This window comes from Nostoc sp. UIC 10607, from assembly GCF_047228265.1.
Classification (GTDB): Bacteria; Cyanobacteriota; Cyanobacteriia; order Cyanobacteriales; family Nostocaceae; genus Nostoc; species Nostoc foliaceum_A.
Genome location: NZ_JBIQNW010000023.1, coordinates 1 through 112,448, shown reverse-complemented (window position 1 = coordinate 112,448; position 112,448 = coordinate 1). Strand labels below are relative to the sequence as shown.

The following is a 112,448-nucleotide window of genomic DNA, read 5'->3' as shown; positions in this document are numbered from 1 at the left end:
AAATCCCAAGATAAGGAGGAAGCTTCATTTTATCAAACCCTTTCTACATAAGCTTTACATCAAGTGTTTCTTGAAAGGTCGATATACATGACAGTTCATGCAACACCTGTATTTTTTGTGGAAGACTCTGCTGAAGACAGAGTTTTATATAGACGCTTCCTAGAACAGGACGATCGCTACACCTACAATATTTACGAATTTGAGTCTGGGGAGAAGGCACTACAAGGTTGCCAATGGAAAACACCGGATGTAATTCTATTGGACTACCAATTGCCAGATACAGACGGGCTGGAATTTCTCAATAAGCTACACAGGCAAACCCGGAGTAGTCAGATTTCAGTGATCCTGCTGATTGGACAGGAGGATGAGAAGATCGCAGTCCAAGTTATCAAGAATGGAGTACAGGATTATCTAGTCAAAGGAAAACTGACCCCTGAGAGTTTCCGCCAAGCGGTTCATGGGGCGATCGAGCGGATACAGCTAACGCGGCAGCTAGAACAGCAGCAAGAAAGCACTGCCAAATTACCTCAAAGCGATCGCCGATTCCGCGCTATCTTCAATAATACTTTCCAATTCACAGGTTTACTGACACCGGATGGTACTTTACTAGAAGCAAACCAGACTGCGCTAAGTTTTGGCGGACTTAAGCTTGGAGATGTGATCAATCGCCCTTTTTGGGAAGCACACTGGTGGACGATTTCACCTCAAACTCAAGAAAAATTAAGACAAGCGATCGCCCGTGCTGCTCAAGGAGAGTTTATCCGCTATGAAGTTGATGTTTTAGGTGCAAATAACCGAGTAGCAACAATCGATTTCTCACTGCGTCCGCTTCTAGACGATACAGGTAAAGTCATTTTGTTGATTCCAGAAGGGAGAGATATCACCGAACAGCAAGTTGCACTACGCAATGTCTACGACGAGCTGCGCTTACGCCAAAAAGCAGAAGAAACCTTGCGGCAAACTGAAGAACGTTGGCAGTTAGCGATCGCAGGTACTAATGAGGCAATTTGGGATTGGGACATATCTACTAATCAAACCTTCCGGTCTGCCCGTTGGTTCACAATGTTGGGATATAAACCCAACGAAATTAGCGATCGCGATGATGAGTGGAGTATTCGCATTCATCCTGATGACTACACAAGAGTAATGGCTACACAAGAGGCTTATTTGCTCCAGCAAGTTGCAGATTATAACGTCGAATATCGTCTCCGGTGCAAGAATGGCAGCTACCGATGGTTTCAATCGCGGGCAAAAGCTATCTGGAATGAACAAGGAAATCCAGTTCGATTGGTCGGTTCACTTGCGGACATTAGCGAACGTAAACAAGCTGAGGAAAAACTCCAACAAAGTGAAGCGCAGCTAGCCACTACTCAACAGATCGCCCATGTCGGCAGTTGGGAATGGAACTTAGAAATGAAAAAGCGCTGCTGGTCAATGGAAACTTTTCGCATATTTGGTCTAAATCCAACTCAAAGCGAACCCACCCAGGCAGAATTCCTCCAGCTGGTTCACCCAGAGGATCGAGCACTGTTCCAGACCAATTTTGAACGAGCGATTGCCCAAGAAACCCCTTTTAATATTGAGTATCGAATTGTCCGACCCGATGGTTCGGTGCGCTACCTTGAGGCTAAAGCAGAGATAGCTTATAACGCTCAAGGGCAGCCAGTTAAGTTGTTAGGATCTGTCCTAGATATTACACAACGTAAACAAACCGAGTTAGAAATCATCCGCAGTCGTGACTTGCTAGAAGCTATCTATAATGAATCCGCCGATGCCCTCTTTTTAGTAGATGTAGAAACATTATTGACCACTGACTGTAATGATCGAGCAGTGAAGCTATTTGCAGCCTCTAGCAAAGCTGAACTCATTAATATTGAAGGTCAAACGCTGCAAAAGCAACAGTTCACCCCTGATGAGTTAACCTCCATAACCGAAGAAATTAACCAGCAAGGGTTTTGGAGTCGAGAAATTGAATATGTTACCAAGCAGGGCAATTCCTTTTGGGGAAACATAGCAGCCAAACAAGTCACGGTTGCTGGCAATGTGATGCACCTAATACGAGTCACGGATATCACTGCGCGTAAGCGTGTCGAAGAAGATCACAAACTGGCAGAAATAGCTCTCCGAGAAAGTGAAGAGAGATTACAATTAGCCCTAGAAGCTTCTGGGGATGGTTTATGGGACTGGAATATTCTCACTGGAGAGGTGTATTACAGCCCCCGCTATTTAGAAATGCTCGGATACAGCTTTGATGAACTCTCCCAGGATTTGAGTACTTGGAAGCGATTAGTTCATCCAGACGATCTGCCTTGGGTTGAAAAAATCTTGACAGTTCACCTAAAGGATAGTTCAGTACCTTACAAATTTGACTATCGACTCCGAACCCAGTCTGGCAAATACAAATGGATTGCCAACTACGGCAAAGTTGTCATGCGAGATGAACAGGGTAAACCTTTGCGGATGACTGGTACTCATCGGGATATCAGCGATGTCTACGATGAGCTTCGCTTACGCAAAGAAACCGAAGCAGCCTTAGCTAGAAGTGAAGAACAACTGAGACTAACCTTGGAATTTAACCACATTGGTACTTGGGATTGGAATGTTCAAACAGGAGAAGTCCTCTGGAACGACAACCATTTTCACTTGCTAGGGTTGGAGCCAGAAATATTAACTGCGAAGTATCAGCTATGGCGTAATTCTATTCATCCAGAGGATGTTGACCGAGTTGAGCAGGCTTTACTCTACGCGCTGGCACAACATACTAACTATGAAGCTGAATATCGAGTAATTTACCCCGATGGCAGTGTTCACTGGCTCACTGGCAAAGGACGCGGCGTTTACAACGAAGCAGGCGAACCTGTAAGGATGCTGGGTGTTATCATCGATATCAGCGATCAGAAACAAGCCGAAGCAGCTCTGCGAGAAAGTGAAGCCCGGTTCCAGGCATTTATGAACAACAGCCCAGTGCTAGCTTGGATTACCAATATTGAGGGGCGTGTACTTTACTTAAATCAAACATACCTGCGGACATTTAAATTATTACCCGAACAGGTGATCGGGAAATCAATTTTTGACCTCTATTCAGATGAAATTGCTCGGCAGCATTTCGATCATATTCAGACAGTCATACAGACAAATCAGGTAATTGAAGCGATCGAAGTTGCTCCCCGACCAGACGGCACCCTTGGTGAATTTTTGGTATACAAGTTCCCGATTCTCGGATTGTCTGCACAAAAGCTAGTGGGTAGGGTGGCAATCGACATCACAGAACGGAAGATTCTGGAGAGAGAACTGGCTCACAAGCAAAAGTTATTGGATGCCTTTATCAATAGTGCACCCGTTGGTATAACCATTCTTGATCGAGAACTGCGTTTCTCATTTATTAATGAAGCATTAGCAGAAATTAATGGCATTCCGGCAGCGGCACATATTGGCAAAACACTGTGGGAGATTGTCCCAGATTTAACACCAAACCTGGAGCAAGTATTGCGATATGTTTTGACAACGGGTGAACCGATTCTGGATTTGGAGATCACTGGAGAAACTCCAAAACTCCCCGGTGTGATTCGGACTTGGCTAGCTTCCTATTTTCCGATTCAGTCAGAAGCCAATCAACCCAATAGCATAGGCATTGTTGTAGTTGAAATCAGCGATCGCAAACGTGCTGAACAGATGTTAGAGTTGCAAGCAGTCATTACCCGCAATATGGCGGAGGGAATTTGCCTAGTTCGTGCTACAGATGGCGTGTTTGTCTACGCCAATCCTAAATTTGAGCAGATGTTTGGCTATGAATCTGGTGAATTAATCGGTCGGCATGTGTCGATTGTCAACTACGGGGATGAACATACTACACCTAAAGAAGTTAATCAGGCGATTAGGACTGCTGTTATTCAACACGGTGAGGCAACCTATGAAGTCCATAATGTTAAAAAAGATGGCACTCCATTCTGGTGTAATGCAACCACTTCCGTTTTTGGGCATCCTGAGTATGGAAGCGTCCTTGTAGCTGTCCAACAAGATATCACCGAGCAAAAACTAGCAAAGGAAAAAATCAAAGCCTCTCTCAAAGAAAAGGAGGTATTACTCAAAGAAATTCATCATCGTGTGAAGAACAATTTAGGAATTGTCAGCAGTTTGCTGCAAATGCAGTGCAGACGTACACAAGATCCTCAAGTAGGTGCAATTCTCCGTGATAGCCAAAACCGCATTGCTTCCATTGCCCTAGTTCATGAAAAACTGTACGGCTCTGAAGACCTCGCTGATATTGATTTTGCTCAATACATTCCAGATTTGACAACTCATTTATTTGATTCCTATAATGTCAGCTCTAGCCAGATTCAACTGAAAATTCAAGTTGATAATGCTAGCCTCGACATCGAAACCGCCATTCCATGTGGCTTAATTATTAATGAACTGGTTTCTAATGCTTTGAAATACGCCTTTGTTGGTAATCGTAGAGGCGAAATTAAGGTTAAGTTTTATCAAGAATCCGAGTCTAATTTGACACTCATTATTCGAGATAATGGGATTGGTTTACCTGAAAATTTTGATAATAAAAAAGCTAAAACGCTGGGTATAACACTTGTCCAGGGTTTAGTCAAGCAGCTAAGGGGAAAGCTTGAAATTGACTCTCAACTGGGAACACAGTTCAAAATTACTTTTACAAAGAGCCGGGCATAAAAATGATTGGCATCAGATCAAACATACATACAAAGGAGACAGTTAGAATCCTTGTTGTTGAAGATGAATATATTCTGGCGATCAATTTACAAGAAAGTTTAGAGTCTCTGGGATATGTTGTTTTAGATATCGCCGATTCGGCAGAAGAAGCGATTGCAAAAGCAACTGAACTACGCCCAAACTTGATTTTAATGGATATCAGGTTACGGGGTGAAACGGACGGCATCCAGGCAGCAGAGGAAATTTGGCATCATTTGCAAATCCCCATTATTTACGTCACAGGCCATTCTGATAAAAGTACTGTAGAGCGGGCAACCCTGACAACCCCCTTTGGATACATTCTCAAACCAATCAAGGAGCAAGAACTTTATGTTGCCATTCAAACAGCACTCAATCGCTACGATCGCGAACAATTTTTGAGTTCGGTGCTTCGAGGAATGGGTGATGGGGTAATTGTAGTAGATCCTGAATTACATATTAAGTACATCAATCAGGTAGCTGAAGCCCTGACAGGGTGGCGATGGAATGAAGCTAAAGACAAGATGTTAACTGAAGTTATGAAACTCATTGACGAACAAACTCAGTTTCCGGTAGAAAATCCTATTATCACAACCCTCCACCAAGAAACTACTATCTATCTAGGCAATCGCGTCTTACTAGTTGCTAAAGATGGAACAACTATACCAATAGCTGATAGCGCTACTCCCTTGAGAAATAATAGTGGTGTAATTACAGGAGCCGTATTAGTTTTCCGGGATGACACGCAACGACGGTTAACTGAAGAACGTAATCTTGCTGCTGAACGTGCCCAACAACTAGAAATTCAAGTGGCAGAACTTCAACGAGTGAACCAGTTGAAAGAGGATTTTCTGGCAACCACTTCTCATGAAATGCGAACGCCCTTGTCAAACATCAAAATGGCCATCTCCGTGCTAGAAAATATTCTTGATCGGCAAGGCATTTTAAATTTAAAAGCCCTTTCTCCATCTGAATCCGTAGCCCGCTACTTAACTATCCTGCGCGATCAGTGTGAACAAGAGCTAGATTTAGTAGACAATTTGCTGCATATGCGAATGATTGATGCAGATGTCTATCCCTTGGAATTAACTTCAATTGAACTCCAAAGCTGGCTACCTCACGTTGCTGAGTATTTTCAAGAACGCGCTCAAGCTAGACAACAGACTTTCCAAGTTAGTGTTTCTCCAAATTTACCACCTTTAGTTTCAGACTTGGCTAGCCTGACCGAAATTGTCTCAGAGTTACTCAACAATGCTTGTAAATATACTCCACCTGATGAACACATTACGGTGGATGTTCGGGTAATCGACACCACAAAAAGTCTAATAAATGAGGATGCTGAATCTGGTGTATTAGATAATCTTCAAGTTTCCTACTTTCAAATCACAATTAGCAATTCTGGGTTGATAATCCCTAAAAAAGAACAATCTCGGATCTTTGAGCCGTTTTACCGGATTCCTCAAAGCGATCGCTGGCAACATGGCGGTACAGGATTAGGTTTAGCATTAGTGAAGAAGTTAGTGGAATATCTTCAAGGCACAATTGAAGTTACCAGTTCTCAAGGGTGGATAAGGTTTACAGTTCAATTGCCGTTGAGCCTGTCAGAGTGATTAATGACCCAACAGGTTAATCAACAGTTAAACTCAAGGCATGATGAAATTTCATTTTCCCTTCAAACGACAATTTACCGAGTTCGCTGTTGGCTAATGCTCTTGTTGCTCGATGGGAATTTCGATCACAAACTCTGCTCCTTGCCCAACAGAAGAATTGCAGGTAATATTTCCTCGGTGTTTTTGGACGATAATCTGATAGCTAATGGATAATCCTAGCCCACTACCTTTGCCTACAGGTTTTGTGGTAAAAAATGGGTCAAATAATCGCGATCGCAACGACTCTTCAATACCAGGGCCATTATCTGCGATCGCAATTTTGACCATATTTAAGTCTGTTACCTCTGTGTGAATCCGAATTTCGGGGCTAGGGAGGAGCTGCGGTCTTGAGATTTCCCCAAGTGGAGGAGGCAGTGTGGTCTTCTCCATAGGGGAAACGCTAAAAGCAATGGGGTCTCTCCAAGTGGGGGAATTGCCGTCAAGTGGACTTAGAGAGTAGGGAGTTGGAAATTGATTTCCTACTCTCTCTTCGATTGCATCAATAGCATTATTTAACAGATGCATAAATACTTGGTTTAGTTCACCTGCATAACAAGTGACTAGGGGCAAATTACCATAATCTTTCACTACAACAATTGCGGGACGGTCTGTTGCTTCCCTGAGTCGATGTTGTAACATCACCAAAGTGTTTTCGATGTCTTCATGGATATTTACCCGCTTCATCTCTGCTTCATCATGCCGAGAAAAGTGTTGTAGCGCTAGTACAATTTCCCGAATGCGATCAGATCCTCTATACATTGCACCTATCAGGTTTTGCAGATCCTTAATCATAAAATTCAGGTCTACGTCTTTGGCTATTTGCTGAATTTTAGGTGTGGGTTTGGGATATTCCTGTTGATAAACCTCAATCATAGTCACTAGGTCTTGCACATATTGACCAGCATATTGGAGATTCCCATAAATAAAACTAATTGGATTATTAATCTCATGAGCCAGCCCAGCCACTAACTGTCCCAGCGCCACCATCTTTTCGTTCTGAATCTGTTGAACTTGAGAGGCTTTCAAATTGTCAAGAGCCTGTTGAAGTAAAAAGTTTTTTTCTTGCAGTTTAACTTGGAGTAAACGTAAATTAATCTGATTTTCAATTCGCAATACAACCTCTGCCCCATGAAAAGGTTTGGCAATATAATCTACACCACCAACATCAAAGGCTTTTACCTTATCTACAACATCATCCAGGGCACTAATAAAAATTACTGGGACTTCACAAGTTTTATCGTCAGCTTTCAACTGTTGACAAACTTGATAACCGTCCATATCTGGCATATTGATATCCAGCAAAATCACATCTGGCAAAACCATTTGACACGCGGTCAGTGCCATTTTACCGTTTAAGGCTTTGCGGACTTCAAAACCTTGTGTAGTCAACATTGCCGATAAAAGCCGTAAATTATCTGGGGTATCATCGACCACCAAAATATTTCTTTTATGATGGTTAGTTTGATTAAAATGCATTATTATCAAAAGATAGACGTATAATTATTGAGCATAGTAAATGCTTCTTTGAAATCACCCTGAATTTTGTTGACCAATTTCGCCGAAATACTTATATTTATAGTGTAACTCCCACGGTACCTGGAGGGGTTTACAGACTATCAAAGCTATTGGTCAGTTATGAGCTTTACTAACTTCATAGCCTGCTTACAGCAGTATAGTAGATAGCACGCACAGATTATCGAACCGAGCGTCAATAATGGAATGTTTCCCAGGTGCTACTTGATATCTACCATTGAGGCGCTGCGGCGAGCAACTTAAGAGCCAATTGTTGTTCTATGGGTTGAGAAAAGAGGTATCCTTGAGCAAAATTACAGTTTAAACTTCTCAATTGGGCTAACTGTTCTTGTGTTTCGACACCTTCAGCGATTGCACTCATCCCCATTGAGTTGGCAATGCCAATCATTGCTGGTACTAGCCCCATATTCTCTTTATTCTCCTGCATACGTTTGACAAAAGATTTATCAATTTTGAGTGCATTCAAAGGAAAGCTATGCAGGTAACTCAAAGAAGAATATCCCGTACCAAAGTCATCCATAATCAACTTGATTTTTCGCTGCTTTAGTTGTTGAAGAATTATTTTAATCGCATTAGTATTTTCCATAATTACACTTTCTGTAATTTCTAATTCTAAATATGCAGGATTTATGTTATTTTCATAGATTATTCGGTCAATTTGTTCTACAAAATTGGGCTGTAAAAATAACCTTGCACTCAAATTGACACTCATAGTTAGGGGTTCTGGGATCACTGGATGATGTTGCCAGATGCTTAATTGATGACAAGCTGACTGTAATACCCAAGTATTGATGGCATTAATCAAACCTGTTTCTTCTGCGACAGGAATAAATTCTGTGGGAGAAACCAGACCCCGAATCGGATGTCGCCAGCGCACCAAGGCTTCAAATCCAGAAATTCTGCCTGTAGTCAGTGAAACAATTGGCTGATAGTAAACAAGGAATTCTTGCCTTTCAACAGCCCTCCGCAGGTCATTTTCTAACTCTAAAAGCTGAATAGCTTCCTGATGCATGGTTGGATTGAAAACGTGATATTTGGCTCTTCCTTGAGCCTTAGCCCGATACATTGCCGTATCAGCATCCCGCAGCAGATACTCTGGGCGATCATAATCTTTATTGCCCCAACTAATACCAATACTGGCATTCATAAATACTTCATATCTTGACAGTTTAAAAGCAAGTGATAGCTGTTGTAGAATCCTTTCGGCAACTTGGGTTGCAATGTTGATATCTGTGATATTTTCGAGGAGAATTCCAAATTCGTCACCGCCCAATCGTGCTAGACTATCGATAGGTATCAGACATGCTTGCAGGCGACGAGCGATAGCTATTAGCAATTCATCGCCCACCAGATGACCAAGAGAATCATTGACAACTTTGAAGCGATCGCAGTCTAAAAAAAGTACCGCAAACTGATAATTAGATTCTTGCTTCGCCCGATTTAGAGAATTTTCTAGTCGCCTGATAAACAAAACTCGATTTGGTAATCCCGTCAGAGAATCATGAAGTGCTATATCTAGCAGTTGACTTTGCAATTTCTGGCGAGAATTTATTTCTTTTTGAAGTTTTTGGAGAGCTTTTTCTAGCTCCCCAGTCCGTTGTTTTACCCGATGTTCCAGTTCGATATTTAGTTTCAATATTTCTAATCGCGCCGATCTCAATGCCAGTTGATTTTGCACGCGCACTAAAACTTCTTGAAACTCAAAAGGTTTGGTGATGTAGTCTACACCACCTACTTTAAAAGCTTTAACTTTGTCAAAAACATCATCTAAAGCGCTAATAAAAATTACCGGAATATCGGCTGTTAGCTCCCAAGCTTTAAAGGTCTGACAAATCTCATAGCCATCTACTTCTGGCATCATAATATCAAGTAGAATCAAATCCGGTAATAATGTTTGAGTTGCTGTCAGTGCCATTTGCCAGTTCAAGGCTTTACGAACGTTATACCCTTCCCTTGTCAATATGGAGGATAAAACCCGAAGGTTGTCTGCCATATCGTCAATGATCAAAATATCTTTTTTATCAGGGTCTAAATGCTCGTAATTCATTCTACGTTTGTTTTAGTCAATTCCATGATTTTCTCAAACTGGTAGTTATTTGCTAAATCCCTGAGAACTTGAAAAAGTTGACCATTATCTGATGGAATTTGCTTGAGTAACTCTAAAATCAGTTCATCGCTACAGCTGGCTGCGGCATAGTGAATCTGTTGGAGCCACTCAGGCGACATTTGTGATAAATGGCTCAGGAGTTCGGCAATACTGACAAAAATCTGTGTAGCTTGATCGACAACTGCTATGTTTGTAGTTTCTACTTGATTGGTATTTAAACCCAGATGTTGGCTCAGTTTTTCCAATAATACTTCCTGTGTGAATGGCTTGCGAATAAAATCATCGCAGCCAATGGACAAAATTTTCTGGCGTTCTTCCTCAAAGGCGCTAGCAGTTAGGGCAATAATGATCGTGTCTGTATTGGAGCAATCTTGCGTTACTTTAGAGAAGTCGCAAGGGGAAGTCAAGGCTGTTCGCGATCGCAAAGTAGACTCACCAAAAGCATCATTTCCCATGACACCAGTTGTTTCTGGTGTGGGAGACGCGTTGTGTACAACTTTGAGAACCTCACAGTCGCCTGAATCGGGTAACCCTCCCTCAAGGCACTGGCTCCCCGATGATGCCAGTTGTTTCAATTTTGGGAATTTCCGCAACCTATTGGCTGCCCCATGCCCTATTTGTTTGGCTTTAATCATTCTTGTGGCTTCGTAACCGTCCATGATTGGCATTCGCATATCCATAAAAATCAAGTGTGGTTGCCAAGATTCCCAATTAGCAACTGCTTCAACACCATCTGTAGCTTCCTTAACTTCAAAGCCTAGAGATGTGAGAATTTTAACTAGCAACAGACGGCTTTCTTTAGAATCGTCAACGACTAAGATGCGGTATGCTTTTTCGGTAGGTGCTAAAGCTAAAATTTGGGATTTAATTTGGTTTGTCGGGATTTCTCTGGGGCAAGTTAGAGCAATCTGAACATCAAAGGCAAATTTACTACCGACACCAGGCATACTGCTGACAGTAATATCTCCTCCCATCAGTTGCACGTATTTACGGCTAATCGCCAAACCCAGTCCCGTACCTTGTTGCGATTTTCTACCGATTTCGGTTTGCTCAAAAGCCTCAAACAGCAAGTCAATTTCTTGTGGGGTAATACCACAGCCAGTATCTTGTATCTCGAAGAAGAGATGAGGGGGATAGAGGGGAATTTGCTCTCCCTGCTCCCCGGCTTTGCCAGTTCCCAGTCTCACCCGTAGTGTCACTTTTCCCGTATCAGTAAATTTGATGGCATTTCCCAAAAGGTTGATCAAAACTTGACACAGTTTATTTTCGTCCGTTTCTATATATTTAGGAATGTCTTGTGCATATTCAAATAGCAATTCTAAATTTTTAGATGCAGCCCGCAAGTGCAACATCTCCTCTAAGTTTTTCAACAGATGAATTAAGTCAAAGCTACTGAGATTTAATGTAATTCTGCCAGCTTCGATTTTGGACATTTCTAGAATGTCGTTAATTAAGTTGAGTAGATGTTCGCCCGCACGATTAATAATTGCCAAGTTTTCTTGATGTTCACCAGATAGCGAATAATCTCGGCTCATGACTTGGGTGAAGCCAAGAATGGCGTTGAGTGGGGTACGCAGTTCGTGGCTCATGTTAGCGAGGAATTCGCTTTTGGCAAGGTTGGCGGCAGCACTTCGCGCGGCTTCCCGAACGGCTGCTTGTTGTTCCTGTGCGGCGATTTTTTGCGATTGAATCAGTTCTTCTTGGGTGGTTTGAAGTTGCTCGATAACTTGCTGAAACTCTTCAGTCCGTTTTTTTACTTGAGCCTCTAAGGTGCGATTGTATTCTGCTAATAACTTTTCTGTTTGTTTGCGTTGGGTGATATCAAAAAATGTAGCGATCGCAAAAGCAATATTTCCCGATTCATCATAGATTGGCTTTGCCAAAACTTCAATGGGAATAATCGTATTACAATAGCGAATTTCCATATCATCAATCCTGGCGCTTTCCCCAAGCAATGCTCTCAAAATCGGCAGGCGATCGCTGGGGTAAAGTTGATCTGTCCCGGCAAGGTAAGCTTGATATACCTCTGACAATTGTTTGCCACTTACTTCTGCGTAGACCCGTAACGGTGAGGGAGTTGCAGTCTTCTCCCAAGGGGAGACGCTAAAAGCGATGGCGGTTCCCGTCGTTAGCGTAGCGTTATGCGACCCCCCGAACCCGTTGGCGCAGCCTCTCGTAGAGAAGGGCTTGTCGTTAGACATCGCTCCTTGACCAAGAATTTGCTGCCCAATTTCATTTGTATAATAAGGTTCACCTTCAGCATCTATGATAAATACACCTACCGGCATGGCTTCTAAAAATTGATTCAGCCGACTTTGACTGTGAGATAACGCCTCATTTAAGACTTGCATCTGAGCATTCTTTGCTGACAAAGCACTAAAGGATGATTGGAGTTGCTTTGCCATAGTTTCAAATGACTTGGCTAGTTCCCCCAATTCATCGGAACGCTGAATTTCTGGTATTTGCTCCCATTCACCTTGAGCAATTTTCTTAGCTGATATGTTTAATTGTAAAATCGGCTGAATTACCCAGCGAGCAGTCAAAATTCCAATTATTGCAGCTACTAAAAAAGCAACTATGCACAGCAAAATGGTGATGCGGGTGTTAGCGTTAATTTCCTCCATAAATACGCTTTCGGGAATCACCGCCAGGATTAGCCAATCTAAACCCAGTTCATCCCTCCAACTTTTTACCTGCACAAAATAACGCACTCCATCGGCGGTAAAGTTTAGCTGTTGCTTCCCCACCATGAACTCAAGATTGCCAAAGCGTTTGATCAAAGACTCAGTTGTGAGTCTAATTAAATAATTTTGACTATCTAATGCTGATCGACGTTTTATTTGACCATTAATGATGGTATATGGTGGCTCGGTAGTAGAAGAAGCCACTATTAAGCCGGAACGCTCTAAAATAAAAGTTTTACCCGATTTTCCGGTGTTTAAGTTGGCTAAAAAGTTGCTGATTTGTGACAAGATCAAATCAACACTAATAACTCCAACTAGTTTATTTTTTTTATCGTAAACAGGAAAGCTGGAAGATATAGATAAAACTTCTGGTTTATCTTCCCATTGATAAATTTGGCTCCAAACGGGTTTGCCTGCCTTGACTGCATCTGCATACCATGCTTCTACACGAGGATCGTAATTTTTGACTTGCTGAAGCTGACGGCGATTCCCATTCAGGTCTGTATTGTAAACATAAAGTTTCCCAATACCATGCTTTTCAGTAACTTCATTAATCAATAGTTTGCCATTATTCAGACGTTCAATACCGATAAATTCACCTTTGGGGTTGGCAAAGCTGTTATAGCCAACATTGAAAACCCGCATTTGTTTCCAAAAGTAATTTCCAGTGGTTAGAAAGTCAGAAAGGTTGAGCAAACCTAGATCAATTGCATCTAAGTTGATTTGATTGATTTGCTTGGGAGTTGTCAAATAGCTATCAAGATGCTGTTCAATGCGATCGCAGATTTCATTTTCTAATAGAGTCGCAAGCTCCTTAACCGCTTTTTGGCCATTTTGATACGAAAGATAGCCCACAAGACCTACCGCCCCAAAAATTTGCAATATAAAGGGCACAATCAGAACATACCTCAGGGGCATATTGGCATAAACTTTGCCAACCAAGCAATTAATAGATTTGACGGGGTGAAGTTTGGATAACATTGTTGTTTAATTCTTCCCCAGCATCTACTAGGGGCATTTTTGCCATACAAGCTACGATTAATCTCAGCATAATTACGGTGGATAATTGGCTTTGGCTATGACATTTTTTATCTTTTTGTATAAAAAAGCACGAAACTTTGATTTTTATTTTACTAGCTAAGTCCCTCCAATGCCTATTTTTTAAACTTTGCGACGCCGATAGCGTAGCGGTAGCGAGTCCGCGTACTCTGTAAGAGTTGCAAGCTACGCTTTTAGCGTCTCGTAGAGAGCGTCATAGCCTGTTTTAGACATCACACCTGAATTTGCTCACTTTTATCTGGCAATGTATCAACACATTTCCTCGGATAAACAGAAATTTCACTGATAAGCTACAGTATGCCATTCTAAAATTCAGGTCGCCATTAGCACCCAATCCTAAACTTAATTTTTAATTACTGATGTCTTGATTTTCCGGTCTCAAAACCTCTGGACTTGTACAAAAACTTATATTTAGGTACAACAATTTTAAAATTTTCATACAAATACATAGTAAAAACAAAAAAAATCCAAGAAAATTTACTTAGGATTTTTTATTCTAAAGAAATGTTAATTTTATTATGAAAGTATGTCAATTTCATCGCCAATTTGTAAAATTTTTCCGGCTGACGATGGGGATAATTCAGTATTAACACTCAATCTATAAAAGTGATTAAAAGGCGATGAAGCAACCCAATTTGGTAAAGTTGCTTGTCGCTGGGTTACAAAAATTTTTTGAAAGTTTGGGTAAGCTTCCCCTAAGTAAGAATCGCGTGTTGGGACTATACAACGCTGACATGGTTTAACCCCAAAAAAGTCCACATCTCCTACTCGAAAGGAAACTAAATCACCTTGTTCACTAAATAGCTGATCTTCCCAAAATGCTGGTACACCATCAATCTCAATGTTGGCACGCATTCGACGGCGTATTTCATCTATATTTAAACCGGGAAACCAAGAAGTTACTTCTGCCAAAGTTGCTGTACTAATTACCGTTGGGCCAGGTGAAGACGTATCGTCAGGAAAGCCCATCAGAGAGTTTTGCCTTAATGTGACACCAAACCCCAAAAAATCACTCAAAGTTGCTTCTAAAGCTTGCCGTTCTTCATCCAGATGAAAAATTCGTTGTAAGTCGCTATCGGGTATTTGCAACGAGATCGTTCTATTTAAGAGCGCAAATTGCGCCCTTAGTAAATGGATTTTAGCATGACGCTTGCCATTGACAAATCTACCCTGTTCGTCAAAAATGGCAAACTCGCGGTCATGATGTAGTGCTCCACTAGCAAGAACTCTAGCATTCTCAACTTCAACACCATCCAGTGACTTAACTGGATACAGTAAAATCTTAGCTAGGTAAGGCATCATAGCAATTTTGAATTTTAGATTTTGCGATGACCTCCGGTCGGTCGGAGACCATCGCCTCTGGCGGGTGCTTTGCACCATCGCGTAGCAAGATCCCCGTAGGAGTATGCTTAGAGCGAGTCCGCGAACGTCTGGCTCCGCCAAAAGCTAACTGAACTTTTTAAGACAGATTTTGGATTAAAGATTGGCAATTTAGCAGTCTCCAATCTAAAATCTAATTTTTTTTTGTTACTTATCCATTTGATCAATATTGTTTTTTAATTATGGATATACTGGCGATTTATCTATTCCTCCAACATGATTTAGAGGCCAGAAACGAACTACAGCACGTCCAATAATATTCTGGCGGGGAACAACACCCCAGCAGCGGCTATCGTAACTACTGTTACGATTATCACCTAATACTAAGTATGCATCGGCTGGTATAGTCTGGGGTTTTGCCAAAAAAGGTGGCTGTGGCCCTGATTGGCAAACATCAATTACTGTACTCTGCCCAGAACTAAGGTAATTAGCTTCTGGGAGGGGTTTGTTGTTGATATATACTTTGCCATCCCTAAGTTGTATTTTTTCTCCAGGTAAGCCAATTACCCTTTTAATAAAAGCATCATGATATTGTTCTTTCTGTAGTTCTTTTGTTGGCGAAAATACTACAATATCACCCCGCTGCGGGTCAGCAAATTTATACTTCAACTTATCGACAATGATTTTGTCTGCCTCCCACTGGTTTGGCGTACCATGCAGAGTCGGTTCCATCGATCCAGAAGGAATCCAGCGTGCTTCAGCAACAAAGGTACGGATTCCCAGAGCTAGAACAATGCTCAATACAATTGTTCTACCTAGCTCTGCGATCCAAGAATTATCGGGTTGTTGACTAGAGTTGTTATCAGACACTTGATTTTGCATGAAATTACTTAACGGAAGGAAAGATGTAGGTAATTAACTCGCCTAGTGAGACTTTATCTGTTAATCTTAACGGGAAAATTTTAATTTCCTAGTCATGTTCCCATCTTGACTACTAATTTTAGATTGTGGATTTGACAGAGTTCTTCATAAATTAAAAATAAACTTTTTTTTAACGCGCGGCAAAAATTGGTTACTCTGAGCGCGAATAAGTTTAACCTAAAAGCATAGTTCTCTGTAATACATAGCTCCCTGTCTAAACAAAGTTAACCCTATGTCATCTCCACAAATTTTACTGATTCGACGTGCTCGCATAATCCTACCCAATGGTGAACTGATGATTGGGGATGTGTTGACGCGCGATCGCCAAATAGTCGAAGTTGCCCCAGAAATCTCCGAAACAGCACTAGCCACTGAAATTGACGCAGAAGGGTTAACTTTGTTGCCAGGAGTTATCGATCCGCAGGTACATTTCCGGGAACCTGGACTAGAACACAAGGAAGATTTATTTACCGCTAGCTGTGCCTGTGCTAAAGGCGGAGTCACTTCCTTTTTAGAAATGCCCAATACGCGCCCCCTAACAACGACACAGCAGGCTTTAGACGACAAGCTACAACGGGCCTCACAAAAGTCCTTGGTTAATTATGGGTTTTTTATTGGGGCAACAGCAGAGAATCTACCAGATTTGCTTTTAGCAAAGCCAACACCAGGAATTAAGATTTTCATGGGGTCGATGCATGGTCAGTTGCTAGTTGATGGCGAAACAGCCCTCTCTGCAATATTTGCCAAAGGTGATCGCTTGATTGCCGTTCATGCCGAAGACCAAGGTAGAATCAACCAACGCCGCCAAGAATTTGCCAATATTCACGATCCAGCTGTTCACTCGCAAATTCAAGATAATCAAGCGGCATTGCTGGCAACCCAACTGGCATTAAAACTTTCTCAAAAATATCACCGTCGTCTGCATATTTTGCACATGTCAACTGCCGAAGAAGCAGATTTGCTGCGTCAGGAGAAACCTAGCTGGGTAACAGCAGAGGTAACGCCACAGCATTTGTTGTTGAATACCAGTGCTTATGAGCAGATTGGTACTTTGGCACAGATGAATCCACCTTTGCGATCGCCCCACGATAACGAAGTTCTCTGGCAAGCTTTGCGCGATGGCGTGATTGATTTCATCGCTACAGATCACGCACCGCACACCTTAGAAGAAAAAGCTCAAGAATACCCTAATAGTCCTTCGGGAATGCCTGGGGTAGAAACTTCCCTAGCTTTGATGTTAACTGCGGCGATGGAAGGAAAGTGTACTATTGCCCAAGTTGTGAACTGGATGTCAAAAAATGTAGCTGTGGCTTATGGTATTCCCAATAAAGGAGCGATCGCACCTGGTTATGATGCCGATTTAGTGCTTGTAGATTTAAATACATACCGTCCAGTTCGGCGCGAAGAACTCTTAACCAAATGCCGTTGGAGTCCCTTTGAAGGCTGGAACCTTACCGGCTGGGCTACAACCACTATTGTTGGTGGTGAAATAGTTTTTGACAAAGGCCAGGTAAATACGCAAGTGCGGGGTCAAGCTTTAACTTTCTTGTAGCAAATATTTATTTAACCTTACGTAGTAGACAAAGAATTATACATCAAAGCCATACTTGAACTGGCAAGATTTTCATCTATCTAGAGTCAAGACTAGACCAATGCGGTTTGGTTAAAGCTAAAAGACGAAAATCCTTGTTTTTCCTCCTTTACCCTTTGAACCAAAGGGTATTGACTTGTCGCTGTATCAAAAATTGCAACTTGAAAGCCTGAATTTATTTATAAGTGTTTCAAGTCAAATCTTCAATAACTACTGCCTTCGCGCTATAAGATGACCTGTCCTTGGCACGGCAGTTGCTATAACGGATAGCGGCAGAGTTAGCGAGTAATCGAGTGTTGGCAACTTCTGTAACGCACTGCCTCGTCCTTGGCGGTTCGTTAAATCTTCCAGGCGGATAAGGTAGGTATTGGAACAAATCTCATGATGCTTGACCTTCATCCAAGTCATGTATTTCCCAGAAACTATGCCTGGAAATATAACCATAGAAATTATCAAGGAGAATTGCTATGACCTTCAAAATTTTAGCTTTAGACGGTGGCGGTATTCGTGGAATAGTCGCAGCACGAATACTTCAACAAGTAGAACAAGAAATTAGAAATCACGGGAAAGGAAACTTTTTACACGAGTACTTTGACTTGGTTGCAGGGACTTCTACTGGTTCAATATTAGCAGGAGGGATTGCTGTAGGGAAGGAGAGTGATGAACTCATTAAACTGTATAAAGATAGAGGTAAAGATATATTCCCGCTGGATAGAAAAGAGCGCTATAAAAACTTGCCATCCCTCATCAAATCAATTATTGATGTATTTTCAGTATCTAAATATTCTCATGATGGAATTATTAGCGTCCTCAAAGATGCATATAAATCCACAAGAATAAAGGATATTGAAAAACCTATTCTCTTGATTCTTGCTTACGATACGTTATATCGAAATACAACCTTTTTTACAAATTGTCATCCCGATTTAGGAGACAGATGGTACGATGACTGTTATTTATGGGAGATATGTACCGCTTCCGCCTCAGCTCCTACTTTTTTTCCACCATATAAATTAGAACCTGTAGATAAAGAAAAATTTGGATATTGGGAATTTCCACATATTGATGGAGGAATTTCTGCTAACAACCCTGCTCTGGCAGCTTTGAGTCTAGTGATGAGGATCAGTCAGTCTTCAGTCTCTCCAACAATCAAGCAAAAATATAAACTGGATAATCTGCGATTGGAAGATATTTCTATTCTTTCTATTGGCACAGGTCAAACTGGTGAACCATTTCAATATAAGCAAATAAGCAAATGGAGAGGCTTAGATTGGGTACAAAATCTTACTAATATCTTTATGGAACCTACATCTGAGATTGATAGTACAATTTGCCGACAAATCATGGGTGGATATGATTCTAAGCGTTACTTGCGTCTTCAGTTTGACTTAAATGAGACATTTAAACCCAAGCCAAAAGAGACTTATAAAGATCCTCGCATTGTATTACCTCCAGAAGATCGAAAAAACCGATTTACAGGAGAAAAGGTTAGTGAAGAAATAGATAACACTAATTCCGAGATTCTTCAACAGTTAATCGATACTACCTCTGCATTCATTGATCAAGGTCTTACGTACTATACCAGAGACGACTCTGGTTCTCCGATAAAAAAGGCGATCGCCTCTTTTATTAAAGATAACTAGTGCATCCACGTAGACATATTAATATCAACTAATATAGGATAAAACATCTCGTATTTCTACGATAATTCTGTAGAAATACGAGATGTTTTATTTAAATTTATTAATTTCAGTATTAATTACAGATGTGAATAGAAAAACTTATTGCTAATTAAAATTATTTAAATTAATTTTCAAACATTTGATAAATCAGTATTTTTGTGTATATATTGTGACTTTGTATTGGGTATATTAAATGTAAGGAAAAGTTAGACAACTTCTACGGAATTTGATGTTGTTTAACTTTCTTGTAATAGCTTTGGCTGCTAAGTAATCCAGATTTGTTCTCTTAATGACAGTAGAGAACAAATCGGGCAAAATTAAGCTGACTAAGTTTTGTGAAAACTCTCATTTAACCCAACAACAGTTGACATTTTCTTAATTCATACACCATCTAAATCAGTTTTTATAACTGATTATTGCAGCAATAAAGCTGCTGTTACAAAATTTTTCATTTATTTTGGGTTGAGATAACAATGTTAGTGATTTACAGTGGTGAGCGTGGTAGTGGCAGATAGAACGAGTGTGGAGTTCTCCCTCGACTGTTTGCAGACATTTTCTCGTGTTGTGCTCAATAAAGTGACATTTCTCGGACTTCAGTCGGGAGATGAGCTTAAATCGCGGCAATGACCAAATAATTACTAATTCGTAATTCGTAATTCGTAATTCGTAATTTAATTGAAGGATACAGAGGAACTTGATTAATTATTACGAATTATTTTGGCTTCGTTAATGACACAATTGAATGGTAAGAGTTCGACTTGACGAGCGCCCCCATGCCCATAAGTCAAACTCACGCTTAGATAACTATTTGGCTTGTATGGCAATCGTTCCGCCCATTCAATTGCCACAATTCCTGGTATCACCTCAAAACCTTCCCAGTAACTTTCTAAATTTAGGGCTGCAACTTCTTGTGGTTCTAAGCGATATAAATCTAGGTGGTAAAGGGGAAGACGTCCTTCCGTGTACTCATTAATCAGCGTGAAAGTCGGACTGACAATAGGTTCAGTGATTCCCAAACCCTTGCCAATACCTTGAACTAGGGTAGTTTTACCAGATCCTAAATCACCTTCTAGTAAAATTACACTTCCAGGAGTCAGGGATTCACCGAGAGCAATACCTAAGCGTAGCGTCGCCTCTGTATCTGAAAGAAACGTTTTCATAAGCTGTTACGCATTTAATTTGTACATTTACCTAATGACTTATGACTGATGACTGATGACTGATGACTGATGACTGATGACTGTTAACCGTCAACAGTTAACGACCATCAAGAGTGTTTATATACTTTAAATGCGCATCAGCTTAATTAGTCATTAGTCTAAACAAAGGACAAAGGACAAATGACTAATTTTCATCTTAAGTGATGACCTCTACCGTACCACCGCAACAACACTCGTGCTAGTTTCTGCGGATTGTGACGGACACAACCAGTTTCATCTTCATACAAAACATTCGCTGGAACAATCCTTCGCCCTAGCTGAGTTACGGCTTCTCTATCCAAGAAAACAGGATGAGAGTTTTGTTGGGCGTAGCGGATAAGTGATTGTTCCGAGGGGGATTTTTTGTGTATTAGTACAGCATCGAATAGCCGTCTTTGCCCACAAGCAGCATCAATTGCTCTGATATGATCTGCAACAGTGTAGCCTTCAGTTTCTCCTGGTTGAGTCATTATATTGCAGATATAAATACGGGGGGCATCTGTTTGAGCGATCGCATCGGCAATTTCTGGTACTAATAAATTAGGAATTAGGCTTGTATAAAGGCTACCTGGCCCAATAATAATGTAATCAGCTTCTTTAAGTGCCTTAATAGCTGCTGGTACTGCTGGAGGATTATTTGGAATGCAGCCAATTTTGACAATTTTACCGCCAGCTTTGGGAATGCTAGACTCCCCATCAATGCGGCGACCATCGGCTAATTCTGCCCAGAGGCGGACATCACTGAGAGTTGCTGGTAGTACTTGTCCCCGTACCGCTAGCACTTTAGAACTGGCTGCAACTGCTTGTTCTAAATCTCCAGTAATATCACTCATTGCCGTTAAAAACAAATTGCCAAAACTGTGCCCAGTTAACCCATCTCCAGCCCGAAAACGGTATTGAAACAATTCTGTTAACAACTTTTCTTCATCTGCTAGTGCAGCCAAACAATTGCGAATATCCCCTGGTGGTAACACTCCAAATTCTTGACGCAACCGTCCAGAAGATCCACCGTCATCGGCTACGGTGACAATAGCAGTAATATTAGCGCTGTAGGTTTTCAGTCCCCTCAACAACGTCGAAAGCCCCGTACCACCACCAATGACCACTATTTTCGGGCCTCGGTACAATCGATGATGGGCCAGTAAGACATCGATGAGTTCTTCTCCGCCTTCTGCTCTTAGTACCTTAGTAATTGAGCCTACGGTGCGAGTTTGCCCCCAAAGCACTAACAGCAAGCCGCCAAGTAGCACCAAAGGGCCACTGATATAGTTGGGTAAGATGTTGGTGATTACTCCCAGGAAACCTCTAACCAACTCGAACATCCAAAAAATTGGGGTCAGCTTAATCCAGATAGCTAACCCCAAACTCGCCAGCAGTACACCCCCAATACTGATCAATAACCAACGTTTTACCGATAGTCCAGGGGATAACCATTTGAACCACTGGTTAACCCGATAGGAAGTACGAGAACGCGACTGCTTTTGCAGGGCGTTGAGGGCTTGTCTAAGAAAACCAATTGACATACCTAATTTGGAGCAGTGCTACAAACAATAATTAACAGAAAATGTACACCACTTGGTTTAAAACACTAGGCGTGAAACTATTATATTTGTCAATCCCATTAGACTAAGAGCAAGTGGTCAAGATTGCCAGTATTCCTAGTTAAACAATACCCTGGCTTGGTAAAAGTGAATTTAATGGAAAAACGAATTTTAGGATTAGATCCAGGACTGGCAACTTTAGGATTTGGAGTAATTACCTGTACACAAGTTCCCAACAAGGTACAAGAAACTACAGTAAATATGCTGGATTTTGGGGTAATAAAAACGTCAGCAGATGTAGAAATGGGACAGCGCCTATGTACCTTATTCGATGATTTACACACCGTAATGGAGGAATTTAAACCAGATTTAGTGGCGATCGAGAAACTATTCTTCTATCGTATGTCAAGTACAATCCTGGTTGCACAGGCGCGGGGTGTACTCATTTTGGTATTGGGCCAGCGTCGTCTTCCCTATGTAGAGTTTACTCCTGCTCAAATTAAGCAAGCTTTAACGGGGTATGGCAATGCTGATAAGTCGGAAGTGCAAGAGGCGGTGGCGCGGGAGTTGGATTTAGATGAAATTCCTAGGCCGGATGATGCTGCGGATGCTTTAGCGGTGGCTTTGACGGCTTCTTATCAGCTGTAGGTGTGTATGCAAATAATAAAGTTCTTAAGTGAGTATACATTCGTCAGAATCCCTGATTGATTCTGACCCGGCACTGATGGTTTTGCACCAAATTTTCAATTTGGTGTGGTGTTTCACCATTTATTCAGCATTCGACGAGCGCTCACGCCGAAGTCCACCATTCGCATGGAATTCAATTTCTTATTCTGGCGAAGTCGCGCATGTATTCTTTCTTGTTAATAAGAATTTTGCTTAATAAGTAGGCTTGATAAGAAAACGCTGTAACTATTGAAATCAAGAAAAAAAATCTTATGCTTAGATGCGTTTTCCTTAATAAGACATCTTTGAGCTAATTATGTTTAAAAAGGCAGTTATAAACACCAGAAAAAGACTAGTACCGCAAGGTAAAAGTCAAAAATAAAAAATCAAAAGTATTATAGTATAAACTTTTTAGGGATTTTAAATGGTTACTCTATTTACGCCGTGGCGTACTAGATTCTTAAGTCCTCTGTCGCTAGGTAAACTCTCTAAATCATCAGATTGATGCTAAGTTATTTAAACATTAATGCTAACAAGCTAACTTTATACACAAGCTTACAGAAGTGATATAATAATTGTGAGCACTCAATCGTACATAAACTTTAGACTTGCCGCAGCACTAGAGCTAGTAGATATACAAAAACTTTCCATAGCCCCAAACACAAAGTTACAAAATATACTGTGATCAACCAAATTATACTGGCATTAATGCAATGACAGGATATTGGCTGAAGATGCTTTAAATAAATCATTAGCATTTAAAAATAACTAATTAGGTTTCTAAGTATTTCCGAAACTGTATGTTGCAATAATGTCAACTTGAAGAATTCTTATTTGATATGTGTAAGCTTCTATGGTAAAGCGATCGCTCGAAGCATCCCTCGCCGGGATTCAACAAGCTAAAAAAGCGTTCGCTCATAAGGGGTGGACACAAGACAATTTGGCTTTTGAAGTTAACTTAAAGACTCGCCAACCAATTTGGCGGTTTTTTACTGGGCGTTCGGTTGACCGTCATATCTTTATAGAAATTTGTTCTGTGTTGTCGTTGAATTGGCGGGAGATTGCGGCTAATCCTCCAGAAGAATTCCCTGAATCAAAAGAACTTGCTGCTGCTGAATTTTTGGATATTGATGCTTTAGTACAATTTGTGCGATCGCAACGCTTTGACAAAATTCAAGACCAGTGCAGCACTTTGCAGTTATTAGATGTTAGTCGCCCTGTTAGAATCGATGACATTTACATAGATGTCAACATTTTGGAGGAGATTGCAAGCCTTCAGTGGTTAGAGTTTGCTGACTTGCAAAAGTTTACATCAAAAGAATTCGATCGCTTTGGTTTAGGTGAAGTATCCCAGACACAAATGGCGGGGATCACGGCAGTTCAAACTTACTCAAAGCTGCGGGTGTTGGGTAAACCAGGAGCAGGTAAAACCACTTTTTTACAACATCTGGCGATTCAATGCAACCGAGGGAAATTTGCAGCAAATCGGGTTCCTATTTTTGTCACCTTAAGAGATTTTGCTGACGAAACGAGAGTTGCAAGAGAGTTCAATTTAATCAACTATATTTGCAAGGAATTCCTTACCTGTGGAATTGCAGATCCATCTGTGCTGGAAACTTTGTTGTTAGAGGGCAGAGTGTTGCTGTTGCTGGATGGATTAGATGAAGTACTCCATCAAGAAAAAAAGGGTGTCGCCAATGAGATTCGCAGATTCTCTGAAAAGTATCAAAAGAATATGTTTGTCGTCACCTGCCGCACGGCGGCTAAAGCTTTCATCCTTAGACGCTTTACAGATGTTGAAATTGCCCCATTTAGTCAAGACCAAATTGTTGCTTTTGCTCAGAAGTGGTTTACAGCACTTACAAAAACGAACATCCAGAATAAACAAGAACAGGCAATTGAGTTTATTAAGAAACTAGATTTACCGGAAAACTTACAATTTCGTAGACTTGCCGTCTCCCCCTTGTTTTTACATCTCGCCTGCTGGGTTTTTCATCACCAGAACAAATTCCCAAACCAAAAAATTGCGTTTTATAAGCAATGTTTAGACCTCCTCCTGGGCAAATGGGATGAAACCAAAGCAATTGAACGGGATGAAGTGTACGAAGGTTTCTTATTATCACAAAATCTGAAGTTGCTGAGTCAGGTTGCTAGCGCGACATTTGACCAGGGTAATTACTTTTTTGAACAACGCATTGTTGAACAATACATTAGCGATTATATCTGTGATTTACCGAATGCTTCGACGGAACCAGAGGAATTGCAATTAGATAGTGAAGGGGTACTTCAGGCAATAGAGTTACAACATGGATTACTAGCAGAACGAGTGCGGGGGATTTTCTCTTTCTCTTATTTGACGTTTCAAGAATACCTGACTGCTCGAAAAATCGTTGCCAGTTATAATTTACAAGCATTAGAACGACCGTTAGAACGTCTGGTGAGTCATATTACTGAACCCAGGTGGCGCGAAATCTTTTTGTTAACGGTTGCCATGCTGCGGAGTGCAGATTTCTTAGTACTGTTGATGAAGCAAGAAGTTGATGCGCTAGTGGCTGAAGATACATATTTACAAAAATTTTTAACTTGGGCAAGTCAGCCCCTTCTCTACGGGACGCTGCGCGAACGGGGAAGTCAAAAGTCAAAAGTCAAAAGTCAAAAGTCTCTTGCCGCTCCTCAGCCTGCTGTAATTCGGGCGTTTTATTTTGCCCTGGCTAGAACTCCTCACCTGATCTCGCACTTTGCTCTTGTCTGCATCCTTGATCAGGATATTTTTTTGGATGCGGCATTAGATAACCTAGTAATGGAATGCAAATCTAATTTTGCCGATGCCTATGCCTGCGACGATGCTTTGAGTTATGCTTTAGCGATCACTCAAGATGCTGGCTTACATCAAGCTTTACAACAACTTAAAGACCTACTGCCCGATCAAGAACAAAGTAGAGAAAGGTTTCAGACATGGTGGCAAACAAGTTATCCTGCTTGGATGGAACAGTTAAAAACTGCGATCGCCAAGCATCGAAACATTGAGCATCACTGGCACTTCAGCCCACAGCAACAGCAAGTATTGCAACAATATTACGATGCCAATCAGTTGCTTCTCGATTGCCTCAATAGCAACTGTGAGGTAACAGGCGTTGTGCGCCAGGAGATTGAAGCTAGTTTGTTGTTGCCGAGAAAAGAACTCTCCAAGCAGGAATGGCAGGGGGCATGGGGGAGTGAGGGAGTGAGGGAGATGAGGGGACAAGGGAGACAAGGGGACAAACAAAACTCCTAACTCTTAACTCCTAACTCAGCACTCCTAATGCCCAATGCCCTTTCATTTCGCTGTAACTTTGACCCTAGCTACAGAGATTTCTGGTGGTTCAATGGGAACTTAGACAGGTGTAGGTGAGCCTTTCAACCACAGCAGCACTGCGGGTGTGACACCCAGCAACAAGCCTAGCAACACGGGTACAAAGAATCCAGCTGTTAAGCTCATGACTGTAGCGAAACCAAAATTACTTAAATAAACTGCAAAAGGTATATTAAGTTGCGTTGGCAAAGCCCACCGCAGGTATCGCTCCCAGTTAATTGGATTATTTCTCCACAACAGTGCAGTCACAGTCATAAATACTGAGCTAGTACCCAGCCACCCCGCAAAATTTTGGTAAGGCATTCCAAAGAAGGGGCCTGGTTGTTGCCAATACCAAAAGGGTAGAGAAGTTTGACTCATTGCAGGATCGAGAACAAAATCCCAGGAAGTTAGTAATAAAGCACCCAAAGCGGTAAGCGAAGCCATGCCGTAGGCTTATCGCACTTATATGCCGCCACAAGTTGGGTTTTTTGTCCACTTCTAAACCTGCACGTGCCAGCAGGTAAGAAACAAATCCCAAATAAAACCACGACAAGGGAATTGTAAATGGGACTAAACCCGCAATCTTATAACCTAAACCGCTTAAGTAACTATAATGACCAAATGGAAAACCAGTACTGGTTCCTAGTAATTCACTTCCTAGAGAAATAAATACTGATGGCAACAGAAATGCTAAGGCACGACCTAAACCCAAAATCCTCGTGGCATACAAGAAAACACCTGCCGCGCCTAAAATCATATAAACTACACCGCCTCCTGCCATACTCCATTGGATGGCAGTTTGTGCAACCTCGGATAAGTTAAAAATTACTTGGGAATTAGGTATAACCAGTAGTATTCCTACCAATCCAAATACTGTTGACACGATATGACCAATGAGGCTTACGCGTTCAGCAATAATAAGTTGTCTCATGGTAATTCCTTTTTACTCGCTGCTAATGAAGCGCTATGCATCCTAGCCATTGGTTAAAAATCTCCTAGCATTTATTAGGAACTGGTACTTGATTTATACTCAGCTAAAATGAGCATTAATGATCTTGAAGTCTTGCTATAATTGTTTGTCAAAATTGGATTTTGGGATAACTTAATCTTAGGAGTAACTATAAGTTTTGAAGTCTTTGATTTGTTTGACTAAATCAGAGTTGTCTTGCTGCATGAAGCTTCCCCTACTGTTCTGCTAGTACTCTGATTTCATAAAGTTCTCGCTGAATAAAATTGGATGTAAACATCAAGTGCTTACCACTACTGTTTACAAAGAAGAATCTCTGATTACGAGATTGATGGCTAAATTTGATTTGTTCCCCTCGGCAAGAGTAGATTTTACCCCGAATTAAATCGGTAGATTTAAACATTTTCCACCTCCTCATCCTCCTTATCAAAAACATACTTACAGCAGAATTCAGAAGTCATACCATTTCAAAAAAATAATGAAACAGATACAAACCCTGAAACTCAGACTACGTAATATTTCCTTGATTACGAATTACGAATTACGAATTACGAATTGGTATCAGAATTGGCTACGCCCCACTGCGCTAACAGAAGTAAAACAGCCTTCATGCTGGGGTTTGAGACTTAGATTGTTTACTTCACCAGCTTGAAATTCGCTGTATGTCGTAAGTAAATCTGCCTCGGTAAGGAGTATCATCGTTTCTGCACCAACTCTGCCAAAGTCAGGCTCTAGCCCTAATGCCATCTCAATGAGATACATCCATCTGCCATATTCAGGTGTGTAGCTGCGTACAATCCCTTCTCCACCAACAAAGCTCACCCATTGGGTATTGCGAAACTTAGGCCTCCTCATGAAGGTTGCAGTCATGCGTAAGATTCCTCTAATTAATAGTTGATACCTTCTGTTTTATTAAAAAAAATCAAATATACTCTGTATCTTTTTAAGTAAAAATGTTAAGATATAACCTGTACCTTTGGAATGTTTTAGGTGGAGAATATACAATTTATACGTAATTAAAACGTTTATTCAAACATTTGATATGGCAATTCTAAATCATCCGTTAAAAATTAAAGAAAAATTAGATCCCCGACTTCTCAAAGAAGTCGAGGATCTGGACACCGGACATTTTTTACTTTTTCATAATTAAAATTAACGTGAGTTCGACAAGTATTATTTGACCTCTCCCCCAACCCCTCTCCGACACGGAGAGGGGAGCAAAAGCTGAATTTTTCGCTACTCCTCCCTTTCCGTTTCGGAGAGGGAGGCTGGGAGGGAGAGGTTCGTTGAACTCACGTTAAAATTAGTTGCTCTGTACCTCAATTACGAATTACGAATTACGAATTACGAATTATCTGTGCCTCGTCCACTCAAATTTGCAATCATCAATACCAATTTAGTAAGCTCAATCGGTTTAGCTAGATGCATTTGGAAACCAGCATCAATTGCCCTTTGCCGCTCTTGTTCGGTGGCATAGGCAGTGATTGCTGCTGCTGGAATTTGTCCCCCAGCTTCAGCTTCAAGCGCTCTCACCTGACGAATCAGGGAAAAACCATCCTCCTCTGGCATCCCAATATCTGCTAAAAGCACATCATATTTGCCAGGAGATTCAGTTAAAGCAGCGATCGCTTCCCTTGTCGATGTCACAATTACTACTTCAGCCCCAAACTCTTCTAACATCCACTTCATCAGATCGCGGCTATCCGCTTGATCGTCTACAGCCAAGATGCATAACCCTTCAAGGGTAAGGGGTGGATTTTTACCATCTAATGTGTGCTGAGTCTCTGACAAAATGCTCGGCTCTAAATAAGTTGGCGGTGTAATCTCCGGTGGCATTAAGCGCAGAGGTAGCCTGACAATGATCGTGCTTCCTAGTCCCTCGCCTGGACTTTGCGCTTGAACTGTTCCACCATGAAGTTCTATCAGATGACGGACGATTGACAAGCCTAATCCAAGTCCCTGACTTGTTTTACTGCTGCTGGAATCTCCTTGGCGGAAGCGATCGAAAACATAAGGCAGCAAGTCTTCTCGGATGCCAATTCCTGTGTCGCTGACTCGAAGTTCAGCGTGAGTAGATCCAGCTTCGAGCATAATTCCCACTCGCCCACCGGCTGGAGTGAACTTAATGGCGTTAGAAAGTAAATTCCACAGAACTTGCTGTAAACGGTCAAAATCTCCGACAATCGTCGCCGAATTCAACTGTGAAACAATTTCAATGCTTTTCGCCTCTGCGGAAAATTGGATAGACTCAATGGCGGCATCCACTACTGAAGCTAGATCGATTAGACGAGTATTTAAATGAAGCTTGCCACTCGTAATTCGTGAGACATCCAGCATATCATCGATTAACTGACCTTGCACCTTAGCACTCCGCTCCACCACTTCCCAGGCACGAATGACTGCTTCTGAATCTAAATTGCGGGTGCGGAAAAGTTGCGCCCAGCCCAGTATAGTATTGAGCGGGTTACGAAGTTCATGGGAGAGGTTCGACAGGAATTCATCTTTGGCTCGGTTGGCAATTTCCGCCTGTTGACGGGCTGACTGCTCTTGTTCTAGTAGCTTAGATCGCTCTAACTCTAACTGTTTGCGATCGCTAATATCTTCAATCGCCAGCAAAATCATTTGAGCCTCTCCCTGTTCAATAATTTTCCAACCATTGAGCAGCATGGTTTTCTCCCCAATCCGCTCAAAACTATGCTCTACTTCCCAGTTGTTAATACTGGTATCGTTGGCAAGAATGTCTTCTAAGAGCGATCGCAGTCCGGGCAGGTTCCATTGACCGTTCCCTAGTTCAAAAATCAGAGATTGCGCTGTCTCTGATGGTGAAACCTGAAATGTTTCATAAAACGAGCGATTGGCTTTGTTCACCCGGAAATCAGAATCAAGGACGATTAACGGCACTTGTACCGTCTCCACAATTGCTTCAGCGTAATTCCGGGCTTGTTCTAAGGTTGCGGCACTGCGTTTAAGAACATCAATATCTATTAACACCAACACTACACCGTCAATCTTGTTTTCTGTAGTGCGATAAGGACGGATGCGGAGGTTGTACCAATGTCCCCCTAGAGTTTGGACTTCTAATTCTTTGATGCTGAGTGTGTCAAGAACCTCCAAAATTAGAGTTTCTAACTCAGGAACATCGAGATTTGCTCTGATGTCGCTCAAAGGTCGTCCAGCATCGGTGGGAATCAAATTGAAAAGTCGCTGCGCCATTGGCGTAAAACGTCGAATGCGTAAGTCCAAAGTCAATATCAAAATGGGAATATTAATACTGGCAAGTAAATTCGTGAGATCGTTGTTGACTTGGTGTAATTCCAGATTTCGACTACGAAGTTCTTCATTAGTGGTGTTGAGTTCTTCGTTGGTTGCCTGAATCTCTTCTTTGGCTGTTTCTAGCTCCTCATTGGTGCTTTGCAACTCTTCATTACTAGAGAGGATTTCTTCATTGGCAACTTTCAGGTCTTGATTGATATGCTCCTGCTCTTGGATCACCGCTTGTAGATATTCTTGAGTTGCAGCCCGCTCTTTGATGGCGGTTGCAAGTTCAAGCCTGAGCCGAACAATCTCCTGCGCTAAGTCTGACTGCTCTTCGCTCTCAGGATTTACTGTGCTGGGGTTGTTAATTGTGGGTGGGACTGATTCAAATAAAACCAGAAAGTAGAGTTCTTCGCCAGTCCCAGGGTTGAATGGAATCACCTCAAGATTGATGATTTTTGCAAGATCGCCCTCTTCAATTCGTAACCCTTCTCTTCTAACTAGAATTTTTTGCCGTTGTGCCTGATAAATTGTGGCGCGTAGCTCGATGAGCAAACCCTCGCGCACCATTTTGAATAAGTTAAGACTCGGTTTCCCCGGTACAAGTTTGAGGTAGAGATCGATTTCTCCCCGAAATTGCAGCACGTCCATCTTGTCGTTGATCACCACACCCACTGGCGCATAGCGATTCAAGATTAGTTGGTCAGTTTTTTTCTCTAAATCAAACTCATCCGATGGATTCTCATCGGTCGGCTTTGATTCGTCTACTTTTACTATCGGATAATTGCTGGTAATGAACGAAAAAGTTGGACGAATTGCAGTTAGCTTTTTGGTATAGATTTTATACTTTTTGTCAATCTGAATAAACAAGTCCGAATATTTACCTGTGCTTTCTGAAGTCCCTAGCAGCAAGAAGCCAGTCGGATTAAGACTGTAATGAAAGATGGGCAATATCCGTTTTTGCAACGTTTCGTCCAAGTAAATCAGTACATTCCGGCAGCTAATTAAATCTAAGTTAGAAAAAGGAGGATCACTGCCCAAGTCTTGCCTAGCAAACACACACAGTTCGCGGACAGCTTTGCTAATTTGATATCCACCGCCCTCAAGGGCATTAAAAAATCTGCGGCGGCTCTCTGGTGAGACTTCCACCATTTGATTCTCTGCATAAATACCCGATCTCGCTTTGTCAATCGCTATCTCGCTGATGTCTGTGGCAAAAATTTGGATCGGCGGCGAGGTTACTTTATTTGACAAAAACTCCAGCAAGGAGATAGCGATGGAATACACTTCTTCACCTGTCGAACACCCAGCTACCCAAATCCGAATCGGCAACTCTGCTGATTTGTTTTGGATGATGGTAGGAAAGACTCGCTCTTTCAACACTTCAAATGCTTCGGGATCGCGGAAAAAATGGGTGACGTGGATCAGAATTTCTTCATACAGCGCCTTGACTTCACCCGGATTCTTTTGCAAATACTCGGCATAATCCTCCAAGCGTTGTAGTTTATACAACAGCATTCGCCTCTGGATTCGGCGATCGAGGGTGTTGGGCTTGTAGTGGCTGAAGTCAACGCCAGTTTGCGATCGCAATAATACAAATATAGCCGCCAGGGCATCTCCCTGTTCGGGCAACTTCTCAACTGCCATCCGTGGCAAAGAGTTAGAAATAAAAGGATTGCGACTGAGGTTTACCAGTTCCTCGGCGATTTTTTGCGGCGGTAGCACAAAATCCACATTCCCGGTAGCAACAGCAGTATTGGGCATACTATCGAATTTTGCCGTGTCTTCACACTGAGCAAAAGTCACGCCTCCAGCTGCCTTGATTGCCTTTAACCCTAGTGAACCGTCTCCATCTGCTCCAGATAAAACTACTGCGATCGCTTTGTGCCCTCGATCTGCTGCTAATGAAGTAAAGAACGCATCAGCAGGCATATATTTACCATGAACTTTCTCTCGCGGCGTGAGTTGCAACACCCCACTACACAACATCATCTTAGTGTTAGGCGGAATAATGTAGACGTTGTTAGGTTCCACAGTTACGCCGTCTCGCACTTCATTGACGGGCATTTTAGTTGTTCTTCCTAGAATCTCGCTCAACAGACTCTTGTGATTAGGATCTAAGTGTTGAATCAGCACAAATGCCATCCCTGTATCGGTAAGCAAATGTTTGAGTACCTGCGTAAATGCCTCTAATCCACCCGCAGAAGCAGCAATGCCAACGATGGGAAATAAAGCATCTTTATTGTCTTGTTGCTCTACGTCGAACACTTCATTAGCGGTAGATTCAGATATAGGTTGTTCAGAGGGTTGATCGGATGTCATAGGATGAAGTCTAGCACCGCAATGGTTTGGCAGATCAGGTTGATATTTTAGGTCAGTTTACTTACTTGCCTTGTATTTAATAAATAATAGTTTGAGTACAAATTAAATAAGTTAAGGTCTATTTGATTAATTAAGCTCTCAAATCATCCCTAGTTCTCATTTTTTCAATTTTGCCTTATGAGGATGTTTGAAAAGTTTTGGGCGATTGGAAATCGCGGCTATACAAGCAAAGTCCGCCTGCGCGGACTAACACAAAATCAAGCTTCTTAACCCACGTAGGTGGGTTTGGTCTGTGTAGCCGCGACTTCTAGTTGCCAGGGCAAGTAATAATTTAGACTTTTCAAACAACCTCTTAGCGTCAAGAAAAGAGTAAAAGCGGCAGTTCTTGCTGGGGGCAAGCAAAAGAACCCCATAAATAAATTTAGGCTTGCTGAAAACTTGGATGTATTATTTCTCACAAAGTGAGCATCTCATAACTTGCTTTCAAACTCAAATATCTGGAAGTTTGACAATTTTATATTTTATTTAATATCCACAACAGATAAATTATAAACAATTTAAGCTACTAAATCCAATTCAGTGCCAAGAAATAAGAAGCTAGAATAAATCCAATACCAATAATTCCGCTACTCAAAAGCAAAACTAATTGAGTTAAAATGCACATTTTATAACTCATAAAATTAATACTGTCGTTTATCAAGTTCATTAGTGTCATTTCAAAAATAATCATTTTCACCAATAAATGACCATATTATTACTTGCTTGTCCAAACTTAAATTAATATAGCAATTAAATTTGATTTCTGAAATTATTTGCATGGTGTGCGTTCGCAAAGCGTCTTGCAGAGAAATGCGATAGGAAGGCAACAGGTAATACGTAATAAGCAATAGGCAACAGTTAAGAAACTTTTTTAAGTTATACTGAATTTTTTCACGCAATCAAATATGAGTCCTATATATCTAAGAATATTAATTAGAGCTACTTAGCATGAAGATGAAGTTGGATTATTAGCAATTGCTAAAATGCCAAGCACCGCAACAAAATCATCAATAACTACGGGTTTAGCAAAGCATAAACTAAACCCAGCTAAAAGTGCATGTTGATACATATCTTCTGTTACAGTGCCTGTTAGAGCGATCGCTGGTACTACTTTGCCTCGCTCTCCCGTAAGTGTTCTCACTTGGTGAATCAGAGCATAGCCATCCTCATTTGGCGAGGAAATATCACTCAAGAGGACATCAGGTTGCCATTGCATAAATATTTCCAGAGCTTGCTCTCCTAAAAATGCTGCTTGCACTTTCACACCATAGGATTGCAACATCGGCGTGAACGAATTACAGAAATTGACATCATCATCTACAAGGAGCACTCGTAGCCCTTGTAGAGATGAAGGATTAGTAGGAAATTTATTATTTATATACATCAAAGTTTCAAAATTGAGGTTTTCTTGAGCTTTGGAATATCCTTAAGCAGTACATTTATTGTGTTTGCTTGGAATTCAGTAAAAGTCTCATCAGTATGCATAAAAACAGTGAACTGGCTATTAACCTTGAAGAAGAAACTCTTGTACAAGAGGCAGGGGGATTGAAATTGGATAATTTATTTTTTTAAGCTCCATTAAATACACGATATTTTACAGCAGCATTGCCAAAATTAACTATTTATTTGACTCGGCAAACATAATTTTATTAACAATTTTCACTTTAACATCCTATTGTGATAACTCATGTTTGAATAAATGTTTGAATAGTGTATAAGTTGTATGAATTGTATAAAATTAGCAATAAATTTTATGAGAAACAACAATTAAATAGTTCTCATATTCGTAACTACTGCTATCAATATTATTTATGTCTAATAAAGTAGAATTTATCTACCTTTTGGTAGTAGTTAAAATAGCTTCTAACAATACATAATTGCTTCTTTTTGATAAGCGCAGTCCTAATCGTGAAATTTGCACCTGCAACTTCGCTTTCGAGGATAATATCGAACCCCTGGATAATTCATCCTGGAATAGCTCATACCAATTTGCAATTTGCAATGGGCTTTTCTGCGAGACGCTCCGCGTTGGCGAAAGCCTCTCGTAGAGAAAGCGCTAGCCTCTCCTTTTGGGAGAAGACTGCGCTGGCTCCCTTTAAAAAGGCTACGGTGTACACACAAGTGCTTTCATTCAGAACACAAGTGCTTTCATTCAGAACACAAGTGCTTTCATTCAGAACACAAGTGCTTTCGTTCAGAACACAAGTGCTTTCATTCAGAACACGAGGGTTTTCGTTCAGAACACGAGGGCTTTCGTTCAGAACACGAGGGCTTTCGTTCAGAACACGAGGGCTTTCGTTCAGAACACAAGGGCTTTCGTTCAGAACACAAGGGCTTTCGTTCAGAACATGAGTCTTTTTTGAGCTTTTAAGGGAATGAAACAGCTCTACCCTTTTCAAGGGGGATTTAGGGGGATCTAAAACTTTTGATACCGACAATAGGATTTTTTAAACATCCTCTTAGAGACAATCATGCCTCAAGCTCAACATCAGCACTCGCTACAATGTTCATATTCTCCCAAGATTTTAGCGATCGCTAGGGATTGGGTTATGAAGAGCTAGCAAAAATCTGTGCCATCTCTAAATCGACGGCTTACTTATCATTGGCAAGACGGTATAGTATCTCGCCAGCCTTTGGCACAAGTAAGATACCTTCATCCTCACGGTTAGACCATTCAGTGGGTCGAATGGTAGCCGGATTGCGATAGTTCAAGTTATGAGCAGCACAGCGTTCAGCAGAAATGCCAGTAGCTAGAGTGACGCGAATCCGCGCTTGTTCTCCTTCTATAGGATCAAAAGTACCCATACCTTTTAAGTGAGTACTATGGGCCAATACTCCACCGGGATAGGCTTGAAATTTATCCCACTGTTTAAGGAAATAATCCCGCACATGATAGCCAATTTGCGACAGGATTTCGCCGTGTGTATAACTAAACTCGGTAATGTGAGGAGCATATATAATTACTTCGCCTCCGTCAGCCACTACTGGTTCTAATTTGTACATTCCTTTCGCTGCTGTCCAAATGTCGTCATACATTTGGGGCATTACTGAAAGCACTTGTTTAAAAGGCTGATCTACATATTTAATATGCAGTTTGGCCGATAATTTTGCAGCGGCTTCCCAGGCTGACTCTGGTTTATCTATATAAAGTCCAGCTAGCTGATTCGTTTTTGGTGCGACTACCATCGCCAAACAAAGCTTAGGGGTAGAAATCAGGGTAGCGGCTCGGTTAATCAAGCGCCGAACTGGTGTTATTCCCGGTGTACCAATAATTTCGTAACAGGTGATTAAAGCACCTAACCAGTGTGATACATCAATTACTTCCTGACCACCAATGCCAGGAAAAAAGTATTTATTTCCGCCAGAGAAACCGACAACTTCGTGGGGAAAGACCGGGCCGCAAATCATTATTAAATCGTACTCTGTTACAAGCTTGTTAACACGCACATCAACTGCCTGATGTAGTATTCCACCGCTAATCTCTGCTATTTCATTTGCTGAAATTACTCCACAAGAAATAAAAGTATCTGGCTCATTCCAAAGGTGGTTAAAGATGCGAACTTTTTTAAAGGTTGTCTCTCGCTCCTCCTGTGTCACCCCTACCAAGTGATTAATTTGTTCCTGGCTCATAGGATTATGTGTACCCAGAGCGATCAAAAAATCCAGAGCCGCTACCCTTTTACTCAACTCCTGATGAAGCAATCGAAACATTTGGGGGATGGGAGCAGTGCGGGTACCATCTGGAATTAACACTAGGATACGCTGTCCATCTAACTTCGGGTCTGCCAAAGTTTGATGAACTAGCCCGGAAACTTGCTCGTGTGAAAGTGTCCCATTAGTTACAGCCAGTGAATACATAATTAAACTCCACTGTAGATACTAAATCCACCATCTACTGGCACAACTACCCCGTTGACGAAACTAGAACCAGAACTGCATAACCAGATTAAGGTGCTGAGTAATTCATCTGGTTTTCCAAAACGTCCGGCGGGGGTATGGTCGATAATTTTTTGTCCGCGCATGGTCAAACTGCCATCTGCATTTAGGAGTAAATCTCGATTTTGTTCTCCAATAAAGAAACCTGGTGCGATCGCATTTACTCGCAGCCCGTCTCCATACTTTTGGGCGAGTTCGACGGCTAACCAACGAGTAAAGTTATCTATCCCGGCTTTAGCGGCTGAGTAGCCAACCACGCGGCTGATCGCTCGAATGGCAGACATAGAAGAAATATTGACAATACAACCATAGGGCTGATTTCTTTCGACCATTGCTTGACCAAAAACTTGGCTGGGTAGTAGAGTACCGAGTAAGTTTAGGCTGACTACTTCCTCAAAAGCAACGCGAGGCATATCAAAAATAGTGGCATCAGGGGTAATTGTGGCAGCAGGAATATTACCGCCGGCCATGTTTACCAAGATGTCTATCTGATCCCAACGCTGTATAATGGCTTCCCTAGCAATTTCTAGTTGGGAGCGATCGCTAACATCTGCAAGCACAGCCATACTTTCTCCACCGTTAGCGGTAATCTCAGCCACTACTGTACCCGTTCGTGCTTCATTGCGACCCAAAACCGCGACTCGCGCTCCAGCAAGGGCCAAACCCCTTGCCATAGCCCCACCAAGTACACCAGAACCGCCTGTGATGACTGCTACCTGCTCTTTTAGGCTAAAAAGTTTATTTAAAATATAGTCTGACATCTTATTTCAATTCGTAATTCGTAATTCGTAATTCGTAATTAAAAAAATCAATATTAGGGCTAGCCCTTTCAAGGTGGGTAAAAAGTTTGGTTAATAAATTCCTGTTTGAGCTATTTACTCTGTGTCCTCTGCACCTCTGTGGTTAAATAAATTACTTTTAAACCGCAGAGGCGCAGAGAGCGCTGAGAAAAAACAAGAGATTTGATGAGTCACGTTGAAAGAGCTAATTGTAATAGCTTGATTTGGGAGAATTAGTATTAGTCCCAATACTACTCGGTTTTTGCATTTTGAACCCAAAGTTTGGTTTTGGGAAAGGGTTTTTATTTCCCTTTTCCCCTTGCCCTTTCCCCCTTAACCGACAAGTATTGGTATTAGTCCAATTTGTAAGCAACCTTAGCGAGGTCGTAAGCTAAAGCGCGGGCCATATCATACCCTTCCTCTTCCTCAACCAATCCCCGTGTTACCAATCCAGCTAACCAATTACAAGCTACCCGTCGCCAGACATTATGACGAGCCGGAATAGAAACGAAAGCACGGGTATCATCATTAAACCCAGCAGTATTATAAAGTCCAGCAGTTTCCATTACCTGATTAAAGTAGCGTTCCATGCCATTTACGCTGTCGTGAAACCACCAAGGCGGGCCAAGCAATATAGTGGGATAATGACCGGCTAGGGGAGCCAATTCTCGGCTGTAAGTACTTTCATCCATGCCAAAAAGAATTAAGCTAAAGCGCCGATCATTTCCATAGGCTGACAACAACGGACGCAGATTTTGAGTCCATTCTATTTTTAGCGGAATATCAGCACCTTTATCAGATCCAAATGTCTCGAACAGAGCCGGATTATGGTTACGCATAACACCACAATGCATTTGCATCACTAAGCCATCTTCCACACTCATCCGAGCCATTTCCATGAACATATGACCAGTAAAATTCTCGACATCACCTGGATTCAGCTTGCCGGTTAATGCTCTAGCAAAAATAGCTTCTGCTTCTTGGTCAGAAAGGCGTGTGGTATAAGGTGTAGCTGCACCTTGATCGGTAGCCGTGGCGCCCATTTTTTTAAAGAAGGCGCGACGTTCTTCTAGGGCTTTTATAAAATTGGCGTAAGTGCTAATTTCTCTACCAACAGTGCTTTCCAATTTGGTCAAATTTTCGCGCCAACCAGGAGCATCTAAGTGAACTACTGCATCTGGTCGAAAAGTTGGTCTGATTTGAGTAAAACCTTCTTCGTGGAGCGATCGCTGATTCTCTAGGGTGTCACTGGCTGCATCGGTAGTACAAAGCACTTCGATGTTAAAGCGTTTGAATAAAGCACGAGGGGAAAACTCAGGCAAAGCTAATAGACGTTCCAAGTAATCATAGATATGTCCGGCATTACGAGAGTTTAAAGGTTCATCTATACCAAAGACGTTAATTAGTTCATCTTTAAGCCACAACCCGGACGGAGTACCTTGGAATAGATAAAAATGTTCGGCGAACAATTGCCAGATTTTACGATGGTCGGTTTCTGCTGGTGAACCATCAGTAGTAGGTATGCCCAAAGCTTGCAGAGGTATGCCCCGACTATAAAGCATCCGCAAAAGATAGTGGTCTGGGATAATAAATAATTCGGTCGGTGAACCAAAACGAGCTGCGGGATTAGCTAACAAAGCTGGATCTACATGGCCGTGTGGACAGACTAGGGGTAGCGCAGATATGCTGTCAAAAAATTGGTGAGCTAGTCGTCTTTGAACTGGTTCTGGAGAAAAGCAGCGATCGGGAGATAAAGCCAGTTTTTTGGTTAACATAATTTTTGTTTTGTTAAAATTTTTTCAAATTAATTGTGGTTATTTATTACACAACACAGTTGTAGAGACGCGATTTATCGCGTCTTAAAAAACCAATCATCTACACTAATAACCCTTAACCCAAGTGTATTGATTTATTACAGAGCTTTTCAACAGAAACGATTAATCGCGTCTCTACTCCCCATCTCAGTTGTTGTATAAGTACCTGAAAATTACTGTAATGCTGCGCTACTACCACGCTGTAATAAAAAAGGAGATAAAACGCGATTTTCGACAGTTTTTCCTTCTAATAAGTCGAGCAACATTTGCATGGCTATACCACCAATTTCTAACATTGGCTGGCTGACTGTCGTCAGTGGCGGAGTAACGTAACTACCCAAAGCAATACCATCAAATCCAACCAGGCTTAAACTTCGCGGTACTAAAATACCTAGTTCTTGGCAAGCTAACAAAGCACCAACCGCCACCATGTCGTTGTAACAAAAGATGGCTGTAACCTCAGCAGTCAATAGTTTAGATAGCATCTGCTGTCCGGTAGTAACATCGCTTGTTCTGGTATCATCTTCATCACTAATTGCAACCCAATCAGTATTTGGTGATATACCAGCTTCCGCAAGGGCCATTTGATACCCTTCTAGGCGCTGCTGATTCGATCTGCTGCGATCGCCTACACCCAGATAACCAATGGCGGTGTGTCCCAGACTTATTAGATGTTCTGTGGCTAATCTAGCACCTAAGCGATCGTCTATTGCCACTGAGTGAAATATTTCAGATTGATCTTCTGTCTGGCTATTAATCAGAACTGTTGGCACAGCAATTTGCGTTAGTTGTTTGGTATGCTGCTTACTAATTCGTGAGTCGGCTACTAAAATCCCGTCTACTCTCCGACGATGAAAACTATCAATAGCGGCTATTTCTTGCTCAAAATTTCGGTGTGAAGCACTTAACAAAACACTCAAGCCTGCGGGTCTGGCTATTTTCTCGATTCCCTCTACTACCTCAGCAAAAAATGGATCTGCTATTGAAGTTACTACTACTCCAATAGTATTAGTGCGTTTATTTTGCAAGCTTTGAGCAATAGCATTAGGCACATAGTTCATCTCCTGCGCCAATTGCTTAATTTCCTCTCGCACTTTAGGGCTAATGAGAGCATTATCTCTCAAAGCGCGTGAAACTGTGGAGTGAGAAACACCTGCTCTTTGAGCAATATCTTCAATTGAAATTCTTCTTTTATTCATTTTTTATATGAGGTTTTAAAATATTGCACACGTGTGCATAAATAGTATTATAGAAAATAATCGTTATTTGTCAAGAGATTTTAATACAACTCACATGTTGCATGGAAAGCAGTCTTGACTTCTGCCTCCATTTCAATAACTTAACTTTTCTTAAGTAAAATATGATTAAGCAGTCAATGATTATTATCGTAATGGGTGTATCAGGTTCTGGCAAAACCACCATAGGAAAACTGCTAGCAGACTCGTTAGAATGGGAGTTTAGCGACGCTGATGCTTTTCACTCGCCAGAGAATGTTGAGAAAATGCGGCGCGGTATCCCTCTGGGTGAAGCTGACAGGATGCCTTGGTTGCAAGATTTGCAAACAGCCATAAAACATTGGCTGCAAGATAATAAAAATGTAGTGCTGGCGTGTTCGGCTCTAAAGGACAGCTATCGGCAATTTCTGGTATTGGATAGCGAACGCATCAAGCTAGTTTACCTCAAAGGGTCTTATGAGTTGATTCAAATGCGATTGCAAGAGCGTAGCAATCATTACATGAGCGAAAAACTCCTCAACAGCCAGTTTTATACTCTTGAAGAACCATTAGACACCATATCTATGGATGTTGCACAACCACCCCAGGTAATTGTCCAAAACATTAGAACGGCTTTGGGGATTTAGCTTATTGGTTACAACCGGAAGATTAAGATTAATCACGTCTTTAGGAAAACATGAACTTTTGGCAACCAGATTACATCAGATGTAAATCTAAAGAAATTTTAAAAGGAACCACATAAATGTAGTGGTAGGAGAAAACTAGTGTTTCTAAGATTAGCGCAACAACATCAGGAATTCGTCCAAGACTTGGTAATGAACCTGCAAGCCTTGACAATTACACTTGACGGGTGTGGCTATACAGCGTCTTGTTATATATGCGGTGACCAAATGCAGAGTGCTTCATTTATGGTTAGCCTAGGAGAAAAGCACCTGATTCGATTTTTAGTGTCTGATTACGGGATTACTTGGATGGAATTATGGGACGATCGCGAATTAATGAAGTTGGAGGGTGCAGAAGCGATCAGCCAATTACAAGAGTTGGCTAATATTGTCAAGTATTCTCATGCAATCCAATTGACAAATTGACACTTCTGTGGATAAAGTTGACAAAAAAATTAAGTACAGGTGTGTAAAACAAAATATGAGCTTATATTCAGCTTTGTGCACACGTGTGTATAGCTGTTTACAAAGTTTTCGCTACTGAGAAGGCATTCAAAATATCTTAAGAATTAGCGATCGCATAAGTGCTTTGTCTGAACTCAAATCCACATGCATCCAAAGACGACAAGAAACTTAACACACGTTTTTGCACACGTGTGCAAAAATAAATTCAATACAAGTTTTGCACACCTGTGCATAAGGTGGAGTGCGAAAATAGCATTTAACAAATCAATATCGACAAGTAATAAAGTTATGTCTCAAACTCTAAATAATGCCATCGACCAAGCTCAAAACAATCCCTTACATTCTCTAGAAGAATGGGAAGAAGACTTACTTAATCGCTATCCCGATGCGGACAGCATAGTTAAAGAAGGTAAAACCACCGAAGAGTACAGGAATTACGAAACGCCCACTAGAGACACGGTGAAAGAGTTCTATCGGTTAAATCATATCAATCAAACGTATGATTTTGTATTAGAAAAAAAAGAAGAATTTTTGAAGTTGGATAAAAAAGAAATGTCTGTCTGGGATGCATTGGAGTTTTTGAATCAATTGGTTGATGATTCAGATCCTGATACAGACTTAGATCAATTACAGCACCTATTGCAAACATCAGAAGCCATTCGCGCTGATGGTCACCCAGACTGGATGGTACTTACTGGCTTGTTTCACGATATGGGGAAAGTACTTTGCTTATTTGGTGAACCCCAATGGGCTACAGTAGGTGATACCTATCCAGTGGGTTGTGCATTTTCTGATAAGATTGTTTTCTCGGAATTTTTCAAAGAAAACCCTGATTACAATAACCCTATATATAACTCCCTATATGGTGTTTACGAGCCGAATTGTGGCTTGAGTAATGTACACATGTCATGGGGACATGATGAGTATGTATATTACATGATGAAAAACTATTTGCCCGAATCTGCATTGTACATTCTCCGCTATCACTCATTTTATCCTCAACATCGTGAAAATGCTTACGAACATTTGATGGATAAACACGATAAAGAAATGTTTAAATGGGTGAAGTTATTCAATCCCTACGATTTGTATTCAAAGAACCCTAATCCTCCAGATTGGCAAAAATTAAAGCCTTACTATGAAGATTTAGTAGCTAAATATTTACCCAGAACCTTAAAATTCTAAATTTTTGCTAGAAGCAAAAGCAAAGAAAAAAATACCCTACAGACGCAAACTACTTATCCCATCAGTTATTTCACATCTTGACAACAGCGGTAATGGGGTGAGAATGACTTTTTTGGTATTTCTTATCTCTATAACCAAAGAATTATTCTGATCGAGATATACCAAGACTAGCTCTGGGAAATTAGTATAGCAAATAAGCGCACTTCGCAAGCATATTTGAATAAACTCTGAAAATAAGACAAGAGGATTTTTATCTATGACAATTCGCTATATCTTTCTACCTCTAATAGATAGATTTAAAAACAGACATTTCTCTATTATGGTATTAACTTTTCTCAATTCAACTTAAGTTAAATGTGTTAAGTTTTTTAAAGTTTGCATCAGACAAAAATTACTTAATTTTCGCAAATGCTCTAGTAGAAAAAGTTTAACCTACATAGAGATGGAATAGTTTTCTTAGCTTTGTAAAGTTCAATAAACGGGGATCATCTTTGCGATAATGCAGGTTAAACTAAAATAATGTAAAAGGAAATACAAATTTCCAAGTTTGATAAAATCATGTTCTACTAGTTCTAGTTAAAAGCTGTTTTTAGCCCACACACTTCCAAATCTAGTTTCAGGTATGTAATTTTTTGACGTAGTGTAGTGTTTGTAGTTTTGCTTTAAAAACAAAATATTTAAATTAGGGCAATTAATAGCGCTAATTTAAATCAGGTCCCATTAGAAGACATTTTAGAAAAATTAAAATTTCCAAAACCAGCATTAGTGCTAGGTTATGCCTGAAGTTTTCAGACCTAGCTCATATTGTGAGAGATTTGCAGATTTATATTCTACTGACCTTTTTGAAATTTAAATCCGTTGTGAAAAATAGATGAATATGAAGATAATTTCGATCATAGTTGGCATACTAGGTTTCGCTGTTGTTGGTTGCACAAATAGCTCTCAAAATGACAACACAGCTACTAATACTGGTACTAACACTGCTACCAATACTAGTTTAGAGAGTCAAGCTAATGCTCCAAATAAAAAATTGCAAACAATCGGCATTGCCTTGGGTGACTTGGGCAACCCTTTTTATAATGCAGTGCAGAAAGGGGCTGAAATAGAAGCTAATAAAATTGGGGGTAATATCAGAGTTAATGCGGTTTCCAGTGCCTTTGATCTGAACCAACAAACCAACCAAATCGAAAATTTCACTGCTGCGAATACTGACCTAATTATCCTTAGCGCTGTTGACAAAAAAGGAGTTAAACCGGTAATTGACCAAGCAAGGCTTGCAGGTAGGGTTGTCATTGCAGTAGATTCAGCCGTTGATGCAGATGTGGATGCGATGATTAGCTCTAACAATACCCAAGCTGGTGAGGTTGCTTGCCAATATATTGCCGATCGCCTCAAAGGTAAAGGTAGTGTAGTCATCCTCAACGGTACCCCAATGGACTCAATCAATCAGCGAGTGAGTGGCTGCGAGAAGTCATTGTCCAAATATCCCGATATCAAACTCATCTCTAAAGACCAAAACGCCGAAGGGACTAGGGATGGAGGACTGAGAGTCATGAGCGATTTGCTTACCACCTTTCCCAAAATTGATGCCGTTTTTGCCACGAACGATCAAAGTGGTGTTGGTGCAGATTTAGCAGCTAGACAAGCAAGACGCAATGAATTTTTTATTGTTGGGGTTGATGGATCGCCAGATGCAACCCAAGCAATGGGAGACAAAGATGGTGTATTTGCTGCAACTGCTGCTCAAAATCCCGCAGGGATGGCCCAAAAAGCAGTTCAAGTTGGAAATGATATCATCCAGGGCAAAAAACCTAAGTCATCTGAGATTCTGATTCCAGTCAAGTTGGTTACCAGAGATAACCTTGGCAGCTACAAAGGCTGGTAATTTTTAATTCGTAATTCGTAATGACGCTCGAATACTCGCTAACGCTGCGCTAACGTAATTCGTAATTACAACACACAGAAAAAGGATTGAGATAGGAGGGTTAGAATATTTGACCATGTTTTTTAAACAATACATCGGTTCAAAATTTGGTTTAAGTAAGAATGACTTCTAGGAGATATATGAATGTGAAAAAGATTGCGTTCACCTCTAGTATTACGCTTCGCGTAATCGCAGCTAGCATATTAGGTATCATCAGTGGTAGTCTTGTCGGCTGTACAAATGGTTCTCCCGATGGCAACACTGCTACTAACACTGATATTAAACCTGCTACCAATACTAGTGCAGAAACTAAAACCGCCACTGGGAATACAAAGTTGCGATCGGTTGGCTTCACCGTTGGCGATCTAAGTAACCCTTTCTTCGTCGTTATGGGACAAGCAGTTGAGGAAGAAGCGAAAAGAATTGGCGGAAAAGATGTCAATGTTAGTACAGCTTCCAGTGCTTATGACCTTAACCAACAAGCCAATCAAATTGAAAATTTGACTGCCGCAAATACTGACATCATTATTTTGAATGCTGCTGATAAAAGTGGAATTAGACCAATAGTTGAAAAAGCCAAACTTGCAGGTAGAATTGTGATTGCCGTAGACACAGGTGCTGAGGGAGGTGTGGATGCCACCATCACCACTAATAATGTCCAAGCTGGAGAAGTTAGTTGCAAATATATTGCTGATCGCCTCAAAGGTAAAGGCAATGTAGTAATAGTTAATGGGCCGCCAGTGGACTCGGTCGTTCAGCGAGTTAGTGGCTGCGAGAATGTATTATCCAAATATCCCGATATCAAAATCCTCTCTAAAAACCAGAATGCAGGGGGTAGCCGGGATGGAGGACTTAGAGTTATGACTGATTTACTTACAACCTTTCCGAAAATTGATGCTGTTTTTGCCATTAACGATCCGAGTGGAATTGGCGCAGAACTAGCAGCAAAGCAAGCACAACGTCAAGATTTCTTTATTGTTGGGGTTGATGGTGCGCCAGAAGCAATCACTGCGATCGCAGCTAAAGATAGTTTATATGCTGCAACTGCTACTCAAAATCCACGAGGAATGGCCCAAAAAGCAGTTCAGGTTGGCAACGACATCTTAAATGGTAAAAAGCCTAGTAACCCTACCATTCTGATTCCAGTTAAGTTGATCACAAAAGATAATGTCAGCACAGAAAAAGGTTGGTAACTAATAAAAATTGTGAATTTGAAATTACAAATTATGTCTAATCGGAGTTGAGTCTTCCGATGCATTGACAGAGTTTTTGCACATACCCATGATGTATATATATACATCTGCGGAAAGTTCTAAATGTCGAAAAAAGATGTTCAGAACTTTCCAAGATAGTGGTCGGTTTTGAAAACATGATTTTGTGATGATCTTAATTTCACATCAAGTGTGAGTTTATTGATTGATTTCTAAACTCACAATTGCGAATTTTAAATTGTTTTTAGAGGTTCTGCTCATGACAAAAACTATTGAAACCTCATTTCCTGATGCACCAACCACCGCCCCTGTATTAGAAATGCAAGGGATTACGAAACGATTTCATGGTGTATCTGCACTCCAAAATGTCAATCTCACGATTTATCCAGGAGAAGTTCACGCCCTCATGGGTGAAAACGGAGCAGGTAAAAGCACATTGATGAAAATCCTAGCTGGGGCTTACATTGCCGATGAAGGAGAAATTCGGATCAATGGTCAACCCTTGAAAATTACCGATCCGGCGACAGCACGCAAATCGGGTATTAATCTCATCTATCAAGAACTGAATGTTGCACCTAATTTAACCGTTACCGAAAATATGTTTATGGGTAGCGAGTTGCAGCGAGGTCAGTTTTTAGACCGCAAAGCAATGCAACTGGAAGCAGAGCAAGTGCTGGAAAGCCTGGGAGCCAATTTTACAGCGCAGACTATAGTTGGTACCTTATCGATCGCAGAACAGCAGCAAGTGGAAATTGCCAGGGCGCTGAAAGATAAAAGCCGCGTTTTGGTAATGGATGAGCCAACAGCAGCATTGTCTGACCGCGAGAGTGAGCATTTATTTAAGGTAATTCGCAAATTGCGGAGTGATGGCATTGCCATTATTTACATCAGCCATCGTATGGAAGAAATCTATGCCCTAGCTGACCGGATTAGCGTACTGCGCGATGGTCAATATATTGGCAGTCTCACACGCAGTGAAATTTCCCCACAGCGATTGGTGCAGATGATGGTTGGTCGCTCCATGCAAGACTTTTACGAACATAAACGACAAACGAATCCTGGCCCAGTCGTGCTGGAAGTCAGAAATATGAGTGACGCCCGCAAGAAGATTGAGCCGGCTAGTTTTGAACTTCATGCTGGAGAAATTCTTGGTTTAGCGGGGCTGGTTGGCGCAGGACGCACAGAACTATCCCGGCTGATTTTTGGTGCTGACCGCAAGGCCAGTGGTGAAGTATTTCTAAATGGCAAAAAACTGGAAATTAATACGCCCAGTGATGCGATCGCTGCGGGAATTGGCTACGTCCCAGAAGACCGCAAAGATCAAGGTTTATTTCTGGAGATGAGCGCCCGGAAAAATATTGCCATCAACACACTCAAGCAGGATGCCAAAGCTGGAATTGTTAACTGGGGTTCAGTTAATCGGCTGTCAACAGATGCGGTGGAAAACTTTAATATCCGCCTAGCCAATTTGGAAATTAGAGCGCTGGATCTTTCTGGTGGTAATCAGCAGAAGCTACTGCTAGCGCGTTGGTTAGCCATTAAACCGAGAGTCCTGATGTTAGATGAGCCGACACGCGGCGTAGATATCGGTGCCAAAAGCGAAATTTACCGAATTATGAGCGAATTGGCAGCACAAGGTGTTGCTATTTTAATGGTTTCCAGCGAACTAGCGGAAATTGTCGGCATGAGCGATCGCGTCTTGGTGATGCGAGAAGGACAACTGGTAGGCGAACTGGACGGCAGTCTTGGTAAAGAAATCACCCAAGAAAAGATTATGCACTATGCAACTGGAGCATCGGAGGTATTAGAATCATGAGTCAGACAGTCAGACCGCCTGCCAATAAATTAGGCAAAAATCCCGTATCCCGGAACCGCAAATCAATTAGCACTCTGCTGGAAGTTGCGGGTATTCTGCCAATCTTAGTAATTATCTGCATCTTATTTGCATTCCTTTCTCCCAACTTCCTCACAGGCGGTAACATCATTAATATCTTGCGTCAGGCATCAATTAATATTGTGCTGGCGACAGGAATGACCTTTGTGATTCTCACCGGAGGTATAGACCTTTCTGTTGGGTCAATATTAGCTGTTTCTGCCGTAGTTGCGTTGCTAGTATCGCTACTGCCGGCTTTAAGTTGGGCGGCTGTGCCTGCTGCGTTGCTAGCAGGATTGCTTTTAGGCTTACTCAACGGCGCTCTCATCACCTTTTTAGATGTACCACCTTTTATTGTCACGTTGGGTTCACTTACAGCCTTGCGAGGTGTTGCCTTCTTGATTGCCAAGGGGACAACGCTGATTAACCGTGACATAAATTTTGCTTGGGTGGGTAATACCTATGTCGGCCCTCTTCCGTGGCTAGTGATAATTGCACTACTGGCTGTAATCGCTAGCTGGTTTGTGCTGCGACAAACTGTTTTAGGAGTGCAGATATATGCTGTCGGTGGTAACGAGCGGGCAGCCAGATTAACTGGAATTAAAGTTAATCGGGTGTTGCTATTCGTCTATGGTATTAGTGGATTACTGGCAGGTTTAGCAGGAATCATGAGTGCCAGCCGTCTTTATAGTGCTAGTGGCATCTTAGGTCAGGGTTACGAATTAGATGCGATCGCTGCTGTTATTCTAGGTGGAACCAGCTTTACAGGCGGTATTGGTACAATTGGCGGCACACTTCTAGGTGCATTGATCATTGCTATTCTCAACAATGGTTTAACCTTGTTGAACCTGTCTTACTTCTGGCAACTAGTCGTTAAAGGACTAGTAATTATTTTGGCAGTGATGATTGATCGGTTACGCAGACGTTCCAGACGATAAAGGAAACTTGGGACTGGGTATTGGGATTCTACGGTGTACACACAAATCTCTTGACCTGCACCTTTGTTACATCGACCTGCACCTTTGTTACATCGACCTGCACCTTTATTACATCAACCTGCAACTTTATTACATCAACCTGCACCTTTATTACATCGACCTGCACCTTTGTTACATCAATCTGCACCTTTGTTACATCGACCTGCACCTTTGTTGCATCGACCTGCAAAGATTAACCTGCCCTATGTTAAGCAGTAACTTTAAAAGACTTGTGTATACACGGCAGGTATTGGGGACTGAGGGGTGCAGAGAGCCAAATGCCCAATGCCCAATGCCCCATGCCCCATGCCCCATGCCCCATGTCCACAATACATAAACTATGTCATCTACTACTGTTCGTCGTAAATCCAGCACATTCTATGTAATTTTAATTGCTGGTGCTGCTGCCCTCGGCGGCTTTCTATTCGGTTTTGACACTGCTGTAATCAACGGTGCGGTTGGCGCTCTTTCTAAAGCCTTTAACGCCAACAGTGTGCTAACAGGCCTTGCCGTGTCACTGGCATTGTTGGGGTCTGCGGTAGGAGCCTTCTATGCAGGGAAAATCGCAGACCGTTATGGTCGAGTCAAGGCAATGGTAGCAGCTTCGGTGTTGTTTACCATCAGTGCCATTGGCTCCGGGATTGCCTTAGGAATCTGGGATTTTATCTTTTGGCGAGTATTGGGTGGCATTGCAGTTGGTGCTGCTAGCGTCATTGCTCCAGCTTACATCGCGGAATGTTCTCCCACCCATTTGCGAGGAAGATTAGGATCTCTGCAACAATTAGCGATCGTAGTTGGGATTTTTATTGCACTGCTATGCGACTACTTTATTGCTGTGTCAGCAGGTTCAGCCGAGTCGCCGTTTTTGTTTGGTATAGCCGCTTGGCGCTGGATGTTTTGGACAGAAATTCCTCCCGCCGTGCTTTATGGAATGTCAGCTTTAATGATTCCCGAATCTCCCCGGTACTTAGTTGCTCAAGGACGAGAACCAGAAGCTGCTAACGTTCTCACCAAGATTTTGGGGGGTGATGTGCTGGCAAAAATTGAAGAAATTCGGCAGACAGTGCTTCGAGAACGCGAACCCAGATTTTCTGACCTTTTAAGCAGAAATGGTGGACTCCTTCGGATTGTTTGGATAGGAATAGGCTTATCTGTATTTCAGCAATTCGTTGGCATTAATGTAATCTTCTACTACAGTAGCGTTTTGTGGCGTGCAGTCGGGTTTTCAGAACAAAGTTCTCTAACGATCACGGTGATTACAGGAGCCGTAAATATTATTACAACATTGATTGCGATCGCCTTCGTGGATAAATTTGGTCGCAAGCCCTTGCTCATACTAGGGTCGATTGGCATGACCTTGACCTTGGGGACGATGGCTTCTATTTTTGGTACCGCTCCCCTGGATGCTGCGGGGAACCCCAATCTCACCGGAAGTGCAGGTACTATAGCTCTCATTGCAGCGAATCTCTATGTATTTTGTTTTGGTTTCTCCTGGGGGCCAGTGGTTTGGGTTCTGTTAGGAGAAATGTTTAATAACAAAATTCGAGCCGCTGCACTTTCAGTTGCTGCTGCAATGCAATGGATTGCGAATTTCCTCATTTCCACAACATTTCCTCCCATACTGCAATATTTCGGTCTAGGTTCTGCCTATGGACTTTATACAATTGCAGCGGCTACCTCATTCTTTTTCATTCTCTTTTTTATTAAGGAAACCAAAGGAATTGAGTTAGAAGACATGTAATTCGTAATTTGTATCTCTGTATCCTCGGCGGCAAGCAGCTACGCATCTACGTAAAAAAATGACTTTGATATAAACCGATTATCTGTGAGGTTGCATAGAACAAGAGGCTTCCCTTCGGGACACTACGCAAACGCCAAACTTTTAGAGCGATTATTGCGTACCCCTTCGGGGAGCTTGCTGCGTGCAGCGTCTCGCGGAGAGTGTCTTGAAGACCACTTAATTTTTAATTCAGTATTGGCTCTGTACCCATTTATTAATTATGAATTATTCGGTCAAGACGTTGTTTTAATTAGACCAAAATCTAAGCTCATAATATGTATATTCAATGCTGATTAGCTTAAAAGCTAAAAGCTTTTGTTTGAGTGTAATCTCTTTATTTACAAAATCATAATTCAACCATTTTCAACTAATAAATCAATGCTAAAAATTATTTTTCATAGCTTTTTTATCTTATTTTTGGCAATTCCAACAGTTTGGGCAGCACCTCCAGAAGATGATTCGAGTGCAGCAGATACTGATAGAAATTTGGAGGGACAAGTTAATTCTGTTTCCCAACTTTCCGATATAAAACCGAGCGATTGGGCATTCCAGGCACTGCAATCGCTGGTGGAACGCTATGGCTGTATTGCAGGTTATCCTGACGCAACCTATCGCGGTAATCGTGCTTTGAGTCGTTATGAGTTTGCAGCTGGTTTAAATGCCTGCTTAGATCGGGTGAATGAATTAATTGCTGTGGGTACTAGCGATTTAGTCAAGAAAGAAGATTTGGCAGTGCTGCAAAATTTGCAAACAGAGTTTGCGGCAGAATTGACAACTCTACGTGGGCGGGTGGATACCCTAGAAGCACGGACAGCAACGCTGGAGGAGCAGCAATTTTCCACCACTACTAAATTGAATGCTCAAATTATTACCGCCATTAGTGACAGCTTTGGTAATAGGGTGGGTGGAGACAGCGATGAATCCCGTCTCTTCTTTGCAAACCGGGGTCGTCTCAACTTGGAGAGTAGCTTCACCGGCAAAGATTTGTTGCGAGTCCGGCTAGAGTTTGGCAACTTTGCGAATTCCAATGGTGCAAGCCAAATTGCCGCAGCCACAGGTACAGGAATGACACGCCTGAACTTTGACAATGACAGCAACAATACACTTATAATTCCTCACATTCGTTACTACTTCCCGGTTGGTGATTCCCTCTCCTTCGTCGTTGGTCCCACAGGCATTGGTTACAACGACATCACAAACAACATCACTCCTGCAACCATTGCCGATGATGGTAACGGGATTCCCTCACTATTTGGCAAAAACAGTCCCCTCTTCGAGCGGGGTGGTGGTGGTGCAGCCGCTAACTGGAGTATCAGTAAAAACTTGATTCTCACCTTGGGCTATTTAGCAAATAATCCGAACGTTCCATCAGCGCAAAATGGCTTATTTGATGGCGGTTACAACGCTCTGGCACACCTGGCATATTACGGCCAACAAGGAGCTATTGGTGTCGCCTACTCTCATGGTTATACCCCTGCTGGCACTGTAGATATCAACGCCGGGAGAGGCAGTGCCCTGGCAAATGCTCCCTTTGGAAACAACATTGCTACTTCCAATAGCATTGTTGGTGTACAGGGATACTATCGCTTTTCCCCAAATTTCCAGGTTCACTCTTGGGGTGGATATGTTTGGGCAAATGCCAAGAACTCTGGTTTCAGTGATATTTCTAATGGTAGGGGGGAAACAGATTCTCTCTTTGTGAACAATGGAGATAATGCCAATGCCTGGTTTGGGGCGATTGGTATGTCGTTTCCCGATGTGGGTGGTAGAGGCAACCTGCCGGGAATTCTCTTTGGGATACCGCCGCGTGTCTCTAACAGTGATGTCCGTCAAGACCGAGATAACGCTTACCATATCGAAGCATTCTATCGCTACCGCCTGAATGATAATATCTCAGTGACTCCTGGTTTTTGGGTGATTCTCAACCCGGAAAATGATAGCAGAAATGATACACAGTATGTGGGTGTGATTCGCACAACCTTTGATTTTTAACTGAATATGGAGGATCTCAAAAAGTTCTGCGATCGCTTCATCAACTCAAATTTGACTTAAACTGTCAGCATCTAAAAAACCATTAATTGCCGTAAAGTGGTTTTTATCAGGCTGTGGTAAGTATTCACCAGTCAATCCTTTCAAGAGGTCATTAGTCATTAATACCAATGACCAAGGACAAATGACTAATGACTAAATCGGCGGGGGGCTATTCCTCCCACCCCTTGAAGGGATGGGATTCCCGCCGATTTTCGTTGAGCGATCGCTCGGTAGAAGTTTGATAATCTTTATAAGTCGTTGGGAAGAATCCCCAATGATGTGAACCGAGAGAAAATCTGTTTGATAAGCTCGATTTTGGGTTGCGAGTGCGATCTTTCAGCTACCCTGAAATTGAATATATAAAAGAGCAATTTTCAAATGACCATTTATTTTTATAAAGTTTGGCAGCCTTATGGCTGTTTTTCTAACTTTTCTCCCCACGGAATCCACATCCAGGGTACTTACTGGCCAACGGTTGAGCATTACTATCAAGCCCAAAAGTTTGTCGGCAGTACAGATGCGGCAATTATACCCATCATCCATGCTGCCGCTACCCCAGAAGAAGCTGCCGCTTTGGGAAGATGTAGCACTCGCCAACTCCGTCGAGACTGGGATTTGGTCAAAACTCAAATTATGCGAGAAGCTGTACTCAAAAAGTTTCTCACTCATACTGATATTAGAGAAGTTCTCCTGAAAACAGGCGATGAGATTTTAGTTGAAAACTCCCCAACAGATTCTTTTTGGGGCTGTGGTGCTAATAAAGTCGGTCAAAACCATCTCGGTAAAACTCTCATGAGTGTGCGTGAAGAAATCCGTAATTTACTATCTTTAACGGTAATTTACGAATAATTTAATCAAAATAGTTACATTCAACATAAAATCAGCAATTCGACGGGGAATAGTAAAATTCCCCAGACAACAATCTTTCAAAAAGTTGCCAATAGTTTAGTTATTTATTTGAAAAGATTTTAATTAATTGAATTAATGGGTAAAAAAGGTAAAAAATATTTTTAATTTAGCACAGTTTTTAAGACATAAAATTAAGTAATTTTACTGCAATAGTTTAATGATTAAGAATATAAAATTAATAGATGTCAATGATTAAAATTTTATTAACTTTTAGATAGACTTGAGAGGATGGTTGGACAGTATTTAATGATACAACAAGCGGTTTGATATCACCCTAAATCAACTTTAGAAGGGCTACGGGTGTCATGCAGAATATTTGATACTTTTCCAATATCCTCTGATCCATTTCCAAAAATCTTTGCAACAGATGTAAGCCCCTAACAAGGTATTTGTAGCAGCAATTTCGGGAAATAGGATGAAAGTTAAGGCATTATAAGTTGAAAATTCTTAACAGTGACAATTATAAAAAAAATTATACTTCAGTCATGGTGTATATAGATAATGACATTTACCAATAAACCAAACGAGTTGCAGCAAACCTTAGATCAAGAAAGTTTACTGCACCGGATGATAAAACAGATCAGGCGATCGCTCGACCTCCAAGATATATTAACGACTACCGTTAGCCAAGTGCGTTTATTTTTGGGTGCAGATCGGGTAAAAATATATCGTTTTGATACTGATGGTAGCGGTGAAGTCATTGCTGAATCTATCCATGAGCAACGTCTGCCATCCTTATTGGGGCAGCGCTTCCCAGCTGATGATATTCCACAAGAAGCTAGGGAGATGTTTCTTTTAGCACAGCAACGTTCGATTGTGGATGTGGCAAATGGGAAGATCGGGTTATCGCCTCTACATTCAAAAGAAACTGGCAAACGCTTACAAACTAATATCTACTATCGGCAGGTAGACCCGTGCCATATTCAATACCTAAAGGCAATGGGCGTGCAGTCTTCGTTGGTAGTGCCAATTTTAGATTGTGATCCACAAGAACAATCGGCAAAGCCTAAATTATGGGGATTGTTAGTATCTCACCAAAGTGAACCGCGAAATATTTTGAAGCGAGAACTAAAAGTATTGCAGCAAGTAGCTGACCAGGTAGCGATCGCGATCGCTCAAAGTAATCTACTCACCGCAGCCCGCGCCAAGCAAGAGCGAGAAGCTACTATTAACCGAGTTACCACACTATTGCATAAACTGCCGACAATCCAATTGCAAGGAGCGTTAGAAGAAGTTATTACTGCCTTCAATGGAGTAGGTGGCAGGCTTTACATTGAACAGAGTCTGGAACTATACACCTGGGGCGACCAACCAACACTGCCCTACGAGTTAGATAACAGTATTATCGAACAGCATCCCATGTGGCAAAACTGGATGGCTGAGTGTAAAGAAGGTAATATTTGGGCAATATCTGACCTCTATAAAGAACCACGTTTGCGAGTTTTGGCTTTAGCATTCCGTTCTACTCAAATTCGCGGACTTATGGTGATTCCCCTACATTACCGAGAAAAATTTATTGGTGTATTAAGCATTTTTCGGTCTGAATTTGAAACGGAAATTTTGTGGGCGGGACGATGTGAACAAAACCGGCGACAACTGCTACCCCAACTTTCCTTTGAGGTTTGGCGAGAGCAAAAAAGGGGGCAAGCACCTGAGTGGAAGCCGGAAGACATCTCATTAGCGCAAGCTTTGTACGATCATTTCTCAATGGCAATTCAGCAGCAGCAAATGTACAAACAGGTACAAGCCCTGAATACCGACCTAGAACTGCGGGTGCAAGAGCAAACTTATGAACTCGAAAAATCATTACTGTTTACCAAACTACTCAAGCAAGTTACAGAGCATATTCGCCGCACATTAGACTTGCAGACAACTCTGCAATCCATCGTTCGGGAAGTTCGTCCCCTGCTAAACTCAGACCGGGTGCTGATTTTCCAGATGAAGAGTAAATCGGTGATTGTGGAAGAGATTAATGGCAATTGGCAGTCAGTTTTGGGAGTGAATGCGCCACCGGAATGCTTTCCTGATGAGTATACCCGTCTATATTATCAGGGCAGGGTACGGGCAATTAACAACGTTTCCGCAACTTCTTTAAGTGAATGTCATCGAGAGTTTTTGCAGAGTCTGCAAGTACAAGCAAACTTAATAGTTCCGATTAATATAGGTATGGAACTATGGGGGTTATTAATAGCCCATGAGTGTGAGGCTCCCAGAGATTGGCAGGATGCAGAAATTGATTTATTGCAACAATTAGGAGATCAGGCTGCGATCGCTATTCAACAAGCGCAACTCTACGAACAAACCTGTGATGCCGAAACTGAAGCCAGAAATCAAGCTGCACAGTTAGAGCATACCCTACATGAACTCCAAGAAACACAGACAATATTAATTCACACCGAAAAAATGTCCGGCTTAGGACAGTTGGTTGCGGGTGTCGCCCACGAAATCAACAACCCCGTTAACTTCATCTACGGTAATCTCTGTCACGCCAGTGACTATACCGAACAACTGCTAGAAATTTTACGTCTTTACCAGCTACACTATCCTCACCCTCATAGTGAAATTAGCGCCGCGATCGAAGCGATCGATTTTGAATTTTTGGTAGAAGACCTCCCAAAAATCATGACCTCAATGCAAGTAGGAACCGAGCGCATCCGCTCAATAGTGCTGTCGTTACGCAATTTTTCTCGCTTGGATGAGTCTGACAACAAGCGTGTTGACATACATGAAGGCATCGACAACACCTTGTTAATTTTGCAACATCGGTTGAAAGCTAATTCTGAATTTCCAGGCATTGAAGTAATCAAAGACTATGGCAACATCCCACGGGTGGAATGCTATGCCGGCCAAATGAATCAGGTATTCATGAATATTCTTAGCAATGCCATAGATGCCCTGGTAATGGAGAATGGGAACTGGGAAATGGGAACTGGGGACAAGGAGAATAACCCAAGCCCAATCTCTACTATCCACATTTCTACTAAAATTTCAGCAGACAACTCTCGTCTATTGATTCGTTTTAGTGACAATGGGCCTGGAATGACTGAAGAGGTGAAAAAGCGAATTTTTGACCCGTTTTATACTACCAAACCTGTAGGCAAAGGTACAGGGCTGGGACTGGCAATCAGCTATCAGATTATTGTCGAAAAACATGGTGGAATAATGGAGTGCATTTCAGAACCTGGCAAAGGTACAGAGTTCTGGATTGAAATTCCCGTTAAGCCTCCAGCCAAAATTAATAGTCAACCAAACGTAGAGGAGCAGGGGGAGGAACCCCATGTCTAAAACCAATTTGCTTTAACTTGGCTCTAGATGATGGCACTAATACCACGCAAATCTATTTTTCAGAATATTACAAAATGTTAGTTTCAAAACTTAAAATTTGAATTAGTAATTACTGAACTCATCCCAAAGTTTGATGATAAAACTTTTAACAATAGGCTAAAGAAAAGATTTATAAACTATCTAGGGCGTGCAGTATATTGACTTGGATTAAAAACCATCAAAAGTAAAGTTTAGTTGCAAAAAAAATCCCTCCCCTCCAGAAGTGATAATCTAATAATTGAAGCTACAAAACAAGCTTCCCTGGCAGATATAACAGCTGCGTTTGAAATGTAGTAAGAGGTAAAAGACGCTGTTTAACTTACATCTGTCTCGTAAAAACACAACAACACCCAACGCGAAAACTGCTATTTCCTCAAATATGGGAGATTAGGGGGCGCTGTAACTGATTTTTATTACTTGTTTACAGAAGTGATGAAAGTTAGTACATCCCTGGCTAGGATAAACAATGAGAGGAGATAGTTCAGCGAGTAGAAGTTTGGGTGTTGTTGTTTTTAAAGATAAGTCTGAGATAGAGCTTCTTCTTGGTGTAAGATTATACGAAGTTGAATAGCGAGAAACAGTTTAAATAGCGCCTTATGTCAATTATTGCGCTCAGAGCGTGGTATCTACAGGATTACGAACCGATTCCAGAACTGGAAAAACGTCCGCCAGACATTCGCTTAAGCAAAAAAAGCCTGCTGAGATCAGCATTGCGAGCAGACTTTTTGGAAGAAAGCGACGAAGTTAAGAAATCAACTTGGTTTGGTCGCTATCTGGAAGGGGAAAATATTGAATTTTATATTGAAGGTAGTGGTGGCTATAGTGTCGCTAACATTGACTTAATTAGTCATGAAATTTATTTCACTAAGCAGGCGGTGTTGGCTCAGTTAGAACCAACAATTTTTTTGTGCTATCAAACTGAGTATGCCGCAGCCACGAATGTTTTGAGAGAAGAACTGCGAAAAAGTTTAGACAATTTAAACTTGCGATCGCGCCTTCCTCTAACATTAGTAGAATCCTCTCGCCCTAGTGGTGCGCCTGTACGGATTAACCGCACGATCATGCGGAAAATCCGTAAGAGTTTGTTATTTATCGCTGACACCACGCCCATTGCTAGTATTGATGGTAAAGAAGCCCCCCAATTAATTCCCAGTCCAAATGTCTGTATTGAGATTGGCTATGCCATCCAAAGTAAGCGGTCTGAACAGATTCTACTAGCGCACATGCAACGCCCAGACTTTGAAGGGCAATTTCCCTTCGACTTACCGACGCAGCAAATTTTGCAATTCCAAGACACCACAGAACTAAATAAAATCCTGACAGGGACGATTCAAAACCAGCTAGCCCGATTCAAATTGTTTTTTTGAGCAATCCGCGATCTCACTCAAAATAAACGAACCGGTTTATCTTCTAGCCCAGAAGTAATCGAACTCACCCGATCAACCACAGAAATCATGTATTTATAATCTGGTACTTGTCCATTGGGTACATACCCCACTTCTTGAGCCAAACCTGAAGGCGCATCGCTCATTACTTTGCGGATGAACTCTTGACGGTTACGTTCTACATTAGGCCCAATCAAGACTACACCTAATGGTACATAGTGAGGGTCTTTAAATAGGATGCGGAATTCAGTTGGGGCCAACTGTGAACTGTAGAGAGCCAATTCCGCCTCCGAGACAGCACAGGCGATCGCTTTTCCTTGAGCCACCAATTCTAAAGCGGCTTTGGGCGTGGGTGCAAATAAGATATCAGCTAGTGTTGTACCATAAAGATTGTAAAGTGGAAAATAATATCCTGTTGCTGAACCTAACTGACCTAAAGCTAATGTTTGACCTTGCAGCTGTTTCAACTCGGTGAGCGGACTTTCTTTGCGAACAACGAAGATTGAGCGCAAATTATTAATACCTATTAAAGGAAATAAGGGAATATATTGGTAGCGTGCGATCGCAATAGCGGCTAAACCCGGTGGAGCAAATACCAATGACCAAGCACGAGCCTCAAGGCGCTCAATGGCTTTGTTTTCATTAAAAGCAGGCTCTAGCTGAATATATGCATTTGTTTTTTCACCCAAGTAACTATTGAATTTAGCATATTGGTTAATTATCTGTTCGCCTCCACCATAATTAATAACACCAACAGTTAACGTGCCCTCAAACTGCTTTCGTGGTTGGCAGGCGGTAAATGTCAAACCTAGCAGATGAAACAGAAATAAACGACGGGGAAATCGCAAAAACATCACTAATTATGGTTAAGGAAATAACTTGGCTTTCAGAATTAATTTAAATAAGTTTGACTGCTGCCTAAACAGGTTATGTTTCAGCAAATAATTAATATTTCTTTAAATATTGTTGAGATGCTTTCTAACAAGTATAAATAAATATTAGACAAACTCAGAGACCACCTTCGTTGGTTAGGTTATGTTAAATAATATTACGTTAAAAAACTTAAAAATAGGTGCTAAATTTAACTTACTTTTAATATTAGTTTTCATAGTTAGTATTTTGGGAAGTGGCGTTGCCTTATCCAGTGTACTTCAGGGGAGAGCGCAAAATGAAGTAACTTCTCAAGCGCAGATTCTCATCCAAATGGTGAACGCGGTTAGAAACTATACACAGAATCGGATCGATCCCTTATTAGCACCTACACTAGAAACCAACCCAACGTTCATGCCGGAAATAGTACCAACTTTTTCTTCTAAAGAGGTTTTTGAAAATTTTCGGAAAAAGCCTGAATATAAAAACTTTTTTCATAAGGATGCAACACTTAATCCAACTAATTTAGCGGATAAAGCTGATAATTTTGAAACTCAACTTGTAGAGCGTTTTCGCAACGAACCTAATACTTTAGAAATTACAGGCTTTCGTAACTTGTCAGAAAACGAAGTATTTTACATTGCGCGACCACTAAAGATTACACAGCAGCAATGTCTGCGGTGTCATTCTACACCAGATCAGGCTCCTAAGAGTCAGTTGGCAACTTATGGCTCGGAAAATGGTTTTGGCTGGCAACTCAATCAGATTGTTTCTGCCCAAATAATCTCTGTTCCTTCTGAAGAGATTTTTGCTAATGCCAAACGGACTTGGATATTGATAATGGCACTTTTAATTGCGATCTTTGCGATCGTAGTTTTCTTAATTAACTTTTTAATCAAAAAGTACGTGATTCAGCGCATCAGAAGAATAGAGAAAATCGCTCAAAAAGTTAGCATTGGTGATATGAGCGCTGATTTTGAAGAAAGTTCTAATGATGAAATTGGCGGTTTAGCAGAAGCATTTAATCGGATGAAAGCTAGCTTAAAAATAGCTATGGAGATGTTGAATAACCAGAGCTAAGAATTAATTCGTAATTCGTAATTCGTAATTCGTAATGACGCTCTTGCTAGCTTGGTTCCCCGCAGGGGTAATACCAATTCACAAAAATCCTGATACATATAGATTTCTCGTAGGGGCATGGCATTGCCATGCCCTTACCAGCGTATTTGTATCATTATGAAAGTAAAATGGTATAAGCGGACTCCTTCGCACTACGTTAACGTAATTCGTAATTTACGGATAGAAAAATGCAATAAAAAATTAAGAAAGTAGGCGCTGCTGAAATTGCAAAGCTTTTTGAGTATCGGGAATTTGTGATGCTAAAATTTTTACAAATTCTGCACGAGAAACTTGTCCAGAAGACCTCACAGCTTTTTGAACTAGGAACTTAGCTATTGGGCCAATTAAATCAGCTAACTCTCGCTCACACTGATTCACAAAGCTATCGCTGATTGCTTGAGGTTCTTGACTTGGTAAATTATTGGACTTTATTTCAGATTTAACAGTAAGTTCCTGTAGTAGAGTAGGTTTTTCTAAGAGGAACATTGTTTTCTTCTTAAAATCAATTTGTTGATTTACTCTAAGATGAAGCGCCAATTGACTAATTAATTCTTCGCAGTTGAGCGCTGATGCCGCAACTTGTCGTAGTAATCTTGAGGCAACGGGACCGACAAATTCCAAAAGAATTGTTTCCAACCGACTGTAATTTTCTGAAGACAGGATAGAAGCAGGCGGATACCCAATTGAGTTTTGTTGAGAAAGTGAAGCTTGAGGCGGTTGTGTAGAAAATGATGGTTGAAGTGATTGTTCTTCTACTCTAGTATCGAGATGTTTCAGCAGCCCTAGAACTTCAGCAGCAGACTGATAGCGCTGTTTAAAGTGGTGTAGCACCATCTTAGATAGCACAGATGCTAACTCAGAACTGACGTTAGCTTGATGCTGCCAAGAAATTTCTCCTGTATCTGGGTCTTCCTCAAAGTTTATAGGATGTAACCCTGTCAGCGATTGAATAGCAATAATGCCCAAAGAATAAATATCGCTGTTGGGGCGGGGCTTACCTTGCCCCTGTTCTGTAGACATATATCCTGGGGTACCAATGATAATAGTAGCCCCCGTGCGCCCTGGAACTGTAAGCAGTTGAGTTTGGACTTGTTTGACTGCGCCAAAGTCAATCAGCACTAACTTGCCGTCTTGTTGCCGCCTGATTATATTGTCCGGCTTGATATCTCGATGGATAACGTTGTGGCTGTGAATAAATTGCAGAATACCCAAGACTTGTTGGAGCAGTTGAATTACTCTCTCTTCTGTCCAAGGTTGATTGGGGAACAGTTCCGCTTTTAGAGTATGCCCTTCAATGAACTCTTGCACCAAGAAGAACTCTTGATTATCTTCAAAATAAGCTAAAAGCCGAGGTATCTGGTCATGATTACCCAATAGTTCTAGTGTTTCTGCTTCACTAGTAAATAGCCGTCTAGCAGTTTCGAGAAATTCAGGGCTACGAGTGACGGGCTTGAGGTGTTTGACAACGCATTTCGGGAAACCTGGGCGATGGGTATCTTGGGCAACGTAGGTTTGACCGAATCCACCTCCACCTAAGACTTGAAGGACTTGGTAACGTCCGTCTAATAATTGTCCTAACATTGTGTCACTTGCCTAAGTCCTCAAATTAATCTTGGCACAACTACCAGCTTTGGCAAGGTTTGGTGAGAAAGAAAGTAGACTTATCAGAAGTTGATTGGAGAGTTATGCAACAGCTCAAGTCAACTTACACTTTTTAAGGAACTGGTTAAAGGATTAGCCGTCTAGAGTGAAGAGTCATTGGGTATGGGGCATTGGGCATGGGCTATTGGTTATTCTCTTTGTCCCCCTGCTCCCGTATGCTTACCCTTTTCATTCGGGGGTTACGTGGTTAACAATGGGTTGAATGTTTTTCAAATGATTCAACCTTATGGCTAGAACTCCAAATGAATATGCCGTATACCTCCTACTGGAAAGCGGCCACCGGGAAGAAGTACGTTTTCCTACTATTCAAGAGTTTCAGAAGTGGTATAGCGGCGAACTTGTGCCAAAGTCTGCTTCTAATGACTTTATTAGCGTGCCGATCAAAAATATTCAAGGGGAATATATGGTAATACGCCCTTCTCGGATCGTGGCAATCCGGGTAGAACCAGTTTTTAGTTCCAGTGTTGAAAGATTCAACTAAATGATGAGAAAAACCCTTGCTTTGTTTTCCTTTAGTCTGGGAATTGCCCTTGTAAACCCTCTCTGGTCGGTTGTTGCTCAAGTTCCTAACTTTCTGCCGTTGCCAGTACCGACTACTCCTGATCTCCCGGCTCTACCAATACCAACTACTCCTGAGGTAACGCCGCCGCTAAAACCAATCGCTATCGGAAGCGATTGTGCGCTCCAGCAGACTTGCTTGGGTTGGGATGAGCAAATTTGGGGTCAAAGAGGTAAAACCGGCGATCGCAAAGCGCTGTTGGCTTCCATTGATAACAGTCTGCTTTATCTAACAAAGAAAGAGGCGATCGCAGCATATCAAAATTATCCAGTTAAGGAAATTACGCTTGATCGCGTCCGCCGGAGTTTGGTACGTTTCCGCCAACTAGTTGTCAGTTCTAAGTCAGCAGCGCAATTACAAGCCGCTGTTCGCCGAGAGTTTGTCTTTTACCAGTCTGTAGGCAACGATGGCAAGGGTACTGTTAAGTTCACTGCTTACTACGAACCTATTTATACTGCCAGCCGTGTCAGGACTGCAACATACAAGTATCCCCTTTATCGGCTACCATCTGATTTCAGCACATGGCCCAAACCCCACCCAAAACGAATTGATTTGGAAGGAAAGGATGGTTTACTAGGGAATAAGAGCCAGTTGCGTGGTTTAGAAATGCTTTGGTTCCGCGATCGCCTAGACGCATACATGGTACATATCCAAGGTTCTGCCCAAATTAAATTAACTAATGGCAAAACAACATCAATTGGCTATGCAGGTGGAACTGATTACCCTTGGACTAGCATCGGCAAAGAACTAGCGAAAGATGGCAAACTTCCACTGGAAGGATTAACAATGCCACGTCTAATTAGTTATTTCAAAGGAAAGCCCCAAGAGTTGAGCAATTATCTGCCCCGCTGGGAACGATTTGTTTTCTTCCAAGAAACAAGTGGTAGACCAGCTACTGGTAGTATTCATGTGCCAGTGACAGCAGAACGTTCCATTGCTACAGATAAGTCTCTCATGCCTCCGGGAGCGCTAGCCCTGATTTATAACTCATTTCCCTATCCTGTCAGTGGTGGCAAACTAGAGAGGCGTACTGTCAGCCGCTTTGTACTTGACCAGGATACAGGAAGCGCCATCAAGGGACCAGGACGGGTGGATTATTTTATGGGGTCTGGTAAACTAGCAGGCGATCGCGCTGGTATCACAGGCGGTAATGGTTCACTATATTATTTGCTGCTCAAGGAATAGGTATTGGGTATTGGGCACAAGGAGCAAATAGTCAGAGGAGAAACACTTACTACAACTTCCCCTCTGCCTCCTATGCTCCCCCATTCTCCACTTTCTACTACAGACCTCAACCAACCTTTCTACAGAAGCCTTAAGCAGAATTATTCAATAGCAGAACGTTCAAACACTACTGAGAGATTATTTGCTGGCATTTGGTAAATCTGTTTCAAAATCAAATGTTCTGCCTTAGCTGCTGCCACTACATCATCCAAGTTACGTACACCCCATTCTTGGTTTTGGGCGCGTAAATATTCGTCAAAAGCTGCATTACTTGCTGCTGTATGTTCGTAACCTTGTTTAAAAGGCCCATATAAATAGAGAATACCTCCTGCTGCTAAGATCCGACCTGCCCCTGCCATTAGTCCTAGACAGGCTGACCACGGTGAAATGTGAATCATATTAATATTGACGATGGTGACAATTGGCGAAATATTAAGCCACTGAGTCACTGCTCCTTTCTCCACTGCCCAAACTGGTTCTCTGACATCTAGCTCAAGCGGTGGACAAACGTTATTACATCCAATGTGTTCAGTCCATGCAATAATGCTGGCTCGTAATTCTAAATTTGCATCTGTTGGTAACCACAAATGAGAACTGAGCCTAGACGCAAAAAATACTGCGTGTTCACCAGTGCCACTTGCTATTTCTAAAATAGTGCCACTCTGAGGCAATACCTGCAAAAGTATTTCTAGAATTGGTTCACGGTTGCGCTCAGTTGCTGGTGCATATTGTCGTGCGTCTTGTGTCATCCGTATTGTTTTTAAACATATACTCAATTTATCTTTAGAAATCCGATTTTATCCCTAAACTTACTTGCGTAGGGAGGGAACAGGGAACAGGAAAAAAGGGAATAGACATCTACTGAGTTTTTTCAAATATCAAATATTAGTCAGATTGCAGTTATCCAAAATCAAAAATGTTAGTGATAATTCATCTTCTTAATATCCAACGCCTAAAATCAAGTATTTCTATTCTCTGGCAATGACAATATCGTTAGATTTAATGACTGCATAAGCTTCTTTTCCCTCAGATAGTTCCAATTCTTCTGCGGAAGCTCTAGTGATAATCGAAGTTAATTCTACTTTATGAATAATTTCCAGAGTCACCTCACTATTAACTGCTCCATAAATAACTCGTTTAACGACACCTTTAAGAATATTCCGAGAGCTAACTTTTAGTGATTTTTTGGGAATACTACTTTCTATGTCAGGCTTTTGAGTGTAGTAGATATCTTCCTGTTCTTCCTGGTGAGTTGGTGGTGATATTGGTGTCGAAGAGTGCTGATTGAGACCACGCACGAGTTCCCGCAGAATCTCAGTCTTGGTGCGTTGAGACTGTTCACAGAACTCCTCCAGAATCTTCCGCTCGTCCTCTGATGTTTGAAATGTAACCCATCCTTGTTCTTTTCTTGGCATAATAATATTATCAATTTTGGTTATCTTGGTAAAATTCTACCAAGTATCAATTCGATATGTCGTTTTAGTAATAACATTTTTTTTGTCAGGATTTTCGGCATTTTTAGCGAAAATTAATCAACTAATCTCATACAGATAACTACATAAATATTTATTTTTTGTGGTGCAAAATATTCTGCTACTTGAAAATGTCTAACTGCCACTATCTTTATACCAATAAGGATGGTATACCGTTTATGGTATTTGTTGAGATAGCGATGCCTAGGTTGGGCTACGCCTACGCAGAGGTAATCTGGGCGAAAATTCTAGATGGCGATCGCTTGAGTGCCGTAGGATTATTTAACGTGAGTTCACAGTAGGGGGATGAAACACCTAAAATCTCGTTCTCAAGACCTGCGGAGTTTATTTGAGAACAATATCACTATTGAATACGTGGCAGAACCCCTTAAAGCTATGCCCGCCGATGCGGAAGTGACAGAAGTGCTGCATTGGATGCAGGCACAAAATTTTGATGTTATCGGCGTTGAGACGGGAGATATTATTAGCGGTTATGTAGAACGCTCTAGTTTGATTCAAGGCAAAGAAGGCAAGTGTGGCGACTATCAACGGGTGTTTCATCCAAAAGAGCTAATTGCCATTTCCACCCCACTGATGAAGTTGCTACCCATCCTACAACAAACTCCGCGATTGTTTGTTTTAGACTGCAATCAGGTAAGTGGCATTGTTACCTGTGGCGACTTGCAGAAAGCACCCGCGCGAATGCTACTGTTTGGCTTGGTAACGCTGCTAGAAATGAATCTGCTGCGGCTGGTGCGGATTTACTATCCTCAAGATTCTTGGCAAAAAGTCCTCAAACCTGAACGCTTAGAAGTTGCTCAAAGGCTATGGCGAGAGAGCCAAGAAAGAAACGAAGCTACCGATTTATTAGATTATCTGCAATTCTGTGATAAGCGAGAGTTGATTTTAAATCAACCAGAACTTCTCCAGCAACTGGAACTAAAGTCCAAGCGGTTTGGCGAACGCTTCCTCAAGTCTGCTGAACAGTTGCGAAACCGATTAGCTCATGCCCAAAATTTAGTTAGTGGTTCCTCTTGGACAGAGTTGATTTCTCTAGCAGAGGAGATGGAAACACTGTTAATTCGCTGTGAAGAAGTTGAGTGAATTTTTCAGCCTCACATAACATTATTTAACCATTTTGTCAAGTCTGCCACTGCGGAGAAATCTAATAGCGCCTCACTTAAATCCTCTAATTGAGTTAGGGATAATAGCCTTAGCGCGGCTTGTTGAGCGAATCACTTACTTGAGTGCCTGTATAATTGGGAACCCAGCCTTCTGCGATCGCAAAATAGCGTACCCCTTTGAAATTCAACGATGCAGTCGGGCTGCACCAATGCTCAACGCCGGCGGGGATATAGAGATAGTCTTGTGCCTGAACTAAAAGCTGTACTTGGCTGCCATCAGGTCGCACGAAGCCATAGATCATTTCTCCTGCCAACACATAGAGGGGTTCCGCGGCAGGATGAGTATGGTAACGCCCATAGGTTGCTATCAGATGGTGAAGATTAAAGGTACCTGGATGCACATTTAGCAAGTCACACCAGAGAGCGCCATTTTCTTGCTGAATAAATTCAAAGACACTGTTATGGAGTTCTACACAATAACGTTTCTCGGACTCAGTTAAAAAGTCCTGGTCTAGCAGATTGGGAAAGAGAAGCGATGTTCCTGGGTCGTAGTGTCTGAGTTCAATGCCAAGAGGGGCAAGCTCACGAGCTATTTCGCCTAAATCGCTCTCAATCGTACCGTCGTCAAGTAGTAGGTTAGCCATGACAAAAAGACTAATTAACTGTTAAGAAGAGTATACTCAACTTTGAGCTTAAAAGTCACTATTTCCGATTGATAAGCCGGGGTTTGATGACTGATGACTGATGACTGTTAACCGTCAACCGTCATCAGTCAACGTGAAACAGCCCTACCTTTTAGGGGTGGCATGAGCTTAAAGAAGAAATTTATCGCCAGAATGATGTTCATTGGTACCAATAGCATCTAAGCTAGTACGGGTGAACTATATCTAGCATGGAATGTCTGACTTAATTCTGTTTTGGCATCGGCGCGATTTACGCATTTCTGACAATACGGGACTGGCTGCGGCAAAACGGCAGAGTCCGAAAGTGGTGGGCGTGTTTTGCCTTGATCCGCATATTCTGGAACGGGATGATGTTGCTCCTGTAAGAGTAACTTATATGATTGGCTGTTTGCAGAAACTCCAAGAGAGATATGCTCAAGTTGGTAGCCAGTTATTAATACTCCACGCTGATCCTGTACAAGCGATACCAGCTTTAGCAGAAGCTTTAACAGCCAAAGCTGTTTTTTGGAATTGGGATGTAGAACCTTATTCGCAAGAACGCGATCGCACCGTTATAAATGCCCTCAAAGAAAAAGGCATTCAGTTTCTTAACCAAAACTGGGATCAAATCCTCAACTCCCCAGATGAGATCCGCACGGGAGGTAATCAACCTTATACGGTTTACACCCCCTTCTGGAAAAATTGGATTACCAAACCGAAAGCGAACCCAGTAGAAACTCTGCAAAATGTTGAGGGGTTAACAGATGCTGAACAAGAAATTGCTAAACTTGCAGGAGCCTTGACACTACCTTCAGCTAAAGATTTAGGATTTATTTGGGATGAACAATTGATTCTTTCACCGGGAGAGGCGGCGGCGCAAGAACGGCTAGAGGAATTTACTAATAAAGCTATTACTGAATACCAAGAACAGCGGAATTTCCCCGCAGTGGACGGAACATCGCAACTGAGTGCAGCTTTGAAATTTGGGGTAATTGGCATTCGCACCGTTTGGCAAGCCACGATAGAAGCACTGGAAAACAGCCGCAGTGAGGAAACAGCAGTTAATATTCGCACATGGCAACAGGAATTAGCTTGGCGGGAGTTTTATCAACATGCAATGTATAACTTTCCCGAATTAGCTGATGGTGCTTTCCGTGACACCTTTAAGAACTTTCCTTGGGAAACTAACGAAGAACACTTCCAAGCTTGGTGTGAGGGGAGAACAGGCTACCCCATTGTGGATGCAGCAATGCGTCAGATGAATGAAAGTGGCTGGATGCATAACCGTTGTCGAATGATTGTCGCCAGTTTCCTCACTAAAGACTTGCTAATTAATCCCCAATTGGGAGAAAAATACTTTATGCAGCACCTGATTGACGGAGATTTATCTGCTAATAATGGTGGTTGGCAATGGAGTGCTTCTAGCGGCATGGACCCTAAACCCGTGCGAATTTTCAACCCAGCTAGTCAAACACAAAAATTTGATCCAGAGGGGGAATATATTCGGCAATGGGTATCAGAATTGCGATCTGTAGATACAGAATATTTAGTTACTGGTAAAATTCCACCTTTAGAACGTCATGCTGTTGGCTATCCTGACCCAATTGTCGATCATAAAATCCAACAACAGCAGTTTAAACAGCGTTATCAACAACAAAAAACCCTTAGTAGCGGTGAGTAAAATTGTGGGTTTTTTAATGTTTCTTCCTTAAAAATGTTCGTAGTCAGGACTGAAGTCTTGATTTTGTCATTGTCTGCAAGACCAAAATTTTAAGTATTTATACTTTATTTTGGCAAGCGATGCGTGTAGCAATATTCCCAAAGGGATACGCTAACATCTTCTGGTGCAAGCGATCGCACCTAGATGGAAATGACCAAGCTTTCAGCCTAGTTTGCATAATTTCGGATACATTACCGCAAATGCGCTGATACTTTATTTCCCCCTCTTCATAAATTCCGCAAAAACACCGTTACGCTATTTGTGCTTGTGATCAAAACTTAGAGCATCCAGTTTATTAGGGCGTGTTTATGACCAACCCTGTAACGACGGTTATCCAAGTCAATCTGGAGATGGCTCTAGAAGTAGCTCAAGAATTGGAGCAAGCTCCATACACTCAACTCAGTACTTATTGTTTAGAGATATTAAGGGAGATAGGATGCCCTGGTACTGAACTCCCAGTTAACTTACAAACTCGCGATCAGCAGCTAAACTTTATCACTGGCTTTGCATCTTATGCATTTGGGGAGGTACAAAGTGTATAAAACATTAATTGAAGATATCTTCTATGATCCAGAAGAGGCAGAAGAAACTACTTTTCCCGCCACCGATAAAGATTTATTAATTTTAACAGAAAAGTTTTTAGAGTTTGAAATTCCTTCAAAGGTTTTCTTACAAGCTATAGCCATTGCTGATTACGATGGTGCAGCTGCTTTCCGCTACGTTGATAATTATTTGACTACCCTCAAAAATAAGAATAAACATAAGCATAAGAAATTACTTGTGTTAGGAGCTTCGACTAGGTTTGAGAATAATTAACGTGTTTCTTCACAAGCTAACCCTGAACCAATACGATTTAGATAAGATATTTTGCACGACCGATGTAGAGACGTTGTATTACAAGGTCTCTACAGAGATTTGTCCTACACCGATAAGAAAGAACAATTAAAATTTATCGGGATCTGAGGCTGGGTTCTTTATTAGATCAAGTATTTTTCTGTGTGTGCTAATTACGAATTAGTCCCAAGACAAACTTGTTCATAGCTTTTACCAGCGATATCCCAAGTGAATTCAGTTTCTACCAGTTGTCTACCGTTGTGAGACAATTCTGAACGCAGATGTGGACGATCAAATAGTTGACTAATAGCGGTGATGTACTCTGTCGGTTTATTCGCTCGTAATGCCCGTAATGATTGACTAGAACCATCTACGGCTAATCCTTCTAAGCCGCGATCGCTTGCCACTACAGGTATACCAGCTGCCATTGCCTCTAAAGTTTTATTTTTAATGCCAAACCCAGTCCGCATGGGTACAACACAGATGGTTGCTTGATGTAAATATTCTACCATCGAAGGTACACGCCCAATCACATTAATTCCTGGTCTTTTATCGAGTGCTAAAACTTCTGGTACCGGATGAGAACCGACAATATCAAAAGTTGTATCAGGATAAAATTTTTGAATTTCTGGCAAAACTTGGTTGCTGAAAAAGCAGACAGCATCAATGTTTGCCAAATTATCCATTGCACCGATAAAAATTAAGCGATGTCCTCCTGGATCGGTGGTACGGTTGGGGAAAGAAACTAAATCTACGCCATTGGGAATAACTGTAATTTCACTATTAGGGTTAAATTCCTGTAGTTGAATTTTATCTTCTTCTGTTGTTGCGACAATTGCCGAAAATTTAGAACAGTAGCTTTGTTCATAACGATGCAAAAGTGGGAGATTAATTTTGTCTCTGAGGGAATTTTCTGAAATACCCGTTGCTAGTTGGTTCCTACAGGTAGCGTAAACAGAACTATGAACATTAACTATGGTTTTTAGCTGTTTCTGAAAATGCGATTGTACATAAATTTCATTGACGCTATGTTCGGAGGTAATCACATCACATTTTCCCGCTTCCACCCAGTTATTAACCCAAGTTTGCATCTCAAGTGAGTAGCGGTTGAGTACACTTGGTGGTGTCCCCTGTTGCAAAAATCTACCAAATCGCTGTATTTTCTGGAATATTCCGGTGGTTCCATAATCTGGCGGGCGTTCAAAAATGGCTAGATGATCCACACAATCGCGTAATCCTGCTATTTCTGTATCTGTAAGATCACCCTCGCGTTGAGTAGCGAGAGTAACAGTATGGCGTTGACTCAGGTATTTAAGTAAATTAAATGTCCTGACTTGGGTTCCCCCGCGCGTTGGTGGGTAGGGAAAGGTGGAAGATAGCATTAAAATGTTCATACAAGTGATGAATCAAATGTGATATATACACCATGACCTCATTGGAGGCTGTATGTCATCATCTAACTCATCTCACGGCTACGAAAACATCGTAAGTCTTTCCGACACGCTCTCGCCTTCCCTCGTTTTCTTGAATTGCTGTGGGGAAACCGATTAGTCATTGGTACTAATGACTAAATCGGCGGGTGGCTATCCCGAACACCCTTTGAAGGCATGGGATTTCCGCCGATTTTCGTTAGAAGTCCCTTACCAGACAGTTTGCGATCGCTCTTGTACAACTTGCTGATATACTTCTTCAGTTTGCTTGGCTAGTTTCGGCCAGCTAAAGCGTCGCTTTAAATCCTCATAAGCGTTATCCACCAGCCATTGCCGATATCCTGGATTTTTCAACACTTCCAAAATTCCCCAAGCTAAAGAATCGGGATTGTTCACCCAAGTGACAATGCCTGTTTTGGTATGTTGCACCACTTCGGGAAAACCACCAGTATCAGAAACTACTACAGGTACACGAGAGGCAAAGCTTTCTAAAGCTACAATTCCAAAGGGTTCGTAAAGACTAGGAAAAACGGCACAGTCAGCGACAGTTTGGAATTTATCTAAGTATTCATCGGAGAGAAAACCAGTAAAATAGCAATGATGCCAAATTCCCAAATCCCAGGCTTGGCGCTTGAGATGGTCAGTATTACCGCCACCAACGATGACAAATTTCACGTTACCTCCCATTTGGGAAAGTATTTTGGGTGCAGCATTAAGTAATATAGGTACACCCTTTTCGTAAGTCATGCGACCGAGGTAGTAAACGATTTTCTCCTCGTCTGCGGCGAATTGGCGGCGAAAATCCAGAGCATGGAAATCTACGTGATGTTGTTTCTTTTCGGCTCGGATACCGTTATAAATGACATCGATTTTGTCCCAAGGACTTTGTAGTGCTCGTCCTAGTTCTTGGCGCATATAGTCGCTACAGACGATAATCCGCCAAGCGTTAAAAGCTAGCAAGTTTTCTTTGCCATTAATATAGCCTTGGATGTCTGTGTGAATACCGTTATAGCGTCCGTATTCTGTAGCGTGAATTGTGGCAATTAGTGGTATTTTAAAATTATGCTTGAGAGCGATCGCAGCATCTCCAACTAACCAATCATGGGCATGAATTAAATCAAAGGGCCCTTCTTCTAAAATCAACTTCCCACCGTGATCTCCCATACTCAGGTTGAGATTGACTACCCAGTGGAAAAAGTCATTACTATGTGCCACTGGCACTCGATGTATCTTCACTCCCTCAACCACCTCATACATCGATGCCTGACCAAACTCCGCTGTAATCAGGTGGACTTCATGCCCTAGCTTTACCAACTCTGGGTACAACTCCGCTACATGCCGCGCAATTCCCCCAACAATCCTCGGCGGAAACTCCCAACTCAGTACCAGTATCTTCATCTGCTAGACTCCCCAACACTTTACAAATATCTAAAAAACTACATTTACCTAAAAATACAAGGGTGGCAAATGCAGTGAGTATGTTTACTAAAATTTTGAGATTTTTTAACAGTGATTTTGTTAAAGCTTATCAAAGGTTATCAACTGTGGGCTAGGGATAGGAAGCAAGGATAATACTAATTCGTAATTCGTAATTAGGACAATTGAGCGCTCGTTTTGCAACTTAGGCTTTAAGAAGGGATAACGACGCAGACAGCATGAACTTGATCGCGCCCTTGCTGTTTGGCTAGATAAAGTGCTTTGTCCGCAGCATTAATCAAGTCTTGCGGCGAAATTTCAGAATTTGGCACAATGCTGACAACGCCTAGACTGACAGTAACGCGATCGCACACACTAGATTGAGCATGAGGAATGGCCAAGTTGCGGACTGCTTGTCGAATAGTTTGAGCTACATAGATTGCTCCTTGAATCTCTGTATTAGGCAGAATTGCAGCAAATTCTTCCCCGCCGTAACGCGCTACTAAATCGGCTGGACGCTTAATAATACTTTTGAGGGTACTCCCCAATTGCCGCAAACAATCATCCCCTGCTAAATGCCCATAGGTATCGTTGTAGCGTTTAAAAAAATCGACATCGAACAAAATTAAAGACAACGGCGCTTGCTCGCGTTTGAGGCGATGCCACTCATCCTCAAGATACTCATCAAATCGGCGGCGATTGGCTATTTGAGTCAAGCCATCTAGGGTAGCTAATCTTTGTAGTTCTTCATTGGCAGCTTGTACTTGCTGGTAGAGTACTGATTGATGAATAGCGATCGCTACTTGCCTTGCCAACTGCTGCAATAAATTAACTTCAAACGCTTGCCAGTAACGAGGTGCGGCGCACTGGTGAGCAATCAGTAAACCCCACAGATGCTCTCCATTCAAGATCGGCACTACCATCGCGGCCTTAATCTGATAAAGCTCTAATAACTCTAAAAGATCGGCTGAAAAATTAGACTCCTGAATATCATGTAAGACTGTAGGTAATCCCTGGTAATAGCCGCTAAAATCTTGTTTGATCGAAAATGGGTGCATTATGTGCTCTAATCTCTGGGGGTAGTCATTACCCACTGATTCCGCTGCAAAATTGCCACTTCCGTCAGATTCTAACTGGTAGATAGCTACGGAATCTGAACCCAAACACTGTCGAATACTGTTTACTGTTGTATGAAGAACCTCCTCCAAATTCAGTGATTGCCGAATCTGTTGAGTTACTTCAGTAATTAGCCGCTCCCCCTCCGCCTGTTGTCGCAGTAACCCTTCGACTTGTTTGCGAGTGCTAATGTCTTCTACCGAGCCAAGAATCTGCGTTGGAGTACCGCTACCATCTCTGGCAAATATGACTTCTCGTGTATTGAGCCAACGCCACTCCCCATTTTTGTGTCGGAATCGGTATTCGGTGGAAATTACTTCATTGTCGCTAAGGTTAACGAAGCGACTTGGTAGGTCATAGCAGAGGTGTTGGTCATCTGGATGAAAGCAATTTATAAACCATTGCGGATCTGCTTGACAAATTTCCTCCGCAGAATAGCCTAAAACTGCAACACTCTGCTCGTTAAGATAAATGCTTGTTCCTTGCAAAAGGTCAAACAAATACAAAATATGGGGTACAGTATTAGCAATTTTTTGCAGAAAGTCTTGACTTGAGCGCAATGCTTCTTCAGCTTTGTGGCGTTCGCGCAGCGCGGCTTGATATTCACTAATATCTTGCCCCTCGGAAATTAGTAGTGACACACGCCCTGTTTCATCGAGTATGGGACGTAGTGAGAAATCAATCGTCATAACTCGATGATCTCGACCTAAAACGTCAACTTCATAGCGAATCGATTCACCATTGGCAGCAGATGCGATCGCAGTTTTTAATTGTGCTTGGGTCTTTGGAGAAATTGTCCACCATTTTCCTTCCCAAAATGGTTTACCAACTACTTCTTTTCGAGTAATTCCAGCAAATTCCAGTGCTGTTTGGTTAGCTTCTAACACTATTCCATCCGGCTGAAGCAATCCGATAAAGTGAATGGTTTGATTGAAAATAGCACGGAATTTTTGCTCATTTTCACTTAAAGCTTGTTCTACCAGTTTACGGTCAGTAATATCTCGTCCAACCGATTGAAGTTCTACAATCGTACCCTGGTGATCAAATATCCCTCGAATAACCCACTGTGTCCACCGCACCCCTTGGCAAGCTATGACCCGATTTTCAATGGTGATAACGGGATTTTCTAAGCTGATGGAATTTACCAGACTAAACACACGTTCCCGGTCTTCCTCAAACACAACAGGTTCGTAGTGGTAGGCGATAATCTCTTCGCGCTTCAGTCCAAAAAATCGACAGAAAGCTTCATTAACAAATGTAACGATGCCATCTGGTAAGCATCTAGCAATCAGTTCCGTTTGGTCTTCGAGGATGGCACGATAACGCGCTTCGCTTTCTTGCAGTGCTGCTTCTACCTGTTTGCGTTCGGTAATATCAAACACTAAACCCTGAAGTACCTGAGTTTGTCCATCGGCACGGAGAACAAGATTGGCTTGGTTTCGTACCCAAATTGTTCTGCCATCGTGCCGAATCATCCGATACTCAATGTTCAAAGGCTCTCCAGTAGCGATCGCAGTGTCTACAGCTTGCCAATAGCGATCACGATCGTCTGGATGAGTGTAATCTAACCAACTATTCAAGAAACCATGATTCCAATCTTCCGGGGCAATGCCTAATAATTGTTGCAGTTGCGGACTAATATAAGCTTCTTTTGCTGTGGTATTAATCGGTGAGATATAAACAACGCCCGGAATTTGTTCTACTAGAGTGCGATACTTTTGCTCCGCCTCAGAGAGTTTTTCTTGCGCCTGCTTGCGACTCATGATGTTTTGAATTTCTACAATAAATTATATTTTGCTGTTAGAAATCCCGCACTAGAGGCACACTCAAGGATGGTTGAGCCAACAGTGAGTCAGTCTGCTTTGTGAAAGCTAAACCTGCCAGTAACAGGCTAAAACTCCTACACTTAAGGCTGCTGTTGACAGCCTTTGTAATTAAAATTAATGGATGTTGAAGAAGAATTGATAACAAAAAAACTGGGGTGCGGGACTAAAAAGATCAGATTCAGATGCTCGCGGACTTGCTACCACTGCGCTATCTGCCACTCGACCTCCAATTGATTATGAATTCTGATCGGAGGCGGAGCTTTCCTTGCTCCGCTCCTGACTCCTGAATTTTATTAGCTTTGATCCAAGCGCAGTACTGCCATAAAGGCTTCTTGTGGTACATCCACAGTACCTACAGATTTCATCCGCTTTTTACCTTTTGCTTGCTTCTGTAATAGTTTCTTCTTCCGGCTGATGTCACCACCGTAGCACTTGGCTAGCACGTCTTTCCGCAAGGCGGGGATGTGTTCGCTGGCAATAACTTTACTGCCAATAGATGCCTGAATTGGGACTTTAAATTGATGGCGGGGAATTAGTTCCTTGAGTTTTTCTGCCATTGCCCGCCCGACGTTGTAAGCTTTATCGCGGTGAACAATCATCGCCAAGGAATCTACGGGATCGCCGTTAATCATAATATCCAGCTTCACCAGAGGATTTTCACGGTAGCCGATAATGTGATATTCCATACTAGCGTAGCCGCGCGATCGCGACTTCATTTGATCAAAAAAGTCAGTCACAACTTCCGCCAAGGGTAGCTCATAGGTGAGGGTGGTTCGTCCTTGGGCGAGATATTTCATATCTTTGAAGATGCCACGGCGATTTTGTGACAACTCCATTAAGCTGCCAACATAAGTTTCCGGTGTAATCATCTCTACTTGGACGTAGGGTTCTTCAATTTTTTCGCGATCGTTGGGAGAAGGTAAGCGGCTAGGATTATCGATGTACAGTTCCTCACCTTTGAGGGTAATCACCTTATAAACCACTGAGGGGGCTGTAATGATCAAATCTAGGTTATACTCCCGCTCTAGGCGTTCCTGGACAATTTCCATGTGCAGTAAGCCCAAAAACCCGCAACGGAAGCCAAACCCCATCGCACTAGAAGTTTCTGGTTCGTAGTGCAGCGCTGCGTCGTTGAGTTCGAGCTTTTCTAAGGCTTCCCGCAAATCTTCAAATTGGTCAGCATCAATGGGGAACATCCCGCAAAAAACCATCGGGTTCGCTTCTGCGTAACCTGGTAAGGGTGCCTCTGCTTTCGCCTTACTGAGGGTAATTGTGTCTCCTACCCGTGCATCCGCTACAGCTTTAATTGCCGCTCCTAAATAGCCTACTTCGCCAGCGTGTAGTTCTTCAACTTGCTTTTGAGTGGGAGAAAGGACACCTAACTCATCAATTTCAAATTCTTTCCCGGATGCCATTAAATGGATGCGATCGCCTTTTTTCACTGTGCCATCCATCACCCGGAAATACACAATTACTCCCCGGTAACTGTCGTAATAGCTATCAAATATTAACGCTCGTAAGCGTTCATTTATGGTATTGGGCGGTGGTGGTATTCGCTCAACAACTGCTTCTAAAATCTCATCAATACCAATTCCTTCTTTAGCAGAGGCGAGTATCGCACCACTGCAATCTAGGCCGATAATTTCTTCAATCTCGCCAATTACCCGTTCTGGTTCTGCCCCAGGCAAATCAATTTTATTCAAAACCGGGATAATTTCCAGGTTACTCTCTAACGCTAAATATACATTGGCCAAAGTTTGTGCCTCCACGCCTTGGGACGCATCTACTACCAATAGCGCTCCTTCACAAGCAACAAGAGAGCGGGAGACTTCATAAGAGAAATCCACGTGTCCCGGAGTATCAATCAAGTTCAGCACATACTGCTGACCATCCTTAGCTGTGTAGTTCATCCGGGCAGCTTGCAGCTTAATTGTAATGCCGCGCTCCCGTTCTAGATCCATGTTATCGAGGAACTGTTCCTTCATCTGTCGGTCTTCAACAGTGCCAGTAGCTTGTAGCAAGCGATCGGCGAGGGTTGATTTCCCGTGGTCGATGTGAGCAATAATACAAAAATTGCGAATGCGAACTGCGGGAACGTCAGTCATATACTATCTTTGCCTTAGCAGCAACCAAAGTTAAAAGAGCAATTTACTTAATGTATTTTAATGCTTTCTTAGCCAAGACGCTGCTTGCTTTTAGTGCTGAGTTAGGAGTTAGGAGTTTGGAGTTATAGAGTTATTATTCTTCACCCTGCTCCCCTGCCCCTCTGCCTCCCCTTCCCTCTTCACCCCATCTTTAACTTTCGATCTAAATAGGTGGACTTTTAAGAATATTATGAAAGTCTATTTGTTGCTGCTAGTATTCATCAGCTAGGAGCGTACAATAAATGTAAATAAGTACATGTAGGGATCATGTAGGGATCATGGGCAATTACCACCCGTAATTACCCAGAATCACTGATTTATCGGCAAAACTTCTAAAGCCATTGTCTAGTCAGTTATATGAAAAATGCGATTTAAAACTTAAAGCCTGTTACTTTGGTGCTATTTTGGGGAACTATTTAACTGTGCCCTTGAAGATTTTTCAGCGAATTAGCCCAAACTATGAATATAACTGCTTTACAAAGCTTTAGACAAAACCAATTCAGAGTATATCAAACCTATGAATATGCAAGAGAAAACTACCGAAGCGGAAAACACACGAGCCGATAAGGTAGAAATTGCTGTCCGCCTGGACTCCGAACTACTAGAGCAAATTCAGCATCTCACCAATGATCCAAGTAAAGTGATTGAGGTGGCGATTCGCCAGTGGTTGCGGGGTGAAATCCTCAGAGATGACGAACTAACGCGCACCCCTGTGCGTACCCCCGTTCCTCCTCGTGGTGAATGGAACGATTGACGCTATCAATTAGCTGTCAATGCAAGTTAAAAAAGTTAAGTTTGCCAATCTAGATTTCAGAACACCAAGAAATACTCAATAAAAAACAAAAAAGCTGTAAAAATTTATGCAAAAATTTGAGCAGCTTTAGTAAAATTACGGTCGGATACCCTTTGTTTATCCAACTCAATTAATGACTATTACTGCCAATTCCCAATTGCCAAATGTATTTTCCCAAAATCTGGAATCTATTACCAGTAAGACTGATAGCTCATTACCAACTCTAGGAGCCGAGTTGGTCTATACGCAAGATGGGGCAGGGCGCTATCTGACCTTTTATTGGCAGCACAGCGAACTCCTGGGGTTAAATACTGAAAAAATAGTTGACGAGCTGAACCAGACCCAAACCTTTGTCCCGGTGGATAAGGTTACTTATTTGGAACGATTGCACCGAATTTTGACCAGTTTGGTGCCAGAAAGGTTTCAGTGTTGGTTTAGCTACCACCAGGAATTATTTGAGTTGGACTTAGTGATTAGTCCGATTATGCCAAGCTTGGGAACGACTGCCACTACAGTTTTAGTGATGGGACGCTTAGTGCAAGCGACACTCAACAAAAAACAAGTGCGTGTGGCATCAAAAACACCCACACAAATAGAGTTGGCAATACGTTCACAGCAACATCAAAAACTGGTAAATCGGATTACCAGAAATATTCGCCGGACATTGGATTTAGATATTATTTGGCAGCAAACAGTTGACAGTTTGGGGAAAGCACTGCGGTTAGAGCGCTGTATTATTTGTCCTTATCAGCCCTCTAGCTCAAAAGTGGAGGTGAAGGCTGAGTATCGCCAGCCAGAACTCAAATCAATGCTAGGCTCGGAAATAGATATAGCTTCTGAACCTGCCTTTGCTCAAGTTTTGGCAACTCTAGAACCAGTTGTCATGGAAGTGTCTGGATACACAGAGTCTGGGCGGCAGAAAACTTTGGTAATTGCGACTTGCTATCAAGACCAAGCCAATGGATTGGTTGCCTTGAGTTGGCAGGATGAATGTTACACATTAACAGAATCGGAATTAGAACTGGCAAAAGAAGCAGCAGATCAATTGGGAACTGCGATCGCACATGCTACTTTATATAAAGAATTAGAATCAGCGCGTCAAAAAGCCGAAGAAGCTTCCCGCCTCAAAAGCGAGTTTCTAGCTAATGTATCCCATGAAATTCGTACTCCCCTCAACGGCATGATTGGCTTCTTGAAGCTGATTTTAGAAGGAATGGCAGATGACCCAGAAGAACAAAACCAGTTTTTAGCAGAAGCTCACCACTTATCTATACATCTGCTGAATATCATTAACGATATTTTGGACATTGCTAAAATCGAAGCTGGCAAAATGGAATTAGCTTATGCTCCAGTCAAGCTAGATGAGCTATTCAGTGCTGTAGAAAGTTTCATGCGTCCCCAAGCAGAAACGAGAAACCTCAGCTTTCGGATGCAAATGCCTGCTATCTCCGATGAAATCATTGTCCAAAGCAACTACCAACGGTTGCTACAAGTGATGCTTAATTTGGTAGGTAATGCCATCAAATTTACCCATGAGGGCGGTGTCACCGTCAGCGCCGATTTAGTACTCAAAAAAGCGAAGCCGAACTTTCAAGGTCAGGAATTTCCTGGCATGGTGAGAGTACGTGTGGCAGACACTGGCATCGGTGTTTCCTTGGACAAACAAGATAAACTGTTTCAATTATTCTCTCAGGTAGATGGCTCCCGCACTCGCCATTACGGCGGCACAGGTTTAGGACTGGCAATATCCCAAAAGTTAGTGGAGGCAATGGGCGGCGAGGTACATTTTTATAGTCTGGGCGAAGGTCTTGGCTCAACAGTCACATTCACTGTGCCACTATATCAACAACCAGTTATGGTTTCATCTAGTGATAACGACTCAATAAACAGTGTTGAATGCTGAGTTAGTCATTAGTCTTTGGCCATTAGTCATCTGGAACATTAACAATACTGGGTTTTGAGTTTTAAATTTTTTGAGAAATTATTATTTAATAAGCATATTGGGCATGGGGTATTGGGAAAAAACCTTCCTTGTCCTTCTCCCCGCATTCTCTTCAGCACTTTAAAGGCTAAAGTAGAGTAGGAGGGCTTGCAAGAGAAATTGTTCAGCTAATCTAATATCAAGTTGCTAAAACCAGCAATGGTTTAGTCAAAAGTCGTTAAAAACTGACATCTGACAATCTGGCGGCAATTAGATTTAGGATCGATTTAACAAAGCTGAAAAACAAAATTTTGGATAATGGTTAATGAGTAACCGCGCATAGGGTACAGGGATCATTATTATTCAATGCCCCATGCCCAACGCCCCATTCCCCATGACGGCAGTTGCTCCACTTGGGGAGACCCCTTGGCGCTAGCCTCTCCCTTTGGGAGAAGACCGCACTGCCTCCCCAATCCCTATCATTAACTTAGCAGGTCTAAAACTATGGAACTCACAATTGACAACGTTGAAACAGTCTTAGATGAAATGCGCCCTTATCTCATGTCTGATGGCGGCAATGTGGAACTCGTAGAACTGGATGGGCCTGTTGTAAAACTGCGCCTGCAAGGTGCCTGTGGTTCTTGCCCCAGTTCTGCAATGACCCTGAGAATGGGTATTGAACGCCGCCTCAAAGAAATGATTCCTGAAATTGCAGAAATTGAACAAGTGGTGTAAAAGTTAGGAGTTAGGAGTTAGGAGTTATGAGTTTTGAATCAACTCCTAACTCCTCATTCTTAACTCCTAACTATTCTTATGTCCCATCCTCTTTACATCGCTTTTATCTGGCATCAACATCAGCCGCTGTACAAATCTCCTGGCAGCGGCGTTTCGCTATCTCCAAGTCAGCAGTACCGTCTACCTTGGGTACGTTTGCATGGGACTAAAGATTATTTGGATTTGGTATTGCTCTTAGAGCGGTATCCTAAATTACACCAAACGGTGAATTTAGTACCATCGCTGATATTGCAACTAGAAGATTATATTGCTGGCACTGCTTTTGATCCTTACCTCACAGCCAGCTTGACACCGGATGAACAACTCACCCAGCAACAGCGGGAATTTATTATCCAACACTTTTTTGATGCCAATCACCACACCCTAATTGATCCTCATCCTCGCTATGCCGAGTTGTACCAGCAGAGGCAGGAAAAAGGGCAAGCTTGGTGTTTAGCAAATTGGGAATTGCCAGATTATGGTGATTTGCTAGCTTGGCATAATTTAGCTTGGATCGATCCGCTGTTTTGGGATGACCCGGAAATTGCGGCTTGGTTAAAACAGGGTCGGAATTTTACTTTAAGCGATCGCCAGCGCATTTATTCCAAACAGCGAGAAATCCTCAGCCGCATTATTCCCCAACATCGAAAAATGCAGGAGGCGGGGCAGCTAGAAGTTACCACCACGCCTTACACTCACCCGATTTTACCCTTGCTAGCTGATACCAACTCTGGTCGGGTAGCTGTGCCCAATATGACACTACCTAAGCAGCGATTTCAGTGGGAAGAAGACATTCCCCGCCACTTGCAGAAAGCTTGGAACTTTTATAAAGACCGCTTTGGACAGATTCCTCGTGGTTTATGGCCTTCAGAACAATCAGTCAGCCCGGCAATACTTCCACATATTATTGACCAAGGATTTAAGTGGATATGCTCAGATGAAGCCGTCTTGGGATGGACGCTAAAACACTTTTTTCATCGGGATGGGGCGGGGAATGTACAGCAACCAGAACTGCTGTACCGACCCTATCGCCTGCAAACCGCTGAGGGTGACTTGTCAATTGTGTTTCGTGACCACAGATTATCAGATTTGATTGGCTTTACCTACGGTGCGATGCCCGCAAAACAGGCAGCCGCGGACTTAGTGGGACATTTGCAAGCGATCGCTAAAATGCAAAGAGATAGTCACAGTGATCAACCTTGGCTAGTTACCATCGCCTTGGATGGGGAGAATTGCTGGGAATTTTATCCCCAAGATGGTAAACCTTTCCTAGAAGCTTTATATCAAAGCTTGAGCGATGAACCCCACCTCAAACTCGTCACTGTCTCCGAATTCCTCGAAGAATTTCCAGCCACAGCTACCATTCCCGGAGGGCAACTACATAGTGGTTCTTGGGTAGATGGTAGTTTCACCACTTGGATCGGCGATCCCGCCAAAAATCGTGCTTGGGATTACTTGACAGGAGCAAGAGAAATGCTCGCAAGTCATCCCGAAGCAACGGAAGAAAACAACCCAGAAGCGTGGGAAGCATTGTATGCCGCAGAGGGTTCCGACTGGTTTTGGTGGTTTGGTGCAGGACACTCATCAAATCAAGATGCCATTTTTGACCAGTTGTTTCGAGAACACTTGTTTGGCATTTACAAGGCATTAAATGAACCTGTACCGCCCTACCTCAAACAACCAGTCGAAATCCACGAAGCACAGGGAAGCCACACTCCACAAGGATTTATCCATCCTGTTATCGATGGTAGGGGTGATGAGCAAGACTGGGACAAAGCTGGACGCATAGAAATTGGCGGGGCGCGGGGGACGATGCACAACAGCAGTGTCATCCAGCGACTTTGGTATGGGGTGGATCACCTGAATTTCTATTTGCGGCTGGACTTTAAAGGTGGCGTTGCACCAGGGCGGGGTTTTCCAGCAGAGTTGAATTTGCTGTGGTTCTATCCAGAAAAAACAATGGTCAATAGCCCAGTCCCCTTGGCAGATGTACCAGATACAGCCCCACTGAATTACCTTTTCCACCATCTTCTAGAAGTTAACTTGCTGACGCAATCGATTCAATTCCGGGAAGCTGGAGACAATCATCAATGGCATCCTCGTTTCAGTCGCGCTCAAGTAGCTTTAAATAGTTGTTTAGAGTTGGCAGTACCGTGGGCAGACTTGCAAGTTCCGCCAGATTATCCCCTGCGTCTGATTTTGGTGCTTGCTGATGAAGGGCGTTTTTCCAACTACTTGCCAGAAAATGCTTTGATTCCCATTGAAGTGCCTTAGTACTCAATCGGTTTGGTATTACACCATTTCACAAAATGCCTAGTAGGGGCGTAGATGTACGCCCCTACAGCCAATTCATGTGTTACCCAGATTTTTGTAACCCATATTAAATTCATCTTGTCAATACGTAAAATCTACAAAATTTATTTTGACTTTTTGAATTTTCAATAGGAGAGTAATAAGGATTTGGCAAAGATGCAGTAATCTTACTGTTCCCAATGAATATTTATCGTAAGATTAGAGACATTTCAGAGCAGATATTTTATACTAATGAATCGCTTTTCTCAGAAAATAACGAATTCTCAAGAGAGCATTTCACAGCAAACTCAACTTGGTCAGATGTGTGGTTCCAAACGGCTATTTCGCGATCGCTATGAAATATTGCAAATTTTGGGTAGAGGTGGTTTTGGCATCACGTTTTTAGCCAAAAATGCCGTATTACCTGGGAATCCCCTGTGTGTCATTAAACAGCTTTGCCCGAAAGTAACTAGTCCCCAAAGTTGGCAAAAGGCGTGTACGCGCTTTGAAAAAGAAGCAAGAACTTTGGGTCAACTCGGTAGTCATTCGCAAATTCCCATGCTATTAGACTACTTTCAAGCGAATGGGGAGTTTTTTTTAATTCAAGAATACGTACCGGGTTTGACTTTGGCACGAGAAATGCGGCAAACTGGGCCCAAAAGCGAAGGCTCAGTTAAACAGTTTTTGCAGGAATTATTACCTGTATTACAGTATCTTCATAAACATCATGTGATTCATCGGGATATTAAGCCCCAGAATTTATTGCGCTGTGAGTATGACGGGCGGGTAGTGCTAATTGATTTTGGTGCGGTGAAAGAGCAATTAGTTAATGCTTGTGAAAACTCAATCAATCAAACTCCAAACACCAACTTTATCGGAACTAGAGGATTTGCACCACCAGAACAGTTTTCTCTACGTCCAGTTTATGCCAGTGATATTTATGCACTGGGTGTAACTTGTATTTATATGTTGACTGCTAAAAGTCCTTTAGAATTTGACTACGACGCAAATACTGGTGAGATATGCTGGCAAAAAGAGGTAAATATTAGCGATAGTTTCGCCCAGATTTTAGGAAAGATGGTGAAAATTACGTTAAATGATCGGTTTAAGACTGCCGATGAAGTGATAAAAGCTTTAAGTAACGAAAGCTATTTGCCTACTTTGGCTAACTGTCTAACTACCCAAAAATTAAATAATAAAAGTATTGCACAACACGGAAATTCCTCCGATACTCCTGATGTATACATGCCACCTGTCGCCAGAACTGCTAGTGCTATTCGTAAATGGAGAGCAAGGCTCAAATAATCAAGGTCGCACAGTTAAGTTAAAGCCCTTTTGAACTAACGTATAAAATGAATAATTAATTATGGCGATTTTAAATAGCTAAAACAAATTTAGTAAGCATTTTAACTACATTTCATAACCAGTGATGGTTAATTAATCAGGGTTTATCTCTAATACTTAGTCAGTTATTGGTTGACAATATACAAGCAAAATTACTAGGTTTAAAAGTTTAGAAAAATTTTTTATTCAGATTACTATATAATCGAAAGAATAATTAATCTTATGGCTCTCGTAGTTTTCCACCAATGAGGAAGACTGACTACTATTTACAAACGCTAACTATATTAAGTAATTCCCCAATCCCCAGAACAGGGTTTTCTACCACAAGTAAGCGAGAGCTAATTTTTTTAAGGGAAAGTTCGGGGCAAACTTAGCCTAAGTTGTCATGCAGTCGCGCCTGTCAGATCATGATCTGCTGCTTAAATCCCGATTGCTCAAATCCCCTGAATCCCAATGGAAAGAAGTTTTGCCAAAGTTGTAGCACCCCATTGGTGTCACTTTTAAGAAATCGTTTCCGTGTCATCCGAGTCCTTTCAGATGAGGGGGGATTTGGCAGAACCTATCTATCAGAAGATGTAGATAAACTCAATGAACGCTGTGTTATCAAGCAATTAGCTCCAAAATTCCAAGGAACTTGGTCGCAAAAAAAGGCGATGGAGTTGTTTGCAGAAGAAGCGCAGCGACTACAAGACCTTGGCGAACATCCCCAAATTCCGACTTTGCTAGCTTACTTTGAGCAAGACGGCTGCCTATATTTAGTGCAGCAGTTTATCAATGGAGAAAATTTATTAAAGGAGTTGCAGCAACGCAAGGCGTATAACGCTAGGGAAATTCAATCTATTTTGCTAGATTTACTGCCCATCCTGAAATTTATCCACGATCGCAAAGTTATTCATCGGGATATCAAGCCAGAAAATATTATCCGTCATAAAAGTGATGGGCGATTAAGTCTGATTGATTTTGGTTCCTCAAAGCAATTTACAGCCAGAGTTCAGCAAAAATCTGGCACATCCATTGGTTCACATGGTTATTCTCCCCTGGAACAGATTAGAGATGGTAAAGCTTTTCCCGCCAGTGACTTGTTCGGTTTGGGGGCTACCTGCTTTCATCTGCTAACGGGAAATTCCCCCTTTCAGTTGTGGATGGAATCTGGGTACGCCTGGGTGAGTAATTGGCGGGAATATTTGCGGAGTCCATTAAATCCTGAATTGGATTTTGTCATCGACAAGCTTTTGAAAAAAGACATCCATGAACGTTACCAGTCAGCCGATGAAGTCCTCAGAGACTTGACTCCAAAACAACTCCTGGCACTACCACCTGCGGGTAAGTCATCTGGGCAAATACCCGCAACTCAAGCCCCATATTTACCAAAAACTTATCCCTTACTGAGAACATTAGTTTTGGTAAGTGCTTTTATTCTGTTGTTCGGATTCCAAGAATCTTGGTATAAACATTTTCGCCGGATTCAGACTACTTTGGTCTCTAGGCTGAGTCAGCACAATAATTCTGGCAAAAATGAGGCGGTTTTAGTTCAACCACCAAAGATTACTTTGGGGAACGTTTCCTTAGCGAACACCCTTCAGGGACATGAAAACTCGGTTTTATCCGTCACCATCAGCCCCGATGGTAAAACAATTGCTAGCAGTGGCGACGATCGCACAATTAAACTTTGGAATCTAGCAACCGGAAAACAAATTTCTTCACTCAACGCCTATTCTCAGCAGGTGAATGCTGTGATGATTAGCCCAGATGGCAAAATTTTGGTTAGTGGTAATGATGACAGCACTATCAAAATCTGGAATCTAGCAACCGGAAAACAAATTCGCACTCTTACAGGGCATTCTGACTCAGTTCATGCCCTAGCCATCAGCGCTGATAGCCAGACCCTAGTTACTGGTAGTGATGACAACACCATTAAAATCTGGGATTTAGTAACAGGAGAGCAAATTCGGACACTGGTAGGGCATACATTCTGGGTGCGATCGATAGCCATGAGCCAGGATGGCGTGATTCTTGCCAGTGGCAGTTTTGATAAGACGATCAAAATCTGGAATCTAACAAAAGGGTATTCAATCCGTACACTGGAGGGAAATTCTCAAACAGTAACAGCCGTAGCTATCAGCCCAGATGGTAAAATTTTAGCCAGTGCTAGCCGCGATGCCTACGACAGGCTACGCCTACGCTCCATCAAACTTTGGAATCTAGTTACGGGAAAAGAAATTCGCACACTAGTGGGACATGCAAACACTGTCACAACCGTAGCCTTCAGTGCCGATGGTAAAATTATTGCTAGTGGTAGCCGCGATCGCACTATCAAACTATGGAATTCAGCCACAGGAGAGGAAATTCTCACATTGCCGGGGCACACTAACACCGTGACATCCGTTACCTTCAGTCCTGATGACAAAACCCTTGTCAGCGGTAGTGAGGACAATACTATTAAGATTTGGCGCTTGTCTCAGTGAGTAGGGATTGGGATAGTTCATCAAATGACAAATCCTCAATTGCGATAAACTGTCTCAAGTGAGGAGGGGTGAAAATGAGCAGCGCTACAACCCATCGCCGCGATCGCAGGTTTGGGATTAAAATACCTAAGCTATTTTCAGGTTGGCAGCAAGTATTTGGAGAAGCACGCACCCGAATTTTGCTCTGGTACTTGCTGATTTTGGGGATAACCTTTCTCATCGCCATTCCCGCATTTCGCTACCAGCTCTACCAGCGCATTGATGAACGCGTCCGTCAAGATATGTTACAAGACATGGCGGCTTTGAATGCGTTAATTAAAGGTGAAACCTTTGCTCCAGAGGATGCACTCACTGAGGACGACCCAGAAGACATAGTGATTGGGCCAGAGCAATTGAAATGGTTGCTGGCTGGTAAAAAACAAATTGCTCCTCCAGTTTCCAAAGAAGATTTGATCAGACTTTTCAGAGCTTATCTGTTGTATCGACTACCAGAAGATGACTCTTACTTTATCACCTTTGTTGATGGTGAATTTTATAAATCTAGTCCGAGAGCGCGTCCCAAATCACTTGCCAAGGATTCACCGCTCATGAAGCGGTGGGCAAAACAAACCAAACCAGAGCAGGGAGAAAAAGAATTTTCCGACCCTGATCTTAGTAAAATTCTTTATATTGTAGAACCGATTAAAATTAATGGAGAAATTCAGGGTGTCTTCGTTATTGCCCATACTACAGATGGTGAGCGGGCAGAAGCTCTAGAAGCAGTTTCGGTAATTATTGAGGTTTCTAGTTTAGTATTTGTGGTATCGTTCATCTTGGCGTGGTTGGCAGCGGGACGGGTTCTAGCTCCCCTAAGGGCGATTACCACCACTGCCCATGCAATTAGTGAGTCAGATTTAACCCAGCGCTTACCTGCGCGAGGTAAGGGAGAACTGGCAGAACTAGCAACGACATTCAACGAAATGATGGACAGACTAGAGGCAGCTTTTGCCACCCAGCGGGAATTTGTCAACGATGCTGGGCATGAATTGCGGACTCCGATTACCATCATTCGCGGACACCTGGAACTGATGGGAGATGACCCCCAAGAGCAACAGGAAACCTTGGCGCTGGTCATAGGAGAATTAGACCGGATGAGCCGTCTAGTCGATGACATGATTTTGTTGGCAAAGGCAGAACGCTTAGACTTTTTGCAGTTGGCAACGGTGAATGTAGCAGACTTAACCCAAGAGTTATTTGTCAAAGCCCAGGCACTAGCAGAGCGCGATTGGCAAATAGATGCGGTGGCAAAGGGTCAGGTTATAGTTGATCGCCAAAGAATTACTGAGGCTATGATCAATCTGGCGCAGAATGCTACTCAGCACACTGCAAAGAGTGATACTATCTCCATAGGTTCTGCGATCGCGAAAGGAAAGGTACGTTTCTGGATACGCGATACAGGCGAAGGCATTCCCCTTGTTGATCAAAAACGGATTTTTGAACGTTTTGCTCGAACTTCTAACAGTCGCCGTCGTTCCGAGGGTGCGGGATTGGGGCTGTCAATTGTCCGAGCGATCGCCGAGGCGCACGGTGGACAGGTATTGCTTCGGAGTCAACTAGGAAAAGGTTCGATGTTTACCATCGTTTTACCCCTCGATCCACCGCAGGAAATGAGTGCATATGCCCAACATTCTCATCGCTGAAGATGAACCCCGGATTGCCTCATTTATTGAGAAAGGATTGCGATCGCAAGGATTTACAACCGCAGTTGTTGCCGATGGACTGCATGTGCTGGACATAGCACAGAATGGAACTTTTGACTTACTAATTTTGGATTTGGGTTTGCCTGGAAAAGATGGATTTCAGGTACTAGAAGAACTGCGGGGACAGGGAGAAGATTTACCTGTAATTATCCTCTCGGCTCGGAGTGATATTCACGATAAAGTCGCTGGACTAGAAGGGGGCGCAGATGATTATGTCACCAAACCCTTCCGATTTGAAGAACTTCTGGCGCGGGTAAGGTTGCGTTTACGAACTGCTAGACCTGTGAAAGATGCCCAAGAGTTTGTCTTGAAAGCTGGTAACGTAGTGCTTGATCTGCGAACTCGACAGGTGAAAGTAGGCGATCGCTTGATAGAATTACCTGCTCGTGAATTTACAATGGCAGAAATGTTTTGCCGTCATCCTGGACAGGTTATTAGTCGAGAACAACTGCTAGATTACGTTTGGGGCTACGACTATAACCCAGGTTCTAATATTGTTGATGTATATGTCGGTTATCTCCGCAAAAAACTAGGCAGCAACGTCATTGAAACCGTTAGAGGGATGGGTTATCGCTTGCGAACATAATTGTTTAGTACTTACCCAAGTGCTAATAGAACTTTGTCAAGCTAGTTCTGATGGTTTGTAGTAAGCACAAAGGGTGCTTAGAAAATAAGGACTAAAGTCCTGACTACGAAATTGTTGACCTTATATTACGGCAATGGAGAAAACGAGACGATTCTTCTAACTCCTGAATTCTGACTCCTGATTTATGAATCAAATTTTAATTGTTGAAGACGAAGCAGGTGTTGCTGCTTTTATAGAAAAAGGCTTACGCAGACAGGGATACACAACAACCGTTGCCAAAGATGGACAGCAGGCGCTCCTTCTGGCTCAAAATAGTAAATTTGATTTGATGCTGCTTGATTTGGGATTACCATTTGTGGACGGTTGGACAGTATTAAAAGAACTTCGTAGACAAGGAGAGACTCTACCCATTATCATCGTCACAGCTCGTAAAGACGATCATGAAGGAGCGATCGCATTCAACAATGGAGCAAATGACTATATCACTAAGCCATTTCGCTTCAGTGACTTGCTGGAACGAATTCAAATCCATCTAAGTCGTGGTTGAGTATGAAACAGTACAGTAAGTTCGGTAAACTGACTTCTAAGCAATCAAATAGCCGCTTACAACTATCAAACAACTTAGCTACACACACAAGTATCTCTAGACATTGGTTTAGCTATTTGAAGGTTGGTCAAAAGATCGGTATTGGATATGCGCTGCTTGTGAGCATCGCCGTGCTGGGAACTACTATGGGTTTTCTGATTGCAGATCATTACAAGCATAAGGCGCAAAAGCGGGAAGACGCAGCATTTGAAGAGTTATATCAAGCATCTCAACTCAAAACGAGTGTGTTTTATGTCCGCACCACCCAACATCAACTGATTCTCTACATGGATAGACCAAAACTGTGGGAAAAAAATTATACTCAATTAATTGAGCATGTTGCCGAAGCCCGACAACTTTGGTTTGAATTAACAGCAAACTATACCATTAACAAGCCCACCGTATATGGTTCTATAAGTGGGCAGAAAGCAGTTTACCCCTTGTTGCAGAACTATAAAGGTTTTAGTGCTTATTTACAGCGTACAGAAGCTTTTTTTCGGGATAATAATCCCAATAAATTATCACCCAGTCAAATCAAGACAGCACAAAGCCAATTGTTTAATTTCATGCATGGCTCGTCAGTTTTTTTGATGGATGACTTTCTCCATGACATCACGAGCCTTGTGCAAATTACAGCCGAGGAGTATCAGCAAGCAAAACAGGAACTACAAACGGCGGAAAAATTACGCTTATACATTATCATCGGTAGCCTGTCACTATCAATTGCGATCGCCACATTACTAGCAATTTACACCAGTCGCGCCATTGCCCGTCCCATTCAAGCTGTCACTCATATTGCCCAACAGGTTACAGAAGAATCTAACTTCGATTTACAAGCACCCGTTACGACTAATGATGAAGTTGGCATCTTAGCGACTTCCCTCAATCGTCTTATCCAAGAAGTTCAGCAACTCATCAAAGCCCAAAAGGATGCTAACGAACAGCTAGAAGTATATAGCCAGGTGCTAGAAAGGAAAGTGCGCGAACGGACACGGGAGTTAGATGAGAAAAATCAACGCTTAGAATTGGCGTTAGCAGAATTACGTTCCACCCAAGCACAACTCGTGGAAAATGAGCAGGGGGAGGGGCAGAGGAAGCATTAGTTTGTAGGGTGCCCAGTTGAGCAAATTCATATCTGGCAAGTATAATTATTAACCATGAAATTATTCAAATACTCCGTTAACTTTGCTTCCTCTTGCGTTGTCGCCTGTATCATTGCTTCTACGGCTGCGGTAATTGCTCAACCTAAACCTTCACAAACCAATTCGGTAATAAAATTAACACCGACTCAGTTAAAAGTTTTGCGATCGCTAGGGTTAAAATTAGCATTACCAAGTTACGTACCCGCAAATTTTCATGCCGATAAAGTATTAGTTTCGGCTGGGCGCGAAAATGTTGACAGCTTGCGTTACTTAGTTATTTATCAAAATTTAAGTGCAGATAAATGCTTTGCGATTGAGTCAGCATCTGGTGGTATTGGCGACTTGCCCTCTGGGTCACGGAGTTACCCGATAAATTCTCCGATATTTGGAAAAAGTGTTTTGGAGCAAGGATTATACGGTAATGCCAAACAACCAACATTGCTATCGCAGTGGTTGGGAGAGCAAAATGGCCCCTTTTACAGATTTGTTGGTACGGGAGTAATACCAGAATTGTCTAATTGTAGTAACGTTACTCCCCAAGAAGCAGTCAAAGTTTCGCAGTCGATTCGATACTTGAATTAATCGACTACGGCGACTAAAGATTTACTTTATAAATGGTCTCTAAGCAAACCCCTTCTCTACGAGAGGCTGCGCCAACAGGGCAGAATTATGAGAAAATTCTCATACAAGTTTCATAGAATACTCATGAAAAATTGAGACTCTATTTAATTAGTACGGCATCTATTCACTGAACAATTGAGGGACATTTAGCCATGAGACTGATGGTATATTCCCACGATGGCTTTGGTCTCGGTAATATTCGCAGAATGCTGGCAATCTGCACCCATTTACTTGATTCGATTCCAGAACTTTCTATTTTAGTTGTTTCTGGTTCGCCGATGCTGCACAGTTTTCGTCTCCCGAAAAGACTTGATTACATTAAGCTACCCTGTTTAAATCGGGCAACATCAGGTGAAATGTATGTCAAGTATCTGGGGACAGAAATAGATGAAACAGTGAAATTGCGCTCAGAGTTAATTTTATCTGCGATCGCTAATTTTAAACCGGATATATTTCTAGTAGACAAAAAGCCCTATGGTATCCGTAATGAATTAAAAGCTACTGTCGAATATCTCAAAGCAAAATTGCCGGAAACTCCCTTAATTCTCCTTCTGCGTGACATTTTAGATCATCCAGATGTGACAATCGCAGAATGGCAAAAGCACGGTTACTACGAAGCAATCGATACATTTTACAAGTCCGTGCTTGTGGTTGGCACTCCCGAAATTTTCGACATCCGCCAAGAATATCAACTACCGCCAATGGTTGCCCAGAAGGTGCAGTTCTGTGGTTACATCCGCACAGAACTGGGGCGTAAAAGTCCAAATCTTATCCGCAGTGAGTTGCGATTAAGTCCAGAAGAACAACTTATTTTAGTTACGCCGGGTGGTGGCGAAGATGGTTACAGCTTAATTGATAACTATTTATCGAGTTTGGCATTGTTGCCAGCTTCTTATAAATTACGAAGTTTAATTATATGTGGCCCGGAAATGCCCGCCAAAGATAAAGCAGCATTAGAACAAAAAGCTGCTGCATATCCTCAGGTGCAGATGAGCGACTTTACCGATGATTTGATGAGTTACATCGCCGCCGCAGATGCCGTAGTAGCAATGGGAGGCTACAACACAACTTGCGAGATTCTCTCAGTGGGTAAGCCAGCAGTAGTCATACCTAGAATTAAACCATCACGAGAACAGTGCATTCGTGCAGAACACTTGGAAAAATTGGGGGTTTTGGCGGCTATTCATCCAAATGATCTAGCTCCAGATATTTTACTGCGATCGCTGTTGCAACAACTCCAAACTCCGCAGATTTCCCTGACGACAATTAATCTGGATGGATTGCCCAAAATTAGCCAATATATCTCCACCTTACTAGCAAAAAAAAAGAGCGTGATTCCATTTTGCTACCAGTCCCCGGAACAATTACCGGAATTAGCAATGATTGCCAAAATTGTTTAAAGAGGTAAAGTTGTTATGAAACGTCTTATGTTCTACTGCCAACATATTTTGGGTATGGGGCATCTGGTTCGCAGCCGGGAAATTGTGCGCGGTTTAACCAAAGACTTCCAAATTTGTTTTATTAATGGCGGTGAAATAATTCAAGGATTTGAAATTCCTGCTGGTGTCGAAGTCATAAACTTGCCTGCAATTAAAACTGATGCAGAATTTACAGAACTGCAAGTAGTAGATGATGCCTTTAGTCTCACCGAAGTCAAGGAAATCAGAAAAAATCGACTTCTGGAAATATTTGACCAATTCCAGCCTGATATTTTAATAGTTGAGTTATTTCCCTTTGGAAGAAGACGCTTCTCTTTTGAATTAATTCCCTTGTTAGAAAGAGCAAAATCAAATAGAAGCTCAACCAAAGTTGTTTCTAGCTTGCGAGATATTGTAGTTGCTAAACCAGAAAAACAGGCGAAACACGAAGAAAAAGTATGTAACTTAATGAACAAATATTTTGATATGTTACTGGTTCACGGTGACCCAGAATTAGTCCCAATAGAAGCAACCTTTTCTAGAGTTAACGACCTTAACTGTCAAGTATATTACACTGGATATGTCGTACAAGAACCACCGATAAATCCTATTTTAACTGATGAAGATCGAGAAATTATTAGCTCAGACAAACCCCTAATTTTAGTCAGCGTAGGAGGTGGGAGATTTGGTCATGAATTGCTTGAATCTGTAGTGAACACAGCCCCTTTCTTAGAGAAAGTATTACCGCACAACATTCAGGTTTTTACCGGGCCATTCATCCCAGATTCAAAATTTCATGAGTTGCAAGCAATGGCAAGACATAGTAAAAATCTCCACATTCGACGCTATACTCCTTACTTGCTAAATTACATGAAAAAAGCAGACCTTTCAATAAATATGTCTGGCTATAACACCACAATGAATGTTCTAACCACAGGTGTACGAGCCATGATTCTTCCCTTTACAGGCAACCAGGATCGAGAACAAACTATTAGAGCCGAAAAGTTAAGCAATTTAGGAATCGTCAAATTTATCAATCCTAATGATTTGCAACCCGATTACTTTGCTATTAATATTATTAATTACCTCAAAGAGCAACCAAACAAAATTAGCTTTGATTCCAGCGGAGTTGAAAAGACTGCAACCATATTAAAAACTTTAGCAGTTAAACAAAAAGTTGCATAATAAATTCATAGAAAAATATAATCATGGATAAAATAAGAATTTGTATTACTACACTCGAATATCCACCCGATATTGGCGGGGTTGGTGAATCAGTACATCGAATTTCCCAGATGCTAATTAACAGTGGCTATGAAGTTCACGTTGCAGTTTTTCGTTCCAAACAACGCCTAGTTTCTGATGGAAGTCGCAGACGAGCAAGTTGCACATCAACGCTTCAAGATGGTGTGTTTGTGCATCGCATTAAGTCAGCCGTTCGCAATCAAACAACAGAAATCCAAGACTTTTTTAGCGACGTTTACTTTCAACTAAAATGTCTGCATCAAAAACATAGCTTTGACTTGTTTCACGCCTTCTTTATGAATGAAACAGGTTATGTAACAACACTTTTAGCAAAAGAAAATGATGTTCCGGTAATCAATAGTGTTCGTGGTAGCGACTTACATAAGCATATTTTTAATCCTAAGAATCATGCTCAAATAGCATGGATTTTAGAAAATTCTGCTTGGGTGACATTTGTCAGCCGTGACTTGCTCAAAAGAGCTAGTGTTATTAGTCCAAGTGTGAAGTTAAAATCATCAGCTTTCTGGAATTCCATCGCACCTATTAACTTTGAACAATTCCCCACTCCGTCTCTAATTAACGAATTGCCAGGTATTGTTATTGGTTCATCGGGTAGGTTCCGAGACAAGAAGGGCATTGAATTTCTCCTCGATGCTTGCGCCCAGTTGAGTAAAGAGTTAGATTTAACACTCTTGTTGATAGGTGATTTTGTTGAGAAAGAACGAGAATACTGGGAACAACAAGTACAGCAAAGCGGTATTGGTAATCGCCTCCGCATTACTGGAATTACCAGCCGCCAAGAAGCTTTAGCTTATCTCCCCCATTTAGATATTTTTGCAATTCCCTCACTGCATGACGGTTGCCCCAATACGCTTTTAGAAGCGATGCTAGCGAGTCGAGCAATAATTGGCACTCGTGTAGATGCGATCGCAGAAATTATAGAAGATGGTGTAGACGGTTTGCTAGTCAATCCCGGCAGTACAGAAGAATTAATTGCTGCACTTCGATATTTAGCAACACAACCAGAATTGCGGCAAAAGTTGGGTGCAGGAGCCAAAACAAAAGTAACTCAACAGCTTGCCCCATCAGTAGAATACCAAAACTGGATGAATGTTTACCAAAGAGTCTTAGCGGCATCTGAATCAGTTTTGTTAGGCGAAATATCACTCGTGTAGTCCCTTCCAATCCAGAGAACTAAAAGATTTAGGACTCACACAAGATCCCTCTGCGGTTCGTTTTCTTATAACTTTGAAACCATGAACAAACCACAAATCACCATAATTGTTTCGCAGCGTGAGCGATTCAGTTACACCCGCGAATCGTTAGAAAGCATTTACGAACACACTCAACTACCTTTCTCCCTAGTTTATGTAGATGGCGGTTCACCTCAGCATATCCAGCGCTACCTCGAAGAACAAGCCCAAGAAAAAGGATTCCAATTAATTCGTACAGAACACTACCTATCACCCAACCAAGCCCGTAACCTGGGTTTACAACAAGTTAATAGCGAGTATTTAGTATTTATTGACAATGATGTAATTGTTAGTCCAGGTTGGCTCAACTCCTTACTCGAATGTGCCAAAGAAACAAACGCGACTGTAGTCTGTCCCCTTACTTGCATTGGTAAGCCTTTAGGGGAAACAGTACATTTGGCGGGTGGTGAAGCTCATATTGTTGTGGAGATACAGGAAACTGCAATCAAGCGACGGGTGCATGAAAAACACTACTTTGTAAATCGGAAAGTTGCTGAGGTGCAGGATCAACTTCATCGTCAGCAATGCGAGTTTGCCGAGTTTCACTGTATGTTAGTTCGCACTGAGATTTTTGGGCGAATTGGGCTGTTAGATGAGAAATTCCTGAGTACGCGGGAACACATCGATTTTTGTCTAAAAGTGGCTGAGGCAGGAGGTACATTTTACTGTGAACCAGCCTCGGTAGTTACCTATGTACCAGGGCTAAAGTTTGAATTGTCAGAATTGACGTTCTTTATGCTGCGCTGGAGTGATGCTTGGGAAATTGCCAGTTTAAAACACTTCTCCGAAAAGTGGGATTTAACGACTAATGACAAGTATTTTAAGAAACGCTACAAGCGGATGGGGCATCGTCGCCATCAGGGATTTTTAAAGCCGTTGCTAAGTCGTCTCACCTTTGGGAAAAATCCCCTGTGGCTGGAGAAAATAGCGATCGCTCTCGAAAGAAAATTAAATTACTACATTAGCGATCGCTATACTCAAAGTCATCCCACAGTCAACACAACCAAACCCGTCCCCAAGTTAGTCTCTCTCGTTCATTCCCTGGAGGGAGATAAGTCGTAATGGCGGCTAGAGATCCCAAAAGTCTGAGGGCTGCTTTACCAGGAATTGTGCGGATTTTGCAGCGGTTTTCGCCCCAGTTGAGCAAACAAAAGGCGCTGCTGATTGTCTCTTTTGTGGCACTGATGGCTGAGATTTTCTTGCACCTGCTGGAACCCTGGCCGCTAAAGTTTATTTTTGATTACATTCTTGTACCTGGTTTTCGATCTCAGTCTTTAGGAATTCCCCTACTTTCAGGACTGGGCCCATTTGCCCTATTAACAGGCTTGACGTTGGGGTTAGTAGCGATCGCTTTACTTCGGGCTACTGCTGCTTACTTTAGTGTGGTGGGCATGGCACTGGCAGCTAGTAATGTGTTGACTGAAATTCGTTCTGACCTTTACAGTCATCTCCAAAGTCTCTCTTTATCATTTCACCACAAAGCCAAAACCGGCGATTTAATTACCCGCGTTACCTCCGATATTGAACGACTGCGAGAGGTGACGGTGATGGCAGTATTACCCCTAATTGCCCATTCCCTCACCTTAGTCGGGATGATTTTTGTCATGTTCTGGCTGCATTGGGAACTAGCGCTAATTGCTGTCGCCGTGTTTCCCTTATTTATTTTCTTCACCATGCGCTTGACAAAACGCATTCGGCAAGTAGTGCGATCGCAACGTCAACGCGAAGGGGCAATGGCTGCAACGGCGGCGGAATCCATCGGGGCAATCAAGGTTGTTCAAGCCCTCTCTCTGCAAAATATGCTGGAGAGGACTTTTTCGGGTCATAATCGCCAAAGTTTAAAAGAAAGTGCCAAGGCGCAAAAACTCGCAGCCGGTTTAGAACGGATGGTAGAACTGCTGGTAGGCATTGCTACTGCCTTGGTGTTATGGCGGGGTGTGCAGCTGGTATTGAGACAGGCGATCACACCTGGGGATTTGCTTGTATTTGTCAACTATCTCAGGATTGCTTTTAAGCCGATGCGGCAACTTGCCAAATATACCGGGCAAATCGCTAAAGCTACCGCTTCCGGTGAGCGTATCCTCGATGTGCTGGACACCGTACCTGAAATCAGCGATTCACGGGGAGCAATGGATGCACCGCCTTTACTGGGAGGTGTACGGTTTGAAAATGTCACCTTTGCCTACGAACCAGCAAAGAGAATTTTGCAAAATATCAGCTTTGAGGTGCAACCTGGTCAACACGTTGCTTTGGTGGGGCCATCTGGTGGCGGTAAATCCACCTTAGTAAGTTTGTTGTTACGACTTTATAACCCATTGGAAGGGCGGATTTTAGTTGATGGTCATGACTTGCGTGAGTACAAGGTGCAATCTATCCGCCAGCAAATTAGCGTGGTGTTACAAGATACAATTCTATTTGCTGCCAGCGTCAAAGATAATATTGCCTACGGCTGTTTGGGGGCTTCTGACCAAGCAATTGAACAAGCTGCGCGTCTGGCAAATGCCCACGATTTTATCATGGCGCTACCTGAAGGCTACGAGACTATTTTGGGGGAGAGAGGGGCGACACTTTCGGGAGGACAAAGGCAGAGAATTTCTATTGCTCGTGCTGCTATTCGTCAAGCTGCGATTGCAATTTTAGATGAGCCTACCACTGGCTTAGACAACGAAAACGAACACGCCGTCAACGAAGCACTCGATCGCTTAACTCAAAAATGCACCACTTTTGTAGTTTCTCATAATCTTAGAGCCGTTGAACAAGCCGATTTTATTCTCTACATCGAAGACGGACAGATTTTAGAGCAAGGTACGCACAAAGAATTGCTGCGTTTAGGTGGACGCTACAGCGCAATGTATGCCTTGAAATCTGCGGTAAATTCCCACGAGGATGATGTGTATGCAGTTGAAGCTTGATGAGAAGGGAGTAGGAAATGAGGAAGACAAGAAAAATCCCCAATCCAAAATTGACTCAACCCGTGTAATTTTAGTGCGTCATGGTCAGAGTACCTACAATGCCCAAAAGCGCTATCAAGGAAGTTGCGATGATTCAGTGTTAACTGAGAAGGGGCGCAGCGATGCTTACCAAACTGGGGTTGCTCTCAAAGGAATAGAATTAGATGCAATTTATATCAGTCCTCTCCGACGAGTCAAGGAAACTACATTTGAAATTCTAGAAGGGATGGAAGTAGAGGAGCAGAAGAGAATATTTACATCTTCCTATCTCAAAGAAATCGATATGCCCACATGGCAGGGACTGACATACAAATACGTACAAGAAAACTTTGCGGCAGATTATCGCTGCTGGAAGGAGCGACCCCATGAGTTTCAGATGGCAGAACCGCAGCCAGAAAAGCATTTAAAAACAACAGGTGTAGCGGTTGCGACATGTGTACAGCAATGCTATCCCGTACTAGATTTGTACGATCGCACCCATGAATTCTGGCAAGAAATTCTGCCGCGTCATGTTGGCAAGACTATTCTAATTGTCAGCCACAGTGGCACAATTCGGGCATTAATCAGTACTGCGATCGCCATGAAATGTGAAAAATATCATGTCCTCCAGCAATCAAACTGTGGCATCAGCATTCTGAATTTTCCTACACCCGGTGAACAGCAAGGGCAACTGGAGGCAATGAATATTACTACCCATCTAAGTGAAGTCATCCCCAAGCTGAAGAACGGTAAACAAGGTCTGCGTCTACTTGTAGTACCAGCCACAGGCACAGCGCCACATTTAATTCATCAGCTAGCTGAACGCTTTCAGACAATACCAATAGATTTTAGTCTCAGCAGTGATTTGGATAGTTCCCAACAAAACGCCGAGCAACTGCTTAAATATCATCCAAAAACCGTGCAATTTCAAGTACTGCGGCAAGATTTTCTCGCCATCTGGCAGCAAAACCTTTTATCTAAACGCGCCGTAGTGCCATCAAATGACATAGATTTAACCCGTCCCACAACTGGATTAGTAGTTGCTTCTCCCTCCGTCATCGAAAATATGCTGGTTCATATCTTGGACACTTCACCACAGTGTTTGCAAGTGATTCCCGACACTCTGAGCGTTGTTTATTATCCTCTAAAAAGCTCTTTCCCTGTGTTGCAAGCCATGAATATTACTTAATTTGTCATTTGTCATTGGTTAAAGGCTCAATTTCCGAGTTCAGAGGCTCAATGTTCAAGCTAAAAGGCTCAACGTTCCAGCTAAAAGGCTCAACGTTCAAGCTAAAAGGCTCAACTTTCCAGCTAAAAGGCTCAACTTTCAAGCTAAAAGGCTCAACGTTCAAGCTAAAAGGCTCAACGTTCAAGCTAAAAGGCTCAACGTTCAGGCTAAAAGGCTCAACGTTCAGGCTAAAAGGCTCGACGTTCAAGCTAAAAGGCTCAACGTTCAAGCTAAAAGGCTCAACGTTCAAGTTCTGAACTCGAAATTTTCAAAATTTTAAAAGAACAAGTCAAGTTTTTGACCAATGACAAATGACAAATGACCAATGACCAATGACTAATGACAAACCATGAAAATACTAATTACTGGAGTTGCTGGTTTTATTGGCTTTCATTTAGCACAGCGTCTCCTAACAGAAGGGATACAAGTTTACGGCATCGATAACTTTAATAACTACTACGATGTCAGCTTGAAAAAAGCCCGCTTGAATCAACTTTATCCCGAAACTGGATTCACCTTTCAATTTTTGGACTTGAGCGATCGCCTTTCTACTGCCGAACTATTTCAAGATTATACCTTTGATTGCGTGGTTCACTTAGCAGCGCAAGCAGGAGTCCGCTATTCCTTGCATAACCCCTATGCCTACGTAGACAGCAATCTTTCAGGGTTTGTCAATATCCTGGAAGGTTGTCGCCATAGCCAGGTTAGTCATTTAGTGTTTGCCTCTTCCAGTTCTGTTTATGGCACAAATACTAAAGTTCCATTTGCTACTAGCGATAACGTTGACCATCCCATTTCACTCTACGCCGCTACCAAAAAGTCAAACGAGTTGATGGCTCATGTGTACAGCCATTTGTACAACTTGCCAACTACAGGATTACGCTTTTTTACAGTGTACGGCCCTTGGGGACGACCGGATATGGCATATTTTAAGTTTGTGCAAGCGATCGCTAATAATCAGCCAATTGACGTTTACAACTTTGGCAAAATGCAACGAGACTTCACCTACATTGATGACGTAATTGAAGGGCTGGTTCGAGTGATGCACAACCCACCCCAAGCTAATAATCAAAATAGCTCAATTACTAAAGCGCCCTACAAGCTCTACAATATCGGCAATAACAGCCCAGTAGAGTTAATGACGTTTATTGAAATCATCGAAAAACTCTTGGGTAAGCAAGCCAAAAAGAATTTACTACCCATGCAGCCCGGTGACGTTCTTTCTACCTATGCTGATGTAGATGAACTGATTCAAGATGTAGATTTTCAACCTGTAACTCAAATAGAGCAAGGCATCGAGCGCTTTGTGCAATGGTATCGAGACTATTACGATAACTAAAAAAAACATTCCCGGACGGATGAAAAAGCAATCTCGGTGGAAAAATGTCTGGAATGTTTGCCATCTCAGTTTGCTTGCTTTTACAACGACGTTTGTATTGACAAGTAAGGTTTTTGCTAACGAAGCTCCCCCTGCTGTTTTGACTAACAACACTGATTCTTTTGCCAAAATTAATGCTGTTTCTGAGTTAGCAGAAATTCAACCTACTGACTGGGCTTTTCAATCTCTCAAATTATTAATTGATCGCTACAGTCTGCTTGCTGGTTATTCTGACAGCACCTTCAACGGTAACCGAGCTATGACTCGCTATGAATTTGCTGCCATTCTGGCCACAACTATCAACCGCATCGACAAACTGAAAAGTGCAGAAACAGCTAACGGAATCAGCCAGGAAGACTTGGAAGATTTGAAGCGCTTGAAAGCTGAATTTGGCAAAGAACTAGAGGTTATCCAAGGGCGATTAGACAATTTGGAAAACCGCATAGAGTCTACAATACAACCATTTTCTATCACTACTAAACTCAAAGGAGAAGTTCTTTTTGCCGTTTCTGGGGTTAGCAGTGGGGAAAAAGTTGATGGTAGCGGCGATAGCACAGACAGTAATCTTACCTTGAGTAGTCGAGCACGCCTGACTTTCGATACAAGCTTCACCGGAAAGGACAACCTCAGAATTCGCCTACAAGCTAGTAATCTCCCTAGAATAGATGATGCGACGGGAACTGATATGGCTCGTTTAGCCTTTCAGAGCAATAGCAATAACGAATTTGAATTGAGTGTCCTAGAATATCGCCTTCCCATAGGAGAGCAAGCTACTGTTTATTTTGAGGCGGAAGGCGGTGACCTTGATGATTTTGTTGATCCGCTGAATCCCTTTTTGAGTAGCAGTAGTCGTGGTGCTATTTCTCGTTTTGCACAGCGTAACCCAATTTATCGCCAAGGAGGGGGTGCTGGAGTGGGGTTAGTTTATGATTTTAGTGACTCAATCAGCTTAAGTTTGGGGTATCTGGCTGACGATGTTAACGATCCGGAAGTTGGATTTGGTGAGGCGGAATATGGAGCGATCGCTCAACTGACTCTTGAACCCAGCGATTCCTTCAAAGTTGGCTTGAGCTACATCCACTCATACAACAGCCTCAATACAGGAACTGGTAGCAGTCGCGCCAACGATCCTTTTGATGATGAGAGTGATGCTATTGTTGCACACTCCTTCGGATTACAATCAGCGATCGCACTTAACAATAACTTGAATGTCTCTGGTTGGGTTGGCTTTACCCGTGCAACAGCGATGGATCTACCAAACAACCCAACGGCAAATATTTTTAACTGGGCAGTAACTTTGGCTTTGATTGATTTGGGCAGAGAAAACAGCATTGGAGGAATTGCGATCGGTCAACCACCCAAAGTTATTAACAATGACTTGGAAGTTGCAAATCAAGAATACGAAGATCAAGACACCTCTCTCCATTTAGAAGCCTTCTACCGTTTCCAAGTCGATGACAATATTACCATCACTCCAGGACTAGTAATGATTACTAATCCAGAACACGACGGCAACAACAGCACAAGCTATATCGGCACAATTCGGACAACTTTCAGGTTTTGAACCAATCCCAGAATTTCACGAAATTCCCGTTACCAACGTATTTGTAGCAGGAGTTTCGTGAAATGGTATTAAGCGAATTAAATTAACTTAGAAAATAGTCAATCTGTATTTACCGAGTTCCTTTGGATTCTTGGAAGTAACAACTATATAGTAAGTATCATCTTCAGGCAACCTAGCTCGGTCAATTAAAGCACTGTACACACCATTGTTGTCTTTGTCTTTATCTATAGCAATGCTCTGTCCTTGAGAATTTAGCAAAGCTACATAAGGAGAAAACTCTTCATCAACACTATCTACCCGAATACTTACAAGCTGATTTTTTTTACCTTGAAAATTGGAAATATTGTAAGCACCGCCATTTTGTTTTAGGGTTGAGCTATTGGCACTTAGTTGACCTGATTCATCTAAGGTATAGCTAGCCCTGTCATTTCTCAGAGCCAAACTATAGCGGCCTATCTCTCCAGGTTCTTGGCTAGTAACTGCAATCTTGTAAGTGCCCTTTGCAGGTAGTCGCGCAAAAATGAATGCATCATCGCCACCACTGCTTTTATCCAAAGTGCCTTTTTTCACAATGATATTATTATCAGGATCGTGCAGAAATAACAAAGGATTTAAACTCAAGTTATTCGATCTGCGTGTATCATTACTGCCAATCAGCCTAATTTGGACTAGTTGATTTTCTCTGCCCTCAAACTCATAGAAATGAAAGTATCTACCTTGAGATTGAAAGTCACTCTTACTCAGAATTCCCAATGCGACATCTGCAAAGTTAATCTCCTTGTAAGTAGGTGTCACGGGTTGAGAAACTGCTGGACGGTTAGCACTGGTCTGGCGACGTGTCCCTGGGTTGGCACTGGACTGGCGACGTGTCTCTTGGTTGGTGCTGGCTTGGCGACGTGTCCCTGGGTTGGCACTGGACTGGCGACGTGTCTCTGGGTTGGCACTGGCCTGGCGACGTGTCCCTCGGTTAGTATTGGAACTATTAGATGTTGGCTGGGGATTTTCTGACTTAGACGGTACACTACGAGCCTGCTGTATTGGTGACTCAACAGATGGCTTGCGTCTTGGAGATACTGACGCTTGAGAAACGGGAATTTGCTCAATTGCTTTCTTTACTGCTTCTGGTTGTCTCTCATCTGGTGATTTGGCAATTATGAAGTCTTTAGAATTTTGAGGTCTTCCCAAAGCACTTATAGGCAGCACATTACCTGTGATCAACAAACTACTACTTAAGCAACAAATTAAAATACGATTTAATTTGCGACGATAGCTGTTGTTTTCTAGTAGCATAATTACGCTCCTAATTTTGCTGATGATTTTCTATTTAACAGGTAGACAAATTTTAAATCGAAAAATTTAAGTCCCAATCTAAAGTATTAGTACACTGTGGCAAAAGGCGATTTTGCCCCAAGCATTGTTTGAGATGGTAGCTGGATTTTTGCCAAGCTGTACTAGAGTGAATGTCAATGTTGTAGGTATATACTGAGCTACAAGCAGAAATTGCTGTTTTTCGGATTTTTGCTGTGATATTTTTGCCAAACTGAGCTAGATGCTGCCGGACTAGTAAATTGAGAATGCCTACATAATGCATAAGTTTAATTGGTGCCAATCAATTCTTCAAAAGGCATCGCTCAAGCACAACTTGTTTCAAGTTATCTAAAATTGTTCAATACCTTATGAGGTAAGGAAATTGGGGATTTGTATGGTGTCTCAGTGATATTTACTAACAAGAGAGATTATACTGCATGACTTAAAATGAATATATACTCCAATTGAAATGGATTCCCAGTATGCTCTGTTGTGTGAATCCCGATTGCCAAAAACCCCTAAATCCTGATAAAAACAACTATTGCCACAGTTGTAGATCAGAATTGATACCCCTGCTGGGAGGTCGCTATCGTCCTACTCAGGTGTTGTCAGATGAGGGCGGATTTGGTAGAACTTATTTGGCAGAAGATGTACACAAACTGAATGAATGCTGTGTTGTTAAGCAATTTGCCCCAAAACTTCAGGGAACTGGGCCACTAAACAAGGCCATTGAGCTATTTAAACAAGAAGCAAGCCGACTGCAAGAACTCGCAGAACATCCGCAAATTCCCACTTTATTGGCTTATTTTGAGCAAAATAGCTATCTGTTTTTGGTACAGCAGTTTATCAATGGCCATAACTTGCTTAAAGAATGGGAGACGCGGGGAAGCTATAACGAAAGAGAGATTCGCGGACTTTTGTTAGATTTACTGCCCGTGCTGAAGTTTATTCATGTACAGGGAGTGATTCATCGGGATATCAAACCACAAAATATTATTCGCCGTCAAAAAGACGGGCGATTAGTGCTAATTGATTTTGGAGCCTCAAAGCAACTGACGGCAACGGTACAGACTAAAATGGGCACTGTTATTGGCTCACACGGTTACACTGCACTTGAACAGATGCAAGATGGAAAAGCTTACCCAGGCAGTGATTTATTCAGTTTGGGGGCGACTTGTTTTCATCTACTGACTGGGGTTCGCCCATCTCAACTGTGGATACAGCAGGGCTATAGTTGGGTGGCATCTTGGCGACAATATTTGATCAGTCCAGGTAGAGACGAAGTTTCTGTGTCTATAGAGTTGGGTGAAGTTTTGGATAAGCTGTTGCAACTAGACATCCAAAAGCGTTACCAATCGGCTGATGAAGTCATGGCTGACTTGACACCTGGGCTATCACCATTGGCACCAGTGCCACCAACTGTACTTGCACCCACATTTACAACTACTTCAGTAAACACCGGGCCCGTTTCACCAAAACCCAATAACAAGCGGAGAATTCAACTCCTGTTAGGTAGTAGCATTTTGGTGTTCGGATTAGGGGGAACTTGGTATTTCCAAACTCGCTCTCATACAATGAGCGAGTTTTCTCAGCCGATTTCTCAGCCGATTTCTCAGCCGATTCAGCCCCAAAAAAGCGTCTCAGAAAATTCTTTTGTGCCCAAACCCCTGAAGGGGCATTCCAGCGATGTGAATTCCGTAGCTTTCAGTCCTGATGGCATAACCCTTAGTAGTGCCAGTGATGATAAGACAATCAAGCTATGGAATCTCGCAAGTGGAGAGGAAATCCACACCTTAGAAGGACATTCCACTTGGATTTGGGCTGTAGCCTTCAGTCCAGATAGCAAAACCCTTGCCAGTGGTAGTGCGGACAAGACTATCAAACTGTGGAATGTGGAGACAGGAAAGTTAATCCGCACCTTAGAGGGACATAGTGACGGAATTACTTCAGTAGCTTTCAGTCCTGATGGCAAAACTCTTGCCAGTGGCAGTGCTAGTAAGGACATGAAAATCAAACTGTGGAATCTAGAGACAGGAAAGTTAATCCGCACCCTAGAGGGACATATCAATGGTGTTCCATCTGTGGCTTTTAGTCCTAATGGCAAAACCCTTGCCAGTGGTAGCTGGGATAAGACAATTAAATTGTGGAATCTAGAGACAGGAAAGGAAATCCGCAGCTTGGAGGGAAATAGTGAGTCGATTCTTTCGGTTGCTTTTGCTCCCGATGGTGTCACCCTTGCCAGTGGTAGTAAAGACAAAACAATCAAATTGTGGAATCTGGAGAAAGGAAACTTAATCCGCACCTTGAAGGGACATCAAGAGAAGGTTAATTCCGTAGCTTTTTTGCCTAGCCTAAGTCCAAATGGTGTCACCCTTGTCAGTGGCAGCAATGACAAGACAATTAAATTGTGGAATCCTTTAACAGGAAAGGAAATCCGCACTTTAGAGACGGGTTCTGGATATATTTATGCGATCGCCATCAGCCCAGATGGACAAACTATTGCCGGTGGTGGGAGTGGTGAGAACATTCTCAAGATTTGGCAGACGATTTACTGAAAAGTACAGAAATTTTTGTAGCAATAATTCATTTATGCAATATTTTAATTATTAAGCGCACCCCTGATTAAAATCACTGTATTTTCTCAACCAGAAGCGATCGCTGCGGCAATATTACCTTCAATTATCGGCATTTTTCATATCTGAGCACGTAATTTCCTCTTCTGGAATCGAGCTAGTTTTAATGCGATCGCTAACTTTACTATTGCTTAATTTGCCATGCATAATAGTTTATTGTCTACCAAAATGCTTATTTACTTGATCGCAAATGCAACTTTAAGCGGATTTATATTTGCAGCTAAAGATTGATGCTGTCGCTGTCAGAACTTAATAAGCTTTAACTATTACTGACAGCAAATTAATTGAGGAATGTGATCGTGAAACGCTTTAATGTCTCCAAAATTTTAGGAAGTACTGTCCTAGCTTTAAGTTTGGCTACCTTGCCCACAGTTTTGCCCGCTTCTGCTCAAACAACAACTGCTCCTGATGGTACTGTCACAGATACCACTACAGACCGCACTGCTACCGACGGAGATTACCAAGATGGCGATTGGGGTTTGCTGGGCTTGCTCGGTTTATTTGGTTTGTTTGGTCGCAAGAGCCGCAGAGCCAATGATACTGTAGGTTATAGTGACCCTAATGTGGTAAGCTCGCCTGGCTCCCGTTCTAACTATTAATAACGAGTTGCGTTGTGTTTTAGCGTAAATCCTAAAGATAATTACGGGGAAAGCCTGCCGATGCAGGCTTTGTTTGTGTATTTACAAATAATAGAACTGCCCCTTAGCCCCTACGTCAATTCCAGCCCACCTTGATAGCCAGTAACGATGCGGCTACCATCCTTGAGGACATGAACCTCAATCTGATCGCTAGCCCAAGTAATCTGGTCTTGGAAAGCCGGGTTTAATACCCGAACCCGTTGATTGCTAGAAGAAACCGGAGAGTTGGGAGAATTAATTGCCAGAGATTGGACAAAAGGCCCGTCAATCAGGATATCAAGTTGTTCTAACAAAACTTGGGAACCTGGCGGTGCGGATTGAGACTGTAGTTGCTTGAGGGTAAACCCAGTAAAAGACATTACATTTAATCCAGCAGCTTTTACCTTACGAGCTAAAGATGCCAGTTCAGTTGCTTGCCAAAAGGGTTCTCCACCAGAGAACGTTACACCCGTGTTGTGGGGATTGCTGAGAATATTCTCGGCAAGGGTATCAACAGCAATCAATTGGTTAGCCTCAAAAGACCAGGAGTTAGTATTAAAGCAGCCAGGACACTCACGAAGACAACCTTGTACCCAGATGACTGCACGACAACCAGGGCCATTAACTTCTGACTGATCAACGTAACCCATAATGTTGAGATAGCCAGGGGGAATTTCCATGAGTGCTAGCGATGGGTCAGTTGGCTTAATTTCCATCTCTTTAACTCCTTTTAGCCGTTGCCTGTTAACCGTTAACTATAGCGAATCTTCAGTTATATAACCGTGACTAATGACTAATGACTAATGACTAATCCCTGAAAAACTTTATGGGATTTTGAAAAGTCAGCTTTAACTTACTAGACTGAAGTTAGTTGCCCAGCTAGTATTGACCGTCCCATAGATAGAATCGATGACTCAACAAACTTCTAGAATTTGTATCCTTGGCGGAGGCTTTGGTGGTCTCTACACAGCCTTGCGCTTAAGCCAGTTACCTTGGGAATCTACGCAAAAACCCGAAATTGTTCTGGTAGATCAAAGCGATCGCTTCCTATTCTCTCCTTTACTTTACGAATTACTCACTGGCGAACTGCAAACCTGGGAAATCGCCCCACCGTTTGAAGAACTTTTACAAGGTACAGGGGTGCGTTTCTATCAAGGGGTTGTGTCTGGAATTGACATCGACCAGCGACAGGTAAATATACACGAAGGCCCAGAAATTCCTTACGATCGCTTAGTACTGGCGCTAGGAGGTGAGACACCGCTAGATTTAGTACCTGGTGCAACATCCTACGCCTATACATTCCGCACAATCTCTGATGCCTATCGTTTGGAAGAGCGCCTGCGATTTTTAGAAGAATCGGATGCTGATAAAATTCGGGTAGCAATTATTGGGGCTGGCTACAGTGGTGTAGAGTTAGCCTGTAAGTTAGCCGACAGACTAGGTGAAAGAGGACGCTTTCGGATCATTGAAATCGCTGACCAAATTTTGCGAACTTCCCCAGAGTTTAACCGGGAAGCAGCAAAGAAAGCAATAGAAGCCCGTGGCGTGTTTATTGATTTAGAAACCAAAGTCGAATCAATAGAGCAAAATACCATTTCCCTAGAGTACAAAAACCAGTTAGATACAATTCCCGTGGATTTGGTAATTTGGACTGTGGGAACTAGGGTTACGCCCGTAGTGAAATCTCTTCCCCTCAAGCAAAACCAGCGTGGTCAAATCAGCACTACATCCAATCTGCAAGTTCTCGATCATCCAGAAATTTTTGCCTTGGGAGATTTAGCAGACTGTCATGATGCTGAAGGACAGCAAGTCCCCGCCACCGCACAAGCCGCCTTCCAACAAGCTGATTATACTGCTTGGAATATCTGGGCAAGTCTGACTAATCGCCCCCTCCTTCCCTTCCACTACCAACAGTTAGGAGAAATGATGGCACTAGGCATAGACAACGCCACTCTCACTGGTTTGGGAATTAAACTAGATGGTCGCTTGGCATCCGTCGCTCGTCGGATTGCCTATTTATATAGGTTGCCAACTTTAGACCATCAACTCAAAGTTGGTTTTAATTGGTTAGTCCGTCCGATTATAGAAACACTTTCTCGGTAACTTCAGGTTGGGCATTGGTAAAAACCAAGGCATTTACGATGATTTGCTTTATTTTCGCCAACCTACTTTGCAGATGCTAGACTCTACCCACAGAAGCTCTTTAACAAGCCAAAATCTAACATTCAACATTCAAAATTTTTAAACTTTGATGGAACAACCGAAAGTTATTTTTTTAGATGCTGTGGGTACACTCTTCGATGTCAAAGGTAGTGTGGGCGAAGTTTATAGTCAGATAGCCCAAGAATTTGACGTTACAGTTTCAGCCGAAACATTGAATACAGCCTTCATCAAAAGTTTTAAAGCAGCGCCGCCGCCGATATTTCTAGATGCAGAACTGCAAGATATTCCCCAGCGCGAGTTTGATTGGTGGCGGATAATCGCTCTGAACACTTTTGAAGATGCGGGTGTTCTCAAGGAATTTTCTGACTTCTCGGCTTTTTTTAGCGAACTTTACATCCATTTTGGCACTGCCGAACCGTGGTTTGTCTATCCCGATGTTTTACCAGCTTTAATCAATTGGCGGCGGTTGGGGGTTACTTTGGGGGTACTGTCAAATTTTGATTCTCGGATTTACTCAGTATTGCAAAGTTTGGGATTGAGAGAGTTTTTTACCTCCGTCACCATTTCTACCCAGGTACGTGCAGCTAAACCCGATCCTCAAATTTTTGCCATTGCCTTAGACAAACATAAATGTTCCCCAGAGGCGGCGTGGCATATCGGCGATAGCATTGTAGAAGACTATTATGCAGCTAAAGCAGCTGGACTCAGAGGCGTTTGGATCAACCGTGGTAAATGAGGCGATAAAAATAGCGATCGCTATTTTTATCGCCCTTCAAATGGACACAACCCCTGCGGCGGGCTACGCCTAGGTCATTTTTCTACAATCTCAATTGAGGTTTTCCTGCACTTTCACCAACTTACAAATCGATGTGAGTAGTATAATCACATGCCTAGTTTTGTGATTCGTATTCTTCATAAATTCTTAGAGCAACTTCTAGGTATTGATCTAGTAAATGATGATCGGATATATCAGGTAATACTAATTTTATGCCACCACGCCAAACGCCTTAAAAGGTTATTGAATTGTCGCCCAAGTACCCCGAAATTTTTTGCTCTTCAGATTCGGCAACCATTAGCAGCAACTGCTAATGGTCAAGCAATAAGTAAGTATTTTTGGCTGATTACACCCCATCACGAGCTTGTTGATCGCCTTCAAGCATCACGCTCATGAGTATTGTATAAACTGATTTCCATGCTGCTTCGACTTTATCTGTCCAGCGCTGCGGTCCTAGCGTCTGCTCCAGCGCCCAAAGTAAGCTTGCTCCCACCGTCGAGTAGTGTTCGGGAAGGATGTTGTAAGAGACGTGCCGCCGTCCCAGTTCGCGCACCGTGTCGGTAATCTCGTCAAGAACATCAAGTTTAGACACTGCAACCTCAAGCATGTGCGTCAGCAGCGCGGACTGCTGCTCCATATCAGTGCGAATGAACAGTACTGCCGCCGATTCATCCGTCCACAGCAGGCGTGCATACATTTGCTTGGCTACCTGTTCCCGGTGGCGGCTAGCAAATTCCCATGAGTCGCGGACACAGAAAACCATCTCTTCCCGCGACAAATGCAATTTGTCAGTGTTAGTTTTGTTTACCATCTCGTCCGCACCGCTCACTTCAGGTTCTACCGGAGTCGAGAGATCAACACCGCGTGCAGCGAGAACTTCTTCAAGATTCATTTTGTCCCACCGAGCAACAAGAAACTCCGTTGTTTCCTCAGACAAATCAAAGCTGTGAGCGAGACGTTGCAGCAGTCGCGCCTGCTCACTCACCTTTGCACCTGTGCGGGACAGCAGCAGCAACGCGCCCACGCATCAGGTAGGCTAAGGCAAAATTGTTATCAGCAGTTGCTTTTTCCGAAAGCATGGTCTCTTCAGATAACCGCACTAAGGAGCCGCACATCCGCTCCCAAATGCTAGCGACATAATCAATGAGTTCCCTGGGTAAGACACCTTCAAATGCTGAAGCGAGTACCGAGCAGGTCATGATTGCGCCAGCGTTGACCATCGGATTGTAAGGTCGCTGATCTGGCAGTAGTTCGGGGTGGTTAAAGGGTCGTCCGCTTGGCTCCATGCCAATCCATTCATGAGTACGGACAGAGCCAATTTCCCTCAGTGCTAGACCGTAGGTGATTGGTTTAGAGGTACTTTGAATGGAAAAAAAATCATTGACGTGACCGCGTGCATATCGCTGTCCGTCTACCGAGCAAAAGGCAACTCCCCACCGCTCTGGATCAGCGTCACGCAGCACGGGAATGTAATCAGCATTAGCACCGGAGTGATTTGGCTCAACTAGCTCATAGAGGCTATCCAAGTCTCTACGAAATTCATCAAAATCGGGTACGGCTAGATCGCGACGGAGAATGCGACTGATCAGAAAAACATTCGATGCTACTAGTGCGAGAAAGCGAGACGGAGAGAGCCGTTCGTCAAGGTCGCCATTAACCAATCGGGTGCCGAGGTCGCCAAGACGTGGGTCATTGGGGCGAATTCCGACAGCTTCTATGGCTTGGCGAATTTGGCGGGGGGTGACAAATAGTGAGTCTGGCTGTCCGCCAACTGTATCAAATATCTCTTTGAGAATTGGGTCAACCCCCACCGCGCGACTGGTGATGCGATCGGCAATGCGCTCGAAACGCTCAAAGGAGAGTGGGTCACTGGGTGTCTTACAGTCGAAGTCTGTAAACGTGCAGGGAAGACCAAGCACGGTACGAACAATACGACCCGCACCTTCCCCGCTCAAAAAGCCGTCTCGTCCGTAAAGCTCATATCCACCTTGCCACTGCTTGCAAAGAATTTTCTCAGCATTTGTCATCTGCGATACTCGGTTAAGAAATTTGGAGTTTCAGGGATAAAATTACCACTTTTAACTAACTATTTCGCCCTAAGCCTCACTGAAATCGGTAATCAGAATTAATATTGGGTCATTTTTTGAACCTTTTGGTGATGATAAAAGGTTACGCGCTTTAAGGCAGAAGGCAGGAGGCACAGTTGGCAGAAGGGTTTTAAGATTTTGCCTGTCGTCGTAGGACTTGTGATAAAGACCCAGATCCAACCTGAAGACTTTTCTTATGATGTAGAGTTTCTGTAACCCTTGTACCACAGGACTTTTTGTAGTTTTCTTCTTTCTTCCTTCTGCCCTCTGCCCTCTGCCTTCTGCCTAAACCAGCCCACTATTGATCACCAAAAGCGATACTGCTGGCGAAATATTGCTTAACAAATAAGT

General features: G+C 42.3%; 81 protein-coding genes and 2 pseudogenes. 50 read left to right on the top strand and 33 right to left on the bottom strand.

The features are described 5' to 3' along the window. Positions 1-87: 87 nt before the first annotated feature. On the top strand, positions 88-4,680 hold the full coding sequence (locus ACEYW6_RS19940; RefSeq protein WP_412981103.1) for a PAS domain S-box protein: 4,593 nt from the start codon (positions 88-90) through the stop codon (positions 4,678-4,680). Positions 4,681-4,682: 2 nt separating this feature from the next. Further along, positions 4,683-6,308 carry an ATP-binding protein gene (locus tag ACEYW6_RS19935; RefSeq protein ID WP_412981102.1) on the top strand — a complete coding sequence of 542 codons (1,626 nt, stop codon included), beginning with the start codon at positions 4,683-4,685 and terminating at the stop codon, positions 6,306-6,308. 93 nt (positions 6,309-6,401) lie between these two features. Here ACEYW6_RS19935 and ACEYW6_RS19930 read toward each other — a convergent pair whose 3' ends face one another. The 5 genes from ACEYW6_RS19930 to lepB all read right to left on the bottom strand — a co-directional run bounded on the left by ACEYW6_RS19930 (position 6,402) and on the right by lepB (position 15,932). Continuing rightward, positions 6,402-7,823 carry a response regulator gene (locus tag ACEYW6_RS19930; protein WP_412981101.1) on the bottom strand — a complete coding sequence of 474 codons (1,422 nt, stop codon included), beginning with the start codon at positions 7,821-7,823 and terminating at the stop codon, positions 6,402-6,404. Between the two features lie 268 nt (positions 7,824-8,091). After that, complete coding sequence (locus ACEYW6_RS19925; RefSeq protein WP_196514114.1) at positions 8,092-9,927, bottom strand: EAL domain-containing protein; 1,836 nt, start codon at positions 9,925-9,927, stop codon at positions 8,092-8,094. Next, positions 9,924-13,652, bottom strand: a complete 3,729-nt coding sequence (locus tag ACEYW6_RS19920; protein WP_412981100.1) for an ATP-binding protein — start codon at positions 13,650-13,652, stop codon at positions 9,924-9,926. The genes ACEYW6_RS19925 and ACEYW6_RS19920 overlap by 4 nt, the downstream gene beginning before the upstream one ends. Before the next feature lie 594 nt (positions 13,653-14,246). Further along, on the bottom strand, positions 14,247-15,029 hold the full coding sequence (locus ACEYW6_RS19915) for an MOSC domain-containing protein (protein ID WP_412981105.1): 783 nt from the start codon (positions 15,027-15,029) through the stop codon (positions 14,247-14,249). Between the two features lie 261 nt (positions 15,030-15,290). After that, positions 15,291-15,932 (bottom strand): signal peptidase I, encoded by a 642-nt coding sequence (gene lepB / locus ACEYW6_RS19910; RefSeq protein WP_190891854.1) that lies wholly within the window; start codon positions 15,930-15,932, stop codon positions 15,291-15,293. 271 nt (positions 15,933-16,203) lie between these two features. Between lepB and ACEYW6_RS19905 the strand changes: the two genes are divergently transcribed. Continuing rightward, positions 16,204-17,523 (top strand): dihydroorotase, encoded by a 1,320-nt coding sequence (locus tag ACEYW6_RS19905; protein WP_412981099.1) that lies wholly within the window; start codon positions 16,204-16,206, stop codon positions 17,521-17,523. A gap of 249 nt (positions 17,524-17,772) precedes the next feature. Here ACEYW6_RS19905 and ACEYW6_RS19900 read toward each other — a convergent pair whose 3' ends face one another. After that, positions 17,773-18,006, bottom strand: coding sequence for a hypothetical protein (locus ACEYW6_RS19900; RefSeq protein ID WP_196514118.1), 234 nt, complete (start codon positions 18,004-18,006; stop codon positions 17,773-17,775). Positions 18,007-18,029: 23 nt separating this feature from the next. Here ACEYW6_RS19900 and ACEYW6_RS19895 point away from each other — a divergent pair, with 23 nt between their 5' ends. Then, a complete protein-coding gene (locus tag ACEYW6_RS19895; protein ID WP_412981098.1) occupies positions 18,030-19,205 on the top strand; it encodes a patatin-like phospholipase family protein in 1,176 nt (391 codons plus the stop codon). A gap of 737 nt (positions 19,206-19,942) precedes the next feature. Here ACEYW6_RS19895 and tsaE read toward each other — a convergent pair. Beyond that, on the bottom strand, positions 19,943-20,404 hold the full coding sequence (gene tsaE, locus ACEYW6_RS19890; protein WP_412981097.1) for a tRNA (adenosine(37)-N6)-threonylcarbamoyltransferase complex ATPase subunit type 1 TsaE: 462 nt from the start codon (positions 20,402-20,404) through the stop codon (positions 19,943-19,945). A 191-nt stretch (positions 20,405-20,595) separates the two neighbouring features. Continuing rightward, a complete protein-coding gene (locus ACEYW6_RS19885; RefSeq protein ID WP_190891873.1) occupies positions 20,596-21,966 on the bottom strand; it encodes a gluconeogenesis factor YvcK family protein in 1,371 nt (456 codons plus the stop codon). 174 nt (positions 21,967-22,140) lie between these two features. Here ACEYW6_RS19885 and ruvC point away from each other — a divergent pair, with 174 nt between their 5' ends. Both ruvC and ACEYW6_RS19875 read left to right on the top strand, forming a co-directional pair. Next, on the top strand, positions 22,141-22,632 hold the full coding sequence (gene ruvC / locus ACEYW6_RS19880) for a crossover junction endodeoxyribonuclease RuvC (protein ID WP_412981096.1): 492 nt from the start codon (positions 22,141-22,143) through the stop codon (positions 22,630-22,632). An 871-nt stretch (positions 22,633-23,503) separates the two neighbouring features. After that, the gene (locus ACEYW6_RS19875; RefSeq protein WP_412981095.1) at positions 23,504-25,924 is read left to right on the top strand and encodes an NACHT domain-containing protein; all 2,421 of its coding nucleotides are present in this window, start codon (positions 23,504-23,506) and stop codon (positions 25,922-25,924) included. Between the two features lie 99 nt (positions 25,925-26,023). On the opposite strand, the pseudogene cruF reads toward ACEYW6_RS19875, so the two are convergent. The 9 genes and pseudogenes from cruF to ACEYW6_RS19830 form a co-directional block, all read right to left on the bottom strand. Beyond that, positions 26,024-26,915: pseudogene (gene cruF / locus ACEYW6_RS19870) on the bottom strand (gamma-carotene 1'-hydroxylase CruF). A gap of 253 nt (positions 26,916-27,168) precedes the next feature. Continuing rightward, the gene (locus ACEYW6_RS19865) at positions 27,169-27,354 is read right to left on the bottom strand and encodes a hypothetical protein (protein WP_412981094.1); all 186 of its coding nucleotides are present in this window, start codon (positions 27,352-27,354) and stop codon (positions 27,169-27,171) included. 158 nt (positions 27,355-27,512) lie between these two features. Next, on the bottom strand, positions 27,513-27,821 hold the full coding sequence (locus ACEYW6_RS19860) for a hypothetical protein (protein ID WP_412981093.1): 309 nt from the start codon (positions 27,819-27,821) through the stop codon (positions 27,513-27,515). A 474-nt stretch (positions 27,822-28,295) separates the two neighbouring features. Beyond that, entirely contained in the window at positions 28,296-32,528 is a 4,233-nt protein-coding gene (locus tag ACEYW6_RS19855; RefSeq protein WP_412981092.1) for a chemotaxis protein CheB, read from the bottom strand. A gap of 982 nt (positions 32,529-33,510) precedes the next feature. Beyond that, the gene (locus tag ACEYW6_RS19850; protein WP_412981091.1) at positions 33,511-33,951 is read right to left on the bottom strand and encodes a response regulator; all 441 of its coding nucleotides are present in this window, start codon (positions 33,949-33,951) and stop codon (positions 33,511-33,513) included. 1,208 nt (positions 33,952-35,159) lie between these two features. Continuing rightward, a complete protein-coding gene (locus ACEYW6_RS19845) occupies positions 35,160-36,425 on the bottom strand; it encodes a lactate racemase domain-containing protein (protein WP_412981090.1) in 1,266 nt (421 codons plus the stop codon). 2 nt (positions 36,426-36,427) lie between these two features. Next, the gene (locus ACEYW6_RS19840; RefSeq protein ID WP_412981089.1) at positions 36,428-37,264 is read right to left on the bottom strand and encodes an SDR family oxidoreductase; all 837 of its coding nucleotides are present in this window, start codon (positions 37,262-37,264) and stop codon (positions 36,428-36,430) included. Between the two features lie 371 nt (positions 37,265-37,635). Then, on the bottom strand, positions 37,636-39,057 hold the full coding sequence (gene uxaC, locus ACEYW6_RS19835; protein WP_412981088.1) for a glucuronate isomerase: 1,422 nt from the start codon (positions 39,055-39,057) through the stop codon (positions 37,636-37,638). A gap of 212 nt (positions 39,058-39,269) precedes the next feature. Further along, complete coding sequence (locus tag ACEYW6_RS19830; protein WP_412981087.1) at positions 39,270-40,295, bottom strand: LacI family DNA-binding transcriptional regulator; 1,026 nt, start codon at positions 40,293-40,295, stop codon at positions 39,270-39,272. A gap of 176 nt (positions 40,296-40,471) precedes the next feature. On the opposite strand from ACEYW6_RS19830, the gene ACEYW6_RS19825 reads away from it, so the two are divergent. From ACEYW6_RS19825 to ACEYW6_RS19765, 13 genes are all read left to right on the top strand, one after another. Then, positions 40,472-40,957, top strand: a complete 486-nt coding sequence (locus ACEYW6_RS19825) for a gluconokinase (RefSeq protein ID WP_412981086.1) — start codon at positions 40,472-40,474, stop codon at positions 40,955-40,957. A gap of 138 nt (positions 40,958-41,095) precedes the next feature. Further along, positions 41,096-41,419, top strand: coding sequence for a DUF1815 family protein (locus tag ACEYW6_RS19820; RefSeq protein WP_190891881.1), 324 nt, complete (start codon positions 41,096-41,098; stop codon positions 41,417-41,419). 327 nt (positions 41,420-41,746) lie between these two features. Next, complete coding sequence (locus ACEYW6_RS19815) at positions 41,747-42,643, top strand: inositol oxygenase family protein (protein WP_412981085.1); 897 nt, start codon at positions 41,747-41,749, stop codon at positions 42,641-42,643. A gap of 877 nt (positions 42,644-43,520) precedes the next feature. After that, complete coding sequence (locus tag ACEYW6_RS19810; RefSeq protein WP_412981084.1) at positions 43,521-44,528, top strand: ABC transporter substrate-binding protein; 1,008 nt, start codon at positions 43,521-43,523, stop codon at positions 44,526-44,528. Between the two features lie 179 nt (positions 44,529-44,707). Further along, positions 44,708-45,760, top strand: a complete 1,053-nt coding sequence (locus ACEYW6_RS19805; RefSeq protein WP_412981083.1) for an ABC transporter substrate-binding protein — start codon at positions 44,708-44,710, stop codon at positions 45,758-45,760. A gap of 277 nt (positions 45,761-46,037) precedes the next feature. Next, positions 46,038-47,594 (top strand): sugar ABC transporter ATP-binding protein, encoded by a 1,557-nt coding sequence (locus ACEYW6_RS19800; RefSeq protein WP_412981082.1) that lies wholly within the window; start codon positions 46,038-46,040, stop codon positions 47,592-47,594. Beyond that, a complete protein-coding gene (locus ACEYW6_RS19795) occupies positions 47,591-48,589 on the top strand; it encodes an ABC transporter permease subunit (protein WP_412981081.1) in 999 nt (332 codons plus the stop codon). Before ACEYW6_RS19800 ends, ACEYW6_RS19795 begins: the two co-directional genes overlap by 4 nt. Before the next feature lie 63 nt (positions 48,590-48,652). Continuing rightward, entirely contained in the window at positions 48,653-48,847 is a 195-nt protein-coding gene (locus ACEYW6_RS19790) for a hypothetical protein (protein WP_412981080.1), read from the top strand. Between the two features lie 121 nt (positions 48,848-48,968). After that, complete coding sequence (locus ACEYW6_RS19785) at positions 48,969-50,369, top strand: sugar porter family MFS transporter (RefSeq protein ID WP_412981079.1); 1,401 nt, start codon at positions 48,969-48,971, stop codon at positions 50,367-50,369. A gap of 417 nt (positions 50,370-50,786) precedes the next feature. Beyond that, positions 50,787-52,400, top strand: a complete 1,614-nt coding sequence (locus tag ACEYW6_RS19780; RefSeq protein WP_412981078.1) for an iron uptake porin — start codon at positions 50,787-50,789, stop codon at positions 52,398-52,400. Between the two features lie 417 nt (positions 52,401-52,817). Next, positions 52,818-53,288 carry an N-glycosidase gene (locus ACEYW6_RS19775; RefSeq protein WP_190891899.1) on the top strand — a complete coding sequence of 157 codons (471 nt, stop codon included), beginning with the start codon at positions 52,818-52,820 and terminating at the stop codon, positions 53,286-53,288. 561 nt (positions 53,289-53,849) lie between these two features. Next, the gene (locus tag ACEYW6_RS19770; RefSeq protein ID WP_412981077.1) at positions 53,850-56,633 is read left to right on the top strand and encodes a GAF domain-containing protein; all 2,784 of its coding nucleotides are present in this window, start codon (positions 53,850-53,852) and stop codon (positions 56,631-56,633) included. A gap of 635 nt (positions 56,634-57,268) precedes the next feature. Next, positions 57,269-58,039 (top strand): hypothetical protein, encoded by a 771-nt coding sequence (locus tag ACEYW6_RS19765; RefSeq protein ID WP_190891904.1) that lies wholly within the window; start codon positions 57,269-57,271, stop codon positions 58,037-58,039. Between the two features lie 17 nt (positions 58,040-58,056). On the opposite strand, the gene ACEYW6_RS19760 is transcribed toward ACEYW6_RS19765, so the two are convergent. Next, positions 58,057-58,911, bottom strand: coding sequence for a phosphate/phosphite/phosphonate ABC transporter substrate-binding protein (locus ACEYW6_RS19760; protein WP_412981076.1), 855 nt, complete (start codon positions 58,909-58,911; stop codon positions 58,057-58,059). Between the two features lie 181 nt (positions 58,912-59,092). Between ACEYW6_RS19760 and ACEYW6_RS19755 the strand changes: the two genes are divergently transcribed. Beyond that, on the top strand, positions 59,093-60,007 hold the full coding sequence (locus ACEYW6_RS19755) for a DUF3365 domain-containing protein (protein ID WP_412981075.1): 915 nt from the start codon (positions 59,093-59,095) through the stop codon (positions 60,005-60,007). 240 nt (positions 60,008-60,247) lie between these two features. Here ACEYW6_RS19755 and ACEYW6_RS19750 read toward each other — a convergent pair whose 3' ends face one another. Continuing rightward, positions 60,248-61,627, bottom strand: a complete 1,380-nt coding sequence (locus tag ACEYW6_RS19750) for a protein kinase domain-containing protein (protein ID WP_412981074.1) — start codon at positions 61,625-61,627, stop codon at positions 60,248-60,250. Positions 61,628-61,934: 307 nt separating this feature from the next. Here ACEYW6_RS19750 and ACEYW6_RS19745 point away from each other — a divergent pair, with 307 nt between their 5' ends. Next, entirely contained in the window at positions 61,935-62,189 is a 255-nt protein-coding gene (locus tag ACEYW6_RS19745; protein WP_190891914.1) for a hypothetical protein, read from the top strand. A gap of 3 nt (positions 62,190-62,192) precedes the next feature. Further along, positions 62,193-63,452, top strand: coding sequence for a murein transglycosylase A (locus ACEYW6_RS19740; protein ID WP_412981104.1), 1,260 nt, complete (start codon positions 62,193-62,195; stop codon positions 63,450-63,452). Positions 63,453-63,592: 140 nt separating this feature from the next. Here ACEYW6_RS19740 and ACEYW6_RS19735 read toward each other — a convergent pair whose 3' ends face one another. Together ACEYW6_RS19735 and ACEYW6_RS19730 are read right to left on the bottom strand one after the other, a co-directional pair. After that, positions 63,593-64,240 carry a DUF938 domain-containing protein gene (locus ACEYW6_RS19735; protein ID WP_412981073.1) on the bottom strand — a complete coding sequence of 216 codons (648 nt, stop codon included), beginning with the start codon at positions 64,238-64,240 and terminating at the stop codon, positions 63,593-63,595. 219 nt (positions 64,241-64,459) lie between these two features. Further along, positions 64,460-64,906: a TOBE domain-containing protein gene (locus tag ACEYW6_RS19730; RefSeq protein ID WP_412981072.1), complete on the bottom strand. Its 447-nt coding sequence runs from the start codon at positions 64,904-64,906 to the stop codon at positions 64,460-64,462. Positions 64,907-65,094: 188 nt separating this feature from the next. On the opposite strand from ACEYW6_RS19730, the gene ACEYW6_RS19725 reads away from it, so the two are divergent. Both ACEYW6_RS19725 and ACEYW6_RS19720 read left to right on the top strand, forming a co-directional pair. Further along, complete coding sequence (locus tag ACEYW6_RS19725; protein ID WP_412981071.1) at positions 65,095-65,265, top strand: hypothetical protein; 171 nt, start codon at positions 65,095-65,097, stop codon at positions 65,263-65,265. Positions 65,266-65,269: 4 nt separating this feature from the next. Then, a complete protein-coding gene (locus ACEYW6_RS19720; protein ID WP_196511370.1) occupies positions 65,270-66,067 on the top strand; it encodes a hypothetical protein in 798 nt (265 codons plus the stop codon). 11 nt (positions 66,068-66,078) lie between these two features. Here the strand turns inward: ACEYW6_RS19720 and ACEYW6_RS19715 are convergent. Next, positions 66,079-66,144: pseudogene (locus tag ACEYW6_RS19715) on the bottom strand (hypothetical protein); the annotation flags it as partial. 32 nt (positions 66,145-66,176) lie between these two features. Next, positions 66,177-66,731, bottom strand: a complete 555-nt coding sequence (locus tag ACEYW6_RS19710; RefSeq protein ID WP_412981070.1) for a 1,2-dihydroxy-3-keto-5-methylthiopentene dioxygenase — start codon at positions 66,729-66,731, stop codon at positions 66,177-66,179. 253 nt (positions 66,732-66,984) lie between these two features. Between ACEYW6_RS19710 and ACEYW6_RS19705 the strand changes: the two genes are divergently transcribed. The 3 genes from ACEYW6_RS19705 (at position 66,985) to ACEYW6_RS19695 (ending at position 69,285) form a co-directional block, all read left to right on the top strand. Continuing rightward, positions 66,985-68,430 carry a deoxyribodipyrimidine photo-lyase, 8-HDF type gene (locus ACEYW6_RS19705; protein ID WP_412981069.1) on the top strand — a complete coding sequence of 482 codons (1,446 nt, stop codon included), beginning with the start codon at positions 66,985-66,987 and terminating at the stop codon, positions 68,428-68,430. A 347-nt stretch (positions 68,431-68,777) separates the two neighbouring features. Continuing rightward, the gene (locus tag ACEYW6_RS19700) at positions 68,778-69,011 is read left to right on the top strand and encodes a hypothetical protein (protein WP_190891926.1); all 234 of its coding nucleotides are present in this window, start codon (positions 68,778-68,780) and stop codon (positions 69,009-69,011) included. Continuing rightward, positions 69,004-69,285 carry a hypothetical protein gene (locus tag ACEYW6_RS19695; RefSeq protein ID WP_412981068.1) on the top strand — a complete coding sequence of 94 codons (282 nt, stop codon included), beginning with the start codon at positions 69,004-69,006 and terminating at the stop codon, positions 69,283-69,285. Before ACEYW6_RS19700 ends, ACEYW6_RS19695 begins: the two co-directional genes overlap by 8 nt. Before the next feature lie 191 nt (positions 69,286-69,476). Here the strand turns inward: ACEYW6_RS19695 and ACEYW6_RS19690 are convergent, their stop codons facing one another. The 4 genes from ACEYW6_RS19690 to lepA all read right to left on the bottom strand — a co-directional run bounded on the left by ACEYW6_RS19690 (position 69,477) and on the right by lepA (position 77,196). Beyond that, positions 69,477-70,697, bottom strand: a complete 1,221-nt coding sequence (locus ACEYW6_RS19690) for a glycosyltransferase family 4 protein (protein WP_412981067.1) — start codon at positions 70,695-70,697, stop codon at positions 69,477-69,479. A 246-nt stretch (positions 70,698-70,943) separates the two neighbouring features. After that, positions 70,944-72,131 (bottom strand): glycosyltransferase family 4 protein, encoded by a 1,188-nt coding sequence (locus tag ACEYW6_RS19685; RefSeq protein WP_412981066.1) that lies wholly within the window; start codon positions 72,129-72,131, stop codon positions 70,944-70,946. A gap of 230 nt (positions 72,132-72,361) precedes the next feature. Then, on the bottom strand, positions 72,362-75,028 hold the full coding sequence (locus tag ACEYW6_RS19680) for a PAS domain S-box protein (protein WP_412981065.1): 2,667 nt from the start codon (positions 75,026-75,028) through the stop codon (positions 72,362-72,364). Between the two features lie 356 nt (positions 75,029-75,384). Then, a complete protein-coding gene (lepA, locus tag ACEYW6_RS19675) occupies positions 75,385-77,196 on the bottom strand; it encodes a translation elongation factor 4 (RefSeq protein ID WP_412981064.1) in 1,812 nt (603 codons plus the stop codon). Between the two features lie 556 nt (positions 77,197-77,752). Here lepA and ACEYW6_RS19670 point away from each other — a divergent pair. The 17 genes from ACEYW6_RS19670 (at position 77,753) to ACEYW6_RS19590 (ending at position 99,533) form a co-directional block, all read left to right on the top strand. Then, positions 77,753-77,989, top strand: coding sequence for a hypothetical protein (locus tag ACEYW6_RS19670; RefSeq protein WP_012408258.1), 237 nt, complete (start codon positions 77,753-77,755; stop codon positions 77,987-77,989). A 172-nt stretch (positions 77,990-78,161) separates the two neighbouring features. Beyond that, the gene (locus ACEYW6_RS19665) at positions 78,162-79,931 is read left to right on the top strand and encodes an ATP-binding protein (protein ID WP_412981063.1); all 1,770 of its coding nucleotides are present in this window, start codon (positions 78,162-78,164) and stop codon (positions 79,929-79,931) included. 522 nt (positions 79,932-80,453) lie between these two features. Beyond that, a complete protein-coding gene (locus ACEYW6_RS19660) occupies positions 80,454-80,684 on the top strand; it encodes a NifU family protein (protein ID WP_012408256.1) in 231 nt (76 codons plus the stop codon). Positions 80,685-80,762: 78 nt separating this feature from the next. Continuing rightward, complete coding sequence (locus tag ACEYW6_RS19655) at positions 80,763-82,997, top strand: glycoside hydrolase (protein ID WP_412981062.1); 2,235 nt, start codon at positions 80,763-80,765, stop codon at positions 82,995-82,997. A gap of 270 nt (positions 82,998-83,267) precedes the next feature. Then, positions 83,268-84,320, top strand: coding sequence for a protein kinase domain-containing protein (locus ACEYW6_RS19650; protein ID WP_412981061.1), 1,053 nt, complete (start codon positions 83,268-83,270; stop codon positions 84,318-84,320). A gap of 446 nt (positions 84,321-84,766) precedes the next feature. After that, complete coding sequence (locus ACEYW6_RS19645; protein WP_412981060.1) at positions 84,767-86,824, top strand: protein kinase domain-containing protein; 2,058 nt, start codon at positions 84,767-84,769, stop codon at positions 86,822-86,824. Positions 86,825-86,898: 74 nt separating this feature from the next. Beyond that, the gene (locus ACEYW6_RS19640) at positions 86,899-88,503 is read left to right on the top strand and encodes a sensor histidine kinase (protein WP_412981059.1); all 1,605 of its coding nucleotides are present in this window, start codon (positions 86,899-86,901) and stop codon (positions 88,501-88,503) included. Continuing rightward, the gene (locus ACEYW6_RS19635; RefSeq protein ID WP_412981058.1) at positions 88,481-89,149 is read left to right on the top strand and encodes a response regulator transcription factor; all 669 of its coding nucleotides are present in this window, start codon (positions 88,481-88,483) and stop codon (positions 89,147-89,149) included. Before ACEYW6_RS19640 ends, ACEYW6_RS19635 begins: the two co-directional genes overlap by 23 nt. 184 nt (positions 89,150-89,333) lie before the next feature. Further along, positions 89,334-89,696, top strand: a complete 363-nt coding sequence (locus ACEYW6_RS19630; protein ID WP_190894121.1) for a response regulator transcription factor — start codon at positions 89,334-89,336, stop codon at positions 89,694-89,696. 2 nt (positions 89,697-89,698) lie between these two features. Further along, the gene (locus ACEYW6_RS19625; RefSeq protein ID WP_412981057.1) at positions 89,699-90,838 is read left to right on the top strand and encodes a HAMP domain-containing protein; all 1,140 of its coding nucleotides are present in this window, start codon (positions 89,699-89,701) and stop codon (positions 90,836-90,838) included. 54 nt (positions 90,839-90,892) lie between these two features. Next, positions 90,893-91,459, top strand: coding sequence for a hypothetical protein (locus tag ACEYW6_RS19620; protein WP_412981056.1), 567 nt, complete (start codon positions 90,893-90,895; stop codon positions 91,457-91,459). Positions 91,460-91,650: 191 nt separating this feature from the next. Then, complete coding sequence (locus tag ACEYW6_RS19615; protein ID WP_412981055.1) at positions 91,651-92,898, top strand: glycosyltransferase family protein; 1,248 nt, start codon at positions 91,651-91,653, stop codon at positions 92,896-92,898. Positions 92,899-92,913: 15 nt separating this feature from the next. Continuing rightward, on the top strand, positions 92,914-94,101 hold the full coding sequence (locus ACEYW6_RS19610; RefSeq protein WP_412981054.1) for a glycosyltransferase family protein: 1,188 nt from the start codon (positions 92,914-92,916) through the stop codon (positions 94,099-94,101). Positions 94,102-94,124: 23 nt separating this feature from the next. Continuing rightward, complete coding sequence (locus ACEYW6_RS19605; protein WP_412981053.1) at positions 94,125-95,336, top strand: glycosyltransferase; 1,212 nt, start codon at positions 94,125-94,127, stop codon at positions 95,334-95,336. Between the two features lie 81 nt (positions 95,337-95,417). Further along, the gene (locus tag ACEYW6_RS19600) at positions 95,418-96,476 is read left to right on the top strand and encodes a glycosyltransferase family 2 protein (RefSeq protein WP_412981052.1); all 1,059 of its coding nucleotides are present in this window, start codon (positions 95,418-95,420) and stop codon (positions 96,474-96,476) included. Beyond that, positions 96,476-98,326, top strand: a complete 1,851-nt coding sequence (locus tag ACEYW6_RS19595; protein WP_412981051.1) for an ABC transporter ATP-binding protein — start codon at positions 96,476-96,478, stop codon at positions 98,324-98,326. The genes ACEYW6_RS19600 and ACEYW6_RS19595 overlap by 1 nt, the downstream gene beginning before the upstream one ends. Continuing rightward, entirely contained in the window at positions 98,310-99,533 is a 1,224-nt protein-coding gene (locus ACEYW6_RS19590; RefSeq protein ID WP_412981050.1) for a histidine phosphatase family protein, read from the top strand. Before ACEYW6_RS19595 ends, ACEYW6_RS19590 begins: the two co-directional genes overlap by 17 nt. A gap of 4 nt (positions 99,534-99,537) precedes the next feature. Here ACEYW6_RS19590 and ACEYW6_RS19585 read toward each other — a convergent pair whose 3' ends face one another. After that, complete coding sequence (locus ACEYW6_RS19585) at positions 99,538-99,822, bottom strand: hypothetical protein (RefSeq protein ID WP_412981049.1); 285 nt, start codon at positions 99,820-99,822, stop codon at positions 99,538-99,540. Positions 99,823-99,921: 99 nt separating this feature from the next. Between ACEYW6_RS19585 and ACEYW6_RS19580 the strand changes: the two genes are divergently transcribed. Together ACEYW6_RS19580 and ACEYW6_RS19575 are read left to right on the top strand one after the other, a co-directional pair. Continuing rightward, complete coding sequence (locus ACEYW6_RS19580; RefSeq protein WP_412981048.1) at positions 99,922-100,911, top strand: NAD-dependent epimerase; 990 nt, start codon at positions 99,922-99,924, stop codon at positions 100,909-100,911. Positions 100,912-100,930: 19 nt separating this feature from the next. Beyond that, positions 100,931-102,514 carry an iron uptake porin gene (locus tag ACEYW6_RS19575; protein WP_412981047.1) on the top strand — a complete coding sequence of 528 codons (1,584 nt, stop codon included), beginning with the start codon at positions 100,931-100,933 and terminating at the stop codon, positions 102,512-102,514. Between the two features lie 87 nt (positions 102,515-102,601). Here ACEYW6_RS19575 and ACEYW6_RS19570 read toward each other — a convergent pair whose 3' ends face one another. Together ACEYW6_RS19570 and ACEYW6_RS19565 are read right to left on the bottom strand one after the other, a co-directional pair. Next, positions 102,602-103,804: a peptidase gene (locus ACEYW6_RS19570; RefSeq protein ID WP_412981046.1), complete on the bottom strand. Its 1,203-nt coding sequence runs from the start codon at positions 103,802-103,804 to the stop codon at positions 102,602-102,604. Between the two features lie 52 nt (positions 103,805-103,856). After that, positions 103,857-104,105 (bottom strand): hypothetical protein, encoded by a 249-nt coding sequence (locus tag ACEYW6_RS19565; protein ID WP_412981045.1) that lies wholly within the window; start codon positions 104,103-104,105, stop codon positions 103,857-103,859. Positions 104,106-104,304: 199 nt separating this feature from the next. On the opposite strand from ACEYW6_RS19565, the gene ACEYW6_RS19560 reads away from it, so the two are divergent. Beyond that, the gene (locus ACEYW6_RS19560; RefSeq protein ID WP_412981044.1) at positions 104,305-106,377 is read left to right on the top strand and encodes a protein kinase domain-containing protein; all 2,073 of its coding nucleotides are present in this window, start codon (positions 104,305-104,307) and stop codon (positions 106,375-106,377) included. 377 nt (positions 106,378-106,754) lie between these two features. Then, entirely contained in the window at positions 106,755-107,054 is a 300-nt protein-coding gene (locus ACEYW6_RS19555) for a WGxxGxxG family protein (RefSeq protein WP_190894106.1), read from the top strand. A 110-nt stretch (positions 107,055-107,164) separates the two neighbouring features. Here ACEYW6_RS19555 and ACEYW6_RS19550 read toward each other — a convergent pair whose 3' ends face one another. Continuing rightward, on the bottom strand, positions 107,165-107,788 hold the full coding sequence (locus ACEYW6_RS19550; protein WP_412981043.1) for a 4Fe-4S single cluster domain-containing protein: 624 nt from the start codon (positions 107,786-107,788) through the stop codon (positions 107,165-107,167). A gap of 193 nt (positions 107,789-107,981) precedes the next feature. Here ACEYW6_RS19550 and ACEYW6_RS19545 point away from each other — a divergent pair, with 193 nt between their 5' ends. Both ACEYW6_RS19545 and ACEYW6_RS19540 read left to right on the top strand, forming a co-directional pair. Continuing rightward, positions 107,982-109,175: an NAD(P)/FAD-dependent oxidoreductase gene (locus tag ACEYW6_RS19545; protein WP_412981042.1), complete on the top strand. Its 1,194-nt coding sequence runs from the start codon at positions 107,982-107,984 to the stop codon at positions 109,173-109,175. 148 nt (positions 109,176-109,323) lie between these two features. Beyond that, on the top strand, positions 109,324-109,971 hold the full coding sequence (locus ACEYW6_RS19540) for an HAD-IA family hydrolase (protein ID WP_412981041.1): 648 nt from the start codon (positions 109,324-109,326) through the stop codon (positions 109,969-109,971). Positions 109,972-110,356: 385 nt separating this feature from the next. Here the strand turns inward: ACEYW6_RS19540 and ACEYW6_RS19535 are convergent, their stop codons facing one another. After that, positions 110,357-110,995, bottom strand: coding sequence for a globin domain-containing protein (locus ACEYW6_RS19535; RefSeq protein ID WP_412981040.1), 639 nt, complete (start codon positions 110,993-110,995; stop codon positions 110,357-110,359). Then, positions 110,988-112,037 (bottom strand): glutaminase, encoded by a 1,050-nt coding sequence (locus tag ACEYW6_RS19530; RefSeq protein ID WP_412981039.1) that lies wholly within the window; start codon positions 112,035-112,037, stop codon positions 110,988-110,990. Before ACEYW6_RS19530 ends, ACEYW6_RS19535 begins: the two co-directional genes overlap by 8 nt. Positions 112,038-112,448: the final 411 nt, after the last annotated feature.

Coding starts and splice junctions, on each gene's coding strand:
- ACEYW6_RS19660 (WP_012408256.1), top strand. CDS start 80,454: ATGGAACTCACAATTGACAACGTTGAAACAGTCTTAGATGAAATGCGC.
- ACEYW6_RS19665 (WP_412981063.1), top strand. CDS start 78,162: ATGACTATTACTGCCAATTCCCAATTGCCAAATGTATTTTCCCAAAAT.
- ACEYW6_RS19680 (WP_412981065.1), bottom strand. CDS start 75,028: ATGAGTCGCAAGCAGGCGCAAGAAAAACTCTCTGAGGCGGAGCAAAAG.
- ACEYW6_RS19830 (WP_412981087.1), bottom strand. CDS start 40,295: ATGAATAAAAGAAGAATTTCAATTGAAGATATTGCTCAAAGAGCAGGT.
- ACEYW6_RS19755 (WP_412981075.1), top strand. CDS start 59,093: ATGTTAAATAATATTACGTTAAAAAACTTAAAAATAGGTGCTAAATTT.
- ACEYW6_RS19705 (WP_412981069.1), top strand. CDS start 66,985: ATGTCTGACTTAATTCTGTTTTGGCATCGGCGCGATTTACGCATTTCT.
- ACEYW6_RS19645 (WP_412981060.1), top strand. CDS start 84,767: ATGATCTGCTGCTTAAATCCCGATTGCTCAAATCCCCTGAATCCCAAT.
- ACEYW6_RS19865 (WP_412981094.1), bottom strand. CDS start 27,354: ATGTTTAAATCTACCGATTTAATTCGGGGTAAAATCTACTCTTGCCGA.
- ACEYW6_RS19610 (WP_412981054.1), top strand. CDS start 92,914: ATGAAACGTCTTATGTTCTACTGCCAACATATTTTGGGTATGGGGCAT.
- ACEYW6_RS19785 (WP_412981079.1), top strand. CDS start 48,969: ATGTCATCTACTACTGTTCGTCGTAAATCCAGCACATTCTATGTAATT.
- ACEYW6_RS19550 (WP_412981043.1), bottom strand. CDS start 107,788: ATGGAAATTAAGCCAACTGACCCATCGCTAGCACTCATGGAAATTCCC.
- ACEYW6_RS19640 (WP_412981059.1), top strand. CDS start 86,899: ATGAGCAGCGCTACAACCCATCGCCGCGATCGCAGGTTTGGGATTAAA.
- ACEYW6_RS19530 (WP_412981039.1), bottom strand. CDS start 112,037: ATGACAAATGCTGAGAAAATTCTTTGCAAGCAGTGGCAAGGTGGATAT.
- ACEYW6_RS19575 (WP_412981047.1), top strand. CDS start 100,931: ATGAAAAAGCAATCTCGGTGGAAAAATGTCTGGAATGTTTGCCATCTC.
- ACEYW6_RS19560 (WP_412981044.1), top strand. CDS start 104,305: ATGCTCTGTTGTGTGAATCCCGATTGCCAAAAACCCCTAAATCCTGAT.
- ACEYW6_RS19795 (WP_412981081.1), top strand. CDS start 47,591: ATGAGTCAGACAGTCAGACCGCCTGCCAATAAATTAGGCAAAAATCCC.
- ACEYW6_RS19615 (WP_412981055.1), top strand. CDS start 91,651: ATGAGACTGATGGTATATTCCCACGATGGCTTTGGTCTCGGTAATATT.
- ACEYW6_RS19630 (WP_190894121.1), top strand. CDS start 89,334: ATGAATCAAATTTTAATTGTTGAAGACGAAGCAGGTGTTGCTGCTTTT.
- ACEYW6_RS19760 (WP_412981076.1), bottom strand. CDS start 58,911: ATGTTTTTGCGATTTCCCCGTCGTTTATTTCTGTTTCATCTGCTAGGT.
- ACEYW6_RS19855 (WP_412981092.1), bottom strand. CDS start 32,528: ATGACATCCGATCAACCCTCTGAACAACCTATATCTGAATCTACCGCT.
- ACEYW6_RS19740 (WP_412981104.1), top strand. CDS start 62,193: ATGAGAAAAACCCTTGCTTTGTTTTCCTTTAGTCTGGGAATTGCCCTT.
- ACEYW6_RS19650 (WP_412981061.1), top strand. CDS start 83,268: ATGAATCGCTTTTCTCAGAAAATAACGAATTCTCAAGAGAGCATTTCA.
- ACEYW6_RS19685 (WP_412981066.1), bottom strand. CDS start 72,131: ATGAAGATACTGGTACTGAGTTGGGAGTTTCCGCCGAGGATTGTTGGG.
- uxaC (WP_412981088.1), bottom strand. CDS start 39,057: ATGTTAACCAAAAAACTGGCTTTATCTCCCGATCGCTGCTTTTCTCCA.
- ACEYW6_RS19710 (WP_412981070.1), bottom strand. CDS start 66,731: ATGGCTAACCTACTACTTGACGACGGTACGATTGAGAGCGATTTAGGC.
- ACEYW6_RS19635 (WP_412981058.1), top strand. CDS start 88,481: ATGCCCAACATTCTCATCGCTGAAGATGAACCCCGGATTGCCTCATTT.
- ACEYW6_RS19920 (WP_412981100.1), bottom strand. CDS start 13,652: ATGTTATCCAAACTTCACCCCGTCAAATCTATTAATTGCTTGGTTGGC.
- ACEYW6_RS19875 (WP_412981095.1), top strand. CDS start 23,504: ATGGTAAAGCGATCGCTCGAAGCATCCCTCGCCGGGATTCAACAAGCT.
- ACEYW6_RS19730 (WP_412981072.1), bottom strand. CDS start 64,906: ATGCCAAGAAAAGAACAAGGATGGGTTACATTTCAAACATCAGAGGAC.
- ruvC (WP_412981096.1), top strand. CDS start 22,141: ATGGAAAAACGAATTTTAGGATTAGATCCAGGACTGGCAACTTTAGGA.
- ACEYW6_RS19735 (WP_412981073.1), bottom strand. CDS start 64,240: ATGACACAAGACGCACGACAATATGCACCAGCAACTGAGCGCAACCGT.
- ACEYW6_RS19670 (WP_012408258.1), top strand. CDS start 77,753: ATGAATATGCAAGAGAAAACTACCGAAGCGGAAAACACACGAGCCGAT.
- ACEYW6_RS19590 (WP_412981050.1), top strand. CDS start 98,310: ATGCAGTTGAAGCTTGATGAGAAGGGAGTAGGAAATGAGGAAGACAAG.
- ACEYW6_RS19620 (WP_412981056.1), top strand. CDS start 90,893: ATGAAATTATTCAAATACTCCGTTAACTTTGCTTCCTCTTGCGTTGTC.
- ACEYW6_RS19885 (WP_190891873.1), bottom strand. CDS start 21,966: ATGTCAATTGGTTTTCTTAGACAAGCCCTCAACGCCCTGCAAAAGCAG.
- ACEYW6_RS19815 (WP_412981085.1), top strand. CDS start 41,747: ATGTCTCAAACTCTAAATAATGCCATCGACCAAGCTCAAAACAATCCC.
- ACEYW6_RS19775 (WP_190891899.1), top strand. CDS start 52,818: ATGACCATTTATTTTTATAAAGTTTGGCAGCCTTATGGCTGTTTTTCT.
- lepB (WP_190891854.1), bottom strand. CDS start 15,932: ATGCAAAATCAAGTGTCTGATAACAACTCTAGTCAACAACCCGATAAT.
- ACEYW6_RS19860 (WP_412981093.1), bottom strand. CDS start 27,821: ATGACTGCAACCTTCATGAGGAGGCCTAAGTTTCGCAATACCCAATGG.
- ACEYW6_RS19895 (WP_412981098.1), top strand. CDS start 18,030: ATGACCTTCAAAATTTTAGCTTTAGACGGTGGCGGTATTCGTGGAATA.
- ACEYW6_RS19625 (WP_412981057.1), top strand. CDS start 89,699: ATGAAACAGTACAGTAAGTTCGGTAAACTGACTTCTAAGCAATCAAAT.
- ACEYW6_RS19850 (WP_412981091.1), bottom strand. CDS start 33,951: ATGTATATAAATAATAAATTTCCTACTAATCCTTCATCTCTACAAGGG.
- ACEYW6_RS19780 (WP_412981078.1), top strand. CDS start 50,787: ATGCTAAAAATTATTTTTCATAGCTTTTTTATCTTATTTTTGGCAATT.
- ACEYW6_RS19935 (WP_412981102.1), top strand. CDS start 4,683: ATGATTGGCATCAGATCAAACATACATACAAAGGAGACAGTTAGAATC.
- ACEYW6_RS19720 (WP_196511370.1), top strand. CDS start 65,270: ATGAAACACCTAAAATCTCGTTCTCAAGACCTGCGGAGTTTATTTGAG.
- ACEYW6_RS19840 (WP_412981089.1), bottom strand. CDS start 37,264: ATGTCAGACTATATTTTAAATAAACTTTTTAGCCTAAAAGAGCAGGTA.
- ACEYW6_RS19915 (WP_412981105.1), bottom strand. CDS start 15,029: ATGCCTTACCTAGCTAAGATTTTACTGTATCCAGTTAAGTCACTGGAT.
- ACEYW6_RS19595 (WP_412981051.1), top strand. CDS start 96,476: ATGGCGGCTAGAGATCCCAAAAGTCTGAGGGCTGCTTTACCAGGAATT.
- ACEYW6_RS19540 (WP_412981041.1), top strand. CDS start 109,324: ATGGAACAACCGAAAGTTATTTTTTTAGATGCTGTGGGTACACTCTTC.
- ACEYW6_RS19845 (WP_412981090.1), bottom strand. CDS start 36,425: ATGTATTCACTGGCTGTAACTAATGGGACACTTTCACACGAGCAAGTT.
- ACEYW6_RS19900 (WP_196514118.1), bottom strand. CDS start 18,006: ATGGTTATATTTCCAGGCATAGTTTCTGGGAAATACATGACTTGGATG.
- ACEYW6_RS19800 (WP_412981082.1), top strand. CDS start 46,038: ATGACAAAAACTATTGAAACCTCATTTCCTGATGCACCAACCACCGCC.
- ACEYW6_RS19565 (WP_412981045.1), bottom strand. CDS start 104,105: ATGCATTATGTAGGCATTCTCAATTTACTAGTCCGGCAGCATCTAGCT.
- ACEYW6_RS19810 (WP_412981084.1), top strand. CDS start 43,521: ATGAAGATAATTTCGATCATAGTTGGCATACTAGGTTTCGCTGTTGTT.
- ACEYW6_RS19570 (WP_412981046.1), bottom strand. CDS start 103,804: ATGCTACTAGAAAACAACAGCTATCGTCGCAAATTAAATCGTATTTTA.
- ACEYW6_RS19605 (WP_412981053.1), top strand. CDS start 94,125: ATGGATAAAATAAGAATTTGTATTACTACACTCGAATATCCACCCGAT.
- ACEYW6_RS19580 (WP_412981048.1), top strand. CDS start 99,922: ATGAAAATACTAATTACTGGAGTTGCTGGTTTTATTGGCTTTCATTTA.
- ACEYW6_RS19930 (WP_412981101.1), bottom strand. CDS start 7,823: ATGCATTTTAATCAAACTAACCATCATAAAAGAAATATTTTGGTGGTC.
- ACEYW6_RS19545 (WP_412981042.1), top strand. CDS start 107,982: ATGACTCAACAAACTTCTAGAATTTGTATCCTTGGCGGAGGCTTTGGT.
- ACEYW6_RS19745 (WP_190891914.1), top strand. CDS start 61,935: ATGGCTAGAACTCCAAATGAATATGCCGTATACCTCCTACTGGAAAGC.
- ACEYW6_RS19905 (WP_412981099.1), top strand. CDS start 16,204: ATGTCATCTCCACAAATTTTACTGATTCGACGTGCTCGCATAATCCTA.
- ACEYW6_RS19725 (WP_412981071.1), top strand. CDS start 65,095: ATGTCTAACTGCCACTATCTTTATACCAATAAGGATGGTATACCGTTT.
- ACEYW6_RS19805 (WP_412981083.1), top strand. CDS start 44,708: ATGAATGTGAAAAAGATTGCGTTCACCTCTAGTATTACGCTTCGCGTA.
- ACEYW6_RS19765 (WP_190891904.1), top strand. CDS start 57,269: ATGTCAATTATTGCGCTCAGAGCGTGGTATCTACAGGATTACGAACCG.
- ACEYW6_RS19940 (WP_412981103.1), top strand. CDS start 88: ATGACAGTTCATGCAACACCTGTATTTTTTGTGGAAGACTCTGCTGAA.
- ACEYW6_RS19700 (WP_190891926.1), top strand. CDS start 68,778: ATGACCAACCCTGTAACGACGGTTATCCAAGTCAATCTGGAGATGGCT.
- ACEYW6_RS19750 (WP_412981074.1), bottom strand. CDS start 61,627: ATGTTAGGACAATTATTAGACGGACGTTACCAAGTCCTTCAAGTCTTA.
- lepA (WP_412981064.1), bottom strand. CDS start 77,196: ATGACTGACGTTCCCGCAGTTCGCATTCGCAATTTTTGTATTATTGCT.
- ACEYW6_RS19925 (WP_196514114.1), bottom strand. CDS start 9,927: ATGAATTACGAGCATTTAGACCCTGATAAAAAAGATATTTTGATCATT.
- ACEYW6_RS19655 (WP_412981062.1), top strand. CDS start 80,763: ATGTCCCATCCTCTTTACATCGCTTTTATCTGGCATCAACATCAGCCG.
- ACEYW6_RS19600 (WP_412981052.1), top strand. CDS start 95,418: ATGAACAAACCACAAATCACCATAATTGTTTCGCAGCGTGAGCGATTC.
- ACEYW6_RS19690 (WP_412981067.1), bottom strand. CDS start 70,697: ATGAACATTTTAATGCTATCTTCCACCTTTCCCTACCCACCAACGCGC.
- ACEYW6_RS19825 (WP_412981086.1), top strand. CDS start 40,472: ATGATTATTATCGTAATGGGTGTATCAGGTTCTGGCAAAACCACCATA.
- ACEYW6_RS19770 (WP_412981077.1), top strand. CDS start 53,850: ATGACATTTACCAATAAACCAAACGAGTTGCAGCAAACCTTAGATCAA.
- tsaE (WP_412981097.1), bottom strand. CDS start 20,404: ATGAAAACGTTTCTTTCAGATACAGAGGCGACGCTACGCTTAGGTATT.